Below are 114,505 nucleotides of genomic sequence, written 5' to 3' on the forward strand. Positions count from 1 at the left end.
CGGCGGCCCGCTCTCCAACAATAAAGGCATCAACAAGCTGGGCGGCGGCCTCTCTGCAGAGGCGCTTACCGATAAAGACAAAGCGGATATCGTGACTGCGGCGCTGATTGGCGTTGACTATCTGGCCGTCTCCTTCCCGCGCTGCGGCGAAGATCTGAACTATGCGCGTCGTCTGGCACGTGATGCAGGCTGTGATGCCAAAATTGTCGCCAAGGTTGAACGTGCGGAAGCGGTTTGCGATCAGGACGCCATGGATGACGTGATCCTCGCGTCTGACGTGGTGATGGTTGCGCGCGGCGATCTGGGCGTTGAAATCGGCGACCCTGAGCTGGTGGGTATCCAGAAAGCGCTGATTCGTCGCGCGCGTCAGCTGAACCGCGCGGTGATCACCGCCACTCAGATGATGGAATCCATGATTACTAACCCAATGCCGACCCGTGCGGAAGTCATGGACGTGGCTAACGCCGTGCTGGACGGAACCGATGCGGTCATGCTCTCTGCGGAAACTGCGGCGGGCCAGTATCCGGCAGAAACCGTGGCCGCCATGGCGCGCGTCTGCCTGGGCGCGGAAAAGATCCCGAGCATTAACGTCTCTAAACACCGTCTGGACGTGCAGTTCGACAACGTGGAAGAAGCGATTGCGATGTCTGCCATGTACGCCGCTAACCACCTTAAGGGCGTAACGGCGATCATCACCATGACCGAATCCGGCCGTACCGCGCTGATGACCTCCCGTATCAGCTCTGGCCTGCCTATCTTCGCCATGTCTCGCCACGAACGTACGCTGAACCTGACGGCGCTGTACCGCGGCGTGACGCCGGTTCACTTCGACAGCACCAATGACGGCGTGGCTGCGGCGCACGATGCCGTAAACCTGCTGCGCGACAAAGGTTATCTGGTCTCCGGGGATATCGTCATTGTGACCCAGGGCGATGTGATGAGCACCATCGGCTCAACCAACACCACGCGCGTTATGACCGTCGAGTAATAACGTCTCTGTAAAAAAGCCCTCTCCAGTGGAGAGGGCTTTTTTTATTTCGTCGGATACAGCTCTTTGCGCTTATACGGCTCAATTTCACCCGGCTGGCGCGTTTTGAGCAGCTTCAGTATCCACGTGTACTGCTCGGCATGCGGTCCCACCAGAATCTCCACCTCTTCATTCATTCGACGCGCAATAGTGCGATCGTCCGCGGTGAGGAGATCGTCCATCGGCGGGCGAACCTCAATGCTCAGGCGATGGGTGTTGCCATCGTAGACCGGGAAAAGCGGGATGACCCGGGCACGACATACCTTCATCAGACGGCCAATCGCAGGCAGAGTCGCCTTGTAGGTCCCGAAGAAATCAACAAACTCACTGTGCTCCGGGCCGTGGTCCTGATCCGGCAAATAGTAACCCCAGTATCCCTGGCGCACGGACTGAATAAACGGCTTGATGCCATCATTTCGCGCATGAAGACGGCCACCAAAACGACGGCGCACGGTATTCCAGACGTAATCGAAGATCTTGTTGCCCTGGTTATGGAACATTGCCGCCATCTTCTGGCCCTGTGATGCCATCAGCATGGCAGGAATATCCACGCCCCAGCCGTGCGGAACGAGAAAAATCACTTTCTCATCGTTGCGGCGCATCTCGTCGATGATCTCCAGCCCTTTCCAGTCAACGCGTTCCATGACTTTTTCCGGCCCTTTCAGCGCCAGCTCCGCCATCATCGCCATTGCCTGAGGCGCAGTGGTATACATGGCATCAATAATGGCCTCTCGCTCCGCGTCGCTCTTTTCCGGGAAGCAGTAATAGAGGTTAATTTGCGCGCGACGACGGGCACTTTTGCCTAAGCGCCCTGCCAGACGGCCTATTTTACCCAGCACAGGATCGCGAACGGCAGCGGGTAACATCGCCATCCCAGCAAAGGCGTAAACGCCAAGCCAGGCGCCCCAGTTGCGCGGATGGCGGAAGGACTTTTCAAACTCAGGAATGTATTCAATATTGTTTTTTTGGGTTTCCATGCTGGATCCAGGGTCTGATGACGCAAAAAAATATTCAGATAGTGTAGCGAGGCAGCCGCCTACGCACAAAAGAAAAAGCCGGCGCATACTGACGCCGGCTTTTTAACAAAACAGAGGGCTTAGTTTAAGCTCAGCTGCGGCAGCACCTCTTTCACCTGCGCCAGGTAGTCAGTACGATCTTTACCCGTCAGGCCTTCGGTGCGCGGCAGTTTCGCCGTCAGCGGGTTCACTGCCTGTTGGTTGATCCACACTTCATAGTGCAGGTGCGGGCCGGTAGAACGCCCGGTGTTTCCGGAGATCGCGATGCGGTCGCCACGCTTCACTTTCTGGCCCGGTTTAACCAGCAGCTTACGCAGGTGCATGTAGCGGGTCGTATACGTACGGCCATGACGCACCGCGACATAATATCCGGCTGCACCGCTACGTTTGGCGACCACCACTTCACCATCCCCTACCGCCAGTACCGGAGTGCCCTGCGGCATGGCAAAGTCGACGCCGCGGTGCGGTGCGACGCGCCCGGTCACCGGGTTCAGACGACGAGGGTTAAAGTTAGAGGAGATACGGAACTGTTTAGCCGTCGGGAAACGCAGGAAGCCTTTCGCAAGGCCCGTACCGCTGCGGTCATAGAACTTACCGTCTTCGGCACGGATCGCGTAGTAATCTTTGCCCTCGGAGCGCAGACGCACGCCCAGGAGCTGGCTCTGCTCGCGCTTGCCGTCCAGCATTTCGCGGGACATCAGAACGGAAAATTCATCCCCCTTCTTGAGCTTGCGGAAATCCATCTGCCACTGCATGGCTTTGATCACCGAGCTGATTTCAGCGCTGGTCAATCCTGCATCGCGCGCGCTGGAGACAAAGCTCGCGCCCACGGTGCCTTTCAGAACGCTGTTCACCCAGTCGCCCTTCTGCATTTCGCTGGTCATTTTGAAACCGTTTGCAGTGCGATCGTAGGTGCGGGTTTCGCGGCGGGACATTTCCCAGGTCAGACGCTGCAGGTCCCCATCGGCCGTTAATGTCCAGGAGAGCTGTTGACCGATTTTCAGGTTGCGAAGATCTTTATCCGCAGCCGCCAGCTGGCTGATATTACCCATGTCGATGCCGTACTGGTTCAGCACGCTGCTCAGCGTGTCCCCGGTAGACACAACATATTCGTGGATACCGGCTTCGTTCTCGGTTTTATCGTCCAGTTCATCCTGCGGAATAGCTTCATCTTCCTGAGCCGCCTGGTCGATAGGCTCACTGGCTTCAGGCAGCAAAGAGCGGATTTCGCTCTTTTCGAGCTCAATGGTTTTGATGATAGGGGCAGAACTCGGGTGGTAAACATAGGGCCGCCAGACGGCGACCGCTAAGGTGAGAACTGTAAGCGACCCCAGCATAACGCGATGAGGTCGAGGCAGATTGTTAAATGCCAGGGCGACAGAGCGGGCTATCTGTTGCACGTATTCACTTCCTCGTTAATCTCCTTTCAGGCAGCTCGCATACTGGTTCGCCAGTTGGCTAAGGAACTGCGAATAGCTCGCTTTGCTCAACTGGATATTCGTACCTAGCGGGTCAAGGGTTCCCATGCGCACGGATGTCCCCCTGGCCACGGCTTCTACGACCGCTGGCCTGAACTGTGGCTCAGCAAAAACGCATGTCGCTTTTTGCTCAACCAGCTGTGTTCTGATTTCATGTAAACGCTGCGCACCAGGCTGAATTTCAGGGTTGACGGTGAAGTGACCCAGCGGGGTCAGGCCGTAGTGTTTTTCGTAATAGCCGTAGGCGTCATGAAAAACGAAATACCCTTTTCCTTTCAACGGTGCGAGCTCATTACCTACCTGCTTATCGGTTGCGGCTAATTGTGCCTCAAAATCCTTCAGGTTGGCGTCAAGTTTGGCTCGACTTTGCGGCATAAGTTCCACTAATTTGTCATGGATTGCAACCGCCGAAAGGCGCGCTATCTCTGGGGATAACCAAAGATGCATGTTGTACTCGCCGTGATGGTGATCTCCGTCACCTTTTTCTGCATCTGCAGGGTGATGGTCATGTTCGTCGCCGTCGTCGTCAGCCCCTTTCATGAGCAACGGTTTCACGCCTGGGAGCGCGGCAATCGCGACCTGTTTTTCGCCAGCAACCTGTTTTGCTGACTTTTGCATAAACGCTTCCATCTCAGGACCAATCCATACCACTAAGTCCGCGTTTTGTAAGCGCTTTACATCCGAAGGACGCAGAGAATAGTCATGCTCAGATGCCCCGTCGGGAAGCAGAACCTGGGTTTCTGTGACCCCATCTGCAATGGCCGACGCGATGAAACCGAGCGGTTTAAGCGAAGCGACAACAGCAGCGTTAACATCTTGTGCGGTTGTTCCCCAAAGGGCAGCGGATAATGCTGCGAAAAGAAGCGTATTTTTATGTAACATAATGCGACTAATCATCGTAGTGAATGCGTGAAATGTGATATTATAACATTCGTTGACTTCTTCAAGCTTAAAATGACATGACGACATTGGTTTCTCTTGAAAATATTTCGGTCTCATTTGGCCAGCGCCGCGTCCTCTCTGACGTGTCGCTTGATCTGAAGCCCGGTAAAATTCTGACGCTGCTCGGTCCCAATGGCGCAGGTAAATCCACCCTGGTGCGCGTGGTGCTGGGTCTGGTCGCGCCCGACGAAGGTGTGATCAAGCGTGAGGAAAAATTGCGTATCGGCTATGTGCCGCAAAAGCTTCACCTCGACGCCACGCTGCCGCTGACGGTCAGCCGTTTCCTGCGTCTGCGCCCCGGCACGCGGAAAGCCGATATTCTTCCGGCACTGAAACGCGTGCAGGCGGGCCATCTTATTGATGCGCCGCTGCAAAAACTGTCCGGCGGTGAAACGCAGCGCGTTTTACTGGCCCGCGCGCTGCTGAGCAGCCCGCAGCTGCTGGTACTGGATGAGCCAACCCAGGGCGTCGACGTCAACGGCCAGGTCGCGCTTTACGACCTTATCGACCAGCTGCGCCGGGAACTGAATTGCGCGGTGCTGATGGTGTCCCACGATCTGCATCTGGTCATGGCGAAAACCGACGAAGTGCTGTGTCTCAACCATCATATCTGCTGCTCCGGCACGCCTGAAGTAGTGTCAATGCACCCTGAATTTATCTCCATGTTCGGCCCTCGCGGCGCTGAACAATTGGGCATTTATCGCCATCATCATAATCATCGCCATGATTTACAGGGACGAATTGTCCTGCGCCGGGGAAATGGACACTCATGATTGAACTGTTACTGCCCGGCTGGCTTGCCGGGATTATGCTTGCCTGCGCCGCCGGGCCGCTGGGCTCGTTTGTGGTGTGGCGCAGAATGTCCTATTTCGGTGACACCCTGGCGCATGCGTCTCTGCTGGGCGTTGCCTTTGGTCTGCTGCTGGATGTGAATCCTTTCTACGCGGTGATTGTGGTCACGCTGCTGCTGGCGGCCGGTCTGGTCTGGCTGGAAAAACGCCCTCACCTCGCCATTGATACTTTGCTCGGCATTATGGCGCACAGCGCCCTGTCCCTGGGTCTGGTGGTGGTCAGCCTGATGTCGAACATTCGCGTCGACCTGATGGCCTATCTGTTTGGTGACCTGCTGGCCGTGACGCCGGACGATCTGATCGCCATCGCTATCGGCGTGGTTGTGGTACTGGGGATTTTGCTCTGGCAGTGGCGTAATTTGCTGGCGATGACCGTCAGCCCGGACTTGGCATTTGTTGATGGCGTGAAGCTGCAGCGCGTGAAGCTGCTGCTGATGCTGGTGACGGCGTTAACCATTGGCGTGGCGATGAAGTTCGTTGGCGCGCTGATTATCACCTCGCTGCTGATCATTCCCGCCGCCACGGCGCGTCGTTTTGCCCGTACGCCGGAACAGATGGCCGGCGTGGCCGTGATTGTTGGGATGGTTGCGGTAACAGGGGGATTAACCTTCTCGGCGTTCTATGACACGCCTGCGGGGCCGTCCGTGGTGCTGAGTGCGGCGGTGCTGTTTATCTTCAGTATGATGAAAAAGACCGCAAGTTGACATCGAGGGCGCTGATGCCCTCACCCTGCCCCTCTCCCACGGGGAGAGGGAATTACGCATTACGGCATTGCCGGTGGCGTAATGCCGAAATGATTCCACGCCCGCACCGTCGCCATACGTCCACGCGGGGTGCGCTGCAGGAATCCCTGCTGGATCAGATACGGCTCAAGCACGTCCTCGATAGTTTCGCGCTCTTCACCGATAGCCGCCGCCAGGTTATCCAGCCCGACCGGACCACCAAAGAACTTGTCCAGCACCGCCAGCAGCAGTTTGCGGTCCATATAGTCAAAGCCTTCTGCATCGACGTTCAGCATGTCCAGCGCCTGCGCGGCAATCTCGGCGGAAATCGAGCCATCATGCTTCACTTCGGCAAAGTCGCGCACGCGGCGCAGCAGGCGGTTGGCAATACGCGGCGTGCCGCGGGAACGCTTCGCCACTTCAAACGCCCCCTCTTCGCTCATCTCCAGCCCCATGTAGCGCGCGCTGCGCCCCACGATGTGCTGAAGGTCCGGCACCTGATAAAACTCCAGACGCTGCACAATGCCAAAACGGTCGCGCAGCGGTGAGGTCAGCGATCCCGCCCGGGTGGTAGCGCCAATCAGGGTAAACGGCGGGAGATCGATTTTGATGGAGCGCGCAGCCGGGCCTTCACCGATCATGATATCCAGCTGGTAATCTTCCATCGCCGGATAGAGCACTTCCTCTACCACCGGTGACAGGCGGTGGATTTCATCGATAAACAGCACGTCATGGGGTTCGAGGTTGGTCAGCATCGCCGCCAGATCCCCCGCCTTCTCCAGCACCGGGCCGGAAGTAGTGCGCAGGTTAACGCCCATTTCATTGGCGACGATATTCGCCAGCGTGGTTTTCCCCAAACCCGGAGGACCGAAAATCAGCAGGTGATCGAGCGCATCGCCGCGCAGTTTTGCCGCCTGGATGAAAATCTCCATCTGGGAACGCACCTGCGGCTGGCCGATATACTCATCAAGCAGCTTCGGGCGGATCGCGCGATCCACCACGTCTTCTGCCTGAAGGGTGCCTGCCGACACCAGGCGATCTGCTTCAATCATCCTTTACCTCACAATGCAGCGCGCAGCGCTTCACGAATCAGGGTTTCACTGCTGGCATCCGGTTTGGCAATTTTGCTCACCATACGGCTGGCCTCCTGAGGTTTATAGCCCAGCGCCACCAGCGCAGCAACCGCTTCCTGCTCGGCATCGTCATCCGTCGCAGGGCCGCCAGGTGACGTCAGCACCAGATCGGCCGCCGGAGTGAAGAGATCGCCATGCAGCCCTTTGAAGCGGTCTTTCATTTCGACAATCAGGCGCTCGGCGGTTTTTTTGCCGATGCCAGGGAGCTTAATCAGCGCCGCAGGATCTTCGCGCTCAACGGCATTCACAAACTGCGGGGCTGACATGCCGGATAAAATCGCCAGCGCCAGCTTCGGTCCCACCCCGTTGGTTTTAATCAGCTCGCGGAACAGGGTGCGTTCCTGTTTGTTATTGAAGCCGTACAGCAGCTGGGCATCTTCACGCACCACAAACTGGGTAAAGACAATCGCCTCTTTGCCCGCGTCCGGCAGCTCGTAGAAGCAGGTCATAGGCATATGGACTTCATAGCCCACGCCACCCACTTCCAGCAGCACTAACGGGGGTTGTTTTTCAATGATGATGCCTCTGAGTCTGCCTATCACGTGACGCTCCTGCGTTCTGGAAAATTTTGGACTGGCGATATAATAAAAAAAGGCTGGATAAACATCCAGCCTGATTTCTGATTATCGTAACCTGCCTCGCGCCAGATTGAGCCGCGACTCGCTCATTTGCATCGCGTTCTGGCTGACGTGACAGTGGGTAATCGCGATAGCCAGCGCATCCGCGGCGTCCGCCTGCGGGTTCGCCGGGAGCTTGAGCAAGGTTCGCACCATGTGCTGCACCTGGCTCTTCTCCGCGCTACCGATGCCCACCACCGTCTGCTTAACCTGCCTTGCCGCGTATTCGAACACCGGCAAATCCTGGTTCACCGCAGCCACGATGGCGACACCGCGCGCCTGACCGAGCTTTAGCGCCGAATCGGCGTTTTTCGCCATAAAGACCTGCTCGATGGCGAAAAAGTCAGGCTGAAACTGGGTGATGATCTCCGACACGCCCGCATAGATGAGCTTGAGGCGCGAAGGAAGATCGTCCACTTTGGTGCGAATACACCCGCTGCCGAGGTAGGTTAGCTGGCGTCCCACCTGACGGATAACGCCATAACCGGTGACGCGCGAGCCGGGGTCAATCCCAAGGATAATCGACATCACGCGTCTCCTGTAACGGATTTACACGCTCTCATTAGAGAGTCGCTGCAACCTCATCAGAGATTTCACCGTTGTGATACACTTCCTGCACGTCGTCGCAGTCTTCGAGCATGTCGATCAGACGCAGCAGTTTTGGTGCCGTTTCCGCATCCATGTCCGCTTTGGTAGACGGGATCATAGAGACTTCAGCGTTGTCCGCTTTCAGGCCAGCCGCTTCCAGCGCATCGCGCACGGCACCCATCTCTTCCCACGCGGTGTAAACGTCAATAGCACCGTCGTCGAAGGTCACAACGTCTTCCGCACCGGCTTCCAGCGCCGCTTCCATGATGACATCTTCGTCACCCTTCTCGAAGGAGATGACGCCTTTTTTGCTGAACAGGTACGCAACGGAACCGTCAGTGCCCAGGTTGCCACCGGTTTTGGTGAACGCATGGCGCACTTCCGCTACGGTACGGTTACGGTTGTCTGACAGACACTCAACCATTACCGCCGTACCGCCAGGACCGTAACCTTCATAAATGATGGTTTCCATGTTCGCGTCTTCATCACCGCCCACGCCGCGTGCGATAGCACGGTTCAGGGTATCACGCGTCATGTTGTTAGACAGCGCTTTATCTACCGCCGCGCGCAGACGCGGGTTAGAAGCCGGGTCGCCGCCGCCCAGACGCGCTGCGGTTACCAGCTCGCGAATGATTTTGGTAAAGATCTTACCGCGCTTGGCATCCTGTGCCGCTTTGCGGTGTTTGGTGTTGGCCCACTTACTATGACCTGCCATAAAAAGTTCTCCAAAAATCGCGCCTTTTCAGGCTGCGTTAATTACAAATTCTTCAATCGCCTGCCGGTTGCTCCACGACTTGGTCAGCGCGGCGGCATCCGCCGCATTCACCCAGCGGTAGGTCAGGTGTTCGGTAAACACGATCTCCCGCTCGTGGGGGAGTGCGAGACAGAACCACGATTCCGTATTGCGCTCGGTACCCGGCGCGTAGCGATGACGTAAATGGCTAAAAATTTCAAACTCCACCGTGCGCTGACAGTCCTTCAGGGTCAGTTGCTCGCGGGCAACATCAATGGCGACCTCTTCCTTTACTTCGCGCGCGGCGGCCTGCGACGCGGTTTCCCCCTCTTCCAGACTGCCGGTAACCGACTGCCAGAAATCAGGGTCATCGCGCCGCTGTAACATCAGCACCCGCTTCGTGTCTTCTGCATAAATGACCACCAGGACCGAAACGGGAAGCTTATATGCCATATCAGTTTTTCTCTTCCTTCTTCACCACTTCAATGCCCAGCTCGGCCAGAGAGGCCGGGTTGGCAAAGCTTGGCGCTTCGGTCATCAGACACGCCGCTGCGGTGGTTTTCGGGAAGGCGATAACATCACGGATGTTGTCGGTGCCGGTCAGCAGCATGGTCAGACGGTCAAGACCGAAGGCCAGACCCGCGTGCGGAGGCGTACCGTATTTCAGCGCGTCCAGCAGGAAGCCGAATTTCTCGCGCTGCTCCTGCTCGTTGATGCCCAGAATGCCGAACACAGTCTGCTGCATTTCACCGCTGTGAATACGCACGGAACCGCCGCCCACTTCGTAGCCGTTGATAACCATGTCATAAGCGTTAGCGACCGCGTCTTCCGGCGCCGCTTTCAGCTCTGCCGCCGTCATGTCTTTTGGCGACGTGAACGGGTGGTGCATTGCAGTCAGGCCGCCTTCACCGTCGTCTTCAAACATCGGGAAGTCGATAACCCACAGCGGCGCCCATTTGTTCTCGTCGGTCAGGTTCAGATCTTTGCCCAGCTTCAGACGCAGCGCGCCCATCGCATCCGCAACAACTTTCTTGTTGTCTGCACCGAAGAAGATCATATCGCCGTCCTGCGCGCCGGTGCGCTCAAGGATTGCTTCTACGATTTCCGCGTTCAGGAATTTCGCGACCGGGCTGGTGATACCTTCCAGGCCTTTCGCACGCTCGGTCACTTTAATATAGGCCAGACCTTTCGCGCCGTAGATTTTGATGAAGTTGCCGTAGTCGTCGATCTGCTTACGGCTCAGAGCCGCACCGCCCGGTACACGCAGCGCTGCTACGCGGCCTTTGGCGTCGTTAGCCGGGCCCGCGAATACCGCGAACTCAACGGATTTCACCAGGTCAGCCACGTCCACCAGCTCCATCGGGTTACGCAGGTCTGGTTTATCAGAACCGTAGCGACGCTCGGCTTCCGCGAAGGTCATGATTGGGAAGTCGCCCAGCTCAACGCCCTTCACGTCGTTCCACAGGCTACGCACCAGGGCTTCCATCACTTCACGCACCTGCTCGGCGGTCATGAAGGAGGTTTCCACATCGATCTGGGTAAATTCTGGCTGGCGGTCAGCGCGCAGGTCTTCGTCGCGGAAGCATTTTACAATTTGATAGTAGCGATCGAAGCCGGACATCATCAGCAGCTGTTTGAACAGCTGCGGAGACTGCGGCAGCGCGTAGAATTTGCCTTTATGAACGCGGGATGGGACCAGGTAATCGCGCGCGCCTTCCGGCGTGGCTTTGGTCAGCATCGGGGTTTCAATATCGAGGAAACCGTGGTCATCCATAAAGCGACGCACCAGGCTGGTGATTTTCGCACGGGTCTTCAGGCGCTGAGCCATTTCCGGGCGACGCAGATCCAGGTAGCGGTATTTCAGACGCGCTTCTTCAGTGTTGACGTGGTTAGAGTCCAGCGGCAGCGCTTCAGCACGGTTGATGATGGTCAGATCGGACGCCAGCACTTCAATAGCGCCTGTCGCCATATCCGCGTTGACGTTTTTCTCGTCACGCGCACGCACGGTGCCGGTGACCTGAATGCAGAACTCATTACGCAGCTCAGAAGCCAGCTTCAACGCATCTGCGCGATCGGGATCGAAGAACACCTGAACGATACCTTCGCGGTCGCGCATATCGATGAAGATAAGGCTACCAAGATCACGACGACGATTGACCCAACCACACAGGGTGACCTGCTGTCCGACGTGGGACTGACGCAGCTGCCCGCAATATTCTGTACGCATGAGATATCCCTTAATTAGCCGCAGGCTAAATGTCGCCTGGTATGCAGGCTACTATGTCGCAGCTTTCTGTATGTCACAACTGGATGAAAAAAGGCGGCTATTATACTGGAAATTCCGCCGGACGATAAGAGCGAACCACGGCCAGACGCTCGTTTGCTGCACTCTTATTGCGTATTCTCACAAAAATTAACAAAATTATCGGACCGATAACAGGCCATCACGTCGTATGGTGTCAGGAAGCGATTAATTTAACGGGAGTAACGATGTTAACATTTGATGCCAGCAAAACCGCGCTTGTTGTGATTGATTTACAGGAAGGTATTCTGCCCTTTGCCGGCGGCCCGCACGCTGCGGACGATGTCGTCAGCCGCGCCGCCCGCCTGGCGGAAAAATGCCGCGCCAGCGGTGCCCCTGTTGTCATGGTGCGCGTCGGCTGGTCCGCTGATTTTGCCGAAGCCTTAAAACAGCCCGTCGACGCGCAGGCCGCGGCACATGCCCTGCCGGAAAACTGGTGGACGTACCCGGTCTCACTCGGCAAACGCGACAGCGATATCGAAGTGACTAAACGCCAGTGGGGCGCATTTTACGGTACCGACCTCGAGCTGCAGCTACGCCGTCGCGGCATCGACACCATCATTCTGTGCGGCATTTCCACCAATATCGGCGTGGAGTCTACCGCCCGTAACGCCTGGGAGCTGGGCTTTAATCTGGTGATTGCGGAAGATGCCTGCAGCGCGGCCTCCGCGGAACAGCATCAGGGCAGTATGACCCATATCTTCCCGCGCATCGGCCGCGTGCGCAGCACGGATGAGATTATCAGCGCGCTATGATGTATGTCGGTTTGCCCCAGTGGTCGCACCCGAAATGGGTGCGCCTTGGCATCACCAGCCTCGAGGAATATGCCCGACACTTCAACTGCGTCGAGGGTAACACCACCCTGTACGCGCTTCCCAAAGCAGAGATTGTGGCGCGCTGGCGGGAACAAACCACCGACGACTTCCGCTTCTGCTTCAAGTTCCCGGCCACCATTTCGCACCAGGCCGCGCTGCGCAACTGCGGGGATTTGACCGAAGAATTTTTTACGCGCATGTCGCCGCTGGCGAACCGAATCGGTCAGTACTGGCTACAGCTTCCGGCCGTCTTTGGCCCGCGCGATCTGCCCGCACTCTGGCAGTTTCTTGATGCGCTGCCCCGGACGTTTACCTACGGCGTGGAAGTCAGGCATCCTGAGTTTTTTGCAAAAGGTGAAGCCGAAAAGGCGCTTAATCGCGGCCTGCTTGAGCGTTCCGTTAACCGGGTGATCCTCGACAGCCGTCCGGTGCATAGCGCAATACCGCACAGTGAGGCGATCATCGATGCGCAGCGTAAAAAACCCAAAGTGCCTGTCCATGCTCTGGTAACCGCTAATAACCCCATGGTCCGGTTTATCGGCAGCGATAACATGCAGCAAAACCAGGCGATGTTCGCCGTCTGGCTGCAAACGTTAGCGAAGTGGGAACATACCACCACGCCGTATCTCTTTTTGCACACGCCGGATATCGCCCAGGCGCCCGAACTGGTCGATGCTCTCTGGCAGGCCTTGCAGGCTGCGGTGCCGTCCGTGGGCAGCGCCCCTTCCATCCCACAACAATCTTCTCTTTTCTGATATCACCCCCTATCATAGTGAAGTGCCATCTGCCAAAAACAGGGAGTTTGTATGGTCAGCGCGCTGTATGCGGTGTTAGGTGCATTACTGCTGATTAAGTTTTCATTTGATGTTGTGCGCCTCAGAATGCAGTACCGCGTCTCTTACGGCGACGGCGGGTTTTCCGAGCTACAGAGCGCTATTCGCATTCACGGCAATGCGGTCGAATACATCCCCGCGGGATTAATCCTGCTGCTTTTTATGGAGATGAATGGCGCAGAAACCTGGATGGTGCACATCTGCGGCCTGCTTCTGATTGCTGGCCGGCTAATGCATTATTACGGCTTTCACCACCGCTTATTCCGCTGGCGTCGTTCCGGCATGAGTGCGACCTGGTGTTCACTTTTGCTGATGGTGCTGGCTAACCTGTGGTATATGCCGTGGGAGTTGGTTTTCTCCCTCCATTAGCGCACAATACGCCACTTTATTTTTCCCGGATTTTTACGTTATGTCAGATCGCGACACGCTTTTTTCCGCGCCTATCGCCAGCCTGGGCGACTGGACCTTCGATGAACGGGTAGCCGAAGTCTTCCCGGATATGATCCAGCGCTCTGTTCCCGGTTATTCCAATATTATCTCTATGATCGGCATGCTGGCTGAGCGCTTCGTTCAACCCGGCACGCAGGTCTATGACCTGGGCTGCTCGCTCGGTGCGGCAACGCTGTCGGTTCGTCGTAACGTTCACCACGAAGGCTGCCGGATTGTTGCCGTCGATAATTCCCCGGCCATGGTTGAACGCTGCCGTCGCCATATTAATGCTTATAAAGCCCCTACCCCGGTGGACGTGGTGGAAGGCGATATCCGCGAGATTGAGATCGAAAACGCGTCGATGGCGGTGCTGAATTTCACCCTTCAGTTCCTGGTGCCCGAAGACCGCCAGCTGCTGCTGGACAAAATTTATAAAGGGCTGAACCCTGGCGGCGCGCTGGTGCTCTCAGAAAAATTCAGCTTTGAAGATGCCGAGGTTGGCGAACTGCTGTTCAATATGCACCACGATTTCAAGCGTGCGAACGGCTACAGCGAGCTGGAGATCAGCCAGAAGCGCAGCATGCTCGAAAATGTGATGCTGACGGACTCCGTGGAAACCCACAAGGCACGCCTGCGTCAGGCCGGTTTTGAGCATAGCGAACTGTGGTTCCAGTGCTTTAATTTTGGCTCTCTGGTGGCGCTGAAAGCGGGGGAACCTGCATGATCGAGTTCAGCAACTTCTATCAGCTGATTGCCAAAAACCAGCTCTCCCACTGGCTGGAGACGCTGCCTGCGCAGATTGCCGCCTGGCAGCGGGATCAGCAGCACGGCCTGCTAAAGCAGTGGTCAAACGCGGTGGAGTTTCTGCCCGAGCTGACCCCGCATCGTCTGGATCTCCTGCACAGCGTGACCGCAGAGAGTGAAGACCCGCTTCCGGCAGGTCAGGTCAACCGCATCGAAACGCTGATGCGTAACCTGATGCCGTGGCGCAAAGGGCCGTTTTCCCTTTACGGCGTGAACATAAATACCGAATGGCGCTCTGACTGGAAATGGGATCGCGTTTTGCCGCATCTTTCCGATCTGACCGGGCGCACTATTCTGGACGTCGGCTGCGGCAGCGGTTACCACATGTGGCGCATGATTGGCGCAGGGGCGCATCTGGCGGTCGGTATTGACCCGATGCAGCTCTTCCTGTGCCAGTTTGAAGCAGTGCGTAAACTGCTGGGTAACGACCAGCGCGCGCACCTGCTGCCGCTGGGTATTGAGCAGCTCCCCGCCCTGAAGGCGTTTGATACCGTCTTCTCCATGGGCGTGCTGTATCACCGTCGTTCTCCGCTTGAGCACCTGTGGCAACTGAAAGACCAGCTGGTCAGCGGCGGCGAGCTGGTGCTGGAAACGCTGGTGATTGAAGGCGACGAACACGCCGTTCTGGTGCCAGGCGACCGCTACGCGCAGATGCGCAACGTTTACTTCATCCCTTCCGCGCTGGCGCTGAAAAACTGGCTGGAGAAGTGCGGATTTGTGGATGTGCGGATTGCCGACGTCAGCGTGACGTCTATCGAAGAACAGCGCCGCACCGACTGGATGATCACCGAATCGCTGGAGCAGTTCCTCGACCCGGCCGACCACAGCAAAACCATTGAAGGCTATCCTGCCCCGATGCGTGCGGTGTTGATTGCGACGAAGCCGTAGCCCTTTAGCCGGGTGGCGCAGGAGAAAAAAAGGCCCCTGTTGAAATTGCAGGGGCCTGGTACAAGCAAGCATCATATTGGGCGACATGATGCGCGGTAAAAATCGGTACGTTGCTACACGTGATGGCGCTCAATCAGCGACTTCATTTCCGCAACCGACTCTCCATCTACACCGTAGCGTGAATACTCATCCGCTTCAGCATCCGTCGACATTGACAACCCTGTATTGCGATAACGCATGGGCGACGGCATCCATTTGCCTGCCGAGCTGTGAAGCTCTTCTACCCCGGCGTTTAAAAACAGTTCCAGATTGCTGGCACGGACTCCCGCACCCGCCATTATTATTGGAACACCGGAATGTGCTTTTAGTTCCGTAATTAATTGCAGTCCTTTTTCAGCAGAGGCCTTCTGCCCGGATGTCAGGATGCGCGCCACACCCAGTTCGGCAAGCGTATCAAACGCTTGCAGGGGATCTTTACACATATCAAACGCGCGATGAAAAGTGACGGCCATCCCTTTTGCGGCGTCCATAACCTGACGCATACGCGGCAGGCAGACCTGACCGTCTTCATCAAGCAGACCGATCACCAGCCCGGGGAATCCCAGATCGCGCACGAGGGCGACATCTTCAAGCATGGCACCGAACTCGCCCGGCGTGTAACAAAAATCACCGCCGCGAGGACGAATAATCGGGTGTACCGGAACGGTGACAGCCTCACGGGCAGACTTCAACACGCCGTACGAGGGCGTTAACCCGCCTTCTTTCGGGGCCGCGCACAGTTCAATGCGGTCAGCACCCTGCCGTTGTGCAGTCACGGCACACTCTACGCTGTAACAGCAAATCTCCAGCAGCGCCATTCAATCCTCCTTAAAATCCACGTAACGTACCATCATGACACGCTGCCCGCTTTCGGTCTCAGCGTGGAATCACAACTCTCAGGCTTCGCTGGCAACAATCTGCTCAATGGTCCACGGATGAAACTTTACCGTGACCTTTCCGTCCGTGACGGCGAGCGTCGGGTTAGGTAAACGCTCGCGCTCGCCTTTGGGTGAGCTCGTCTTCACAACGATCCCCGGCTTGCTTAAGCCTTCGTCTGATAACAGGGCCAGCGCGCGGGCGTTCAGCGTTTCCGGCTCACCCGGCAGGACAATTTCGATATGTTCCCAGCCTTCGTGCGGATAGCGTTTTTCGCCCGGCCACGGCAGCTCAACCACGGTGAATTTCCAGTGCGCCACGCAGACCGGCTGGTGCAGTTTGAACAGGCAAATGGGGCGACCGTTAATGATGTTCTCGGACAGCAGCTCGCCACACTGTTCGAACCCGCGACGCCAGCGCTCGGCGGTCGCATTCTGATGACAGCGTAAAGAGATGTGATCGGCTTCAAGCGGCGCGATATCCAGACCGAGGCGGGTGGCAAGTTCTGTGAACGCCTGGGTGAAGCGCGGTAAATCTGCGGAAATATCATGCAGTTCGTCAATGGATTGCCAGTTCGCCATAAATCAGTCTCTTTTCGTGTCGCAAAGGCGCTAATTTACTCTGTTGCCCTGTTTTGACCAACCGCAGAATACGGCTTTTTATGACTGCATGATTATGCACTCCTTCTTAGCCTGGATTCTGAACAATCTTCGGCCCCCGCGATGCTGACGCCAGAAGGCATTTGCAGTATACTCCCGCCCTAAATTCTTTAACTGGCGCGGGCGGTTGTAGGCCCGCATCAAAAACGTAAGGTATCCAGGTGAATATTCAGGCTCTTCTCTCCGAAAAAGTCAGTCAGGCACTGATTGCCGCAGGCGCACCTGCGGATTGCGAACCGCAGGTTCGTCAGTCAGCAAAAGTACAGTTTGGCGACTATCAGGCTAATGGCGTGATGGCAGTGGCTAAAAAACTGGGCATGCCGCCGCGACAGCTCGCTGAGCAGGTACTGACGCATCTGGACCTCACCGGCATTGCCAGCAAAACCGAAATTGCCGGCCCGGGCTTTATCAATATCTTCCTGGAACCGGCGTTCCTGGCCAGCCACGTTGACGCGGCGCTGAAATCTGACCGTCTGGGCGTTTCCCGGCCGGAGGCGCAGACCGTCGTGATCGACTACTCTGCCCCGAACGTGGCGAAAGAGATGCACGTTGGTCACCTGCGCTCCACCATCATCGGTGATGCCGCAGTACGCACGCTTGAGTTCCTCGGTCACAAGGTGATCCGCGCGAACCACGTGGGCGACTGGGGTACGCAGTTCGGCATGCTGATTGCCTACCTGGAAAAACAGCAGCAGGAAAACGCGGGTGAAATGGCGCTGGCGGACCTGGAAGGGTTCTACCGCGAAGCCAAAAAACACTACGATGAAGACGAAGCCTTTGCCGAGCGAGCGCGCAGCTACGTGGTAAAACTGCAGGGCGGCGATCAATACTTCCTCGAGATGTGGCGCAAGCTGGTCGACATCACCATGTCTCAGAACCAGCTCACCTATAACCGTCTGAACGTCACCCTGACGCGTGACGACGTGATGGGTGAAAGCCTGTACAACCCAATGCTGCCGGGCATTGTGGCCGACCTTAAAGCGAAAAACCTGGCGGTTGAGAGCGAAGGCGCCACGGTGGTGTTCCTTGATGAGTACAAAAACAAGGAAGGCGAACCGATGGGCGTGATCATCCAGAAAAAGGATGGCGGCTACCTCTACACCACCACCGATATCGCCTGCGCGAAATACCGTTACGAAACGCTGCACGCCGACCGCGTGCTGTACTACATCGACTCCCGTCAGCACCAGCACCTGATGCAGGCGTGGACGATCGTGCGTAAAGCCGGTTACGTGCCAGACTGCGTTCCGCTGGAGCACCACATGTTCGGCATGATGCTGGGTAAAGACGGCAAGCCGTTCAAAACCCGCGCGGGCGGTACCGTGAAGCTTTCCGACCTGCTGGACGAAGCGCTGGAACGCGCCCGTCGCCTGGTGGCAGAGAAGAACCCGGATATGCCTGCCGATGAGCTGGAAAAACTGGCCAACGCCGTGGGTATCGGTGCGGTGAAATACGCGGATCTCTCCAAGAACCGGACCACCGACTATATCTTCGACTGGGATAACATGCTGGCGTTCGAAGGCAACACCGCGCCGTACATGCAGTACGCCTATACCCGCGTACTCTCGGTATTCCGTAAAGCCAATATCGACGAAAGCGCGCTGGCGAATGCTGCCGTGACCATCACGGAAGATCGTGAAGCACAGCTGGCAGCGCGCCTGCTGCAGTTCGAAGAGACGCTGACGGTTGTCGCCCGTGACGGCACTCCGCACGTAATGTGTGCTTATCTGTACGATCTGGCGGGTCTGTTCTCCGGCTTCTACGAGCACTGCCCTATTCTGTCTGCGGAAAATGAATCGGTCCGCAACAGCCGCCTGAAGCTGGCGCAGCTCACGGCGAAGACCCTGAAGCTGGGTCTGGATACCCTGGGTATCGAAACCGTAGAGCGTATGTAAAAAAAGAAACCCGGCACTCGCCGGGTTTTTTATTATCAAAAATATTTCCGTAAATATTCCGTTAGGCACAGAATCGCCATTGCCTGTCCATACGGCATCGACGTCAGCGGGATTTGGCGATAAAACTCAAGATTGCTTCCCATCCCCGTACCGAACGACGTTTGCAGCAGCTCCCCTTCGGGCGAGATGTTTTTCACGATACCGCGAATCGCTTTCTCGGCAACGTCAGCATATTCTGCTCCAACGTAACGCTTACGCACCGCTTTCAGGATCCCGTAGGCAAAACCTGCCGTGGCTGAGGCCTCCAGATAGGAGTGAGGATCGTCGAGCAGAGTATGCCACAAGCCGCTGTCGTCCTGGCATTTCGCCAGCGCGGCAATCTGGGCATTCAGCACCTGCACCAGATAGCGACGTACGGCATTGTTTTCCGGCAGATCCACCAGTTCGAGGAAATCCGGGATCACGATGGTGAGCCAGCTGTTGCCGCGGGCCCAGCGAGCACGCGCAAAATTATGGTTGCCTTCATAATTCCAGCCGTGGAACCACAAGCCGGTTTCCCGATCCATCAGGTTTTGCACATGCAGCAGGAACTGATAAACGGCTTCTTCTACGTAGTCAGGTTTGTTGAGCAGCTTGCCGATTTTCGCCAGCGGCAGCACCGTCATCATCAGCGTGTCATCCCACATCTGCTGATGGTTCTCTTCCGCCAGAGTGATATGCTGCATGCCGCCGTGTTCAGTGCGCGGCATGTCGTTCATCGCCCACTCCGCCCAGCTTTCCAGCCATGGCAGCCAGGCCGGGTTTCTGGTTTCTTCGTAGCGATACGCGAGGGTCAGGAACGGTGACATGGTATTCACGTTTTTGGTGGTTGCCCCTTCCGCAAAACGGTCAGCAAACCAGCGGTCGATAATATCGCGCATCCCCTCGTCGCCGGTCTGGCTGTAATACTGCAAAATACCGTACAAACCGACGCCGTGCGTCCATTCCCATCCGGCCCAGCCTTTGGTATCGATCGCGCGTCCGTCGTCTAGCCGCAGCAAAAACTCCCCCGTTTTGTCGTGGATATTGACCAGACTGTGCGTCACTTTTTGAATCAGCGATTTCAGCTCATCCCTGGCAATAAAGCGCTCTGGCTGGCGCAGTAGCGGGCTATGTTTGACAGGCCAAACTTTCATGATCTTAACCTCCGTGATATGACGAATTCAGTACAGCGCGATCCTTCAGCGAAAGGGCCGCTGGCTTATTGCGGTTCAGGTAACCGATGTTGTTGTTGCCCCAAAGGGATTCGAACGGCATACCGGCCAGCATTTCCACGGTTGCACGAGCTTGCGGGGTTGCCGCTTCAGGCATCGCATAGCCGGACTCGCGCATTTTCGCGGTCTCTTCGCGCAGCGTGCTGTGGGTTTGCAGATTGAGCTTGAAGCGCAGGGAGACAAGGAAGCCGCAGAACAGCACCAGAAGGGTTCCGATGCTCAGGATCATCAGAATGGTATGGCTCACTTCCGCAGGCTGTACTTTCTGACCGCTGACAAAGCCGGACATCTGCATCACGATGCCCACCAGCATCACCGCACCGGCCTGAGACGCTTTACGGGTCAGGGTCATTATGCCGGCGAAGATGCCCTCGCGACGCTGTCCGGTGATCGCTTCGTCCACATCAGCAATGTAGGTATAGGTGTTCCACGGCACATAGTTGATACCGCCCCGACCCAGGCCGGCCACCGCTGAGACAAGCAGCAGCAGAGCGTAGACGTCACTCAGTCCCGCGTAATAGAGCATGGCGTAAGAGAGAGAAGCCAGGCCGAACAGCACCACCACCATGCGGTAAGACGGCGCAGGTCCAAAGCGAATGCACAGCGGGATCATCCCGATCACGGCGAGGAACTGGAAGATGGCCATCGTGCCCAGCAGGTTTGAAGCCATTGACGCTTCCTGCATCAGTACAAAGACCACGTAGTAGGTAAACACGGCATTAAAGACGTCCTGGGCGATATAGCCGCCCAGGTACATGCCCAGATGCTGACGGAAAATCCTTACTCGCAGCGTCGAGCTTAACTCCACGAACAGGCGGTTCAGGCTCTGCCCGAGCGTGAGTGTTTTCTTCTCTTCTTCCGCGCGCAGGGCCGCTTCGGACCACTCTTCACGCGGGCGCTCCCAGGTGAAGAACCAGACAAAGATCAGCATCAGCGCGCACAAGACGGAAAAGACCAGACTTGCGTAAAAGAAGGATATCGCGTTGTCTTTACCGAACTGCGTGAGGAGGATCCCCGGCAGGAATGAGGCCAGAATGGCGGACATCTGCGCCATTGAGATACGCGCGCCCGAAAATTTGGTTTTCTGTTTGAAATCGTCCGTCATCTCCGGAACCAGCGTTTCATAGGGAACCAGGATCATGGTGTAGACGATATCGAATACCAGATACGTAAGCAGGTAATACCAAAAACTCATGTCCCCGACCCACATCAGGGAATAGCTGAATACGCAGGGAATGCCGAGCAGAATGAAAAACTTACGGCGGCCAAAGCGCTTACCGAGCCACGTCGTACCGAAGTTATCCGTCAGAAAGCCCATCAGCGGGCTGACAACGGCATCCAGCACCCTGGCGGCGGCGAAGATGAACGTTGCTTCTATCGGCGTGAGCCCGCAGAACGTCGTATAAAAATATAAAAGCCAGGCCGCCGTAAGGGCGGTGGTTCCCGCCCCAAGAAAATCGCCTGCCCCATAAGCAAGGTAGTTTGCCAATCCAATTTTGCGTGTTTTCATTGCCGTCACCCCTGGTCACGTTTGGGAGACTCCCTGTCAGCAAACCTGTTCCGGGAGTTTTTACACGGCTACAGTAGAAGTATCGTCCTGGTGATACCTTTCTATTTCTGCCACCATCAGGGTCGGGCTGGCAAAAATGCAAAGAGTGTCATTACGCGTGTCACCATTTTATAAAACAGCGTTTCTTTTAGTTCAAAATGAGAGGTCGATTTTTGCGAGGCAGCCATCAGAAATGCTGATGGCTGCAGGTCAGGCGGGATTTAGCGATAGTTCACGATGACAGAATTACTCTGCACTTTCAGCGCCGGGATCAAACGTCCCCCGCCCGGCACTTCCCAGATAAAACGCAAAGGTTCGATTGCCGGCACGCCGTTGAAGGCCTGCGTCGTACCGCTTTCTCCGTCGATTTCCGTGCAGCGCGTCTGAGAACAGAGGCGCACCCGCAGCCCGGCAGGCGTTGGGCCAATCAGCCGGTAGTTCCAGACCACAAGGCCCATCAGGCCGGATACCGCGTCAGAAGGCGCCAGCGGGTTAGAGGACATCGCCACGCCCCGGTTGCTGAGCGTCACGCCCATGCTGCTTGCCTGCCAGGTGCCTTCTCCGGCAGCCTGCGCCGCCAGCGGGAAGAGCAAAATCCATAGCCATTTACGCATTATTTTCCTCCAATCGTCGCCGTCATGCGGATATGGCGGTTATCCGACAGCTCCAGATTCGACAGTACGACCAGCTGGTTCAGGCTGCGGCGCAGGAAGCGCGACAGCAGCGGACGCAGCGCGTGGTTCACCAGCAGCACCGGCGGTGCGCCCAGCATCTCCTGACGCGCCAGCGCCTCCTGCGTTTGCGCCAGCAGGCGGTCCGCCAGGCCCGGCTCCAGCCCGCCACCGCCCTGCAGGGCCTGAAGCAGCAGACGCTCAAGCGGCGTATCGAGGCCAATAACCTGCACTTCTCCGGTTCCCGGGAACCACTGCTGGGTGATCGCGCGTCCCAGCGCCACGCGCACCACCGCCGTCAGCTCGTGCGGATCGCTCTGGATTGGCGCATGCTCTGCCAGCGTTTCCAGAATGGTGCGCATATCGCGGATCGGCACCTTTTCTTCGAGCAGGTTTTGCAGCACCTTGTGCAGCGTGGTCAAGGTCAGCACGCCCGGAACCAGATCTTCGGTCAGCTTCGGCATCTCCTGCGTGACGCGGTCGAGCAGCTGCTGCGCTTCCTGACGGCCAAACAGCTCCGCCGAGAATTGCCCAATCAGGTGGTTAAGGTGGGTCGCCACCACGGTACTGGCTTCGACAACCGTGTAACCCTGGATCTGCGCCTGCTCTTTCAGCGCACTTTCTATCCAGATGGCGGCCAGACCAAAGGCCGGGTCGATGGTTTGCTCGCCCGGCAGCGTGCCTGCGGCGGTGCCCGGGTTGATCGCCAGCCAGCGGCCCGGATAGGCATCACCGCTGCCAATTTCGACACCTTTCATCAGGATGCGATAGCGCGCGGGCGGCAGGTCCATATTGTCCCGGATGTGCACAACCGGCGGCAGGAAGCCCATATCCTGCGCGAATTTTTTACGGATACTGCGGATACGGCCAAGCAGCTCGCCGTCCTGCTGGAAATCGACCATCGGGATCAGGCGATACCCGACCTCCATTCCCAGGGAATCTTCCAGCTGAACGTCGTTCCAGGTAGCTTCAACGGCCTGGTTGTTCTCTGGCATTTTGACCGGAACAGGCTCCGCCGCCGGTTTGATTTCACGGCCGCGCATCCACCAGGCAAGCCCCAGCAGAGCCGCAGTGAACAGCAGGAAGACGAGGTTTGGCATCCCCGGTACCAGGCCGAGCAAGCCGAGAACCGCAGCGGCCAGCAGCATAACGCGCGGGTTACTGAAGAGCTGTCCCACCATCTGCTCGCCAACGTCCTGGTCGGTGCTGACGCGGGTCACAATCACACCCGCCGCCGTGGAGATAACCAGCGCCGGGATCTGAGCGACCAGACCGTCACCAATGGTCAGCAGCGTATAGCTTTCCGCCGCGTGGCCCATGTCCATCCCGTGCTGCAGTACCCCCACCAGCAGGCCGCCGACCACGTTAATCACCATGATCAGAATGCCCGCGATGGCGTCGCCGCGCACAAACTTACTCGCACCGTCCATGGAGCCGTAGAAGTCCGCCTCCTGCGTCACTTCCGAACGGCGTTTTTTGGCTTCATCTTCGGCGATAAGACCGGCGTTCAGGTCGGCGTCGATCGCCATCTGCTTGCCCGGCATCCCGTCCAGCACAAAACGCGCGCCCACTTCCGCGATACGCCCTGCACCTTTGGTGATAACCATAAAGTTGATGATAACGAGGATGACGAACACCACGATACCGATCGCGAAATTGCCGCCCACCAGGAAGTGGCCGAACGCCTCCACCACTTTACCCGCCGCTGCCGCACCGGTGTGCCCTTCCATCAGGATGATACGCGTGGACGCCACGTTCAGCGCCAGTCTGAGCAAGGTGGTGAACAGCAGAATGGTCGGGAACGCGGCGAACTCCAGGGTACGCTGGGTGAACATCGCCACCAGCAGCACCATAATGGACAGCGCAATATTGAAAGTGAAAAGCAGATCGAGGATGAACGCCGGCAGCGGCAGTACCATCATCGACAGAATTAGCAGGATCAGAATCGGTCCGGCAAGGATCTGCCATTGGGTCGATTTCAGGTTGCCGGGCAGGCGCAACATTGCCACCAGATTAGCCATCAGTGTCCTTCTCGTTCATAAAATCCAGCGCGGCAGGCACCGGAAGGTTCTCAGGTTTCACAGGCCGTTGACCACCGGCCAGACGCCAGCGCTTCAACTGCCATACCCAGGCCAGCACTTCCGCCACGGCGGCGTAGAGTTGTCCGGGGATCTGTTGTCCAATATCCGCATGGCGGTACAGGGCACGCGCCAGCGGAGGGGCTTCGAGGATCGGCACGCGGTGTTCGGTGCCAATTTCGCGGATGCGCAGCGCGATCAGCCCCGCCCCTTTCGCCACCACCTTCGGCGCGCTCATTTTGTTTTCGTCATAGCGCAGCGCAACGGAATAGTGTGTCGGGTTGGTGACGATGACGTCGGCCTTCGGCACATCGTCCATCATGCGGCGACGGGCGGCGGCACGCTGCATCTGGCGGATACGCCCTTTGACGTGCGGGTCACCTTCCATCTGCTTATATTCATCACGGATATCCTGACGCGACATCTGCAGCTTCTTGAAGTGGGTATAAAGCTGGAAGATCACGTCAAACCCCACCATCGGGATAATGCTGAGCACCACCAGCAGCGCGCAGAGCCCGACCAGATTCAGCGCGTTACTCATCGCGGTAAGGGGAGACTCGCTGATAAGACGCATCATTTCCGGCCAGTGGTACCAGAGGTAAAACCCCGCGGAACTGCCCATCAGCACCGATTTGAGAATGGCTTTGAGCAGCTCGGCCCCGGTCTGGGCAGAGAACATTTTCGCAATGCCCGGCAGCGGGTTCAGTTTGGAAAATTTCGGCTGCAGCGATTTGGCGCTAAAGACCAGACCACCGAGCATCACCGGGGAAACCAGCGCGACCAGCACCACCCCGGTAATCAGGGGCAGCAGCGCGGCCATGGCCCCTTTAATAAGCTGAATAATCTGGCTGAGTATCAGGTTCGGATCGTTGACCATGCTGTGGTCAAACCGTAAGCCGGTTGAGAGCATTCCCGCCAGCTTGCGGGCGAGCGACTCCCCGCCCCACCAGATAATGCACACGCCTACGATAAGGATCAGCAGGGAGGTCAATTCTCGGGATCGGGGGATCTGCCCTTCCTCACGCGCCTTTTCAAGTCGGTGGGGTGTGGGGGCTTCCGTTTTGTCGTCGTTCTCTTCTGCCACAGTGCATGCTCAGCCCATTACGTCACGGGTATCATGCCAGCGCAGTGGAAATCCAATGGCGGGAAAAGCCCGTTTATTCGGGCTCTTTTCGGTGATTTTGGCGTAAACCGCCTCAGGGGGCGTTAACCTCCTGAGGCGGAACGGACCATCAGAAGCCGAGGCTGTCCAGCAGGTCGTCTACCTGATCCTGGCTTGCCACGACGCCCGCTTTGCTGGCGTCGAGCTGTGGACCATTGAGCAGGCTTTCGTTCTCGCGTTTTGGACGGGCTGCCGGTTCCGGGATGTTCTCCAGCAGGACCATCAGCAGCTGACGCTCAATCTCCTGGATAACATCCATCATGCGCTTGATAACCTGACCGGTGAGGTCCTGGAAATCCTGCGCCATCATGATGTCCAGCAGCTGGGCGTTGGTGAAGCTGGTGTGACCCGGCACATCACCCAGGTACTGACGGGTATCCGTCACCAGTTCGCGGGCGTCCGCCAGCTCGATCGGGTTTTCAAACCACTCGTCCCAGCGTTTGCTCAGCGCTTTCGCACCCTTTTCCATCGCATCCTGGTGCGGCTGTGACGCTTCAACGCTGTTCAGCGCACGCTCCGCGGCCTGGGCGGTCATCTGTACCACGTAGTCCAGACGATCGCGGGCATCAGGGATCGCTTCCGCCGCTTCGGCAATCGCCTGATCCAGTCCCAGCTCACGCAGGCTGTCGCGCAGCATGCGCGTCAGGCTGCCGATGCGGACGATGATGTCGCTCGGCGAGTGTTCTTCAACGGGTTTCATAGCAGGTTGCATCATGACCAACACCTCACATGCCGAGTTTCTCGAAGATCTTGCCGAGCTTCTCTTCCAGGGTCGCCGCGGTAAATGGCTTCACCACATAGCCGCTTGCGCCCGCCTGTGCAGCGGCAATGATGTTCTCTTTCTTCGCTTCTGCGGTAACCATCAGAACCGGCAGAGAGGCCATTGCCGCGTCCGCACGAATAGTTTTCAGCAGTTCCAGACCGTCCATGTTCGGCATGTTCCAGTCAGAGATGACAAAACCAAACCCGCCAGCCTGCAGTTTGTTCAGCGCATCAACGCCATCTTCAGCTTCTTCAACGTTGTTGAAGCCCAGCTCTTTCAGCAGGTTACGCACAATGCGACGCATGGTGGAAAAGTCATCCACAACCAAAAATCTGAGCTCTTTGTCCGCCATAAAACTACACTCCTCTTTAAATACGTATTGCCTGTCCGGCACTGATTTTCGCCAGCATCTGCTGGCTTACCTGGCTAAGATCGACCACTTCGCTCACGCCACCCATATTGATGGCCTCGCGCGGCATGCCGAACACCACACAACTTGCTTCATTCTGCGCAATCGTCCAGGCGCCAGCCTGGTGCATTGCAAGCATTCCGGCGGCACCGTCGTTGCCCATCCCCGTCAGGATCACCCCAACGGCGTTACGCCCCGCATGTTTCGCCACCGAATGAAACAGCACATCCACCGACGGACGGTGCCGGTTAACCGGCGGTCCGTCATGAATTTTGATTTGATAGTTAGCGCCGCTGCGCGACAGCTCCATATGCTTGTCGCCCGGGGCGATATACGCATGTCCCGGAAGCACGCGCTCGCCGTCTTCCGCCTCTTTCACGCTGATCTGGCACAGCTTGTTCAGGCGTTCGGCGAACGAACGGGTAAAGCCTGGCGGCATATGCTGAGTGATCAGAATACCCGGACTTGAAAGCGGCAATGGCTGGAGTACATGGCGAATTGCCTCTGTTCCTCCGGTTGACGCCCCAATGACCAGCAGTTTTTCCGAGCTGAGTAACGGGCCGGCCTTCAGGGTTGCCGGCGCGGCAAGCGGCGTGTGGGCGGCAAGCTTCGCGCGCGACGCGGTGCGAATTTTCTCGGCGATCATTTCGCTGTACGCCAGCATCCCTTCACGAATGCCGAGCTGCGGTTTGGTGACAAAATCCACCGCCCCCAGCTCCAGCGCGCGCAGGGTGATTTCCGATCCTTTCCCGGTCAGGGAGGAGACCATCACCACCGGCATGGGCCGAAGACGCATTAGCTTTTCGAGGAAATCTATGCCATCCATGCGCGGCATCTCGACATCCAGCGTTAGCACATCGGGGTTATATTTTTTAATTAAATCCCGCGCTACCAGGGGATCGGGCGCTGTCGCCACCATCTCCATGTCGCTGTGGCTATTGATGATTTCAGTCATGATCTGACGCATCAGCGCTGAATCATCGACAGACAATACCCTGATTTTACTCATGCTTTTTCCTTACTCAGCGCATATACCGTTTGCCCACGCAGGCTAAACTCACGCGCGAGGTTGCTGAAGTTTTCCGAGTGCCCGGCAAACAGTAAACCGTCAGGCTTGAGCAACGGAACAAACCGACGCAGAATGTCCTGTTGCGTCGTTTTATCAAAATAGATCATGACGTTACGGCAAAAAATGGCGTCGAACGGCCCCGGCACGTTGTACTGCTTATCCAGCAGGTTAACGGGCGCGAACTCAACGCAGTTCGCCAGCTCCTGCCGTACGCGTACCAGGCCTTCATGCGGGCCTGTGCCGCGCATGAAATAACGCTGCAGCTGCTGCGGCGACAGCGTTTTCAGCTCATCCTGGCGATAAACACCGTTGCGTGCCTTCTCCAGCACCTCGGTATCGATATCGCTGGCGTAAACTTTCCAGCGTCCGGGCGTCATTCCCAGCGTGTCTGCAAGGGTGATCGCCAGCGAGTAAGGCTCTTCGCCCGTCGAGGCGGCGGCACTCCAGACGCGGTACTCCCCGGTGCGACGGCGCGCGTGCTCTGCCAGTACCGGGAAGTGGTGAGCTTCACGGAAAAACGCCGTCAGGTTGGTGGTTAAGGAGTTAATAAATGCCTGCCACTCCGCGCTGTTCTGGTTCGCTTCGAGCATGCTCAGATAGCGACCAAAATCATCCAGCCCCAGCGTACGCAAGCGCCGCACCAGACGGTTGTAGACCATGTCTCGCTTATGATCCGCAAGCACGATCCCCGCACGCTGGTAGATTAACTGACATATCCGACGAAAATGCGCGTCGGACAGCGCGAGGCGCTGTGTCATCTGCAACAATAATGACGTTTGCCCAGGGGGCATTGGTGATGTCATAGCGCCTTCTTAATTACATTCAGGATACAACTGGCACGGCCTGCGACCGCCCGACTTCTGTTACTGCTTCAACGTGCTCTTTCACATTAAATACCGCGACCAGCCCGGTCAGACGATCCGCCTGGCTGGCCAGCTGATCGGTTGCCGCTGCCGCTTCCTCGACCAGCGAGGCGTTTTGTTGCGTGACCTGATCCATCTGGCTGACAGCCTGGGCAACCTGCTCAATACCGCGACGCTGTTCGTCCGACGCCGAGGCAATTTCGCCCATAATGTCGTTCACCCGCGTGACGGAGGTGACAATCTCGTGCATCGTTTTCGCCGCCGTGTCCACCAGCGTTGAGCCCTGCTGGACGCGCGAAACCGACTCTTCAATCAGCACCTTAATTTCTTTTGCCGCGTTAGCGCTGCGGCTCGCCAGGTTACGCACTTCACCCGCCACCACCGCAAACCCGCGCCCCTGCTCCCCGGCACGCGCCGCTTCAACCGCGGCGTTCAGCGCCAGAATGTTGGTCTGGAACGCGATACCGTCAATCACGCTGATGATGTCACCAATTTTCTGCGAGCTGGTGGCAATCTCCTGCATGGTGCTGGCGACGTGAGAGGCCTGATCGCCGCCCTTCTTCGCCGTCATCGCCGCCTGTTTAGACAGGTCAGACGCCTGACGCGCGTTATCGGCGTTCTGGCTTACCGTCGCGGTCAGCTGCTCCATGCTGGCCGCCGTCTGCGCCAGCGAGGCCGCCTGCTGCTCGGTGCGGGACGAGAGATCGTTATTGCCTGCCGCAATCTCTGAGATCCCGGTGTGCATGGCATAGCTGCCCTGACGCACGTCGGATACCGTTTCCCTGAGCGATCCCTGCATCGCCTTCAGGCTGGCAAAGATCGCCGAAATTTCGTTCTTGCCGAATACCGCCACCGGGCGCGCCAGGTCCCCCTTCGCAATGCTGTCGAAGTGGCTGCTGACGATCGCCAGCGGCTGCACAATCATTCTGCGCGACCAGAGCAGCGACCCGCCGGTCAGCAACCCTGCCAGAATCACAACCGCGGCAAAGATGACGCCCGACATGTGATAGCTTTTACGGCTGTCTTCGCCGGCACGCTGGACGGTCTGGTTAATATTCTGCTGCCACGCGTTAAAGCTGCCGTCAAACTCCGCCTGGGAGGCCTGAACCGGCGCGGTCATGAAGTCCGACAGCTGGTTGTTCTCAAGCCAGGTCGCCTGGTGGTCCAGATCGCTGTACCACTGGTCAAAGTTGGTCTTCATGGTGGCCTTCAGCGCTTTCTCTTTCTCGCTGTCGGCGGCCTGCGCCGTAAAGGCCTTAAACTGCGCGTCTGCCTGTTTCAGGCTGTCGCGCGCGGTCGCCATCAGCGCCTTAATGTCATCCGGCGGATAGCTCAGGGCGGTTAAGGTTCCCGCCTTGTTCAGCGCGGTGCTTGCCTGCAACAGCACGGCACGGGTTTGCGCCAGTGCGGAGCGCTGCTGGTTACTCGCCTCAACTTCCTGCAAATTCTGATAGCCATCGCGAAACGCCCAAAAAGACAACCCGTTACTGCCAACCTGCAACACACCGCAAAGGATCAGAATCAAAAACAGTGTGGTCGAGATACGAATACGATTTAACATCCACGCTCCCATCAAGCGGCAAGCAGCCGCGGTTTAATTGTCAGTCAAAATGTTTCCCAGTTTTCATCTTGTCCGGTCGTCGCGGTACGCGTACGGTTGGCAGCCGATTCAGCGGCTGGCGCGCGATACGTCGCCTGCGGGGTGACCGTGTTTCCAGCAAGTGAAGCGAGACGAAACGCCGAGACGGCCATCTTCAGACGGCTCGCCTGGTCTTCCAGGGCAGCGGCCGCCGCGGCGGACTCCTGCACCAGAGCGGCGTTTTGCTGTGTCACGCGATCCATTTCCGATACCGCCAGGGCAACCTGGTCGATACCACGACTCTGCTCATCTGACGCAGAGGCGATTTCACCCATGATGTCCGTCACGCGGGTAACGGCATTCACGATGTCATTCATGGTCTCCCCGGCGCTTTCCACCAGCACGGAGCCGGTATCCACGCGGGAGACGGAATCTTCAATCAGCGACTTGATCTCTTTTGCCGCGTTGGCGCTGCGGCTGGCCAGGTTACGTACCTCACCGGCCACCACGGCAAACCCGCGACCCTGTTCGCCCGCGCGCGCCGCTTCCACGGCGGCGTTCAGCGCCAGGATGTTGGTCTGGAAAGCAATGCCGTCGATCACGCTGATGATGTCGGCAATTTTCTTCGAGCTGTCGGCGATTTCGTGCATGGTTTTGACCACGCCATCCACCACGCGACCGCCGCGCTGCGCCGTCTCGGAGGCGCTTTCCGCCAGCTGAGACGCCTGGCGGGCGTTATCGGCGTTCTGCTTCACGGTTGCGGTGAGCTGCTCCATGCTGGCGGCCGTCTCTTCCAGAGCGGACGCCTGCTGTTCGGTGCGGGAAGAGAGGTCGTTATTCCCCATCGCGATTTCGCTGGTGCCGGTATAGATCGCCTCTCACCCGTTACGCACGTTGGCGACGGTCTCAATAAGCGAACGCTGCATATGGTCAACGCTGTTTGCCAGCTCGGTGATCTCATTGCGCCCGGAAACGGTCAGCGTTTTGGTCAGGTCACCGCCGGCAATTTCACGAATGTGGGCAATCACGCGGCCGAGAGGGTTCAGCAGGATATGGCGAATGCCGTACCATACCGCAACCAGCACGATGACCAGCGCCAGCGCCAGCACCGCCATCTGCCATTTCGCAAAGCGGTAGTCATTCTGGCTTTCCGTAAAGGCCGAGTGGTACAGGTCACCGCTGGCCTTCGCGTATTCCCCCAGCGCCGCGCCGAGGGCGTTTTGCATCCCTTGCGTCGGCTGCGCGAAATAGGCTTCCATGTTGCCGCTCTCCAGGAACTGAATCAGCTCCGTCAGACCGGCATGGTAGGCGCTGTATTTTTCATCAATATTCTGGCTCACCTGCTCCATGGCAGGCTGCGGCGTAATCTTTTTGAAGGCGTCGTAGTGTTTAGCGGCGTCAGCGAGGGTGGCGCGGGCATTTTTCAACAGATCGGTTTTCGCGCTGCTCTGCTGATTGTTGGGGTCCATCATCATGCGCGCGGACGAGCGGCTCAGGTTGATACGCGTTTGCAGCATCAGATCCCACGTTGACGTGAGTTCACTCTGCTGCAGGCGGAGATCGTTCGAGGCCGCGAAGCTGTCCTGGTTCTGTTTTAATGACGAGAAAAAAAGCCCGCCGGAGATGAGCTGAAGAAGTGCGAAAATGACCAGCACCATCATGAGCATTGTGACAACGCGGATACGGTTCAACATACAACACCTTCTCATAGATTTATTAACGGTGTTATCGGCACTGCCCACAGGAACTTTACATTTGAGAAAGGGAAAAGCGCGGGGTTAAAACGCCACGTCGACAATCAGCGTGTCGGTGTAGGTACCGGCGGGGGGCGTGGCCTGACTGGTCAGGACTTTCGCGGTGTAGTTGTAGGTGCGCAGTAAACCATCGGTGCTGACCTGCGACGACGTCGCGCTGGCCCAGCGCTCGGTGCCGCTGCCGCCCCAGCGGTTAGTCGTGGCTTCTTTATAGATGTCGTAGCTCATATAGTTGCTGCCGCTCACCATCCGCCGCACGTTGTTCAGCGCGTTAGCACCATTATTAATGCCGATGGTATAGGTACTGCCTTTGGTACAGGTGACGGCAATCGCCTGCGAGACGGTCGGGAAACTTTGCACCAGCGGCGCGCTGTTAAAGTTGACGTCCGGGGTGGTCATCGCGCTGCAGTCGTTGGTGACGGTCATATCCAACGTGATGCTGGTCCCTTTCGTTCCGGTTTGCAGACCCGACAAACACGCGTTGAGCACGCCCACCGAGCAGACGCTATAGGTGATATCGAAGTTAAGCGTCACCTGGTAAGGGCCAGCGGACACATTTTGCCCCGGCACCGTCCGGAAATAGAGCGGGATATTGTATTGTTTGCCGCCAATGAGGTTTAACAAGGTACTGCTGTCCCAGGTATAGGTTTTACTGGTTTGCACTTCGCTGTTGTTAGCGCAGCCCGACTGGCCGCACAGACGGGTTGGGATCACGTCCGTGATGGTCGCGTTGTCGGTACGCTTCATGGTCGCCCGACCATTCGCCGAAACGGTTGCTGAAAGAAAATTCAGCGTGATGGTGTCCCCGGTCAGCAAGTTCAACAGCGCATCGCAGGCCACGACCAGCGTACCGGTGGTTGCCACTTCGCCAGACCCACTCAGCGCGAATGAGGTCACACTACCAAATGCGGCATTGACCGTACTGACCCGACAGTCAGCCCAACTGCCGCTGGTCACCAGCAGCAGAAGCACGAATAGCAGGCGCCTCATGGTCTCCCCCGACAAACCAGCGGACCGTAGGTTTCCAGCTTGTGCTCCGGGTTTGCCCCCACGGTCAGGGTGGTCGTGCAGCGTTTCCCGTCAGGCGTTATTACCTCAAGCGGGTTCACATCGCTGAGATTTTCCAGCCAGGCGATGCCGTCATACCCCACCACCGCATTGCTGCGCGAGGCCCTGCGCACCTGGCTTCCCACCGGAATCGCCTGCCCGCGCGCATCGTGCAGGATGACGCTGGCGACCCGCTCCTGCTCCATCGGGAAATCAACCAGGTAACCGCTGTGGCGGCGGATGGCAATTCGCCGTTCGGTCTCTTTCAGCTGGGTATCCGCCGGCAGATTCAGGGTATCAATCCGGTAGCTTGCCGGGTAATAGGCCGACACCCCGCTGACCAGCAGGTAACCGTTGCGGTTTGTTTTCCCGACGGGCTGGTTCTCATAGCTGACGGGCACATCCGGATGGCCGTCGGTACTGATGACCACAAACGCATCGTTGATCTTGTTCGCGGCAAACAGCTCGCCGTCCATCAGCACAACGGAACCCATCGCCTCGCCCCACCAGGTCATCATGTCCCTTTCGCCATAGGCGCCGCCCTGCAGCTCAACGTTGTTGTTGCGCCAGCCCAGCGTGCCCTGCTGGTAGTCACTGGCTCTCGACTGGTTGGCCCACGCCATGTTCCAGCTAAACCCACCGTCTGAGGGCATGGAGTGGTTGTAGTTGATCCGCTGGGTACTGCCTGCGTCAGGGGTGTTTTCAACGGTGAAGGCAGCGCTGTCGCGCGCGCCCAGCGGGACCTGCAGCGACAGCGCGACCGTCCAGTCACCCCGCTGCTGGTCCCGGCTGCCGGCCAGGTAAATACTGCTCGCGCCCCACAGGCTGCGGCTCCAGGAGAGGTTCAGCAGCTCCGTTTTTTGACTGTCAAAGCTCTCAACGCCAATCCAGGCCGCGCCAATGTTGCCGTACTGTCCCAGATTGAAGGTCAGAGAATACTGGTCCGTATTGCGGCTAAAGCTGGCGATGGGTTTGTCGTTTTCGTCATAGACCGTCGGCTGGTCGTAGAGAGCGAGGTTGCCAAAACCGCGGCCGCGGCGCGTGTGCTGGGTCGCGACGCTAAACTCGCTGGTGCTGTACTGGTAACCCCAGCTGATTTGCCCGCCCGTATCCCCGCTCATGCGGCTTTGCGAGTAGGCGGTATTTACCACGCCAAGCTGCCCGAGTTTTATTACCGTCCCTGCGCCACCCAGCGCCAGCTCCTGCGCCCCTTCCGCATGGCCTTCCAGCGTCAGCCAGTCCGTCACCCCGTAGCGATACGAGCCGCTGCCCGCCGCGGAACCGTAGTCGAAATTCTTAATGCCGTAATTGCGCCGCAGGCTACCCAGGGTCACAGCGCCGTCGCTCAGCCCTTGTTTAAGCAAATCACTGGTGACGTAAAACGGCAGCGTGGTGCTCACCTGGCGCCCCAGCGCATCGGTGGTCACCAGCACCGCATTCCCGGCGCCGTTAATATAGGGCAGATTCGTAAGGGTAAATGGCCCCGGCTGAAGCTGGGTTGAGCCGGAGCGATAGCCGTTGATAAAGAGATCGACCGAGGTGGGTACCGCAGCTTCTCCCGAGAACTCGGGCAGCGGCCATGTCACCAGGTCAGGACGCAGGGAGAAATCCCGCCCAACGCTTACCCCGCCCATCCGCACGCTGGAGCTCCAGCTCAGGGCATCGCTGATCACGTCCCCGACGCTCCAGCTCATCGCGTCCTCTTCATTCGTGAACAGCAGGGTCGTGTCGTAGCGGACATATCCCTCCTGCTGGCCGTGGTTGCCTGTGAAATTTTCCCGGGCATAGCCCGTAGAGGAAAACGAGCCGTTCTCATTGAAGTAGCGGAATTCATGCCAGAGCGAGGCCTGACCGCCGATATGCTCCGTGTGGTTGGTGTAGAAATCGTAATTCAGCAGCGCCCCGCGTCCGAAGTGCGGTTTGGTCTGCGCCGTTTGGGCGCTGAAGGGAGTCGCGCGGGCGGTGACCCAGTCGCGGGGAACGGTCAGCAGCAGGCGCTGCGCGGCGCTGTCGTACTCCACCCGCACCCGGGCAAGCGAGGAGAGATTGACCTCTCCGGTTGGCACATGCTCCGGGGGCAGCCCCGCGCGCAGTAAATCGGCGCTGGAGATAAAGAAAGCGCCTTTACGCTGCGTCACCGGCACGACCAGGCCGGTATCGTAGTGGTTCAGCACGAGCGCAAGCTGGAACACCGCCTCGTCGTTTATCGCCTGCGCCTGGGGAGGCGGCGGTAAACTGTCGTCGCCGGGCTCAGCCCAGGCCGCGGAACTGACGCAAAGCAGGATCATCATCGCCGGCTTCAGTTGACGGGCGTCGACTGCCATTGTGCGTCCCTGGCATTAATCTGCGCGCTCATCCGCTCTGGTTGACGAACGCCAGCGGGTATTGGCCAGCTGCGGGTGCTGCCCGGGAGAACGTAACCCAGCAATCCCTCCGCGACCGTGCGTTTCTGCCCGCCCTGCTCCAGCGCCACCTGGCTCAGCCTGACGTGGACATCTCCCCGGTTTCGGACCTCCAGCGCGGGTTGTCCACCCGCCTGCGTCACCCGCCAGCTCAGGTTTTGGGTCTCCGCCAGCGCGTGATGCGCGCCCTCTTTTATTGTTGGGATCCCCTGTCCATAAACGAACAGAGGAATGGAGTAACGCATCTGTAATTTGAGGCCGATGGTGGGTTCGGCTTTGGCATCCGGCTGGGGGATTTCATCCACAATAATGCGGTAGGCTTGTTCAACGCCTGCGGGAACCGAAACCTGTTTAATAAGACGAATAAGCTGCTTACTGCCTGTGCCAATCGTGACGATGGGCGGGCTGGCCACCACGTCCTGCTGCGCGGTATAACGCTCGTGCCCGTCCTCCTGCTTCCAGCGCACAATGCGCACCTGCATCGTCGCCGCGCTGTTTCCCTGGTTCTGGATCCACAGTTCCGTGGCTTTGGCGTCAGCAGAAAGCCACGGATCGATAGGCCATAGCAGAATGGTGGCTGCCGCCTGTGCCTGGCCGGCTGCCGCCATTCCTAACGCGCCCGCCAGACATAGAGGTCTGAAAAACGGCTTCATCGGCACTCTCCCTTTATTACCATGACAAGGTCACGGTGAGCTGATCGGAATACGTTCCTGCCGGGCTAAACCCGGTCAGTAGCGCCACGCCAAAAAGCGGCAGCGCGATGTTATTGCTGTTGGTATAGGTCACCGGTATTGCCTGGTTGACGCCAATTTCGCTGTTCGCGGCCAGCGAGCTGCTGCTGTAGAGCCGGTAACCCACCAGGTCGGCACCGTCCGTGCGTTTCATGCGGCGAACGGATGCATAATTTTGACCGCCGTTAATGCTCATGCTAAGCGCCACGCCTGGCGTACAGGCGATGGATAAGGCCCCGTTTGGCACAAAGCTGGTGCTTACCGGTGCGGTTTCGACGCCGTTATGGCTGCCAAAATCCAGCGTACCGAGCATCCCCCCGCTGCCGGTGGCCACCGCGCATCCCGGTACAATGGTCGCGCTCACCTTGAAGGACTGTGACGTCACCGCGCCGGCCAAGGGCGTCATCAGCAATCCGACCACCAGCGCGAAAAAAGGCTGCACGTGTCCCTCTGCGCTTTTGCGCAGACTCGTTATAAATGCCTTCATGGCGCTGCCGGACTAATAGGTTACGCTGACGTTTATCGTGTCGGTGTAGGTTCCCGGTACGACCGCTACGCTGTTACCGCCGCCGGTAATACGTCCGTAGAGCGTGTAACTATCGACGCCTCCCGCCGTAGACGCGACAGGCAACGCGGCGTTGTTGGCAACAACGTTGTTAAACCCGCTGTCGCTGTAAAGGCTGTATGCCACGCCCTGTGCCGCGTTGGCGGTGTTGATCAGATAACGTGCAGGCGTTCCCGGCGTGCCGACAACGGTACCAGGTGCCGTGGAGTTGGTGTTGCCAGTGATCGCCACCGTATAGCTGGCGGTCGTACATTGAATGGTGAAGGTGTTTCCGCCGCTGGCACCGGTTAACTGCGTGGTCAGTGTGGAAAACGTGGCGGGATGGGTGCCGAAATTAAGCGTCCCGAAGTTAATGCCGTTTTGCGTGGGCGATCCGTTTATCAGACAACCGTTGGTCAGCGTCAGCGTCGCGCCGATAGTGCCGCTGCTGGTGACGGCCAGCGCCTGCGGGGCTGTTGTCGCCGTCAGTAAAGTGCCTGTGCAGATCACAAGAAGTATTCTTTTCATTTTGCCACCCTCCAGAAGACGTCGCCGTTCCCTTGCCACATTTTATTTCGGCCGTTCAAGATGTTAGCCCCGCTTAACGTTCCTCTGAGGGGGTTATTGAGAATTTAGTTTACGGATATCGCTTCGACCACCTGCCCCATAACGTATAAGGCATATGTCTTATTGACTCAAATTTTCTATAAATAACAGATGGTTAAATTTATTCAGTCAGGAATTTTATTGTATCCGAAGAGAATATATCCATTGAAGTGTGATCGCGATCACAATATATCGTCGACGCATAAACAACAAAATTAATAAAAATTAAAAAGGAGTTGTAACCCCCTACACTTTGCGTCAATTTATGTGCCGAATAATTTCCCGCATCGTAATAAAAAATTTATATGTATCGATGCGAGTGGCAACCGAAGCGCATAGAGGGTCTTTTTTCGTGGCAAGTGCAAACAAACTCACACTCTTCATCGTGATATTCATGCTGGCGGGTATTCTTTCAGGGGCAGCAATTCATGAGTATGCATCTGCGGATGCCATCAAAGCCTGGTCGGATAATATTACCCTTCTGACCGATATTTTCCTTCGTCTGATCAAAATGGTCATTGCACCACTGGTCTTCAGCACGCTCACCGTCGGCATCATGAAGCTGGGCGAAACCTCCACCATTGGCCGCGTGGGGGGCAAAGCGATGGTGTGGTTTATCAGCTCATCCGTGCTCTCGATTCTGGTGGGCCTGTTTATCGTCACCCTGGAGCACCCGGGCAGCGGTCTGAACCTGACGATCCCAACCGAGGCGGTCGATACCGGCCTGGCCGTTGGGGGCATGACGCTGAAAGCGTTCCTGTCCCACACCATTCCAACCAGCATCGCAGGGGCGATGTCGAACAATGAGATCCTGCAGATTGTGGTGTTCTCGATGTTCTTTGGCATCGGCGGCGCGTCGCTGGGGCAGAAATTCAACGCGCCGCTGGTGGCCGCGCTGGATGTGGTTTCCCATATCATGCTGAAGGTAACGGGTTACGTAATGTACGTTGCGCCGCTGGCCATTTTCGCGGCGATTTCGTCCGTGATTGCCACTCAGGGTCTCGGCATTCTGCTGAACTATGCCTCCTTTATTGGCGGCTACTACGTTGCCATTGTTCTCACCTGCATGGTGCTGCTGGCCGTGGGTTACATGGTGTTGAAAAAAGAGGTGTTTCGCCTGGTCAGCATGCTGAAAGACCCGGTGCTGGTGGCGTTTACCACCAGCAGTTCAGAAGCGGCCTATCCAAAAACGCTGGAGCAGCTGGAGCGCTTTGGCTGTTCGCGCAACATCGCCTCTTTCGTTCTGCCGATTGGCTACTCCTTCAACCTGGTGGGGTCGATGGTGTACTGCTCTTTCGCCTCGATGTTTATCGCCCAGGCGTACAATATTCACCTGAGCTTCTCTGAGGTGACGGTTCTGATGCTGACCCTGATGCTGGCTTCAAAAGGGATTGCGGGCGTGCCGCGCTCCTCGCTGGTGGTGCTGGCCGCGACGATCCCGAGCTTTAACATTCCGGTGGCCGGCATTCTGCTGCTGATGGGGATCGACCACTTCCTGGATATGGGCCGCTCTGCAATTAACGTGCTAGGTAACGGGATTGCAACCGCGATGCTGTCGCAGAATGAAGGCGCGCGGGAAGCGGAAGCTGAAGCTGAAGCTGAGCTGGTGAAGCAGGAAGCGTAAGTAAAAAAGCCGGGTGGCGGCTTCGCCTTACCCGGCCTACAAATGGCCCGAACACGTAGGCCGGGTAAGCGTCAGCGCCACCCGGCTTTGTTTTATGGCAACGATCCCGAGCTTTAACATTCCGGTGGTCAGTATTCTGCTTCTGATGGGGATCGACCACTTCATAGATATGGGCCGCTCTGTGATTAACGTGCTGGTTAAGCGTTATGATGTAAAAAAGGGTGAGGCCTGATGCCCTCACCCCAGCCCTCTCCCACGGGGAGAGGGAGCAAACACAAAAAACGGCAACCTGGGTTGCCGTTTTGCATTTACTTACGCTACGTGGCTCGCCGCGATATCCAGCAGCGCCATCTCGTCGCTGTTCAGCAGCTTCTCGATGTTCACCAGAATCAGCATACGCTCGCCGAGCGCGCCCAGACCGGTCAAGTATTCGGTCGACAGCGTGACCGCAAACTCCGGTGCAGGACGGATTTGATCGGACGTCAGGGAAAGCACGTCAGAGACGCCATCCACCACAATACCCACCACGCGTTGACCCAGGTTCAGGACGATCACCACGGTGTTGTCGTTGTAGTCAACGTCGCCCTGGCTGAACTTCACGCGCAGATCGACGATAGGCACAATAACGCCGCGCAGGTTGGTGACGCCTTTAATAAAAGCAGGCGTGTTGGCGATGCGGGTAACCTGGTCATAACCACGGATTTCCTGCACTTTCAGGATATCGATGCCGTATTCCTCATCGCCCAAAGTGAATACCAGGAATTCCTGCCCTGATGGCTCGCCCGCCAGTTTCGTTACGTTACTCATACCGGTCATGTTTTTACCTTCTACTTAATCAGGCGGCTGTGTACGCCACACGTTGTTCACGATTTAATCCCTGAAGCGCCGACACGTCGACGATCAGCGCCACGCTACCATCACCCAGAATGGTGGCGGCAGAAATACCCGGCACTTTGCGATAGTTGCTTTCGAGGTTCTTCACAACAACCTGGTGCTGACCAATCAGCTGATCGACCAGCAGCGCGTAGCGGCGGCCTGCACTTTGCAGGATCACAACGATACCCTGCGTGGCCTCCGTCTTCGCCCCATCCACCTCGAACACTTTCCACAGTTCCACCAGCGGCAGGTACTCGCCGCGCACTTCGAGAACGCGCTCGCCGCCTGCCAGCGGATGCAGATCTTCCTCACGCGGCTGCAGGGATTCCATCACCGCGTTCAGCGGCAGGATAAAGACTTCGTCCGCCACTTTCACCGACATGCCGTCCAGAATCGCCAGCGTCAGCGGCAGCAGGATGCGAATGGTGGTGCCGGAACCCTGTTTAGACTTGATCTCAACGTGGCCGCCCATCTCCTGGATGTTACGTTTCACCACGTCCATGCCCACGCCGCGGCCGGACACGTCGGTCACCTGCTCTGCGGTTGAGAAGCCCGGCGCGAAGATCAGCATGCCCACTTCTTTGTCGGTCATGTTTTCATTGACCGCCATCCCCTGCGAAATCGCTTTTGCCAGGATGCGCTCGCGGTTAAGGCCCGCGCCGTCGTCGGTCACTTCGATGCAGATGTTTCCGCCCTGGTGTTCCGCAGAGAGAATCAGATTCCCGACCGGGGATTTCCCAGCGGCAACGCGGTTTTCCGGCAGTTCGATACCGTGATCGAGGCTGTTACGCACCAGGTGCGTGAGCGGATCGATAATGCGCTCGATCAGGCTCTTATCCAGTTCCGTTGAGCTGCCCATCAGGGTCAGTTCAATCTGTTTATTCAGCTTGCTGGCGAGATCGCGAACCAGGCGCGGGAAGCGGCTGAAGACATATTCCATCGGCATCATACGGATGGACATAACCGATTCCTGCAGATCGCGGGCGTTACGCTGCAGCTGCCCCATGCTGGTAATCAGGTCGCCATGGGTGACCGGGTCCAGTTCGTTAGAACGCTGGGCCAGCATCGACTGCGTGATGACCAGTTCACCCACCAGGTTAATCAGCTGATCGACCTTCTCAACCGCAACGCGGATACTGGTTGACTCGCTGGCGCGCGCGGCAGGTTTTTCACCACGGCCCGGCGCGGCAGCCTCTTTTGGCACCGCTTTTAACGCCGGAGCCGCAGGGGCAACGGCCGGTGCCGCAGCCTGAGCGACGACAGCCACCGCTTCCTCAGCCGCCGGGGCTTCAACCGCGACGGTTTCGGTTTCAAAGGCAATCTGGTCGGCTTCAATCACAAAGCACAGCACCGCCACGATATCGTCCTGGCCAATACCGCCATCAAGCGTCGCGGCAAGACTGTCTTTGCCTTTGACCACGTTGCTTAACGTCGCCAGGTTACCCAGCTCGTCTTCCAGCAGGTTAACTTCATTCTCTTTCAGGCGTGACAGCACAACGCGCAATTTGCCCGCCTGCGCTTCAGTAGGGGCTGATTCCTGCCCGGCAACCGCATCGACAACGCTCAGTTTTGCGGCCGGAACCACGGCGGCGGCAACCTCACCTTTTGCTTCCAGCGCGAGCTGGCGCAGCGCGTTGCAGATGTATTCAAAGCTGGCGGCGTCAGGCTCTGCCGAACTTTTATAGGCGTCGAGCTGTTCCTGCATAATATCTTTGGTTTCCAAAAACAGGTTGATAATGTCGGTATTGAGCTGCATCTCACCGCGTCGTGCTTCATCAAGCAGGTTTTCCATTAAATGGGTTGTTTCCTGCAGGATGGTAAATCCAAACGTTCCGGCTCCGCCCTTAATGGAATGCGCCGCACGGAAGATGGCATTGAGCTGCTCGGAGTCCGGCGCTTCGGGCACCAGATCGAGTAAGTGTTGCTCCATATCGGCCAACAATTCGTCGGCTTCATCAAAGAATGTCTGGTAAAAATCGCTAATATCCATGCTCACGCTATCACCTCGGATTGGCTGGTGGCGATGTTGGAACGGCAGCCGAAGGAACGGCCCCAGGCTGTTTTAAATCGTCCAGTGACTCATTCTGACTTTCGGCGTTTTCATGCAGGATGGCCTGCTCCGCCTGCTGGTTCAGCACTAAAAGACTGATACGACGGTTGATGGCGTCATCCGGCCCGCGGTCGGAGACGCGCATGGTTGCTGCCATGCCGACCACGCGCAGTACCTTGCCATCATCAAGCCCACCTACCACCAGCTCGCGACGCGAGGCGTTGGCACGATCGGCAGAAAGCTCCCAGTTGCTGTATCCCTTCTCCCCACTGGCGTACGGGAAATCATCCGTGTGTCCTGACAGGCTGACCCGGTTAGGAATGCCGTTCAGCACCGGGGCAATGGCGCGCAGAATGTCGCGCATGTACGGCTCAACTTCCGCACTCCCGGTTTTAAACATCGGGCGGTTCTGGCTATCAATAATCTGAATACGTAACCCTTCCTGCACCAGATCGATTTTCAGATGCGGGCGCAATGCGCGCAGCTTTGGATCGGCTTCAATGAGCTGATCGAGATCGCCGCGCAGTTTCTTCAGACGCGCCTGTTCCATCTTTCTTTTCAGCTCGTCGATGTTCGGCTCTTTCTTCACCTCACCCTTCTGCTGGGTGTAATCATCGCCCCCTCCGGGGATCGGGCTGTCGCTGTTAGAGATACGCGGCCCACCGGACACCGCCGTCGCCAGCGGCGTTCGGAAATACTCGGCAATCTGGATCAGCTCTTTTGGGCTGGAGATGGAGATCAGCCACATCACCAGAAAGAACGCCATCATTGCGGTCATAAAGTCGGCGTACGCAATTTTCCACGAGCCGTGTGCGCCATGCCCACCACCCTTGTGCTTGCGTTTTTTTACGATGACGATCGGATGGGACTGGTTTTTCATGCGTCCTCAGTTGTCGTCTGTTGGTTTGGGTTTTTCACCGCGCGCACGTGTTCTTCAAGCTCGATAAACGACGGACGCTCGCTGGAGTAAAGCGTTTTACGGCCAAACTCAACCGCGATCGGTGGCGCGTAACCGTTGAGGTTAGAGAGCAGCGTGATCTTCACGCACTGCATCATTTTGGTGGTTTCCGCGCTCTTCTGGCGCAGCACGCTTGCCAGCGGAGAGATAAAGCCGTACGCCAGCAAAATACCGAGGAAGGTGCCCACCATCGCATGGGCAATCAGCGCACCCAGTTCGGCTGCCGGACGGTCTGCCGAAGCCAGAGCGTGAACCACCCCCATGACCGCGGCAACGATACCGAATGCCGGAAGGGAATCGCCCACCAGCGCCAGGCTGTTGGCCGGCACTTCAGATTCGCTCTCGTGGGTTTCGATCTCTTCGTCCATCAGCGCTTCGATTTCGAAGGTATTCATGTTGCCGCTGATGATCAGTCGCAGATAATCGACGATGAAGTCCAGCATCATGGCATCGGCAAGAATGCGCGGATAGCTGGCAAAAATTTCGCTCTCTTTAGGGTTTTCAATATCCCGTTCAAGAGAGAACATCCCCTGCTGACGCGACTTCGCCATCAGGCGATAGAGCAGTGCCAGCAGATCCATATACATGCTTTTGGTGTATTTCGAACGACGGAACAGCAATGGAATAGCTTTCAGCGTCCCCTTGATCGATTTACCGTTGTTGCCAACGATAAAAGCCCCTACCCCTGCACCGCCGATGATAATAAGTTCAGCCGGTTGATAGAGTGCTCCAAGGTGCCCGCCGGTCATCATGTAACCGCCGAAAACTGTACCGAGAACTACCAGGTAACCTAATAAGATAAGCACGACATCATCCTTCCGCTAGTGACTATGGCAAGGACGTCCAGCTCGCAGCGTTTACCGTTTGCGGGGTAAAAAAAAGCAGCGGTAATTGCTTACCGCTGCTGGAATCTTGCCCACACGTTCGGGTTAAACAGCTTGTTCGATCTGTTCATCCAGCAGTTGTGGAATAATATCGGCAGCATCCCGGGAAAGTTTACGTCTTTTTACTGCGCGGGATGGAGGCTGACATAAACTACAGGCGAAGCTGCCTGCAGGCTGGTGAGCATGGGTAATGAAATTGCCATCGCAGCAGTTGCAGCGCGACAGTTCAAGCATTCCGCTCTCAACAAAACGCACCAGCGTCCATGCGCGGGTCAGCGCCAGCAGAGGGCCTTCTTCCTGCTGTGGGCATTGTTCAAGGTAAAGTTTGTACGCTTTGATCACGGCGTCAACGCCGCTACACAAACCGGTTTTGAGAAGATACTGCCAGGCATTACAGAACATGGAAGCGTGAATATTCTGCTCCCACGTCATAAACCAGTCGGTAGAAAACGGCAGCATGCCTTTCGGCGGGGGACTACCACGTAACTCTTTGTACAGTTTGATGAGACGGCCACGGCTCAGCTGAGTCTCGCTTTCGAGCATTTGTAAACGAGCACCCAGCGTAATCAGCTCCATGGCCAGCTGTATGTCACGCGCTTCCTGAACAATGCTTTTCTCGCTCATTGCTAGGCCCTTTTCTTACGGGCTGCGTCATCAGGCTGGCTGATTTCGTTAAGCAAGCGGGTGGAGAGAAGAATTCCGGTATGGATCTGTTGAAGATCGTCAACACGGGAGTCCTGCGTCAGACGCGTTATTGTCTGCGAATCGTCGAAACGGAACTGGCAAACCAGTTGATTCGTTTCAGCCAGTTTAACCATCTGCGGGAGGGTTAAACCGCCCAGCATGGTTGCCATTTCTTCGTTAATACCCAGACGAAACATCGCGGACGCCTTGTCCTGACTAATTAAACGCTGCGCGAGCAGTAAATACGACAAATTGATGTCATAGATATGTTTTAGCAACTCGGATGTATGCATTGTTCCCATCCCGAATAACCAACTATTATTTTTATGCGGAAAGACCGCACCCCGTGATGTCGCCGGGAAATCACCCGGTATAAAAAAGAAAAGGCTAAATGCATAGTTGAATTTAGGTTTGTATTCACTGAAACACGTAAAGATGAAACGCGAGTGCGTCTCTTACATGATTTATCATTTCTTACAAATAACTAAGATTTTTCCTAATTCGACGCAAACTCTACTCGTCAGTTTTCCCACATACAATCCAGCCATCCTCAAATTTAAAAAAAATGTGATCCACGTCACACAATTTAAGTGAATATCATCCATAAATCCATCAGTATGACTTGTAATTTGTTCATTATTTAACCAATCAGCACTGTTTTGTATTCTTAATTGACGAATACTCATGCGAAAAGGCGATCCGAACTGGCACGTAACGTGCTTTTGCCGCCTTAAGCGGCGCGCGGAAACATTCACATCAGGCACCTCTCCTGGAAACATTTTTCTTACCGTGAAAAAACATATAGTTATGCAGGTAGCACAAAAAAGATGTTTCAGTTCGTAATCATTCGAAATGACTTTGTTACATGTCAAAACCATTTAACAGTGAAAGCGGGAATTTGTGTGATTTACGTTAAGTTGTTAATTTTTTTCATTTAGGCGCATTTTTCAGTTATTCTTCTTATAAGAATAATTAATGAATAATTATGATAAGCTTCACACTAATGTCGTAATCCGCTCTTGCAGAACCGGGCAAATCGCGGTAATGGTGATCAAACGCTGTCTGTCAGATACCTAAGGAGTGCGCCATGAGTTACTCCCATATTCTTGTTTCTGTTGCAGTTTCCCCCGAAAGCCATCAACTCGTCGCCCGGGCCGTTTCTATTGCCAGCCCCCACAATGCCCGCATCAGCCTCATCACTCTCGCGGCCGAGCCAGAGATGTATAATCAGCTGGCTGCCCCGATGCTGGAGGATATTCGTGAGGTTCTTCAGGAGGAAACACAGCAATTTCTGCGAGAGTTAGCTGAAAAGGCACAATATCCGATTTCTGAAACCGTTATTGCGACGGGGGAACTTAACGCCCATATTCTCGATATGTGTCGTAAACACCATATTGATTTAGTGATATGCGGGAATCATAACCACAGCTTTTTATCGCGCGCGGCCTGTGCGGCAAAATCTATTGTCGCGTCAAGCCAGGTTGACGTGCTGTTAGTGCCGCTTGGGGGGCGTTAACCCCCCAGGGTAATATCAGGCTAGTTTAGGAAAGGTCGCGATCTTTTTTTGCAGATCGCCTTCATGACTTTGCGGGGCAATATCCCGGAGATCCTCAATAAAGCGCGCCTGCCAGTGATTAATATCGTTCTCACGGATCGTTTCCATCATTTCAGCATGACGGGAAATACGCTCCGTGAGCGGCATCGTCAGGGCGCGATTCAGCGCGTTAGCCACGTCATCCCGATCGTAAGGGTTAACGATAAGCGCCGACGTGAGTTCATTCGCGGCGCCGGCAAACTGGGAAAGCACCAGGACGCCCGGATCGGCCGGATCCTGCGCCGCCACATACTCTTTCGCGACCAGGTTCATCCCGTCACGCAGCGGCGTGACCAGGCCAACGTCCGCATAGCGGAAGACCTTCATCAGGATCTTACGGTCAAAGTGCTGGTTCAGGTAAAAGAGCGGCGTCCAGCCCAGCTGGCCGTAGCGGCCATTAATGCGCCCTGCTTCGGTCTCCAGCTGATGGCGAATATCCTGGTAGGCCTGAACCTCACCGCGCGACGTTGGCGCTATCTGGGTATAGCGAATCTTGCCGTGATGCTGCGGGTATTTATCCAGCAGCGTCTCATACGCCAGGAAGCGTTCCGGCAGCCCTTTGGAATAATCAAGACGCTCTACCGAGAAGATATTTTTCACGTGCTTGAGTTCATTCTTAAGCTGCGCCAGCTTAGGCGGAAGCGGGCCCGAGGCCTGCTCGGCGATTTCATCTGGCTCAATCCCTATCGGATACACTTCAGTGTGGAAGGTTTTCCCCCACGCCGTATGGGTTTTCCCACCTTTGGTGACCAGACGCGCTTTACCTGACACGGAATCGAGAAACGCGAGGCGGTCATTCTCGGTCTGGAAGCCCAGCAAATCGTAATCACACAGCGCCTCCAGCAGCTCTTCGTGCGGCGGCAGTGCGGTAAAGATTTCCGGCGTCGGGAACGGGATGTGCAGGAAGAATCCAATCCGGTTATTTACGCCCCTTTTCCGCAGCTCTCTGGCAAACGGCAGCAGGTGGTAATCGTGGATCCATAAAATATCGTCTTCTTCGATTAAAGGCAGCAGTTTATCCGCCAGCAGCGCATTCACGCGCGAATAGCCTTCGAACGATTCCCGCTGGAATTTGACCAGGTCAAGACGATAGTGGAATGCGGGCCACAGGACGGCATTGGAGAACTGCGAGTAGTACTCGTCATAGTCTTTCTCTTTCAATGCAAATGAAGCCCACGTGATATTTCCGCGCGTCACTTTTTTGAGCGGTTTCTCTTCCTCACTGATTTCCCCACTCCAGCCAAACCACAGCCCGCCAGCGGCTTTTAAGGCACCTAACACCCCTACCGCCAGGCCACCCGCGCTGGCTTTTTTATCATCCGGCGGTGCGATTCGGTTAGAGACGACGACTAAGCGACCCATAATGGTTTCCCCCTTTGCTTTGCGCTATTTGTTGTTGTTGCTGGTTAGCGATGTCAGATATCCATTGCCAGACGCTGGCGACATCCGCCAGCCGCCATTCGGCTACGGTGTCACCAGGCCCCACCTTGACGGCGATCCCTCCGGCCTGATTCACCACGCGAAACCCGGCCTCGTCGGTCAGGTCATCCCCAATGAAAACGGGCGTCCGCCCTTTGAAAGGCGGTGTCGCCATAAACGCGGCAATGGCCGCGCCTTTATTAATCCCTTTCGGTTTTAACTCCACCACGCATTTGCCGGGCTGTAAGGCCAGCTGTGGGTGCGCATCCGCAATCGCCTGAGCCAGTGCAAGCACGGCCTCTTCATGCTGCGGTGCCTGACGATAGTGCAGCGCAAAGGCCATGCCTTTGGCTTCCAGCTCGGTGCCGGGCAGTTCGGCCAGCGCAGCAGAGAGCTGCTTCTGCAGCGTTTGCGTGAGTGCGGCGGGGAGTGAAACGATATGCGTGTGATCATGGATGTCGCGGCGCTCCGCTCCGTGTACACCGGCCAGCGGAAAGTGGTAAGGACTGGCGAGCATGTCTAGCTCGGCCATTGAGCGCCCTGATATCAATGCCAGTGCTCCCTCATTCATAAGCGAGAGCTGATGCAAATCCTGTAACACCGCATCCGGAATAGACACCTGATCGGGGTGCGGTTTTATCCCGGCGAGCGTGCCGTCGAGATCAAAAAAGAAAGCATAGTGTCCGGGCAGTACAGGCGGTGCGGTTAACAAGTCAGCCACCCTATTCCTCCTTACGGTTTACTGAGAGGTAAACGCCTTTACCTCTTTCATAGCCATGTAAGTATAGACAGTGTGACGTCGCTCGCCATTTGGCAACCGCCTCGCCAGCTTTACTGGCGGGGCGGTTAAGGGGTCAACTAAGGTTATTAGTTGAGCAATAAAAGAGAGGGATTAAGGTTACACGGTACGCTTCGCTTTTTGCTTGTAACGGTCGAAAATCACGGCTGCGAGCAGGATCAGGCCGCGAACCACGTACTGAGAGAACGGCGAAATATTCAGCAGGTTCATGGCGTTCTCTACCGTGCCTAAAATCAGGATACCGGCCACCACATATGAGATTTTTCCGATGCCGCCCTTGAGGGAAACACCCCCTAAAACGCAGGCCGAAATGACGATCAGCTCATAACCGATGGAGGTCATTGGCTGGCCGCTGGTCATGCGCGAAGCCAGAATAATCCCCGCGGCGGCAGAAACCAGTCCTGAGAGCACAAAGATAATAATCTTGGTTCGCACGACCGGCACGCCGGCCAGACGAGCGGCCTCTTCATTACCGCCAATCGCCAGCGTGTTACGGCCAAAGGTGGTCCGGTTCAGCAGGAAGCCGAACAGGATCAGGCAGGCCACGGTCAGCCAGATAGGCGCAGGCAGGCCCAGCCAGTTGGCGTAACCCAGGGTAAAGAAGCGCTCGTCTTCAATCCCCACCGCTTTACCGTCGGAGATGATATAGGCCAGCCCGCGGACGATTTGCATCGTCGCAAGCGTGGTGATCAGGGCGTTGATCTTCAGGCGGGCGATAACAAAACCGTTCACCAGACCGCTGATGACGCCGAGTAACAGACCGGCCAGGACGCCAATCCACAGGCTCTCGGTCATGTTGATCACCACTGCCGTCGTGACGCCCGCACAGGCAATCACCGACGCCACCGACAGGTCAAAATCGCCGGAGGCCAGGCAGAACAGCATTCCGCAGGCCACCATCCCGGACATGGAAATGGCCAACCCCAGCCCCTTCATATTAATGAAGGTGGCAAAATTAGGGACAAAGATCGCACAGGCGAGGAAAAGCGCGGCAAAGACCACCAGCATGCCGTACTGATCCCAGATACGCCCAAAACTCAACGCCGACTTCGACTTCGGCACTCCGGATGTAGTAACAGAGGACATCATTAACTCCTTACTCAGGCGACAGCCTGGCTGACTTTAGGCATGGCGAGATTCAACGCCTGTTGTTCATTCGCCTGTTCATGAAGTAATTCACCGGCAATTTCACCTTCACGCATCACCACAATGCGGTCGGCCACGCCAAGCACCTCCGGCAGATCGCTGGAGGCGAAGAGCACCGCCACGCCGCGCTTTGCCAGTTCATAAATCACGTTATAAATCTCGTGTTTTGCCCCCACATCGATACCGCGCGTCGGCTCGTCCAGCAAAATGACCTTCATATCCTCTGACAGCCAGCGGCCCAAAATGGCCTTCTGCTGGTTGCCGCCGGAAAGATTCATGATCAGCTGTTCCGGACCCGGCGTTTTGATATTCAGCGAGCGAATATGGTGGTCGGCGTTGCTCGACTCCCAGCTATCGTTTATCAGGCAGCCTGCGTGAATAAACTTGCGGCGGGCGGAAATGTTGATGTTGTCGCGCACCGAGTGCACCGGAATAATCCCCTCGGCTTTCCGGTCTTCCGGGCAGAGCATCATCCCCGCCCTGATCGCGTGGGCCGGTTTCTGGATATCTACCCGCTCGCCGTCTATAGAGACCTGTCCCTCGGTAATGCGGGTACCGCCGAACAGACCTTTCATCAATTCGCTGCGCCCCGCGCCCACCAGGCCAAACAGTCCGACGATTTCGCCGCTGCGTACGGATAACGACACCGGCGTACGCACGCCCGGCGCTTTGACGCTGTCCAGACGCAGGCGTTCTGGCCCGTACGCCCGCGGCTGCCAGTGATAAATATCACCGAGCTCGCGCCCGACCATCGCCTGAACAAGCTGGTCGTGGTTAACCTGCGTCATGTCGGTAAAGGTGCGCACATAGCGGCCATCTTTAAACACGGTGATGGCGTCGCTCAGGGCAAATATCTCTTCCATACGGTGTGAAACATACAAAATCGTACGGCCTTCCTGACGCAGCTCGCGGATCACGCGGAAAAGATTGTCGATTTCACGCGCGGAGAGCGAACTGGTGGGCTCATCGAAGGCAATCACTCTGGCGTTACGCGCCAGCGCCTTGGCAATTTCAACCATCTGCCACTGGCCGATGGAGAGATATTTCAGCGGCGTCTGGGGATCGACATCCAGACCCAGGTGCTTAAGCTGCAGTCCCGCTTCATAATTAAGTAGCGAACGATTCACCACGCCGCCTTTGTGCGGAAGCTGCCCTAAATAGATGTTTTCCGCCACGGTCATCTCAGGGATGAGGTGCAGCTCCTGATAGATAATGGCCACCCCGGCATTGAGCGCCGCCGTGGTATCGGCAAAGGCCATCTCTTCGCCGCGAATAGCGAGCGTGCCGGTCGTGGGCGAGTAGTTGCCGCTGAGAATTTTTAACAGCGTGGATTTTCCCGCACCGTTTTCCCCCATCAGGGCGTGAACCTGGCCGGCATAGCAGTCGAAGCTGATATCGGTCAGCGCGTTAACGCCGGGAAAGGTTTTCCCGATGCCGCGAAAAGAGAGATACGGATCAGACTGTCGCATAACGTCTCCGTGATTCCTGTAGTGTGTACGTCTGGCCCCTCACGATGCGTGAGGGGCACAATCACAGCGTATTACTTGCCGCCCAGTCCTTTTTTCGCCAGCTCCTCTTTGAAGTTGTCGCGGGTGATCAGCACCACGTCGGTCACTTCGGTAAATTTCGGCGGCTCAGCCCCTTTGGTCACCCAGTTGTAGAGCATCTCGCTGGATTTGTAGCCGTGAACGTCCGGGCTTGGCAGCAGAGAGCCGTAGAAGCCGGTGGCCTGCGCTTTGGACAGCTCGCTGACGGCGTCAACGCCGTTGATGCCGATCCCGATGACGTCAGGCGCTTTGAAACCCTGGCCTTCCGTCGCGCGTACTCCGCCCAGCACGGTGTTGTCGTTCATGCCAACCACCAGCCAGTGTTTCACCTCCGGATGCTGAACCAGCATGGAGTTCGCGGCGTCAAAAGCGCCCGGGATATCGTTGGACTTGGTTGGGACTTTGTAGATCTGTTTTTCCGGGAAGCCAGCCGCTTTCAGCGCGTCCATTGAACCGGTAGTACGACGGCGTGCAGTGTCCAGTTCGTCCGCAGTAATGGCCATAACCGCAGTTTCTTTGACATCCCAGCCGCGCTTTTGCATCTCTTTATAGAGTTCCTGGCCCTGGCGTTCGCCGATTTTGGTCGCCGCCATCATCACCAGCGGAACGCTGTCCATTGGCTTGCCTTTGGCGTTCACAAACTGATCGTCAACGGCAATGACTTTCATGTCGTAACCGCGGGCTTTCGCCGCGATTGCCGAACCGAGCTTTGGATCCGGAGTACAGATAACGAAACCTTTCGCACCGCTGGCCGCAAGGCTGTCGATGGCGTTCAGGGTTTTCTCACCGTCAGGCACGGCGATTTTAATCACTTCAAAACCTAAATCTTTCCCGGCCTTATCGGCGAATTTCCATTCAGTCTGGAACCAGGGTTCTTCGGGCTGTTTTACCAAAAAACCGAGTTTTAAATTCTCAGCGATAGCGGATTGTGACATAACGGCAGCCAGACCGATGGCCGCCAGCGCTTTAGTAAATTTGTGCATGGTAAACTCCAGCTTTAGCATTCTTTTCTGTAGGGAATATTTGCGTGCTTCTTATTTAATCGGACTTAAAACAAGGCATTAGCGCTTACCTCGTCATAAGCGTTATTGCTGGTGATAGTTTTAGCGGGAAATTAATCATCCATAAGAGAGCCCCATCACACCGCAGAATTACAGTAATTGCGTACATAAATTCAGCGAAAAATGACATAAAAAAGGCAGGATTTGTCTGACAAATAAAACAGTGCTAAGCAGAATTATCCATAAGATTAGCTAAGAAATCCCTGATGCCCTGCGGCGGGCAAAATGGCACCCATTCCTAAAAAGCATTGAGCATGTGTTTCATCACGAAAGCATAACGAATCTGAATAACCGTTATTTTGCAGAAATTGATTTAGCGCAAATTTACTAAAACATCATATATTCAAATTGATAAATCCGTATTTCCCTTTTTCACCGAGGATTATTCCATCTAAATAATCCCGAAAGAGTAACAATGTGCACGCTTAATGAAAAACATTATTTATCAAAGGATTAAGAAATATTTATTTCATGGCGAGCTAATTGCATTTCTGTACTATATTAAACTTTGTAATGTATGGTAAACACAGCCTAATTAAGAGTTTTCTTAGACCATAGACAAGGGTATGCTTATTTATATCGAACACAGGAAGTGTATTTCGGTCGACTTAGGTCACTGCAGAAATTGTATTTCTGCCTTTTCTTCGCATTTGCCTGGTGCTCAGGTTAAGCAACGGACATCACGTCCCACAGTCAATAAGGATATGAGTATGGCTACCCAAACGATGATGCAAAAACTTAACGCGCAGATGAACCTTGAGTTCTACGCCTCGAATCTGCACCTTCACTTAAGTGCCTGGTGTTCCGAGAAAAGTCTCACGGGCTCTGCCACATTCTTTCGCTCTCAGGCGCAAAGTAACGTCACTCACATGATGCGCGTTTTTAACTTCCTTAAGGCCTCAGGGGCAAATCCTGTCGTGAAAGCCCTTGATGGAATTAATGAAAATTACTCCTCCCTGGAAGAGCTGTTCCAGAAAACGCTTGAAGAGTATGAACAACGCTGCAGCACGCTCAGCAAGCTGGCCGATGAAGCCAGAGCGCAGCAGGACATTACCACCCTCACGTTCTTACGTGATATGGACAAAGAGCAGCAGCAGGACGGTATGCTGCTGAAAACGCTGGCGGATGAGATTCATCATGCGCAGCAGGCAGGTTTATGCCCTGAGCAAACCGACCGTCATCTGCTCGACATCGTGGCGGTGCAACACCACTGAGTTTTTAATCTGCTCCAACCGGGATGAGGGTTTCCCAGGAACTTATTAACCTGAAGCGATGAATTTTGTATCAGGCAAGTGAATAACTTACAGCGATGTCCTGGTCCGGCTGTAAATCGCCGAAGCGTTTCCGTTAGGCCGGGGCGAGGCGCAGGGATGCGCCGAGAGGGCGTGGCCTGCATGAATGCAGGCTCATGCCGTTACAGAGTAGCAAGGAACATAAAGTGAACGGAATGAGCACCAGAGCCGTATGTTCCCCCTCACCCCAGCCCTCTCCCATTGGGAGAGGGGGCCGTCTGAGCAGGCATTATTTTATGGGGATCCCTCAGCCCACCGGAGGCTAGGCTCCCCTCCCTAATCTCCAACCTCCTGCTTTTGCTGAAATTTAACAAATCAGATCTTGCTCCCAATGATTAACCACACAACGTGTAATGATTTATTTAATTACATAATCATTGACGAGGGAGCATCATGATCACCATTGAGTTTGTTGTCATTCTCCTCTGCCTGCTGACCGGGACACGTTTCGGCGGAATGGGGCTTGGGTTAATAAGCGGTATTGGTCTATTTATTTTATGTTTTGTTTTTGGTCTGCAGCCGGGCAAGCCGCCGGTCGACGTTATGCTGACCATCCTCGCGGTGATTGGTTGCGCCGCTACCCTGCAAACGGCGGGCGGCCTCAACGTCATGATGCAGTTTGCCGAGCGTCTGCTGCGCAAACACCCGCAGCACATCACCCTGCTCGCCCCGTTTACCACCTGGATGCTCACCTTCCTCTGCGGGACCGGGCACGTGGTGTACACCATGTTCCCCATCATTGCGGATATCGCCCTGAAAAAAGGGATCCGCCCGGAGCGCCCTATGGCCGTGGCATCGGTGGCATCGCAGATGGCGATTACGGCCTCCCCCGTTTCCGTTGCCGTCGTGTCGCTGGTCTCCATCCTGGCGGCCCAGCATGGGATCGGGCACGCGTGGGGGATACTTGAAATACTCGCCGTGTCGGTTCCCGCTTCACTGTTCGGCGTGGCCATTGCGGCCCTGTGGAGCTTGCGCCGCGGAAAAGACCTGGCTGACGACACAGAGTTTCAGGAAAAGCTGAAAGATCCAAAGCAGCGCGAGTTTATCTATGGCGGAACGGAGACGTTAATGGATCAACGTTTCCCAAAACAGGCCTACTGGTCCACGTGGATTTTCTTTGCCGGTATTGCCATGGTCGTTCTGCTGGGAGCATTTCCTGAACTGCGCCCCGCCTTTGAACTGAAAGGCAAAATGACGGCGCTGTCGATGAACCTTGTCATCCAGATGATGATGCTGATTGCGGGTGCCGTGATGCTGATGGCCTGCAAGGTCAATGCGTCCGCGATTTCTAACGGCGCGGTATTCAAGGCTGGAATGGTCGCGATCTTCTCGGTGTTCGGCGTGGCGTGGATGAGCGATACCTTTTTCCAGGCGCATCTCGACGAGCTAAAGCTGGCGCTGGAAGGCGTGGTGAAAAGCCACCCGTGGACGTATGCGATTGTCCTGTTTCTGGTGTCAAAACTGGTGAACAGCCAGGCGGCTGCGCTGACGGCCGTTGCGCCTATGGGCCTTATGTTGGGTATCGATCCGAAAATGCTGATCGCCTTTTTCCCGGCCTCATACGGCTATTTTGTCCTGCCGACCTATCCTAGCGATTTGGCCTGCATCGGCTTTGACCGCTCAGGCACCACCCGCATCGGCAAATTTATCATCAACCACAGCTTCATTCTGCCTGGGCTGATTGGAGTAAGCTGCGCGTGCGCGGCGAGCTACCTGCTGGTCCAGACATTCTTTTAGCGGCATCAACGGGCGACACATACCGTCGCCCATCTGCCCGCATTAGTGGGACTCACCCTGCGGCGTGAAACGCAGCTCAATCAGCGCGATGGCCTTCTGGATCGCACGAAGCGTAACCGGATCAGCGGCTGCAGGATGGCTGGCGAAATCGATGTTTTTCAGCTGCGTAGACATCTTCTCGCGCACTTCAACAGGCGCAATCACGTCCAGAACATCAAGGATTTGTTTGATAACCAGCTGACATGCAACAACGTCAGACACCAGCTCCTGATCGGCGCTCAGGTTTTGTGACATGGGGCGTTCTCCTTATTTAAAGGCGGCCATAGTAGCAAAACGCAGCCCCTTTCATCTCCCCTTCGTCGTCTGCAAAGACAAAAAAACCTGCCGAAGCAGGTTTTTTTATCAGAACATGGCGCCCGGCGGCACGTCTTTGAACGTGCGGCAGTAATTGGCCCACATGCTTTTCAGGATTTTGCGCAGTTTCACGATGAGGCTCCATTAACTTGTTATACAACTTTATTATCAACGTGCCTATAATATGACCATTATCACAAAAATCAATATTTTTGTGACATCCATCACAATTTTCTCAGGGTATGGCCTGATAGCGGTCAACTCTGACCCGTTGCAAAGAGTGAGGGCAGAATGTCCGGCTATTCCAGGCATTGCAGCGGGCATCTGCGGGTACGATAACGTATTTCCATCCACTCAGAGCGATCCATGAAAAGAGTCATTGTAGCCGGCACGCTCCTGCTGCTCGCAGGGTGCAGTATTAACCGCCAGGCTGAAGTCAGCAGCCTCGACGCGCCGAACGGCATCGTCCGCCTCGACTACGGCCAGGCAGTGCTGCAAAATGCGTATTCCGATGAGTATGTGAATAACGGCACGGCTGCAAAAGCGTGTCAGAGTATGGGGTATGCCACAGCATCTGCCTATGGTCAGCCCATCAAAACCTGCACCCTGACCAGCGGCGCGTTGTGTCTGAACGAGAGCGTGACTATTCAGTATAAGTGTATGGGGTACGCCGTTAACCCTAAGTCAAATAATCCGTGGTATTGATCGAGGCTGCCAGCATTTGCTGGCAGTTTATTTATTACGAACAAAAACAATTCGCATTAATAAATATAAATATCGCCAATGCGTTTTATTCCCATTCGTATTTTAAATAAAGAAATAAAAATTTTACGTTTTGCAAATAATTAAATAACAAATTATAGTGTCGCTCATTGTGAACCAGAAATAATAAACCGGAGCGCCACCATGCTGAAAACTGAAATGATCGACAAGCTCAACGCACAAATGAACCTTGAGCTTTTTTCGTCTCTCCTCTACCAGCAGATGAGCGCCTGGTGCAGCTACCACAGCTTCGAAGGCGCAGCCGCGTTTCTGCGTCGTCACGCTCAGGAAGAGATGACCCACATGCAGCGTCTGTTTGATTATCTGACAGATACGGGCAGCCTGCCGCGCATTGAAACCGTGACATCCCCTTTTGCTGAATATAATTCTCTCGATGAACTGTTTCGCGCCACCTACGAGCATGAGCAGCTGATCACGCAGAAAATTAACGAACTGGTTCATGCCGCTATGACCAGCCAGGATTATCCAATCTTTAATTTCCTGCAGTGGTACGTCGCTGAACAGCACGAAGAAGAGAAGCTGTTTAAATCCGTTCTGGATAAATTATCTCTGGTGGGTAAATCAGGCGAAGGTCTTTATTTTATTGATAAAGAACTTTCCACTCTCGACACGCAGAATTAATATCAATGCGGTGCTGGTTTCCGGCACCGCGTTAATTTATCTTTCCCCGGCATCAAAACCCGCATTTTTCCCTGAACGCCTTCTTTACGTCGCGCCTGACCGTCACCCCACGTCGGACTGGCGGCAGCGCAATGCGTAAACCTTGCATTACACCCCTTGTAACGGTGGTTTGACGAATTACCGCTTTTGCCTTACTCTGCGCCGCAGATTTTGTTGCGGTTAAGCGTCGTTGTAGAGGAAAGCGTGAAAAACAGAACCCTGGGAAGTATTTTTATCGTCGCCGGAACGACAATTGGCGCAGGAATGCTGGCAATGCCCCTGGCGGCCGCAGGCGTGGGATTTGGCATGACCCTGCTGCTGCTGGGTACGCTCTGGGCCTTGATGTGTTACACCGCCCTGCTGCTGCTTGAGGTTTACCAGCACGTGCCCGCCGACACCGGCCTGGGTTCACTTGCGGCGCGCTACCTGGGACGTTACGGCCAGTGGATAACCGGCTTTAGCATGATGTTCCTGATGTATGCCCTGACCGCTGCCTATATCAGCGGCGCCGGGGAACTGATCGCCTCCAGCGTTAATGACTGGTTCGGCTCTGATATTACCCCTGCGACGGGGGCTATCTTCTTTGCGCTCATCGGCGGCGGCGTGGTCTGCGTGGGAACATCGCTTGTCGATCTGTTTAACCGTTTTCTGTTCAGCGCCAAAATTCTGTTCCTGATTGTCATGCTGGTCCTGCTGGCGCCGCATGTGCATAAGGTAAACCTGCTGACGCTGCCGCTGGAAAAAGGGCTGGCGCTTTCCGCCATCCCGGTCATCTTCACCTCGTTTGGCTTCCACGGCAGCGTGCCGAGCATCGTCAGCTATATGAACGGCGATATTCGCAAGCTGCGCCGCGTCTTTGTTATCGGCAGCGCGATCCCGCTGATCGCTTATATTTTCTGGCAACTGGTCACGCTGGGCAGCATTGATTCTTCAACCTTTATGGGGCTGATGGCACAGCACGCGGGCCTGAACGGTTTTCTGCTGGCACTGCGCGAGGTCGTCACCTCCCCGCACGTTGAGCTGGCGGTACACCTGTTTGCCGACCTGGCGCTGGCGACCTCGTTCCTGGGCGTGGCGCTTGGCCTGTTCGATTACCTGGCCGATCTGTTCCAGCGTCGCAATACCGCCGCAGGACGCTTACAGACCGGGGCAATCACCTTCCTGCCGCCGCTGGCATTCGCGCTGTTTTATCCGCGCGGGTTTGTAATGGCCCTGGGATACGCAGGGGTGGCGCTGTCGGTCCTTGCTCTGCTCCTCCCTTCCCTGCTGGCATGGAAGAGCCGCCAGCAGCATCCGCAGCAGGGATACCGCGTGGCGGGGGGAAAACCGCTGCTGTGCGTTGTATTTGCCTGTGGAGTAGTGATTATTCTGGTGCAGGTGTTGATTGCAGCGGGAATGCTGCCGGAAGTGGGTTAAATAAAAAGGGGCTATCATCAGCCCCTTTTTTTATCAGTGCAAACAGCAGCTCTTAAACTTCTTACCGCTGCCGCAAGGACACGGATCGTTACGCCCAACCTTGGTGCCGTTCACCGTCGGCTTCTTCACTTCCGGCTGTTGCGGGTTGTTGACCCAGTATTGATATAAACGCAGTGCCGCAGGCTGGATGCTCTCGATGCTGGCGATATACTCCTCTTCGGACAGTTCATCCAGCTTTTCGCTGTTCTCTTCCGTACCGTGCAGCGCAATCACATCAAGATCGGCCTTCAGCTCTTCCGGCAAGGCTGACCAGTCCGTCAGCGCCACGCCGCGCATGTAGCCGTAGCACCACTCTTCCACAACGGTATAGCTTTCACCGTCCACGTCGTTGTACCCAAACATCGGTTCAAACTGATCCGGATATTCGCTCAGGCGCTCGGCAATATCGTTCATGTGCTTAAAGCAGAGATCGATAAAACGGTTCATCTCACGATCGTTTTTCCAGCGCGGGATGTATTTCTCGCCACCCCATACCGCCACCAGCCAGGCATCTGGCTCAACGACAACAGGGCCGGAAAGCACTGCGGTGAGCATGCCGTCCAGCTCGGACACGTCAATAACCGACGCATCATCATGACCGTAAGACATTAACGTCTCTTCAAGCCACGCCATTTCGCTTTCATTTAATGGGCCTTCAGTCATCGCTGACACTCCTGATAAAAAGGAAACGATCCTAACACATATCTCACGCCTCTCCGGGCTGAAGTTTAGGTCTTTATTGCTGCAAAAACGTGCAAACCGTGACCTTTGCACAACTTATGGGCTTTATTGTTAACGATATGTGATCTCCGCTGTAATTTCTTCTCCTCCCGCAGGGCGGCATAACGCGGCGCTCTATACTCAAACAGGTCACAAGCCCGTCAATGGGTTAACCATTCTGGCAACGTTTTTGCTTGCTGTTCTTCGCGCGATGCTGCGTAGGGAAACCTCGCCGTAATATGCAGGATGCCGTCTGTATCTTGTTCGTTTAGTGCATTTTGTTCTTGTTCATGTTTTGGATTGGCTGCGCCGTCGGGCGTTCGGGTTTACGCCGTGGTGCAAAAACCTCTTTGCTAAGGAACATAATAATGTCGCTGAAATTTATCAGAACTCCTCTTTCTCTCGTGTTGGCCGGCTGCCTGGTGACGGCGTTTTCCGCCAGGGCCGATATTGTGATTGGCGTGGCCGGTCCGTTCACGGGTCCTAATGCCACCTATGGCGATCAGTACTGGCACGGTGCAACGCAGGCCGCTGAAGATATAAACGCTGCCGGCGGCATTAACGGTGAGAAGATCAAACTGGTTCAGGGCGATGACGCCTGCGAGCCTAAGCAGGCCGTGGCCGTCGCCAACCGTTTAGTTGACCAGGATAAAGTCAACGCCGTGGTCGGCCATTTCTGCTCCTCTTCCACGATGCCCGCCTCCGAGGTTTACAGCGATGCGGGGATCATCGCCATCACCCCCGGCTCGACCAACCCGCTGATTACCGAACGCGGCATGAGCGACATGTTCCGCATGTGCGGTCGCGATGACCAGCAGGGCCAGGTTGCCAGCGACTTCATCATCGACAAGCTGAAAGCCAAACGCGTGGTCATCATTCACGATAAAGACACCTATGGACAAGGTCTGGCTGACGCCACCAAAGCGGCGCTGGCGAAACGCGGGGTTCAGGATGTGATGTACGAGGGTCTCTCGCGCGGTGAAAAAGACTTCAACGCGCTGGTCACCAAAATTGGCGCACAAAAACCGGACGTGGTGTTCTTCGGCGGGTGTCACCCGGAAGCCGGCCCGCTGGTTCGCCAGATGCGTGAACAGGGTGTACAGGCGAAATTCTTCTCCGGCGACTGTATCGTCAACGAAGAGATGGTCACCGCGGCGGGCGGCCCGCAATACACCAACGGTATTTACATGACCTTCGGTAAAGATCCGCGCCTGATCCCGGACGGTAAAGCGGTTATCGAGAAATTCCGCGCCGGTAAATTCGAGCCGGAAGGTTACACCCTCTACTCCTATGCTTCCGTACAGGCGATTGCTGCGGCCTTCAAGGCCACCGGCGGCAAGGACTCAGCCAAAGCCAGCGAGTGGCTGAAAGCCAACTCCGTCGACACGGTGATGGGCAAAAAAGCCTGGGACAGCAAAGGCGACCTGAAAGTGTCTGACTATGTGGTTTACCAGTGGGACGACAAAGGAAAATATAAGGAAGTGCAGTAACGGGACGGAGTCACGCTCAACGTCGGCGGGCCTGCCTGCCGGCGCGTAATAAACATCAGGCTGCGCGGCTCGCGCGGCCTATAAAACGAGCGCGCTAAGATGAGTACATTCTTCCTGCAACAGTTAATTAATGGCTTAACGCTGGGCTCCGTCTACGGCCTGATCGCCATCGGTTACACCATGGTGTACGGCATTATCGGCATGATTAATTTCGCCCACGGCGAAGTGTATATGATTTCCGCCTATCTCTGCGCCATTGGCCTGGCGCTGCTCTCCTTCTTCGGCCTGCAGTCGTTCCCGCTGCTGATCCTCGGGACGCTGGTGTTCACCATCGTGGTAACCGGCGTGTACGGCTGGACCATCGAGCGTATCGCCTACAAGCCGCTGCGAAACTCCACGCGCCTGGCGCCGCTTATCTCCGCCATCGGGATGTCGCTTATCCTGCAAAACTACGCGCAGCTGAGCCAGGGCCCGCGCCAGCAGGGGGTGCCAACCATGCTGGACGGCGTTATTCGTCTGCATCTGGGCGACGGGTTCGTTCAGATAACCTACACCAAAGTATTTATTCTGCTCGCCTCGTTTGCCGGCATGCTGGTGCTCACCTGGATAATCAACCATACCCGGCTGGGGCGGATGTGCCGCGCGGTGCAGCAGGATCGAAAAATGGCCTCCATTCTGGGCATTAACACCGACCGAATCATCTCGCTGGTCTTTGTCATCGGCGCGGCGATGGCCGGCCTGGCGGGCGTGCTGATCACCATGAATTACGGCACCTTTGATTTTTACGTCGGGTTTGTGATCGGCATAAAAGCCTTTACGGCGGCGGTACTGGGCGGCATCGGTTCTCTGCCCGGCGCGATGCTCGGCGGCCTTATCCTCGGCGTGGCGGAAGCGCAGTTCTCGGGCATGGTGAACTCGGACTATAAGGATGTCTTCTCGTTTGGGCTGCTGGTGATGATCCTGATTTTCCGTCCCCAGGGGCTGCTTGGGCGCCCGATTGTGGCCAAAGTGTGAGGGAGAACGACATGGTATCGCACGCTTTTTCGCTTAAACGCTGCATTCTGGACGCGATTTTCTCCGGGCTGATTGCGCTGATTATCTTCGGCCCCATTGCAGGCGTGGTGCTGGATGGGTACAGCTTTAACTTCGCCGGGCAGCGCCTGGCCTGGATGGTCGGCATTGTGATGCTGGGGCGTTTTCTGCTGAGCGCTTTTTTAGGTACCCCTGCCGGCGCCCGTTTCCAGGCGCGCTTCGAAGCCGACAGCGCAGGCGTGTATGTCCGGCCACCGGAATACAAAAGCCGCATGCGCTGGATCATTCCTCTGGTGATTACCCTCGCGATTTGCTTCCCGTTTGTCGCCACCAAATATGTGCTGACCGTCGCCATTCTCGGGCTGATCTACGTCCTTCTGGGTCTCGGGCTGAACATCGTCGTGGGTCTGGCCGGTCTGCTGGACCTGGGATACGTCGCTTTCTATGCGATTGGCGCTTACGGCCTGGCTCTGGGGTACCAGTATCTCGGCTTGGGCTTCTGGAGCATGCTCCCGCTGGCGGCGATCATGGCCGCCGCCGCCGGTGCCCTGCTCGGCTTCCCGGTGCTGCGTATGCACGGTGACTATCTGGCCATCGTCACCCTCGGCTTCGGGGAGATCATTCGCCTGATCCTGAACAACTGGCTGACGTTCACCGGCGGGCCTAACGGCGTATCAGCCCCTCCCCCCACCTTCTTCGGTCTGGAATTTGGACGGCGCGCAAAAGAAGGAGGGGTGCCCTTCCACGAGTTCTTCCACCTGACCTACAACCCGAACATGAAATTTATCTTTATCTACGCGGTGCTGTTTCTGGTGGTGATGCTGGTGCTCTATATCAAGCACCGGCTGACGCGAATGCCGATTGGTCGAGCGTGGGAAGCCCTGCGTGAAGACGAAATTGCCTGTCGCTCAATGGGGCTGAATCATGTTCTGGTCAAGCTGTCGGCGTTTACGCTGGGCGCGTCAACCGCGGGCATTGCCGGGGTGTTCTTCGCGACCTACCAGGGGTTCGTGAACCCGACCTCATTCACGTTTTTTGAATCCGCGCTGATCCTCGCCATCGTCGTGCTGGGCGGTATGGGCTCGACGCTGGGCGTGGTGCTGGCCGCCTTTGTGCTCACGGTCACGCCAGAACTGCTGCGCAGTTTTGCAGAGTACCGCGTCCTGCTGTTTGGCATGCTCATGGTGGTGATGATGATCTGGCGTCCACGCGGTTTGATCCGCATTAACCGCAGCGGGTTCACCGTGCGTAAGGGCGTTGCGCCATGAACGAAACGATATTGCGCGTTGAACACCTGATGATGCACTTCGGCGGGATTAAAGCGCTAAACGACGTCAACCTCGACGTTCAGCGCGGGTCAATTACCGCCCTTATTGGCCCCAACGGAGCGGGAAAAACCACCGTGTTTAACTGCCTGACGGGCTTCTACCGAGCCTCGGGCGGCAACATTTTATTTAATACCCGCAATAAAACGACCAACGTCATTCAGGTACTCGGACAAAAATTCCAGCCAGGCGACTGGATTCGTCCCGCGCAGCTCGGGCAGCGTCTTTTCTACAAAATGTTTGGCGGAACGCACCTGGTCAACCGCGCAGGGCTGGCGCGCACGTTTCAAAATATCCGCCTTTTTCGAGAGATGTCGGTGGTGGAAAACCTGCTGGTCGCGCAGCATATGCGCGTAAACCGCAATCTGCTCGCCGGGATCTTAAATACGCCGGCATACCGTCGGGCGGAAAGCGATGCCCTGGACCGGGCCTTCTACTGGCTGGAAGTGGTGGATCTGGTGGAGTGCGCCAATCGCCTGGCGGGAGAGATGTCGTATGGCCAACAGCGGCGTCTGGAAATTGCGCGAGCAATGTGTACCGGGCCGGAAATGATCTGCCTGGATGAACCCGCCGCCGGGCTTAACCCGGTTGAAACGCACAAGCTGAGCAGCATTATTCGTTTTCTGCGGGATCGCCATGACATCACGGTGTTACTGATTGAACACGATATGGGGATGGTGATGGAGATTTCAGACGACATTATCGTGCTCGACCACGGCGATGTGATTGCCAGAGGAAAACCCGAGCAGATCCAGCATGATGAAAAGGTGATTGCCGCCTACCTGGGCACTGATGAAAGCGAGGTCACCCTATGAGCGAACCGCTGCTGGCATTTCGCGAAGTGGATGTGTTCTACGGCGTCATTCAGGCGCTGAAACAGGTCTCTCTCGAGGTCAATAAAGGTGAAACCGTGGCGCTGATTGGCGCAAACGGCGCCGGGAAAACGACGCTACTGATGTCCATCTTTGGCCAGCCCCGTATCCGCAACGGGCAGATCCTTTTCGGTGGTGAAGATATCAGCCATAAATCCACCCACTACGTCGCCTCCGGCGGCATTGCGCAGGCACCTGAAGGACGACGTATCTTTCCCGATATGACCGTTGAAGAGAACCTGCTGATGGGCACCATCCCCATTGGCAGCCAGTTTGCCGCTGACGACATGCAAACCATGTTTGACCTCTTCCCTCGCCTTAAAGAGCGGCGTAAACAGCGCGCAATGACCATGTCCGGCGGTGAACAGCAGATGCTGGCTATCGCCCGGGCGCTGATGAGCCGTCCGAAGCTGCTGCTGCTGGATGAACCGAGCCTCGGGCTGGCGCCGATAGTGGTGAAACAAATCTTCCAGACGCTGCGCGAGCTGGCCCGCAACGGGATGACCATTTTTCTGGTAGAGCAGAATGCACATCACGCGTTGAAGCTGTCTGACCGCGGGTACGTGATGGTTAATGGACAGATCCGTTTTAGCGGCAGCGGTGAGGAATTGCTGGGCAATCAGGAGGTCAGGAAGGCTTATTTGGGCGGGGTGTAATTGCCAGATTTCAGGCACAAAAAAACCACCTTTCGGTGGTTTCACGACACTGCTTATTGCTTTGATTATTCTGCTTTTTCCCATGGTAGCCGGAGTGGGACTTGAACCCACACAGCGCGAACGCTGAGGGATTTTAAACTGGTTGTTAAAGCAATAAAATCAATGGGATATACATTTACTCTAAGCATATATAAAAATAACCACATAAAATACATGTACTTATAACCAGTTCTCTTAACATTTTCGGAATGGATAATGAATAAAAATTCGTTATTCCGTTGCTCAGTACAACGCTTGCCAGCGATAAATATTCGTGCGGAGTTCCCGCATACACTCTGTCGTCTGGGTATCCACCAGCGGATCGCCTCATACGCCTCTTTGCGGTCACCAGCATTGATGCGCTTATAGAAGATCGAGGCGAAACACTGACTGGGGCCGATGTTGTACGGGCAGAATGATGCAATACCCGCTTTCTGTCGTTCTGACAGCGCACCTTAATATTACAGTCAACCCACGCCAAGTTTTATTACGCTCTATTGCATTCACCTGGTCGCATATCTTCATGCCCTGCACAACAGGTTTACCATCAATCATCTTGATGCCGCGGAAAATTGTCCAGAGCCCGCCGCCATCTTTGTACGCAGTGAGGCTGTTTCCCTTTTTCTCATTCAGGAACTGCTCAAGTATTACCGGGGTGGATGCGCCAGATAAGACCAAAGCCAGAACATCAGCACCGAGTTTAGTTTTGTTGATAGCCATTGTCCCGAGCCTCTTTCCGACAGCCATCTTTCATTTTAAATACAGATTTATCAGGTAGGTCAACAAGCCTGATAAAAGGCTGCCGAGAACCCCAATCACAGCCCATTGGCTCGGGCTCACTTTAACGAGAAGTTGCAGCAGTCAGTAAAAAATCACCAAGCGAAGTGCCATACGACAGCCCAGTCGCTACATCTGAAAGGTTGTTCATCCTCACCCCCTTACACCCGATGGAAATGTGTAACTTACGTGAGGGTAAGCATTGAGGTGGTCGAAATCCTGGCCATATGCCGGATTAACATTAAAAAGCCCACTGATGTGGACTTTCGACATCAAGTGCTGATCAGATTCAATCAAGGTGATAAACTTCGCATTTACTTAAAACTACGTATTCAGATAAATGGTTATCAATTTATAATTGCTTCTCGGATGCGCTAGTGTTTAAACCCAACAATTTGATTACCACCGAGTAAACATGACTATTTCGATTCAACAAAAACTAGGGTCAGTGGAAGGGATTCGGGGTCTTGCATGCCTTATGGTGTTTCTGTCCCATCTATCTTCTACATTTGCCCCAACCATGCATACTGGAAATATAGCTAATGCCAGAACACCAATTGATATAGCGCTACATAGTTCACCATTTGCTTTCCTTTATTCCGGTGCGGCAGCAGTTGGTATATTTTTTGTACTAAGTGGTTTCATCCTTAGTTTCTGCATACTGAATAAAGGTGATGCGGTTACAAGTGCCGTAGGAATGACTATTAAGCGATATTTTAGATTGATGCCTCCAGCATTAGGTTCGTGTATAGTCGCTTATTTTTCATTAAAATATTTTAATTTCGATAAATCAGCACTAGGTGACTGGGCACAGAACTATCATATATCAAACCCATTATTTTTTGATGCTATATACAATGGAACTATTTCATCTTTTTTATCAGGAAGTGCTCCCTATAACTGGTCTTTATGGACAATGAAGATTGAATTTTTTGGTTCACTATCAGTTTTCTTTTTATGCTGCATACTTCCTTATATTAGATTTCAGAAATCTTTGATTATGATTTTTTTATTAATACCTTTATTCATGAACGTTAAATCTGGCGATGAAATATACTACGCGGCATTTTTCTCCGGAGTTCTAATTTATAAATTAGATATAAAAGTAAACAACGGAATAGGATTGATCATTTTTCTTACTGGTCTATTTTTTTGTGGTTACCATACAAACGGTTTTTTTTACAAAAACATCAACTCCATGGTTAACATCACATTAAACAATAAAACCATTGATAATTATACACTTTTTAACAACATTGGTGGGTTCATGGTTGTATTCTCAGTACTGCGAACCAAGTGCATATCAATATTTTTCTCGCACAAAGTTTTGGTAAAAATGGGAGCATTGTCATTCTCAGTATATGTGTTACATCAACCAATAATGCATATCACGACACCACTCTTGTTTAATTCCGCGCGAGAAAATGGAATCTCATATTCTATGGCTGCACTCCTATCATCTGTATTTACCATCCTGGTCGTTTATTTAATGTCCATCCCGTATCAAAAATACGTTGACAACTTTAGCGTTAAACTTTCGAACTCCATTAAAAAGAAGGTGCTGCTATAAAAGGAGCAGCTTGTTTGTCATATTTAGTGATCATGACGGAGCGCTTATAAAACATCGTTTGTCCCGTCGTGGTCACGTTGGTTTGCAAAACCAAGCTTCATGTTTAGGCTTTCGATTCCTCTTCATCTCGTCTGATGCAATTTGTCCTTATGCGCTCAGCGAATTTGTGGCCAGTTGAAACAGTAGTTTTTTCAATAAAATTATAAGTGATGTGTGACATCACAAAAGCAACACAACACCAAATGGTCCCTTATCAGTTTTAATCCTTATACCGGCGGTGATCGCCTCTCCTCCTGGGGTATACATTCAGGAGAAGCTGAAGCGGCATCAATAAATACTTAAGCGCAGAATCATAACAATCGGATCGCCCGGGCTGTTCGATGCAGGCATTTCTTTAGCCTGATACACCGCAACCGGCAATGCCAAGTTATAGCTATCCGGTACCCTCGGTACTAAATGGGCCGTCTAAAAGCGGGCGATGCAAAGCCATACCGAGATAGATAAACGAGCGCTGTAAAGCCATCCAAAGATGGTTAAATTCTTTGGTGACGGTGTAACCACCGTACCGTTAGCTAAGGTGTTGCCATCAACATTACCCACACCGCGGACACTATAACCGCTTGTGGTTACTTCGCTGTTAAGCGATACCGTGATATCGCCAGAATTAATAATGTAAAACTCAAAGGGAACAAAAGTCGTCAGACTGTACGCGTTAAAAATGATATATGGCGTCTGATTGGGTACCGACATGATACGCAACCTCTGGCAGATTAATAATCGGCGTCGTCCAGATGTTCTCCGTCACTTAACTGCCAAACTTCGCGCGCCTGGCCGGTCGGAACCCGGGCCACTTTCCAGATGCGTATAGAGGTCTGACTTATTCCGCCCCGGAGCCGATAACATCGTCAGGTGGGTTGGTCAGTGCCGGATTAAAATCACGCATCTGGTCATAGACAGGACCGTCGAGCACGTCGGTATGCGCCCACAGGAACCGCGACGACAGCGGCGCTTCAAACGCATCAAGGTTACGCTTCTGCTTGTTAGCGATACTGAATTCTTCACCTACATCACAACCGGGATCTGATGTTTGAGCACCAGCCCTTTTATCTGAGCTGCCTTGCCGTCAGGGATTTTGTCGTTATTGTCAAACTCTGCCAACTCTCTGGTAAGCTCCAGGCAGATTTGCCAGTACAGATCCCAATCCTATCCGTCAACATCAGAGAGTACGCCTAAGCATCAGCCTTAACTTTACCTGTGACCACATCTCACCAGGCGACAGCGCTGACGATTTGTGCGTTACTCAGCCAGAGTGAGGCCGTACAGTTTGCATAGCGAATTTGTGGGTGAGTGTTGTATTTTCACAAATGCGGTCGGGCTCGAGTCGAACGTCACCTACGGGTTTACTTTGCAGCTGATACTGGCTATTCGACTCAGCCGAACCTGCGCTACTTGTTCCGATCACAGCTGCATCGGTGTAAACACCTCGTCATAACGAACTGTCCAAGCGCGTATCTCACGACGAAAGATGGTGTAAATCACATCGTTGGTGTCGGTTGAGATGGTTGCCACCAACTAAAATGCGCCGTCAGCGACCTGCCAAGTTTAGGCAATAATATTCTGAGCACGATCGATAGCCATGGTGAGCACAACGCCATCCGCCCTTACCATCCAGATGAACCGTCAGGCTGTTGCTGGTATGCCATGTCCAGCCCCCCTACCAAAGGTGATACGCTCGGCCAGGACAGCCATGTCTCTAGAAGAACTGGTTGGATATGCGGTCGCGGGAAAACAATCTTCAGACGCATCTTTGGAATGGAGAAAAAGAGGCACAAAAAAACCACCTTTCGGTGGTTTCACGACACTGCTTATTGCTTTGATTATTCTTTGTTTTCCCATGGTAGCCGGAGTGGGACTTGAACCCACACAGCGCGAACGCCGAGGGATTTTAAATCCCTTGTGTCTACCGATTCCACCATCCGGCCAGGGAAGAAAGTGGAGGCGCGTTCCGGAGTCGAACCGGACTAGACGGATTTGCAATCCGCTACATAACCGCTTTGCTAACGCGCCGTTAAATCTTTCAAACTGACACCCGCTACTGCGCATGTCTTTAATCTGGAGCGGGAAACGAGACTCGAACTCGCGACCCCGACCTTGGCAAGGTCGTGCTCTACCAACTGAGCTATTCCCGCATGTCATCAAGTTAACTTCTAACCACTTGATTTCATTATCGTCCGGCTTACTGTGCCGCCGTTCGATGCGTTGCATTCTACTGATATGACGTTATGAGTCAACGTTATTTTTTGCATCCCCGGATCGTTTGCTGAAAATTACGGCGAAACGATCACTGATCAAGCAAATCCCCGCGCGCAGCGTTCAAATATTGCAGCATTGACCATAACGTCAGCACTGCCGCCACCCACAGCAGACCAATTCCCGCCCATTCAACCCAGGCGTTCGGACGCCAGAGCATCCAGACCAGCGCCGCCATCTGCGCTGTCGTTTTCACTTTACCAATCCAGGAGACCGCCACGCTGCTGCGTTTGCCCAGTTCAGCCATCCACTCGCGCAGCGCGGAGATGATGATCTCACGGCCGATCATGGTTGCTGCCGGCAGCGTTACCCACCAGGTGTGATAGTGCTCGGCCACCAGCACCATCGCGATAGCGACCATCACTTTATCCGCTACCGGATCGAGGAAGGCACCGAAACGGGTGCTTTGGTTCCAGCGGCGGGCCAGATAGCCATCGAACCAGTCGGTGACCGCTGCAATCAGGAAGATCAATGCACAGGCAAAAGGTGCCCAGACGACCGGCAGATAAAACGCCAGTACAAAGAACGGGATGAGTACAACACGAAAGAGAGTGAGCAACGTAGGGATATTATATTGCATAGTGACGGTAACTATTTGTTGTCAGTAAAATTTAGCTCTATGTTGCTACAGAGCCCTCAATGTTTCAACGAGTAGTAGATCTTTTCTGCCAGCCCTTGCGAAATACCCGGCACTTTTGCAATTTCTTCCATACTGGCGTTGAGTAATCCTTGCAATCCGCCCATATACTTCAGCAGCATCTGCCGACGCTTCGGCCCCACGCCTTCAATCGTTTCCAGGGTACTGGTATTTTTCACCTTGGCCCGCTTTTTACGGTGGCCGCTGATGGCATGGTCGTGTGACTCATCGCGAATATGCTGGATGACGTGCAGCGCCGGGGAGTCCGGCGGCAGGCTGAAGCCCTCACCTTCCGGCTCAAAGAACAATGTCTCCAGACCGGCCTTGCGATCGGCCCCTTTTGCGACACCGAGCAGCAGCGGATGGTTTTTATCCCAGCTGACGTCAAGCGATTCAAATACCGCTTTCGCCTGGCCAAGCTGCCCTTTCCCACCGTCAATCAGGATCACATCCGGAATCTTGCTCTCTTCAATGGCTTTCCCATAGCGACGACGCAGCACCTGATTCATCGCCGCATAGTCATCACCCGGCGTGATGCCAGTGATGTTATAGCGACGGTACTCGGCGCGCAGCGGACCATTGGCATCAAACACCACGCAGGACGCAACTGTCTGTTCCCCCATCGTATGGCTGATGTCGAAACACTCCATACGCTTCACTTCCGGCAGCTTCAGCAGCGTCGCCAGGGCCGTTAAGCGCTGGTTCACCGTCGATTGCTGAGACAGTTTCGTCGTGAGCGCCGTCGCCGCGTTGGTCCGCGCCAGCTTCAGGTAACGTGCTCTGTCGCCGCGCGGCCTGGTTTGTACATTGACCCGACGGCCGGCAAGTTCGGAAAGCGAATCGGCCAGCAGGGTTTTATCGTCGAGATTGAAATCAAGCAGGATCTCAGAAGGCAGCGTGCGCATCTGGCTCCCCTGCAGATAGAACTGGCCGACGAAAGTTTCCACCACTTCACCCAGCTCGGTGCCGCCAGGCACTTTCGGGAAATAGCTGCGGCTGCCGAGCACTTTGCCCTGGCGAATAAAGAGAACGTGCACGCAGGCCATCCCGGCGTCGAATGACACCCCGATGACGTCGAGATCGTCACCGGTATTAGAGACAAACTGTTTCTCAGTGACTCTGCGCACCGCCTGGATCTGGTCGCGGATTCGCGCGGCCTCTTCGAACTCAAGGGCGGCGCTGGCTTTTTCCATCCGCTCGATCAGCTGCGTTAACACCTGATCGTCTTTTCCGGCTAAAAACAGGCGCACATACTCCACCTGCTGCGCATACTCTTCTTCACTTACCAGCCCGGCAACGCAGGGCCCCAGGCAGCGCCCAATCTGATACTGCAGACACGGGCGCGAGCGGTTACGGTAGACGCTGTTTTCACACTGGCGGATCGGGAAGATTTTTTGCAGCAGCGCCAGCGTTTCGCGCACGGCATAGCCGTTAGGGAACGGGCCAAAATATTCACCCTTCGCATGTTTTGCACCGCGGTGCATCGCGAGGCGCGGATGGGTGTCGCCGCTCAGAAAGATAAACGGATAGGATTTATCATCACGCAACAGCACGTTATAGCGCGGCTGGTAGAGCTTTATATAGTTGTGCTCAAGCAGCAGCGCTTCTGTCTCCGTGTGCGTGACGGTAACATCAATATTCTGAATGAGTGAGACCAGCGCTTCGGTCTTACGGGAGGCAAGGTTGCTGCGAAAATAGCTGGAGAGGCGTTTTTTAAGATCTTTGGCCTTCCCCACGTAGATAACCGTACCGCCAGCGTCATACATGCGATAGACGCCAGGCTGGCTGGTTACGGTTTTCAGAAATGCTTTTGAATCGAACACATCACTCACTGACTTAACAACGTCTCCGCATTACACAAACCATGCCGGATGGCCAGATGCGTCAGTTCAACATCACCATGAATGTTCAGTTTACTGAACATCCGATAACGATAGCTGTTCACCGTTTTCGGGCTGAGATTTAGCTGTTCCGAGATCTCATTCACCTTCTGACCTTTGGTGATCATCAGCATAATCTGCAATTCACGCTCGGACAAACTCGCAAACGGCGATTCGGTTTTCTCGGGTTCGATCTGGCTCAGCGCCATCTGCTGAGCAATGTCGGAAGCAATGTAGCGCTGCCCGGCAAACACGGAACGGATAGCATTAACCACTTCCTGGGGTGCAGCACCTTTACTCAGGTAACCCGCGGCGCCCGCCTGCATCACTTTCGCAGGCAGTGGATTCTCGGTATGCACGGTCAGCATGATGACTTTCGTATCAACAAAGGTACGCGCGATTTTGCGCGTGGCTTCAAGACCACCGATACCGGGCATGTTCATATCCATCAGTACCACGTCGGCGGAGTTTGTGCGGCACCATTTTACGGCATCTTCGCCGCAGCACGCCTCACCGGCAACTTTAATACCTTTAATATCTTCAAGAATGCGTCGTATCCCTGCGCGCACCAGTTCGTGGTCATCAACAAGAAGGACGTTGATCAAAGGAAATGTCTCCAGAATAGGGATAACGCTACTGAGTGATAATTTGGTTTATATTAACGGTTTTCCTCACAAGATTAAAACGTTAAAAAACCGGCTATTCGATTTCGCTCTCGTTTTTGGAAATTAGCCTGTACAGTTCCTGGAAAGCGAGCCCGTACATACAGGGCTGTTGCGGCTTTTTTTAAGCATCTGTATTCAAAAAGTTACAAAAACCTTGCATGCTTGACCTGCAAAAAAACAGCTCTCAAATTTTTGTAACAATAATTAACGGCAAGCGAACCGGACATAAACAATTAATTGCCAGAAACAGCGCCTCAGTTTACCGGCTCGCTCTGTTTACGCAATTAAACATCCGCGTAAAAGTACGAAAAACAACCGCTGCATTTTTTGCGACAGCTTGTGGTATACTCCGCCGCCTTGACTTTCGTCGTCGCGTTTTAGCGCCGTTAAATAATGAGGAAAATAAATGAGCACACCTGAATTTGCCACTGCGGAGAATAACCAGGAACTGGCACAGGAAGTAAACTGCCTGAAAGCGCTGCTGACGCTGATGCTGCAGGCGATGGGCCAGGCTGACGCCGGTCGTGTGATCATTAAAATGGAAAAACAAATCGCGGAGATGGAAGACCAGGCTGAATCTGCGGTATTTGCGAACACCGTTAAGCAGATCAAACAAGCCTACCGCCAGTAACAAAAAACGGCTGAATGCAGGGCATTCAGCCGTTATCTCGTCTGTCACGCAGAACGTCTTAACTACTCAAATCACTCCCGTAGCCGCCGCGTAGCACGCAATCTGCGTTTTGTTTGGCGCGTTGAATTTCTTCTGCATATTTTTTTGATGGAAGTTAACGGTATTCTCCGAGATAGAGAGAATGATCGCTATTTCCGCTGAGGTCTTCCCTTCCGCAGTCCATTTCAAAATTTCCCGCTCGCGTTTGCTGAATTTCATTTCGGGCGGCATGACCATCCCATCTTCAAAACGCATCAGGGAGGTTAAGGCCATTTGCACCAGCATTTGCAACCGCAATTCTATTTCTTCACTGGCAAACGGCCCTTCCTGGACACTAGTACGGGAAACCGACAGGAAGCCGAGCGCATGATTAGGCAGCATCAGGCACTGCGTTATTCCCGTGCGTAAACCGTGGTCCTGCGCGCTGTGCCATAATTCCTGTGCATCAGCGAATAATGCGTCTGTCCAGGGAAGATGACCCTGAATGAAATTCTCCGGTTTTAAAACCGGATCAATAGCGAAATAGTTCGCGGATTGATATTGCGCCATCCACTGCTTTGGGTAAGTGGTCTGCACGGAGATCTTAGGCCGCGTAAATGGCACGGGATGGCGCACGCAGAGCGCGTAATAATCAAATTCCAGCGCCTGAGTTTGTCTCTGTAGTTCCTGATATACCTCGTCGGCACAGGTCAATTCCTGAAACCGGAGGGAGCAATCCCGTCGCCAGGTGAAAAAGTCTGAATCCTTCATACTTACTAAATGAAGCCTCTGAAAAGATAATCATTATTATGGTGAATATAACCTAACACAGAAAACTTATTTCTAACTACAAAATATCGGCAATAGCACAATTAACTTTACTATTGATAAGGTTTATCCGAGCGGGGCGGAATAAAAAAACATGGCACAGCGCAAAGAGGGAGAATAATTTGCCCCAGAGTAAATTTCTGGAGCAAATTAGTGCAAAAATGCTACTGCATGAGGAATTTTTCAAGGAACTGACGGGTTCGCGGCTGTTGAGGGTCAGCGAATAAGCGCTTCGCCGGTCCCTGCTCCACGATCCTTCCCTGGTCCATAAAGATGGCTCTGTCAGCAACGTCGCGTGCAAAGCTCATCTCATGGGTCACGATCACCATCGTCCGTTTTTCCTGTGCCAGCTGGCGAATGGTGTTCAACACCTCGCCCACCAGTTCCGGATCGAGCGCAGAAGTCGGTTCATCAAAAAGGATCACGTCCGGGCGCATCGCCAGCGCGCGCGCTATCGCCACGCGCTGCTGTTGGCCCCCCGACAGGCGGCGCGGATAGCTGGTCTCTTTACCCGCCAGCCCAACTTTGGCGAGCAGCTCACGCGCGCGTGCCGTCGCCTCCTCTTTCGATTCACCTTTTACGATGACCGGCCCTTCAATAATGTTCTCCAGCACCGTACGGTGTGGGAACAGGTTGAAGTTCTGGAAAACGAAGCCGACGTGCTGGCGCAGGCGGCGGATCAAGCCTTTCTGCTGGCTGATGGATTTCGCGGTATCAATCGTTATCTCCCCAACCCGAATGGTGCCGCCTTCCGGCTGTTCAAGCAGGTTTATGCTGCGCAGGAGCGTTGTCTTTCCCGACCCGCTCGGCCCGATAATCGCCACCACTTCACCCTGCTCAACTTCAAGATCGATCCCGTGGAGCACCGTTTGACCGTGGAATTTCTTCACCAGGTTTTTGACATCGATAGCACTCATTTTGGATCACGCTCCTGGCGGTTAAGCTGGTTTTCGAAGTAGTTTTGCAGGGCAGACAGCACCGTCGCCATCACCCAGTAAATCAGCGAGGCGGCCAGATACATGGTGAAGACTTCAAGCGTGCGGGAGGTAATCAGCTGTGCCTGACGGAACAGCTCCGGTACCTGAATCGTTGCCGCCAGGGAGGTATCTTTCACCAGGCTAATGAAGCTATTGCTGAGCGGCGGAAGCGCCACTCTGGCCGCCTGCGGCAGGATGGCGCGGCGCAGCGTCTGCCAGGGGGTCATACCGATACTGGCCGCCGCCTCCCACTGCCCTTTGTCAATGGAGGAGATGGCCGCGCGCAGGGTTTCAGAGGTGTACGCCGCGGTATTGAGCGACAGGCCAATCATCGCTGCGGGGATCGGATCCAGCTCGATACCAAACTGCGGTAAGCCGTAGTAAATCATAAAGAGCTGGGCGATGAGCGGCGTACCGCGAAACACGGAGATATAAAAACGCGCCAGCCAGCGTACCGGCAGAATGGGTGACAGGCGCATTAAGGCTAGCACAAAGCCCAGCACCAGCCCGAAGAACATCCCGCCAATACTAAGCTGTAATGTAAACACCGCGCCTTTCAGCAGATACGGCAGCGAATCAATAACCAGTTGAATACTTTCTTGCATTATTATTTTTCGACCTGATTTTTAGACATGAGGATGGTAGGCAAACAGCGCAGGCGCCCCGCCGGTATGGACAAATAAAATCGGCCCTTCATCCTTAAAGCGTTTCTGCGCAATGCCATCAATCAGTCCGGCCATCGCTTTACCCGTATAGACCGGGTCGAGCAATATGCCCTCGAGGCGCGCCAGCAGCTTAACCGCTTCCATTCCCTCTTCGTTAGGCGTGCCGTAGCCCGGCGCAAAATAGTCATCCCAGAGCAGAATATCGGCCTTTGCCTTCAGCTCCAGCTGCCCGGCTACCGCCTGCTGTAAGGTCACCACTTTTGGCTTCTGGTCCGCGACGCTGCGGGATACCGTCACGCCAATCAGCTCGACGTCCGGCATCAGCTGTTCCAGACCCACCGCCAGCCCGGCATGCGTGCCCGCACTGCCAGACGCAACCACCACGGAGGAGAGGCTTACCGCGCCCTCGCACTGCTGCGCGATTTCCAGCGCGCTTTCCACATACCCCAGCGCGCCCAGCGCATTCGAACCGCCGACGGGGATAATGTAGGGACGAAAACCCTGTGCTTCCAGACGCGTCGCCAGCTCATCGAGCTGTGCGGACGGGTCGGTCAATGCGTCGACCATCTCAACCTGCACGTTAAACAGGTCCAGCAGCAGGCGGTTACCGTTGGTCAGATAGTTTTCTGCCCGCGTGCCAATCGGGTTTTCCAGCAACGCCACGCAGTGGAGCCCGAGTTTTGCCGCCACTGCCGCCGTCTGACGAACGTGGTTGGACTGAATGGCCCCGGCCGTAATGAGCGTATCCGCGCCTTCGCGCAGGGCATCCGCCGCCAGAAACTCCAGCTTGCGCAGCTTGTTGCCTCCCATCGCCATCGGCGTCACGTCGTCACGCTTAATAAAAATATCGCGGCCTAAATAATCAGAAAATCGCGGCAGGTACTCCAGCGGCGTTGGCGCACCGATAAACTCCAGGCGAGGAAAGCGCGTTAAATTCTGTAGTGGCATGGGTTCTCCGGTAACTCAGACAAAATGTGATATTTTTCATTATGCACGCAGACGCGTAAGAAATAAAAAAGGCGCTTTTAAAAGCGCCTTTTTTTACGTCAAAGACTTATTTGGTGACGTCTGCCCCGAACCACTTCTCGGAGAGCGCCTTCAGGCTGCCGTCTTTTTGCATGTCAGCAATCGCGGAATCAATCGCTTTTACCAGGTCTTCGTTGCCTTTACGAACGGCCACGCCGGATTCCTGACGAGAGAACGCATCACCCGCTACCGCCAGGGTATTGTTGGTTTTCTTCACCAGATCCAGTGCTGCCAGGCGGTCAACCAGAATGGCGTCGGTACGGCCCACGCGCAGATCCTGGTATTTCGTCGGGTCATCATCATAGGTGCGGATATCCACGCCCTGAACGTTCTGGCGCAGCCACTCTTCGTAGTTGGTTCCCAGACCCACGCCGACTTTCTTACCTTTCAGGTCCGCAGCCGTTTTGATGGTGCCTTCGTTGCCTTTTTTCACCAGCGCCTGAATACCGGATACGGTGTACGGGGTGGAGAAGTCATATTTCTTCTTACGTTCGTCAGAGATGGTCACCTGATTAATGACCACATCAATACGTTTGGAATCCAGCGACGCCAGCATACCGTCCCATTTGGTCGGTTTCAGGGACGCTTTCACGCCGAGGTGCTTCGCCAGCTCTTCAGCAAATTCCACTTCAAAACCGGTCAGCTTACCGTCATCGCCCTGGAAGCTGAACGGAGGATAGGTCCCTTCCAGCCCGACCAGCAGCGTACCGCGCTCTTTCACTTTATTAAGCAGGTTTTCTGCAGCAAACGTTTTCACGCTCATACCCGCAACCAGCGCAACGGCCATAACACCCATCAGCGCCTGACGACCCAGAAGTGCAAATTTCATAAATACCCCGATATAGTGGAATTTTTACGTAGTGTAGAGAAATCGCCTGCAACGTCAAAGGCGACTGCGCTACATCTTATTCTTTTTTAATATATATCAGAAGTTGTTCCGGCGTGGGCTTTCTGCTTCACGGCACCCGGCATTTGTACCTTGTATTGCGCATACTTACGCAGGGCAATACGGTAGTTGTTGGTGCTGGTCGCTGGCAGCCACGGCTCCAGATTCTCATCCAGATAACCGGTCTTGAGCAGATCGCGGGAAATATTGTTCACGGTCAGATGTTGGCCAAGGCGACGCAGGCGAACCACATATTCGCGAACGGTTCCGTGGCTCATCTCCGTTTGTTCAAACAGGAATTGTTTGAAGCCAATAATATCGAAGAAGTCGCTTTGCTCTTTGCAGTGGAGATCGCCACAGAAACGGCAAAGCGCCACCCACTCTTTTTGCTCTTCGAGCCATGCAGCTTCGTCCATCAACGTGTCGAGGCGCGAAATCGCGATCTTATTGACGATTTCGCCACGGCGAACCAGCGTGATACGGTCGAGTAGCTTGTTACAGTGGGCGCAATGCGTCTGGCTGTGTTTAAAGTCTTTCAGGTAGCGGCTTAAAGGCCGTCTTTTAGATTGCTGCACCGTCATGATAACTCCTGGTTGTCAATACGTTGTGCGGCATTTTTCAGGTGAATCAATCACCTATAACTTACCCAGCTTGGTTCGTAAGCGTTTAATGGCCTGGCTGTGCAGCTGGCTCACCCGCGACTCTCCCACCTCCAGAACAGCGCCAATCTCTTTGAGGTTAAGCTCTTCCTGGTAATAAAGGGTCAACACCAGCTGTTCGCGTTCAGGCAGAGCTTCAATAGCCTCCATCACGCGATGGCGTAAATTCCCTTCGATTAAATGGTGTAACGGGTTTTCCTGCTGGTGCTCATCCGTCACCAGCTCGATGCTATCGCCATGCTCTTCGCGCCACTCGTCATAGGAGAAGAGTTGGCTATTATTGGTATCGAGCAACATCTGACGATACTCTTCAACAGCAATGCCAAGACGTTCCGCCACTTCGGTTTCCGTTGCGTTACGTCCCAGTTCCTGTTCCAGCTGCCCCATCGCATGCGCCACTTCGCGCGCGTTGCGGCGAACACTGCGCGGCACCCAGTCGCGGCTGCGCAGCTCGTCCAGCATCGCACCACGAATACGCTGAACTGCGTAAGTCGTAAATGCCGTTCCTTGCAGAGCGTCGTATCGGTCAACTGCATTCAATAACCCGATACCGCCCGCCTGTAGCAGATCGTCGAGTTCCACGCTCGCCGGCAAGCGCACCTGGAGGCGCAATGCTTCGTGACGCACCAGCGGGACATAACGCTGCCACAGCGAGTGTTTATCCATTACACCTTCAGCGGTATAGAGTGAATTCACGATAAACAGCCCTGCGTTAGTTGAGTTATCGGCATGATTATCCGATTCTGCAGGGCGTTCAATTGGATGAAAAAGGGGGATAAAGTGAGGTTATTCTGAGGTTGCCCACAACCGGGGCAACTTTTTTGCCTAAATTAGCAGTTGTAACAATGAAAGATCGTCGCCGAGTTTGACGCTATCTATATGTTGATGAAAGAGCTTTCCCGCTTCCTGATTATGCTGGCTAAGGGAGTGGAAGCTGTAAATAACGTCAATGATATTATCTTGTTCAATTTTTCCCGCCACGATAGCCTGACCGGCAAGTAACGTTTTCAGGAAATAGAACTCCGCGACAATTAAATAAAGATTATTCAACATGCTGCGGCCATTGTTCTGCGGGAAGCCCTGCTCCCAGAGTTTATATTTAAAAAAGTTCTTAAATAGGTGGTCATGGGTCGCCAGGTAGCTGCCCGCCACATCGCGCCAGACTAACTCGATGTTTTCCATGACCTGCTCTGCCGGCACGGTGTCACCGACAGATTCAAACTGTTGATAAAGCTGGGTGAAATAATGGTTCAGTACGGCGCCGCCGCGGGCCGTCGCTTTCTTTGTAAAGTAACTCTGGATGAGCGAGATTAACGCGAATTTCAGGCTGTAGTTCTGATTAAATCCGCCTAGCTCCGCCTTGATTTTACCGCTCGCCAGTTCGTTCACCAGCGAAAAATAAACCGTTTCGAGCGTGCTGATATTCTCTTCGAGGTTTTCGAGCTTTTCAGCCACCATCAGGAATTTCACCACGGCGTAAACCTGTTCTTCAACGCTGACGTTCTCAACGCTGAATATATTCTGGCAGAAGAGATTGATGACCTTGGCCTTCAAATCCATCATCGGCGCATTATTAACGTCCTGCTGGACGCTGATGGATTCCATCATCGACATGGACTCCCGATCGTTCAACAGCAGTCGGGTGACTTCCGGACACGAGAGATTCAGCGATTTTTCGATTTCATTTTTATAGACCCGGCTTGTCCGCGGGAACGTCGAACAGGTTGGGCTTAAGGCCTGGGCGCCCATGGCGCTATGAATAGAGCAGAGTTTTTCGGTATCCATAAACGGGCAGTTTTTGCTTTCCGTATGGAAAATGACTTCGCCCCAGTGGCCATACTGCTTTTTGGTGACTTTTATCGCTGTTTTCGCCGTGTGGCGAATCGCGGCATTTTTATTGTTCAGGTAGCGATTAACGGAGGATTTATCAAATGCGATGGTCCAGCCCTGACAGCAATGTTCACGGCATTCCCCACCGACACATGAAAAATCTGCGACCAGCTTTGGTTGAGTGACACTGATTTGTTTCACGGGCGGATTCTCAAATAGCAGAGATAAAAAAACCCCGCCGAAGCGGGGTTTCGTGCGTAAAATTAACGCAGCAGAGACAGAACGGTCTGTGGAACCTGGTTTGCCTGAGACAGAACAGAAGTACCAGCCTGCTGCAGGATCTGCGCGCGGGACATGTTGGAAACTTCAGTTGCGTAGTCAGCGTCCTGGATACGGGACTGAGCAGCAGACAGGTTGTTAGAGGTGTTGTTCAGGTTGTTGATTGCAGAAGTGAAGCGGTTCTGCACAGCACCCAGGCCTGAACGAGCGGTATCAACTTTAGCGATAGCTTTGTCAATGGTGTCCAGATCGGTAGCGGTCATTGCTTTCAGGTCGATAGCGTTCACGCCCAGAGTGGTGGTGTCAGCTTTAGCACCGCTCAGGTCCAGATCGATGGTGTCGCCGTCGTTCACGCCAACCTGAATTTTAACCACACCAGCAGTACCTGCAGAACCGTCCAGCAGTTTGATGCCGTTGAAGTCAGTTTTGCCTGCAACACGGTTGATTTCAGCCAGACGAGCGGTAACTTCATCCTGCAGAGATGCCAGGTCAGATGCGCTGTTGGTGCCGTTGCTTGCCTGAACAGCCAGTTCACGAACACGCTGCAAGTTGCTGTTGATTTCGTTCAGAGAACCTTCAGCAGTCTGCGCCATGGAGATACCGTCGTTGGCGTTACGTGCAGCCTGGTTCATCCCTTTGATCTGAGCGGTCATGCGGTTTGCAATCGCCTGGCCAGCGGCATCGTCTTTCGCGCTGTTGATACGCAGACCTGAAGACAGACGCTCAATAGCAGTGCCCAGAGAAGACTGAGATTTGTTCAGGTTGTTCTGAGTAGTCAGGGACAACAGGTTAGTATTGATAACTGCCATAATTTTCTTTCCTTCAAAAATTGGGTTTTAGGTCCGGTGCCTAACACTCACAGCGTCTCTCACCGTCAACAAGGTTATCGACGGGTCCCCAAAAGACTTTAGAATCAATTTTGAAAAAATTATAAATTAATGATTTTTAATGGTTTTATTTTTAAAAAATCAATTAAGGTTCACCAGAGGTTTATTATTTACGCTTTTTTAACCCACAAAGAGATGTCAAAAAAGGCACACGCTTATTCCTGTTTTCACTGCGCCGATAATGTTCCTAAAGTGCAATCCTTTCATTTACCCCGCCAGGACGCGTCTATTCTTTGGATTATTTTTTTCTCACCGTCGTAAACTTTTGCGTCAAGAGGCCGATAAGAGTCCTGAACTACTTTCGTATTTTAAGGAAAATATGCATGGCTACTATCAGTAACCTCGGAATAGGTTCTGCAGGACTCGGGGATTTATATAATCAGTTGGAAGCGGCAGAGAAAACCAAGCTGACGACGATTACTTCCCAGCAATCAACGTATAACGCACAGTTAAGTGCTTACGGCAAACTGCAGAGCGCCATGACATCGCTGCAGACTGCGACCGCTGCACTTGGCAAAGCAACCACCTGGAACTCAACGTCCGTTAGCAGCACCAACACGGCCTTTACTGCCACAACAACGGCTGACGCCTCAGTGGGTTCCTTTGTTGTCAACGTCAACCAGGTTGCAAAGGCACAGGCGCTCACCACGGGCTCCTATGCAAACAACACGGATCTGCTGGGCGATACGACAGGTACGACGCGTAAAATCACCATCACCCAGCCGGGTACGAAGACACCTTTAGAGGTGACCCTGGCGGATGACGATACGTCGCTGGCAGGCATTGCGAGCGCCATTAATAAAGCGAACGGCAACGTCACCGCCAGCGTCATTAAAGCGAAAGACGGTGATTACCGCCTGATGCTGTCGTCAAAAACCACCGGTACGGATGGTGTGATGACCATCAGCGTCACCGGCGACGACAAGCTGCAAAGCGTCATTGGCTACGACTCAACCACCAAAACGGGCGCGCTGTCGGTGAATACCGCCGCACAGAACGCGATTGTGGTCGTGAATGACATCCCTATCGAGCGGCAATCGAATACCATTTCCGATGCGCTGCCTGGGGTGACCTTCACCGTGAAGGCCGAAAGCAAAGCGGATGAAACCCTTGAGGTGACACGCGCAACGGATGCTAACCAGAAAGCGGTTACGGACTGGGTTACGGCATACAACTCGCTGCAGTCCACCATCAACAGCCTGACTAAATATGTTCCGGTAGATGCGGGTTCGGGCAGCCAGTCCACCAGCAACGGCGCGCTGGTCGGTGATGCGAACGTGCGTGGTATCCAGTCCCAGCTGCGCGGCCTGCTGACCGAAGTACAGGCCGGCTCCGTTCAGATCATGGCACAGCTGGGCATTACCCAGGATCCGGTAAAAGGATCGGACGGTACCGTCGGTAACCTGAAAGTTGATACCGATAAGCTGAAAAAAGCGCTGACCGACAACCCGAACGCCGTACAGCAGTATTTTGTCGGTGACGGAAAGAAAACCGGTATGGCGACCCAGATGAACAACACGCTGACCACTATGCTCAGCACCAGTACCGGCAGCGCCGGGGTGATCCAGAACGCGAAAGACGGGATCAACAAAACGCTGAAAACACTGGGTGAACGTTACGATGCTATGGATGCCCAAATTGAAGCCACCATGGCGCGTTACAAAACGCAGTTCACCAGTCTGGACGTATTAGTCACCAAAATGACCAGCACGGCCAACTACCTGACCCAACAGTTCTCACAAAAGTAGTCGTAGCATTTAGGAGTGGATATGTATAAGACCTCTGGTGTTCAATCCTATCAGCAGATAGGCGTCGAAAGCGCAGTTATGAATGCCAGTCCACACCAGCTGATTGTCATGTTGTTCGACGGGGCGCAAAGCGCCCTTGTCCGCGCGCGTTTGTTCCTGGAAGCCGGACAAATTCGTGAAAAAGGCGAAGCCTTATCCAAAGCCATTAACATCATCGACAACGGTTTAAAAGCAGGACTGAACATGGAGGTTGAGAGCGAGTTGTCCGGTAATCTTGCCTCCTTGTACGAATATATGGTTCGACGTTTGTTGCTGGCGAATATCAGTAACGACGTAGACGCAATTGTTGAAGTCGAGGGTTTATTAAACAACATTGCGGATGCATGGAAGCAAATTGGCCCCAATGCGTCCACTATTTCAGGATAATTTTGATGAATAGTCCCAGCGCAGCGCTTAGCCACTGGCAGGCGTTACATGCTCAGAGCATTGCTATGCTAAATCTCGCTCATTCTGGTCAATGGGATGCGCTTATCGAGCAGGAAATGCATTACGTACAACTGGTGGAAAGGATTTCTCAAACGCCCATCATGTCATGCCCTCCGGCTCAGGTTGAGCAAGCGCGTGCGCTGCTGGAAATGATCCTCGACAATGAGAATGCGCTAAAGGCGCTGCTGAAAGTCCGCATGGACGAACTGCGCAGCCTGATTGATCAAACCGGTAAACAGCAATCCATCACGTCTACCTATGGAAAGCTGTCGGGGAATATTCTTTATCCAGAAAGTTTGACCCGCGACACACAATTATGATTTCTTCATCCATACTCCAGAAGTCAGCCATACGGCTTCTGGAGCAAGGATGATGAAAAACCCCACCCTGTTACAATGTTTTCACTGGTATTACCCCGCTGGCGGTGAGTTGTGGCCAGAGGTCACGGCGTTAGCCCCCAATCTTAACGAAATCGGCATCAACATGATCTGGCTGCCGCCCGCGTATAAGGGTGCATCCGGCGGGTATTCCGTTGGCTATGATTCGTACGACCTGTTCGACCTCGGCGAGTTTGACCAGAAAGGCAGCGTTGCCACCAAATACGGCGATAAAGCGCAGCTGCTGGAGGCCATCGCCGCCCTCAAAAGTAACGATATTGCCGTTCTGCTGGATGTAGTGGTGAATCACAAAATGGGCGCGGACGAGAAAGAGCCCGTTCGCGTTCAGCGCGTCAACGAGCAGGACCGCACGCAAATCGACGATGAAGTCATCGAGTGTGAAGCCTGGACCCGCTACACCTTCCCTGTCCGCGCCGGACAATATTCGCAGTTCATCTGGGATTACAAATGCTTCAGCGGCGTCGACCATATAGAAAACCCCGATGAAGACGGCATCTTTAAAATCGTCAACGACTATACCGGCGAAGGCTGGAACGACCAGGTCGATGACGAGATGGGTAACTTCGATTATCTGATGGGCGAGAATATCGATTTTCGCAATCACGCCGTGACCGAGGAGATCAAATACTGGGCCCGGTGGGTGATGGAGCAGACGGGCTGCGACGGTTTTCGCCTCGACGCGGTGAAACACATTCCCGCCTGGTTTTACAAAGAGTGGATTGAACACGTTCAGGAGGTCGCCGACCAGCCGCTGTTTATCGTCGCGGAATACTGGTCCCACGAGGTGGATAAACTTCAGGCCTATATTGACCAGGTCGACGGCAAAACCATGCTCTTTGACGCCCCGCTGCAGATGAAATTCCACGAAGCGTCACGCCAGGGGCGGGATTACGACATGAGCCAAATCTTCACCGGTACGCTGGTGGAAGCCGATCCGTTTCATGCGGTCACCCTCGTCGCGAACCACGACACCCAACCTTTGCAGGCGCTGGAAGCACCGGTCGAAGCCTGGTTTAAACCGCTGGCCTACGCGCTGATCCTGCTGCGGGAAAATGGCGTACCGAGCGTCTTCTATCCCGATCTCTTCGGCGCCAGCTATGAGGACGCGGGGGGAAACGGTGAAACGTACCATATTGATATGCCGGTCATTGAGCAGCTTCACGAGCTGATCCTCGCTCGCCAGCGTTTTGCCCACGGCGTGCAGACGCTGTTTTTTGACCATCCTAACTGCATCGCCTTCAGCCGCAGCGGCACCGATGACGATCCCGGCTGCGTGGTGGTGATGTCAAACGGAGACGACGGCGAGAAGGTGATTTGTCTTGGGGAAAACTACGGCAATAAAACGTGGCGGGATTTTCTCGGCAATCGCGAAGAAACCATCACTACGGCAGCGGATGGCGAAGGGACTTTTACCTGCAAAGGTGGAAGCGTGAGCGTGTGGGTCATTGAGGATGCGTTGTAGTACTGGAAAAGTGCGGCCTGATGCCCTCACCCCGTCCCTCTCCCACAGGGATGCGGAATCACCAGTTTTTTTAACCGGAAGCGGTGAATGTTGCTTCAGGAAAATGAATGGTTTATAGCGATGCCCTGGTCCGGCTGTAAATCGCCGAAGCGTTTCCGTAAGGCCGGGGCGAGGCGCAGGGATGCGCCGAGAGGGCGTGGCCTGCAGGGATGCAGGCTCATGCCCGACCCGATAGCCTGAAGGAATAAGCTGAGGGAACCGCGAAGCGGCGATTTACCGCCGGGAGCCCGGGTCGCCAGGGTGGTGGCGATTGAGCCACCCTGGCACGTTCACCGGTCATGTCGTTACAGAGTAGCAAGGAACATGAAGTGAACGGAATGACCACCAGAGCCGTATGTTCCCCCTCACCCCAGCCCTCTCCCTCAAGGGAGAGGGGGTCGTCTGTGCAGGCATTATTTTGTGGGGATCCCTCTCCCACAGGGAGAGGGCGCAAACACCAAAAACGGCAACAAGGTTGCCGTTTTGCGTTTTCCCTCAGTCCCGTAGGCCGGGTAAGCGTCAGCGCCACCCGGCAACAAACGGCTACGGAAGTTTACTCTCCAGCGGATTCTTGCTCAGGTAATCGGCGCACTCAACCGTTGGACGGTCGACCTTCTGCAGCTCCATTCCGTCGTACTCCAGCACAGAGCCATCGCGCTCCAGCGGATAGATATCCAGCTTGCGGGTCACGTTGTAATAGCTGTCTGAACGCAGCATGATTTTACCCGGCACGGCAATCACGCGCTGCCACTGACGGCAGTCCAGCGTATCGCCCTCCTCCGTCACCACCAGCGTGGCAATCGCCTCCGGGCTGACCATTTTGCTCTGCGGCCCTTTCGACTGCCAGTATCCCGCCAGATGCGCCGGGACAGGATGCTTGATCACATCCTGATAGTTATCCACCTGAACGCACCCGGTCAGTGCCAGCAGCGCGCCAGCAATTGCTATTTTTTTCATCATCTTTCCTGCATTCGAAGAAAAAAATATTGTGGCATTAAAGCGCTAAGGCTGCCAGCGAAGATCGACAGGCGTTAAACCTGCATCCCCATCACTTCCTGATAGGCCGACACCAGCTTGTTACGCACCTGGATCCCCATCTGCAGGGAAACCGAGGCTTTTTGCAAATCGGTCATGACGTCATTCAGCGCCACGCCCGGCTCGCCGAGGGTGAACTTCTCTGCCTGGGTGCGCGCGGCGGTTTGGGTATCACTGATACGGTCAAGCGCGGCATGCAGTTGCCCTGCAAAGCTGATGCTCGGCTGTTGATCTGCCACATTCTGATTACGGGCCATCATTGCCGTCGCCTGCAGCTGACTGATTACCCCTTCAATACCCTGAATAGCCATGACTCTCCCCTGGATGGTTTTTTACGCGGTCAAGACTAACAGCTTGTCAATAAGATAATGGCGGTAAATAGCGTTAAAAAACCAGGTTATTTGACGCATAGAAAATCACGAATCATCAAATAATGGCAGGGCCATCAATATGGAACTTTTGTCGTCTTTGCCGACCCGGGAGTCAGTTTTGTTTCTCTACACGAATAACGTAAACCACCAGGATTTAAGAGGTGCGCAATGAGTGCAACAGCATCGACAGCGCCGCAGAATAAATCACTCGAGTGGATGAACCGCCTTCGCGCGAATCCTAAAATCCCGTTGATCGTGGCAGGCGCTGCCGCAATTGCGATCCTTGTAGCGATGGTCCTTTGGGCGAAAAGCCCTGACTACCGGACGCTCTACAGTAACCTTTCCGATCAGGATGGCGGCGCCATCGTCACCCAGTTGACCCAGATGAACATCCCTTATCGCTTTGCCGATAACGGGGGCGCGCTTGAGGTTCCAGCGGATAAGGTGCACGAACTCCGCCTGCGTCTGGCGCAGCAGGGGCTGCCAAAAGGCGGCGCGGTGGGCTTTGAACTGCTGGATCAGGAAAAATTCGGTATCAGCCAGTTCAGCGAGCAGGTGAATTACCAGCGTGCGCTGGAAGGTGAACTGGCCCGCACCATTGAAACATTAGGCCCGGTGAAGAGCGCCCGCGTGCACCTGGCAATGCCTAAACCTTCCTTATTTGTCCGCGAACAGAAATCGCCTTCGGCTTCCGTAACCGTGAACCTCGAGCCTGGCCGCGCGCTGGACGAAGGGCAAATCAGCGCGGTGACGCACCTCGTCTCCAGCGCCGTGGCCGGTCTGCCGCCGGGTAACGTGACGCTGGTCGACCAGAGCGGCCACCTGCTGACGCAATCCAATACCGCCGGTCGCGATCTGAACGACGCGCAGCTGAAATATGCCGCCGATGTCGAAAGCCGTCTCCAGCGTCGTATCGAAGCCATCCTCGGCCCGGTAGTGGGCAACAGCAACGTGCATGCGCAGGTTACCGCGCAGATTGACTTCGCCAATAAAGAACAAACCGAAGAGCAGTACAGCCCGAACGGCGATGCGTCTCAGGCGGTCATGCGTTCGCGCCAGATCAACTCGAATGAACAGGTCGGTGGCGCATACCCGGGCGGCGTGCCGGGCGCGCTGTCTAACCAGCCTGCCCCGGCTAACGCGGCGCCAATCTCTACGCCGCCGGCCAACCAGCAGAACGGTCAGCAAAATCAGCAAACCACCTCGACGGCCACTAGCGCCGGTCCGCGTACCAGCAGCCGTAATGAAACCACGAACTACGAAGTGGACCGGACGATTCGCCACACCAAACTGAACGTGGGCGATATTCAGCGTCTGTCCGTCGCCGTGGTCGTGAACTATAAAACGCTGCCGAATGGCAAACCGCTGCCGCTGACCGCCGAGCAGATGAAGCAGATCGAAGACCTGACCCGTGAAGCGATGGGTTATTCCGAGAAGCGCGGCGATAGCCTCAACGTGGTGAACTCGCCGTTCAACTCGGTTGAAGAGACCGGTGGTGAACTGCCGTTCTGGCAACAGCAGGCGTTTATCGACCAGCTGCTGTCCGCAGGACGCTGGCTGCTGGTGCTGATTGTCGCGTGGCTGCTGTGGCGTAAGGGCGTTCGTCCACAGCTCCAGCGTCGTGCTGAAGCCGAAAAAGCGGCTCGCGAGCAGATGAACACGCGTCAGGAGACGGAAGAAGCGGTTGAAGTTCGCCTCAGCAAAGATGAACAGATGCAGCAGCGTCGTGCTAACCAGCGCATGGGCGCTGAGGTCATGAGCCAGCGCATTCGCGAAATGTCAGATAACGATCCGCGCGTCGTGGCGCTGGTCATCCGCCAGTGGATGGGTAACGAACATGAGTAATACGCTTACGGGCACCGATAAAAGCGTCATCCTGTTGATGACCATTGGCGAAGATCGCGCGGCAGAGGTGTTTAAACACCTCTCCCAGCGGGAAGTGCAAATTCTGAGTGCGGCCATGGCCAACGTGCGTCAGATCTCCAACAAACAGCTGACCGAAGTGCTGGCGGAATTTGAGCAGGAAGCCGAGCAGTTTGCCGCGCTCAACGTCAACGCCAACGACTACCTGCGCTCCGTGCTGGTCAAGGCACTGGGTGAAGAGCGTGCCGCCAGCCTGCTGGAAGACATTCTGGAAACGCGCGATACCGCCAGCGGTATCGAAACGCTTAACTTTATGGAACCGCAGAGTGCCGCCGACCTTATTCGCGACGAGCACCCGCAGATTATCGCCACCATCCTTGTCCACCTCAAACGTGGTCAGGCGGCCGACATTCTGGCGCTGTTCGAAGAGCGTCTGCGTCACGATGTGATGCTGCGTATCGCGACCTTCGGTGGCGTCCAGCCGGCCGCGCTGGCGGAGCTGACCGAAGTGCTGAACAACCTGCTCGACGGTCAGAACCTCAAGCGCAGCAAAATGGGCGGCGTAAGAACGGCGGCGGAAATCATCAACCTGATGAAAACGCAGCAGGAAGAGGCGGTCATTACGGCGGTTCGCGAATTCGACGGCGAGCTGGCGCAGAAAATTATCGACGAGATGTTCCTGTTCGAAAACCTGGTCGAAGTGGACGACCGCAGCATCCAGCGCCTGCTCCAGGAAGTGGATTCCGAATCTCTGCTTATCGCCCTCAAAGGTGCCGAGCAGCCGCTGCGCGAGAAGTTCCTGCGCAACATGTCGCAGCGTGCGGCGGATATCCTGCGCGACGACCTTGCCAACCGCGGCCCGGTTCGTCTGTCTCAGGTGGAAAACGAACAGAAAGCCATCCTGCTTATCGTTCGTCGTCTGGCAGAAACCGGCGAGATGGTGATTGGCAGCGGAGACGACACCTATGTCTAATGAGCTGCCGTGGAAGCGCTGGACGCCGGACGATCTGGCTCCTCCCCTCTCCGAGTTCACGCCAGCCGTGATAGCGACCGAGGAGAGTGACCCGGACGTCGAGCAGCCCGAGCTGAGCGAAGAAGAACAGCGGGCACAGATGCTGGCTCAGCTGCAAATGCAGGCGCACGAGCAGGGCTATAACGCCGGCGTGAACGAAGGCCGGCAGAAAGGCCACGAGCAGGGGTATCAGGAAGGCCTGGCGAAAGGGTTAGAGCACGGCATCGATCAGGCGCGCCAGCAGCAGGCACCGATCCATGCCCGCATGCAGCAGCTGGTCAGCGAGTTTCAGCATACGCTGGACGCGCTGGACAGCGTGATTGCCTCGCGGCTGATGCAGATGGCGCTGGAAGCCGCGCGTCAGGTTATCGGTCAGACGCCCGTGGTGGATAACACGGCGCTGATTAAACAAATTCAGGGCCTGCTGCAGCAGGAGCCACTGTTTAGCGGCAAGCCGCAGCTGCGCGTCCATCCGGACGATCTGCAGCGCGTGGAAGAGAGCCTGGGGGCAACGCTGAGCCTGCACGGCTGGCGCCTGCGCGGTGACCCGTCGTTGCATCACGGCGGATGCAAAGTCTCTGCCGATGAGGGTGACCTGGATGCCAGCGTCGCCACCCGCTGGCAGGAACTGTGCCGCCTGGCGGCACCGGGAGTCGTCTGATGACCGCACGCCTCACCCGCTGGCTCACCACGCTCGACAACTTTGAGACGAAGATGGCGCAGCTGCCGTCCGTTCGTCGTTATGGCCGCCTGACGCGCGCCACCGGCCTGGTGCTTGAAGCCACCGGTCTGCAGCTTCCGCTGGGCGCGACCTGCGTGATTGAGCGCCAGGATGGTCTGGAGACGCGTGAAGTCGAAAGCGAAGTGGTCGGGTTTAACGGTCAGCGACTGTTCCTGATGCCGCTTGAAGAGGTGGAAGGCATTCTGCCCGGCGCGCGCGTGTATGCCAAAAACATCGCTGGCGACGGGCTGCAAAGTGGGAAACAGCTGCCGCTCGGCCCTGCCCTGCTGGGCCGCGTGCTGGACGGCAGCGGGAAACCGCTCGACGGTCTGCCTTCCCCGGACACTACCGAAACCGGCGCGCTGATCACCCAGCCGTTTAACCCCCTGCAGCGAACCCCTATTGAGCACGTGCTGGATACCGGCGTACGCCCGATTAACGCCCTGCTGACCGTCGGTCGCGGACAACGTATGGGCCTGTTCGCCGGGTCAGGCGTGGGTAAATCTGTTCTGCTCGGCATGATGGCGCGCTACACGCAGGCCGATGTGATCGTCGTGGGGCTGATCGGCGAGCGTGGTCGTGAAGTAAAAGACTTTATTGAAAACATTCTGGGTGCGGAAGGCCGTGCCCGCTCGGTGGTTATCGCCGCACCGGCGGACGTTTCGCCGCTGCTGCGCATGCAGGGTGCCGCGTATGCCACCCGTATCGCCGAAGATTTCCGTGACCGCGGCAAGCACGTGCTGCTGATCATGGACTCCCTGACCCGCTACGCGATGGCGCAGCGTGAAATCGCGCTGGCCATCGGTGAGCCGCCTGCGACCAAGGGCTACCCGCCTTCGGTCTTTGCCAAGCTCCCCGCGCTGGTTGAGCGTGCCGGGAACGGCATCAGCGGCGGCGGCTCCATCACCGCGTTCTATACGGTGCTGACGGAAGGCGATGACCAGCAGGACCCGATTGCCGACTCCGCGCGCGCGATCCTTGACGGTCATATTGTGCTGTCGCGCCGTCTGGCAGAAGCCGGGCACTATCCGGCCATTGATATTGAAGCCTCTATCAGCCGCGCAATGACGGCGCTGATAACCGAGAAGCACTACGCCCGCGTGCGTAACTTCAAACAACTCCTCTCCAGCTTCCAGCGCAACCGCGATCTGGTCAGCGTCGGGGCGTATGCCAAAGGCAGCGACCCGATGCTCGACAAAGCGATTAGCCTGTGGCCGCAGCTGGAGGCATTTTTGCAACAGGGCATTTTTGAACGCGCCGACTGGGAAGATTCAATTCAGGCACTGGAGCTGATTTTCCCGCAGGTGTAACACAGGTGGAGGGCGAAGGTCATGGCGCAAAACAGCGCGTTATCAACGCTGAAAGATCTGGCTGAAAAAGAAGTTGATGATGCCGCATTGCAGCTTGGCGCAATGCGACGCGGGTGCCAGCAGGCTGAAGAACAGTTGAAGATGTTAATCGACTATCAGCATGAATATCGCACCAACCTCAATACCGATATGACACAGGGCATTGGCAGCCAGCGCTGGATTAACTATCAGCAGTTTATCCAGACGCTGGAGAAGGCGATAGAACAGCATCGCCAGCAGCTTAACCAGTGGACCCAAAAAGTCGATACCGCGCTGAGTTTCTGGCGCGAGAAGAAGCAGCGACTGCAGGCCTGGCAGACCTTACAGGACCGACAAATCGCGGCAACGACCCTGGCGGAAAACCGCCTGGATCAGAAGAAAATGGATGAGTTTGCCCAGCGCGCATCAATGAGGAAACCGGAATGATCACACTGCAACAACTGCTGATGAGCGACAGCGACCTGTCAGGCGGCACGCAGACGGGGAAAGGCACCGACGGTGCACAAGACTTTCTCTCTCTGCTGGCGGGCGCCCTGACGGACGCAACGGGCAAGGGCAAAGATGCGCCGCTGACCCTGGCCGACCTGAAAGCCGCCGGCAGTAAGCTGTCCAAAGTTGCGCAGGACGCCAAAGGCGATACCACGCTGCAGGCCAAAATTGCCGACCTGCTCGCGCGTCAGCCTGCGCTGCGTGGCGATGAAACCACGCCTGCCGCCTTGCCTGAAACGCTGGCTTCCGGGCTGGTGCCGGTGTCTAAGGGCGATGCCCTGAAAACGCTTACCGCGGCCAGCGACAAAGATGACGGCAAAAGCGACCTGAGCGAAGAAGAGCTGGCCGGATTAAGCGCGCTGATGGCCATGCTGCCGCACCAGCAGACCAGCACCTCTCGCGCGGCAGCCAGCGACGGTATTACCGCACGGTCCGCGCTCGGTTCCGCCACGCCTGCACAAGCGGGTGCGGGCCAGCCGTCCCTGAACGCCCTGCCGGGAAGCCATGATAAAGGGCAGACGGCTGCGCCTTACCAGAACCTGAGCCAAAGCCTGGCGAAAAACAGCGACCCGGCGCTATCGGGCAACGTACCTGCAACGCCGGTCGTGGCCGCTTCGGCAGAGAAGCAGGAACTCGCCAGCGCGTCCTCCTCAACGTCGCCAACGGCCACCCTGGCACCGATTATCTCCAGCCATGCGACCAGCCAGCCAGCCGCCACCGTTGCCACCGCGCCGGTGTTAAGCCAGCCTCTGGGCACCCACGAATGGCAGCAATCCCTGAGCCAGCACATCACGCTGTTCACTAAGCAGGGCCAGCAGACAGCGGAGCTGCGTCTGCACCCGGAAGATCTGGGTCAGGTGCAAATCTCGCTTAAGCTGGATGATAACCAGGCGCAGCTGCAGATGGTCTCTGCGCACGGCCATGTCCGTGCGGCACTGGAAGCGGCGCTGCCGGTCCTGCGGACCTCGCTTGCGGAGAACGGCATTCAGCTTACGCAAAGCAGCGTCAGCAGCGAGAGCTTTGCCGGGCAGCAGCAGTCCTCTTCCCAGCAGCAGCACCAGGCTTCGCGTTCCGGCAATACCGGCGGTTTTAATGAAGAGAGCGATGAGTTACTGCCTGTCCCTGCCGCCCTGCAATCCGCGGCGCGCGGTAACAGTGCCGTAGACATCTTCGCCTAAACGCCAGAGGTAGCGTGATTATCCCCGTCTTTTCCACGCTTTGACGACAGCAGGACACGGGATAATCACCTTATTAAGCTGTACCGAAACAGGAAGCTCGTATCAGATGACTGACTCCGCTATCACCAAAAAAAGTAAGCGTTCCATCTGGATCCCGCTGCTGGTGTTGATCACGCTCGCCGCCTGCGCTACCGCGGGCTATAGTTACTGGCGTATGCAGCAGGAACCTTCTACCGCTGCGGCCAAAGCCGAACCTGCACCACCGCCGGCGCCGGTATTTTTCCCTCTGGACACCTTCACCGTGAATCTCGGTGATGCGGACCGCGTGCTGTATGTCGGTATTACGCTGCGCCTGAAGGATGAAGCCACGCGCTCGCGTCTGAATGATTATCTTCCGGAGGTGCGTAGCCGCCTTCTGCTGCTGTTCTCTCGTCAGGACGCTTCGACGCTTGCCACCGATGTCGGTAAGCAAAAGCTGGTCGACGCCATTAAACAAACTCTGGCGACTCCGCTGGTAAACGGCCAACCTAAGCAGGAAGTCACTGACGTTCTGTACACAGCTTTCATTCTGCGGTAACGACATGGGCGACAGTATTCTTTCTCAGGCAGAAATCGATGCGCTGCTTAACGGCGACAGCGATAAAAATGACGATCCGCAACCGGGTATTGGCGGCGATAGCGATATTCGTCCCTATGACCCGAATACCCAGCGTCGCGTGGTACGTGAACGTCTGCAGGCGCTGGAGATCATTAACGAACGTTTTGCACGTCAGTTCCGTATGGGGCTGTTTAACCTGCTGCGTCGTAGCCCGGACATTACGGTCGGTGCGATCCGCATTCAGCCGTATCACGAGTTTGCCCGCAACCTGCCGGTGCCAACCAACCTTAACCTGATTCATCTGAAGCCGCTGCGCGGCACCGGTCTGGTGGTGTTTTCACCAAGCCTGGTGTTCATTGCGGTGGATAACCTGTTCGGCGGCGACGGGCGTTTCCCGACCAAAGTAGAAGGTCGTGAATTCACCCACACCGAACAGCGCGTCATTAACCGCATGCTGAAGCTGGCGCTGGAGTCTTACAGCGACGCGTGGAAAGCGATTAACCCGCTGGAAGTGGAGTACGTCCGTTCTGAGATGCAGGTGAAATTTACCAATATCACCACCTCCCCGAACGATATCGTCGTGAACACGCCGTTCCACGTAGAGATCGGTAACCTGACCGGCGAGTTCAACATCTGCCTGCCGTTCAGCATGATCGAACCGCTGCGCGAGCTGCTGGTGAACCCGCCGCTGGAGAACTCCCGCAACGAAGACCAGAACTGGCGTGAAAACCTGGTCCGCCAGGTCCAGCATTCGCAGCTTGAGCTGGTGGCGAGCTTCGCCGATATCCCGCTGCGGTTATCCCAGATCCTGAAATTACAACCCGGTGATGTTTTGCCGATAGAAAAACCCGACCGCATTATTGCCCACGTGGATGGTGTCCCCGTGCTGACAAGCCAGTACGGCACGATTAACGGTCAGTATGCGTTACGCGTTGAGCACCTGATCAACCCGATTTTGAATTCGCTGAATGAGGAACAGCCCAAATGAGTGACATGAACAATCCGTCCGATGAAAACAGCGGAGCACTGGACGATCTGTGGGCTGACGCGTTAAACGAGCAAAAAACGACCCCGGCCAAAAGTGCAGCGGATGCCGTATTCCAGCAGCTCGGCGGCGGTGACGTTAGCGGCACGCTGCAGGACATCGACCTGATTATGGATATCCCGGTTAAGCTGACCGTTGAGCTGGGACGCACCCGCATGACCATTAAAGAGCTGCTGCGCCTGACGCAGGGTTCCGTGGTGGCGCTTGACGGCCTGGCCGGTGAGCCGCTGGATATCCTGATCAACGGCTATCTGATTGCTCAGGGTGAAGTGGTGGTGGTTGCTGATAAATACGGCGTACGTATCACCGACATCATTACCCCGTCTGAACGTATGCGTCGTCTGAGCCGTTAAGCATGAAAACCCAGGCAACAATATCACAACCTTCTGCCGTTCCCGGCTCACCTCTGCTCCAGGTGAGCGGGGCGTTGCTCGGTATTATTGCCTTTATTCTTATCGCCGCATGGCTGGCGAAGCGCTTTGGCCTGGCGGGTAAAACCGCCGGTACCCGCGGCCTGAAGGTCAGCGCCAGCACCACGCTGGGGCCTCGCGAACGCGTGGTCATCGTCGAAGTTGACGACGCGCGCCTGGTCCTGGGCGTCACGGCCTCAAACATCAGCGTATTACATAAGCTGCCGCCCGCCCCTGTTGTGGTGGACGAGCGCGCTGACGCCCCTGCGGATTTCCAGTCCGTCATGAAGAGTTTGCTTAAGCGTTCCGGGAGAACCTGATGCGCCGTTTGTTATCCCTGACGCTTGCGGGCGTTGGCCTGTTTGCACCCGCGGTCTATGCGCAGCTGCCCGGTCTGGTTTCAACCCCTCTCGCAGGCGGCGGTCAAAGCTGGTCGCTTCCGGTGCAGACGCTGGTATTCATCACCTCGCTGACGTTTATTCCGGCCATTCTGCTGATGATGACCAGCTTCACCCGCATCATCATCGTTTTTGGTCTGCTGCGAAACGCGCTGGGAACCCCTTCCGCTCCGCCAAACCAGGTTATGCTGGGGCTGGCGCTGTTTTTGACCTTTTTCATTATGTCGCCGGTGATCGATAAGATTTACACCGACGCCTACCAGCCATTCAGCGAAGATAAAATCTCCATGCAGGAGGCGCTGGATAAAGGCGCGCAGCCGCTGCGGGAATTTATGCTGCGCCAGACGCGCGAAGCGGACCTCGCCCTTTTTGCCCGCCTGTCCAACACCGGCGAGCTGCAGGGTCCTGAAGCGGTACCCATGCGCATTCTTCTGCCTGCCTACGTTACCAGCGAGCTGAAGACCGCGTTCCAGATTGGCTTCACCATTTTTATTCCGTTCCTGATTATCGACCTGGTGATCGCCAGCGTCCTGATGGCGCTCGGGATGATGATGGTTCCGCCCGCCACCATTGCCCTGCCCTTTAAGATCATGCTCTTTGTGCTGGTCGACGGCTGGCAGCTGCTGGTCAGTTCTTTGGCGCAGAGTTTCTACAGTTAAGGAACGGCAATGACACCCGAATCGGTCATGATGATGGGCACGGAAGCGATGAAAATCGCGATTGCCGTTGCCGCTCCACTGCTGCTTGTCGCGCTGGTCACCGGTCTGATTATCAGTATTCTTCAGGCCGCCACGCAGATTAACGAAATGACGCTGTCGTTCATCCCGAAAATCATCGCCGTGTTCGTGGCGATTATCGTGGCCGGGCCGTGGATGCTGAACCTGCTGCTGGACTATATGCGCAACCTGTTTACCAACCTGCCGTACATCATCGGCTGACCTGACGATGCTGCACTTCACCAGCGACCAGTGGGTTCAGTGGCTCGGCGTCTATTTCTGGCCGATGCTGCGCATCATGGCGCTGATATCAACCGCCCCGATTCTCAGTGAGAAATCGATCCCCAAGCGCGTCAAAGTGGGGCTGGGCATCATCATCTCCATTATCGTCGCCCCGTCCCTCCCCCCCGTGGATATTCCGATTTTCTCGGCGAATGCGGTGTGGGTGGCCTTGCAGCAGATCATGATTGGCGTCGCCGTAGGCTTTACCATGCAGCTTGCCTTCGCCGCGGTGCGTACCGCAGGGGAGCTGATTGGCCTGCAGATGGGGTTATCGTTCGCCACGTTTGTTGATCCCGGCAGCCATCTCAACATGCCCGTGCTGGCGCGCATTATCGATTTGCTCGCCATGCTGCTGTTCCTGTCGTTCAACGGCCATCTGTGGCTCATCTCCATGCTGGTGGATACGTTCCATACGCTGCCGATTGGGGAAAATCCGGTGAACAGCAATGCCTTCCTGGCGCTCACCCGCGCTGCGGGGCTGATATTCCTGAACGGGCTTATGCTGGCGCTACCGATCATCACCCTGCTGCTGACCGTCAACCTGGCATTAGGTTTACTGAACCGAATGGCACCGCAGCTGTCGGTGTTTGTCATTGGTTTTCCGCTGACGCTGACGGTCGGAATTTTATTAATGTCATTACTGATGCCACTTATCGCTCCGTTCTGTGAACATTTATTCGGCGAGATATTCAACCTGTTAGCGGATATTGTCAGCGAACTGCCTCGTAAATAATAACCCTCACTGTTGCTATTGTCTTTCTGAGGATATTCCTAAAATAAAACATGAAAAACATCTTCCAGGATATATCTGACGCGGTTTAATTGTTTCTAACCACCTCACAATACTTAATATTTACTTTACTTTAAGAAGATTCCTGGCAAATTATACGTAACTTTACGGGATAGTGAGTCCGCCTGAAAGTCTTTGTCATGCTCACAGGTTTATTATTTTTTTCCATCCCGTATGGCTGTTTTGAGCTCTCAGGCAGATGGTGAATTATCGTTACGCATTGAGTGAGGGTATGCCATGTCAACGATCATTATGGATTTATGCAGCTACACCCGGCTAGGGTTAACCGGGTACCTGGCAAGCAGAGGGGTAAGAAAGAGAGACATCAACGATGCACACACCGTTGACGAACTCGCAGCCGCTTGTGACGAACTAAAACCAGGCGTGGTGTTTATTAATGAGGACTGTTTCATTCACGATCCAGCCAACAGTCAGCACATTAAGCAAATCATTAATCAGCATCCAAAAACCCTGTTTATTGTTTTTATGGCGATCGCAAATATCCATTTCGATGAGTATTTGTTGGTCCGTAAAAATTTATTGATCAGTTCTAAATCGATTAAACCAGAGTCGCTGGATGACATTCTGGGTGATTATTTGAATAAAGAAGTTAAAAATGTAGGAGCGGTTAACTTACCCACCCTATCATTAAGCAGGACTGAATCAAGTATGCTGAGAATGTGGATGGCGGGCCAGGGTACTATTCAGATCTCAGACCAGATGAATATTAAAGCTAAAACCGTTTCGTCACACAAAGGAAATATTAAAAGGAAAATTAAAACGCATAATAAGCAAGTGATCTACCACGTGGTACGCCTGACCGATAATGTGACGAACGGGATTTTCGTCAACATGCGTTAGTCGCTTAAGAAAAGACCCTGTGCACCCTACCTTTGATCTCTGGCCTGGCCAGAGATTTTTGCTTATGCGGATGTTGTCGGGCATGCGATGCGCTACCCGACGCCACACTACTCTGCTTTCTCAACAAAAATGCCGTCAGGATGCCCCAGTTCGTTAAAAAACCAAATGCCGAGCGGGTAGTCTTCCAGTGATACCAGGTACATTGTGCCCTCACTAAACTCTTCAATTGCCAGCACCACACCCGGGCGGCGCGGCCCACCGTCCGTTTTAACGGTTACCCGATCGTTGACCTTCATACATTCCTCCTCTGGTTTTGAGCCAGTGTAGAACAAAACGCAAAAACGCACATCGCTGCCCGGCGTGAATGGCGTTTTTATGCACAGTCTATACTTACCACTGGACACGGTTGAATGAGGAGCCCCGTAATGAAGACCGATAAAGAGTACAGCGACACCATCAAGCGCGAAGTCGAGGTGGATGTCGATGCCCTGCTTGCCGCCATCAATGAGATCAGTGAGTCAGAAGTCCGCCGGTCGGATGACAATTCGGACCGCGTCATTGTCAACGGAAGGGATTATCACACCTATCGTGAGCTGGCGGAGGCCTTCGAGCTGGATATTCACGACTTTAGCGTGTCGGAAGCCAATCGGTAGGGTGAAAAAAATCCCGGTCATGGGGATGACCGGGATCAAAACTTGCTTATGCAAGAAGCACTTGAAAATTCGTTACACCAGGAAATCTGATGTACAAGCCACACTATCCCCAACGAATTTGTCTGACAAGCATATATTCTCATGATGAATATAATATTTTTAACATAATGCTTTTAGTTATGAGCAATAACATACGCCGAATGCGGGTTTGCCAGGGACAGTTCTCTTTTTCCCGGTTTCCACCTCGGTATTTTTTTAGGAATTTTCTTAGTTCGTAGCGCAGCCGTTACCAGGAGCCACTATGCCTTCACTGCGGGATTCACTGCTGATTTTTTCTGACCTGGACGGCTCGCTGCTGGATATTCATACTTATGCGTGGCAACCCGCAATGCCCTGGCTGGACAGGCTACTGGATAACCAGGTGCCGGTCATTCTCTGCAGCAGCAAAACGGCGGCTGAGATGCTGGATATCCAGCAGGATCTGGGGCTGGAAGGCTTACCTTTTATTGCCGAGAATGGCGCGGTTATTCAGCCTGACGTGCGTTGGGAAAAGGTATCGCGTCAGATAAGAGGAATGACGCACCGTGACATTCGCCCGCGAATCGAACACATCCGTCTGCAGATGGGCTTTAAATTCACCACCTTTGACGACGTGGACGATCGCGTCATCAGCGAGTGGACAGGCCTGACGCGTTATCGTTCGGCGCTTGCCCGCAGGCATGAAGCCTCCGTTACGCTCATCTGGCGCGACACCGACGAGAACCTGCTCCAGTTCGAAGAGGCGCTGGCGCAGAGCGGCCTGCAATGCCTGCAGGGCGCGCGCTTCTGGCATATTCTGGACGCCCGCTGCGGCAAGGACGTGGCGGTTAACTGGCTGATTGAGCAGTACCGCGAGCAGGAAGAGATCGAACCCACTACCCTGGGGCTCGGCGACGGTCCTAACGATGCGCCGCTGCTGGACAGCGTTGACTACGCGGTGGTGATTAAGGGCATTAACCGCCAGGGCATTACGCTACGGGATGACAACCCCGAGCGGGTGTATCACACCCAGCAGCCCGGGCCTGCGGGCTGGCACGAGGGGCTGGATCACTTCCTGTCCTGATCCCGCCAGACGACACGGTTACGCCCGGTCTGTTTAGCCTGATATAACCGGGCGTCCGCCACGGACTGCAGCTGCTCGAAATCGTAGTTTCCCGCTTCATCCGCACCGCTGACGCCCAGTGACGCGCTGATGCGCAGCGTCGTGCTCTTCTTCACCAGGATCTCCTTACTGTTGATTCGGCAGCGAATACGGTCCGCGACGCCTCTCGCCTCCTCCAGATCGATCCCCGGCAGGACGATACAAAACTCTTCCCCACCGACGCGGCCTGCCACATCATTCTTGCGTAAGGCGCTGGCAATCAGCCCCGCCGTGTGGGATAGCACTTTATCCCCGGCCTGATGGCCGAAACGGTCGTTGATGTTTTTAAAATGGTCGAGATCGATCTGAATCACCGAAAATGGCAGAGACTTCTGCCGACAGGTATCCGACAGAATTTTTGCGCGATCGAACAGCGCGCCGCGATTATTCAGCCGGGTAAGCGGGTCGTGCCAGGCCTGCCACTGGAGCGAATGCTGAAGCGTATACATGTTACTCACCATCCGACGGATAACCAGCCACGAGATCAACAGCATGGCGCTGAAGAGCGCCCACAGCAGCGCCAGCACGATGCTGATGCTGCCGAAGTCGTCTTGTACACCTTCATGCAGGGTGTGGATCCGCAGGACGACGCCGTCGAAGTGATCGAGCCGCTCCCAGCTAATAAAACGGCTTCCGAGGCGGATGCCACCGCCGGTATCGTTCTCAATCGCATGGGCAATCTGCGCCGTCTCGCGTTCGTCAAAGTGGTTAACCGGGTTACCCGCATGGGCAGAGGTGGCAATCATATTGAGCCGGGTGTCGTACAGCTGGTACTCCCCCTCCGTTCGGTCTTCCGTCGCGTCGGCCAGCAGACGCTGCATCGTGTTTAACGCAAAATCCATCGCCACGACGCCATACCAGTAGCGATCGAAATAGATGGGGACGCTGGCGGTGATCGTGCGTTCGTCATTGGTCCAGGATGAAGGCGTGGAGATAAACCAGCGCACCGCGCGAGCGCGGTTGTTACGTTCCGACTGCTGGGTAAACCAGGCTTGCGTGACCAGGTGGTAGTAGCGGGAGGTGATATCGCCCGCCCGATCCGGCGTGTCGGTGGAAAGAAAAAAACCGGCGCGGGAGACGTAGATGACCCGCGACTCCGTTTGCGCTCTCGACGAGGCCAGCCTGAGCAGATACCCCACTTCGAGCGCGGCAGAAATTTCATGGCTGATGCGCTCAGCGTCACGACTCAGAAGCGTGGTTTTTTCAACAAAGGCATCCGAAACGCCGTTAATGGGGAGGGTGCGTTTTTTATCAACGGCAAGCTGCCAGGTGGGGAGCATGCGGACCGCGTTAAAGCGTGACACCGCATTCTGTAAGACATCAAACGCCAGCGGCGTCTGGATCGCATCACGCATGCCCTGACGGAACAACAGCATCCTGTCCACGCTGTTTTGTAACTGCCGGTCCAGCGAACTGGCCACCGTATCCAGATGGTTACGCTGGCTGGAGATATACGCTTCTTCCAGCACTACCACCTCACGCCAGGTCAGGAGCGTGGAAAACACCAGAACGGTCAAAAAACAGAGATTAACAATCAACCCCGGATTGCTACGCTTATGCAGCCATTGTAGAAAAGATTGTTTTACAACAAAGGTATCGCGCTGCACACACACTCCCTGATTACTGCCTTACGCCTGGTACTTGAGATAAAAACGCCCGGCAGAGCCGGGCGTTATGAGATTAAGCCTTATCTCGCTTGTGCTGCCCGTCACCCGGCTGAAGTTCATCTTCACGAAATGCCTCCCGCTTGATGCTATAGCCATCGTGCCACCGACATTCCACCATTCCGCTGGAATACCCGGTCACAATCATACGTGGGCCGCCCTTCTTAGGCTTAACTTCATCACTGACCAAAAAGACCATACCTGCCTCCTGTATCAGGGTGAAACTGTTTCAATTTAGACGAGGAATGGTCTTTTTGCATCCCACAGCGGGTAACAATTAGTGCGCCGTGCCGCGTAATTTCTCAACCAGCTTCACCGCCGCGACCACGATAGCGCCAATGATAAAGCCGAGCACCAGATTCAGCAGCGTGGGCAGTATCGCCGCGACAACAGCCCCCTGCGCCGAGGAGAAATGTTCGATAGCATGGTGCAGCGGCGCAATGCCGTGAACCACAATACCGCCGCCCACGAGGAACATTGCCAGCGTGCCCACCACGGACAAACTCTTCATCAGCCAGGGGGCCAGCACCAGTAAGCTCTTACCGATGCCTCTTGCCACCGCGCTCGATTTCTCCTCAAGCCAGTAGCCAATATCGTCCAGCTTAACGATCAATCCTACCAGACCGTATACGCCTACCGTGACCAGAATCGCGATGCCGGAGAGGATCAGGACCTGATTAAGGAGCGGTGCGTCAGACACAATGCCCAGCGTAATGGCGACGATTTCTGCGGACAGGATAAAGTCGGTCCGAATGGCGCCTTTGACCTTATCGCGCTCGAAGGTTTTCGGATCCTGTGCGGCCAGCGCTTCAAGACGCTGCTGGCGCATTTCCGGGGTATCGCTCTCCTTGCGCGCGCTAAAGGAGTGCAGAACTTTCTCTACGCCCTCAAAGCAGAGAAATGCCCCGCCGATCATCAGCAGCGGCGTGATCGCCCAGGGAATAAAGGCGCTGATCAGCAGCGCCAGCGGCACCAGAATCACCTTATTCAGGAAGGAGCCTTTCGCCACGCCCCACACCACCGGCAGTTCACGGTTGGCCCTCACCCCACTCACCTGTTGGGCGTTTAGCGATAAATCATCGCCCAGCACGCCTGCGGTTTTCTTCGCCGCCAGTTTACCCATCACTGAAATGTCATCCAGTAAGGTGGCAATATCATCCAGCAATGTTAATAAGCTACTTCCTGCCAAAATCTTAATCCTTCATTTTTTGGTAATTAGGTGAATAGTATGGAGCAAAAGCGCAAACCCGGAAACAGGCACCTCACGTCAACAAAAAATTAACATCAACTGCACAATTAAAGGACTCGCCAGCGCGATAGTTTTCGCGTTTACTATCAGCGACCTTTTTATTACGTCGTGAGGGATTATGCGTTTCCGGCAATTGCTACCGCTCATCGGGGCACTCTTTTCGCTGTACATCATCTGGGGTTCAACCTACTTTGTCATTCGCATCGGCGTTGAAAGCTGGCCGCCGCTGATGATGGCGGGCATTCGTTTCCTCTCGGCTGGCGTCTTGCTGCTCGCGTTCCTGCTGCTGCGCGGACATAAGCTTCCCCCTCTGCGCCCGATGCTGAATGCCGCCCTGATCGGCCTGCTGCTGCTGGCGGTGGGAAATGGGTTTGTGACGATTGCCGAGCACCAGAACGTACCGTCCGGGATCGCCGCCGTGGTCGTTGCCACCGTACCGCTCTTTACCCTCTGCTTCAGCCGCCTTTTCGGCATCCGCACCCGCAAGCTGGAATGGCTGGGGATTGGTATTGGCCTTGCCGGCATTATTCTGCTCAATAGCGGCGGTAACCTGAGCGGGAATCCGTGGGGCGCGGTAATTATCCTGATTGGCTCAATGAGCTGGGCCTTTGGTTCCGTATACGGTTCACGCATCGAACTTCCCACCGGCATGATGGCCGGCGCGATTGAGATGCTCGCTGCGGGGATTGTGCTGCTGCTCGCCTCCGCGCTGACGGGAGAAAAGCTGACTACCCTGCCGGGCCTGTCGGGCTTTCTCGCGGTCGGGTATCTGGCGCTGTTTGGCTCTGTCATCGCCATTAATGCCTATATGTTCCTGATCCGCAACGTCTCCCCGGCGGTTGCCACCAGCTATGCCTATGTCAACCCGGTGGTAGCCGTGCTGCTTGGCACGGGATTAGGCGGCGAAACGCTCTCTTCCATTGAATGGATTGCTTTAGGGGTGATTGTTTTTGCCGTTGTGCTGGTCACCTTAGGCAAATATTTGCTGCCTGCAAAACCGGTGGTCACTCCTTGCGAGGTGGAGAAACCTTGAGCAAGTGAATACCCTGCGTGTCGATCTGCGCGGTCTGGCCACCGCCGCAGATCCACTCTTCCAGCCGTTCGGTCAGATCGGTATCGTTCAGCTTTAATCGGCCTCTCAGCGCACACTCCCAGACGATAAGCACCCGCCAGCCCTGCGCAATCAGCGCGGTGAGATCCCGCCTATCGCGTTCGACGTTCTTACCAATCTTCTCCAGCCAGAAATCGGTGCGCGTCGCAGGGACTTTAAACAGGTAACAGTCGTGGTGGTGCCAGAAACAGCCGTGGGTAAAGATGATGCACTGCCATGCGTCGATGACGAAATCGGGGCGCCCCGCCAGGGCGGGATCCTGCACGCGGAACTCAAATCCCGCCTGCGTCAGCAGCCCGGCCAGTCGCTTTTCGATGGCAGTGTCACGCGTGCCGATGGCACGCATGTTTTTACTGCGCGTCGCCTTATCGTGAACATCCGTCATTGACGGCCTCACCCTGACGGAGCGCCACCGCCTGTCTGATGCGCGAGGCCAGCAGTTTTGCCACAGCCGCGAACGCGGGAACCACCACCGAATTACCAAACTGGCGGTACGCCTGGGTGTCCGAAACCGGAATGCGGAAGCGGTAGCCCTGCGGGGACTCAAAGCCCATCAGCCGGGCGCATTCCCGCGGCGTTAAGCGTCGCGGGCGGTGACGCTGGTTGTGCGGATCGTCGAAATCTTTTTCACCCAGCGCCTTGTCCCAGCCCCTGTCGATAAGGATTTCCGCACCGTCTTTGTAGTAACGAGCGGACAACGTGCGGGTTACGCTGTGCGGATCGTTCGGGTTAACCATTCCAAAACCGAAGCCGTTGCCTTTCGCCTGATGTTTCTTGGCATAGCGGTAGAGATATTTCCACAGCACCGGGGTGAGGATAAATTTCGCGTCAACGACAGGTTCCAGCAGGTCGGCCACGGTGGGACGTCGCTCCGGATAGAGAGACGGGATATCCCGCAGGGTGAAATCCCCCTTGAGATTAAGGTCGCGGCGGAAACCTACCAGCACGATACGTTCGCGATGCTGGGGCAGGAAATGCTTGCCATCAATGATTTTTGGGTCATCCGCGCCCATGTCCTGGGAATCGGCCACGTCATAGCCCAGCTCATCCAGCGTTTGCATGATAATGCGGAAGGTTTTCCCGCCGTCGTGGCTTTTTAAGTTTTTGACGTTTTCCAGCACGAAGATGGCCGGACGGCGGGCGTCAATGATACGGGCCACGTCAAAAAACAGCGTTCCCTGCGTATCGCAGGCGAAACCGTGGGCGCGTCCAAGGGCATTCTTTTTTGAAACCCCGGCCAGCGAGAAAGGCTGACACGGGAAGCCCGCCAGCAGCACGTCATGCGCCGGGATGGTCTGACGAATGTGTTCGGCGGCCTGTTCATCGCTCACGCCGCTTTTATGGCTCAGGGTGACATCGCGGATATCCGCGTTGAAATGATGCTCGTGCGGATCGCAGTACCAGTTAGCCTTGTAGGTACGCACGGCATGTTTGTTCCACTCGCTGGTAAACACGCACTGGCCACCGATAGCTTCGAAACCATGTCGGATGCCGCCGATACCGGCAAACAGATCGATAAAGCGGAAGGCATAGTTCGGGTGCGCAGCAGGAGGACGCGGAAGCAGGTTTTGCAGATAACGAAACTCGTCTTCGCTCAGGCGACGCCCTGCCCGTTCGCTGGTCAGCAGACGTTTAAGAATGGCCGGGCTCCAGTGGCTCTCGCCGTGAGCCACCAGCAGATTTGCCAGCGTTTTAGCATCATAGCTATCCAACAGCTGGCGCAGTAACGCCTGCACCGTTGCCGTTGATTTCTCAGCCTGCTCAGGCGCGGGCTCTGTCACTGATCGATTTTCCTGCATTCTTTTAACCGGAGAAGAAAGACTGGGAACAGATTACCACAGTTCATTCGCGCAAACTGCGACGGAAGCGGCTCAGCACCTGGCTATCCTGCCCAATACAGTCGCCGTGTAATTCAGCGCTCAGTTTCGCCATAAACTGGATCAGGAAATCGGCGTTGTGTCGTGCCAGCTCGCGGCCCATTTCCGTTTGCATTGTATCAGGCAGGCGCAGCAGCTTGGTCTGAAAATGGTCCAGGGCAAACGCGCGATCGTCGAGCGGGCGCGCATCGGCAAAGGGATCGTCCGCGTCAAACAGCGGTACGCCCAGCGCGCCCGAGACGGCAAAGACGCGCGCAAGGCCAATAGCCCCTAGCGCTTCCAGCCGGTCAGCGTCCTGCACAATTTTGGCTTCCATGCTCTGCGGGGGAATCCCGGCGCTGAAGCTGTGTGCCTCTATAGCATGCTCAACGGCGGGATAGCATTCAGACGGGAAATCCGGGAAGTCGCGGCGCAGAATGTCCCCCGTCTTGCGCGCCGCCAGCTGCGATGACCGGCTGCGTTCAGGATGGTTTTTCGGCAGGCTGACGATATCGTGAAAATAACACGCGGCCAGGACCACCAGCGGATTTGCCGCCTGTCGCGCCATGATTTTTTGCGCCGTCATCCAGACGCGACGAAAGTGCGAAATATCATGTGCGGTATCGTCGGTCGTGTGGTTTTCCTCAAGCCAACGCTCAAAGCTGTGCTGCCACTGGGCAAGTTCCATCGTCATGTCCTGTCGTTAAAAAGGGCGTGAATTATATCACAACCGAATTAAACCAATTTAAAAATAGAATTGCGAAATACTTAATAATAATTACTCCTTATATTTTCAATTAATAAATTCACATGAAAAATAAAGAGATTAATAGAAATATTTTGCAATATTTGAACGAATTTAATTACATTTATTTTTGAAACTAAACGACAACTCCTGGAATAGTATCGACCCTGTAATTATGGAGAGTGATTACATATATTCATATAAATTATCTTTCAAGGGAATATATAATGAAAAGAAAAGTTCTGGCTATTCTTGTACCCGCCTTATTAATGGCAGGCGCAGCAAATGCGGCTGAGATGTACAACAAAAACGGCAACAAAGTTGACCTGTACGGTAAGGTAGATGCGCGTCATACCTTCTCTGACAACCCTGGCGACGATGGCGATGAAACCTATGTTCAGGTTGGTTTCAAAGGTGAAACCCAGATCTCCAACGATCTGATCGGTTACGGCCAGTGGGAATATAAAATCTTCGCTAACGATACCGAAGGTTCAAGCAAATCATTTAATCGTCTGGCGTATGCAGGCCTGAAATATGGCGAATACGGTTCATTCGATTACGGCCGTAATTATGGCGTCGTGTACGACGTAGAAGCCTGGACCGATATGCTGCCAGTATTTGGCGGCGATTCCTACACCTGGACCGATAACTTCATGAATGGCCGTGCTAACGGTCTCGCAACCTATCGTAATACCGATTTCTTCGGCCTGGTTGAAGGTCTGAACTTCGCGCTGCAGTATCAGGGTGCTAACGAAGGTCAGTATGCTCAGGAAGATCAGGAAGGAACCAAAAACGGTCACAACGACGTGCGTTTCCAGAACGGTGATGGCTTCGGTATCTCTACCTCCTATGACTTCTCCGGCGATCTTTCCGGTCTAAGCCTGGGGGCAGCGTACTCTTCTTCTGACCGCACCAATAAACAAGAAGGATTTGGCCGTAATAGCGCTCTTATCGCTGGCGGTGAAAAAGCAGATGCTTGGACTATTGGCGCTAAGTACGACGCTAACAACATCTATCTGGCGATGATGTATGCACAAACCCGCAACATGACACCATACGGCGATTTTGGTATTGCAGATGAGACGCAAAACTTTGAAGCCGTAGCGCAATATCAGTTCGACTTCGGCCTGCGTCCATCCCTGGCATGGGTTTACTCCAAGGGTAAAGACATGACCTACCCAGGTAATCGCAGCAATCCTCAGGGCCAGCACGGTGATATGGATCTGGTGAACTATATCGATCTCGGCATGACCTATAGTTTCAATAAAAACTTCTCAACTTACGTTGATTACAAAATTAATCTGCTTGATGAAGATAAATATTTCTACGAAGCCAATGGCATCTCCACAGATGACATCGTTGGTGTAGGCATGACCTACCAGTTCTAATTCCCCAAATATCAAAGGCCGCATTCGCGGCCTTTTTTACGCTTTAGATACTACGGCGCTTCCTGCAGCGCCACGCGAATAAACCCGTTATTCTGCGCCAGCAGTTCATGGGCTTTCCACGCATCCAGCCCTGTTAGCACCATCAGTACCGCCGTTTTACAATTATGGTTACAGCTCTCCAGCGCGGCTTTTGCCTGCGCCCGGGTGCATCCCCCCGCCTCCATCACAATGGCGATTTGCCGCTCGGCCCATTTGGTATTGTCTGCCTCGAGATCCACGCGCAGGTTGCTGTAAACGCGCCCGGTTCGAACGGCCAGCCCGGTGGTAATCATCGAGAGGATCATTTTTTGCGCAATCCCCGCTTTGGTGTTGAGATACCCGGCAACAACGTCAGCACCCAACTCCGGAGCGATGACCATGCTCGCCAGCTGCGCGGCTTCACTTTGCGCATCACCCGTAATGATGGCGACCGGCGAACCCAGCGACCAGGCATGCCGCATTGCGCCCCAGACCCACGGCGTTTTTCCGCTGACGCTTACTGCCAGCATCATATCGTGTTCACCAAATTTGATGCCCTGCAGGTCGGCAACGCCGCGCTCGTAGCTCCCTTCCCCTTCCTGTGGCGTCACGGCAATCACCGGGGTTTTGCCCGGTGCATAGTCATCTGCAACCTGCTGTGCAACGCAGCCTGACGGCCCCGCACCGACAATTACCAGCCGCCCCCCGTGGCTGAGGGTCGCAGCGGCGTTATCCACCACGCGGGCGATAGTTTGTAAACAGGGGGTAATAGCAGCAGAAATGAGTGCATCATCCTGGTGAATGACTTTCAGCATGTCCAGCGTGGACAATCTATCAATATTCATCGTGCTGGCGTGCCGTCTTTCCTTGACCGAACCGGTAAGCATAATGCTCATAAACAGCCTCCTTATTATGAGTACCCACACACTATAAAGTGTTTTATATAGATGACCTGCGAGGAGGGTCACGAAAAGAGGACCAAATCCACGGCTTTACTCGGCTTTAAGAAATGCGCGTCATCAGCGATAATTACCTCCTTTCTTAATCATCGCGGAGTGTTGATGAGCGATTTGCAGCCTTTCCTTCCAACGCGCAAGCGCCCCATGAAGCTGAACACCCTGGTCACGCTGATGGTGTGCGCGATTATCGGTTCAGTGCTGCTGGTGGTCTTTGCGCTCTATTCGGTGCAGATCACCCGGGCAACGCGCGATGACGTCAAAGACACCGCGCTCGGCATTGCCCGCACCCTCGCCGACAGCCCCGAGATACAGCGCGGCCTGATGCAGGCTCCGCAGGAGAATATTATTCAGCCCATCGCCCAGGCGGTGACGAAACGAAACGATCTGCTGTTCACCGTGGTGACCGATATGCGCGGGATCCGCTATTCTCACCCGAACGAGGCGCTGCTGGGGCTGCATTTTATCGGCGACGATTTAACTCCCGCGCTGGAAGGCAAAGAGAACGTATCGGTTAACCGGGGCGCGCTCGCCGAAGCGCTGCGCGTTTTTACGCCCGTCTACGACGGCCAGCACGAGCAGATCGGCGTGGTAGCGGTGGGTATCTCCCTCAATAAGGTTGAAGAGCAAATCACCCGCGGGCGGCTCAACGCCGTCTGGACCATTTTGTTCAGTATTTTTATGAGTTCTATGGGGATTTGGGGCCTGGTGCGGGTCCTGAAGCGCATCCTGTTCGGGCTCGAACCCTACGAAATTTCCGCCCTGTTCGAACAGCGCCAGGCGATGCTCCAGTCGCTGCGCGAAGGGGTTCTGGCCGTCGATATTCACGGCCGCGTGACGATGATTAACCACACCGCCAGAGAAATATTGCTTCTGCCCTCCGGCAAGCAGACTGAAAACGCCAGCGCTCCCCTGCTTGCCAGCCTGCGGGAAGTCTCAAAGACGGGCGTAGCGCGCCAGGATCAGGAGATCAGCTGCAACGGGCGGCTGCTGCTGTGCAACATGGTGCCCGTTAAAAGTCAGGATCGGGTGATCGGCGCCATCACCACCTTCCGCGATAAAACCGAAATCAGCCAGCTGATGCAGCGTATCGATGGCATGGTCAACTACGTCGACGCCCTGCGCGCCCACACGCACGAGTTTATGAACAAACTGCACGTCATCCTGGGCCTGCTGCACATTAAGCGCTACGACAAGCTGGAAGAGTACATCATCCAGACGGCGCATCATTACCAGACGGATATCGGTACGATACAGAGCAAGGTAAAATCCCCGGTGATTGCCGGGTTCCTGCTGGGTAAAATCAACCGGGCGAAAGAAGCGGGCGTCACCCTGACGCTGGCGGACGAATGCCAGATCCCCGATACCGCCAGCGAAGAGCAGGTTGCGGTGCTGGTCACCGTGCTCGGTAACTTAATTGAAAACGCACTGGACGCGATGGAAGGCCAGCCGGAAGGTGAAATCACTCTGCTGCTGCACTATCAGAACGGCTGGCTCAGCTGTGAAGTCAGCGACGATGGCCCCGGCATTGATCCCACGCAGCTGGAGGCTATTTTTACAAAGGGCTTCTCAACAAAAGGTGAAAACCGCGGCGTTGGGCTGTTCCTTGCCCGCCAGCAAATCCAGAACCTCGGCGGCGATATCACCGTCGAGTCTGAGCCAGGCGTATTTACCCAATTTTTTGTTCACATCCCCTGGGATAGCGAGAGGAATATCGCGTGATAAATGTATTAATTGTCGATGATGACGCCATGGTAGCCGACCTCAACCGTCTGTATGTCAACCGTGTTGAAGGCTTTAGCTGCTGCGGCGTCGCCTCCACGCTAAACCAGGCCGAGGCCATCATTAATAACCCCAGCCAGCCTGTCGATCTGGTGCTGCTGGACGTCTATATGCAGCAGGATAACGGGCTGGATCTGCTGCCCGTTATCCGCGCATCCGGCCGCCCAATCGATGTGATTATGATCTCCTCGGCCGCCGACGCCGCCACGATCCAGACCTCCATCCATTACGGCGTGGTGGATTATCTGATTAAGCCGTTCCAGTTCCCGCGCTTTGAAGAGGCGCTGAACGGCTGGAAGGCAAAGCACAGCCTGATGGAATCACACCAGTATTATGAGCAGGCGGACGTCGACCGGCTGATCCACGGCGGGGCGCCGGAGCTGGCGGACAGTAAAAAGCTGCCGAAAGGGTTAACGCCGCAAACGCTGCGCACGATTTGCCAGTGGATCGACGCACACCCGGAGATAGAGTTTTCCACCGATGACCTGGCAAGCGCGGTCAATATCTCCCGCGTGTCCTGCCGCAAGTACCTGATCTGGCTGGCGCAAATCAATATTCTGTTCACCAGTATTCACTACGGCGCCACCGGGCGTCCGGTGTATCGCTACCGTCTCCAGCCGGAGCAGACGGGCCTGCTCAAGCAATACTGTCAGTAACGCGGTAGTCGTTATCCAGCAGGGTAAAGCGGAAGTGGTGTGCTGAAGAGAACACCACTTCTTTTGTTTTGGTCACAAAGATAGCGTCAATATCGGGGCGCGCGCGCAGGGCGGCACAGCCCTTTTCCACGCCCATGCCGTACATCAGCGTGGTCCAGATATCACCGTCGATGGAATTTTTAGAAATAATGGTCACGCTATCCAGTTCGTTATCCAGCGGATACCCGGTGCGCGGGTCAAGAATATGGTGGTAACGCCTGCCGTCCTGTTCAAAATAGCGCTCGTACGTTCCCGACGTGACGACCGACAGGTTCTCAACGGTCATGGTGCCGATGAGCGCCTCTCCGGCGAACGGTTTTTTAAGCCCCACGCTCCAGCCCCCTTCCGGAGAACCCAGCGTCTGGATATTCCCTCCAAGGTTGATAAGCCCCAGCTCAGCGCCCTCTTTATGAAGGTAATCACGCACCCTGTCGGCGATATACCCTTTGGCGATGGCTCCCAGATCGATCTCCATGCCCGCTCTGGCCAGAAACACGCTGCTGCTGGCTTCATCAAGAATGACATCCTCAGGACGGGTAATCGCAAGCAGCGACGCAATTTCATCGGCAGGCGGAACGCGATCTCCCTGGAAGCCAATTTTCCAGCGCTTCACCAGCGGGCCAATAGCCAGGTTAAAGGCGCTGTCGTTGAGCAGGCTTGCCGCTTTCGCACAGCGGATCAGCTCAAACACCGGTCGGCTGACGGTGACCGGATGCTGGCCGGCCGCATGGTTGATGTCCATCACCTGCGAGCGTGCACGGTTGACGGTGAGCAGATCTTCATACTGTTTGATCAGGCGAAACACGCGGGACGCGAGGGCTTCGTCATGAGAGAAGAGTTTCAGGAGGATGGGTGAGCCCATCAGGACGGCGGTGTAGCTGTAAACGCGGTTGTCATCAGACATGGCATGTTTCCTCAGATGTAGCCCCGGCAAGCACCGCGCCGCCGGGGAAATTGCCGGGTAGCGCTGCGCGTATCCGGCCTACATAACAGGTGCCTTACGTTCTTTTCGAGCGCATCGCCGCCTGATGTCCGGCAAGCGTACCAAAAATAATGATATCTGCCACCGCGTTACCGCCGATACGGTTACCGCCGTGGATCCCGCCGACCACTTCACCCGCCGCAAACGCCCCTGGCAGCACGTTGTGGTTGCTGTCCAGCACGCAGGTTTCGGTGTTGATGGTCACGCCGCCCATGGTGTGGTGCACGCCCGGCGCAATCTGAATGGCGTAGAACGGCCCTTCGTTGATTGGCGCACGCAGCGCGGTGGTACGGCCAAAGTCGTCATCGTGCTGTTTTTCAACGAAACCGTTGTAGCGCTCCAGGGTCGCCAGGAAAGCGTGGTAATCCATGCCCAGCGCCTCGGCAAGAGCTTTAGGCGAACTGGCGCTGGTCACAAAGCCTTTGGCGATGTACTCATCCGCGGCTTTGTTTTTGGCACGTACGTGCTCATCAAAGACGATGTATGCGTATTTCTCCGGCAGCGCGATGATTGACGCCGAGACTTTATCGCGGGTCGACATCTCGTTAAAGAAGCGGTTCCCCTGCTGGTTGACCAGAATCGCCCCGCCGCCGCGGATGGATTCGGAAATCAGATACGACGTTTTCTGCTCAACGGTTGGGTGGATTTGGATCTCACCCATATCGACCGTACCTGCGCCAATACGTTCCAGCAGCGCGATACCGCCGCCGGTCGCCCCTTTGTGGTTGGTGGTGACGAAACCTTCCAGATCAGGGCGGTATTTAACAACCATCTGGCTGTTGGCGCTGAAGCCGCCGGTGGCGACAATCACGCTTTTGGTCGCCACGGTGAGCGTTTCGTTCTCTTCGGTGGTCAGGCGCACGCCGGTTACTTCGCCGTTTTCGACGATGATGTCGCTGACGGAGGTATCCAGCATAACCTCGATGTTGCGTTTGTTGACGTTACGCACCAGGCCGCTGATCAGATAGCCGCCTACCGCAGAACCGTCTTTTGGACGGTGAGTACGGTCAATGCTCATCCCGCCGGTGGTGGTGATGTCATTCAGCATAATCCCGCGCGCTGCCAGCCACTCAATCGCCTGCGGCGCGTTCTCAACAAAGCGGCGCAGCAGTTCCGGGTTGTTCTTGTTGCCGCCGCCTTTCAGGCTTTCCTGGTAGAACAGCTCTTTGCTGTCCTGAATGCCTTTCACCCGCTGGAAGCGCGTCTCTGCGGCGTTCATCCCGGCAGAGGCTTTAATGGTATTACCGCCGATGGTTGGCATCTTCTCAACAATCAGCACGCTTGCGCCTTCGTCGTGGGCCTGAATGGCCGCGGCCAGACCGGCACCGCCGCTGCCGACGACCACAACGTCCACGCTGCGGGTTTCGTTCGGGTCGACGCCCTCTTCTGCCGCCAGCGCTTTGCTGGATTTCAGCATCGCTTTAGAGACCGCTTTCTTCACCGCTTCGCTCTGGCTGGTTGCGCCCGTAATGGCATCGACGTGCGGGGTATTGGCGTCCAGAATGCGGGTACGAATCTCTTCAAAGCTGGTAACAAACTCAACGTCTTCACTCGGGCCAGACGCCAGCTCGATATCGGCAATGCGGTCGGTCTCCAGGCTGACGTTAATCACCAGCTCGTTCGCGTCATCCTGCACTTTCTCCGCAAAGGTGCCCGGTTTGAATTTGGATTCGCCCATGCTCATGTCGCGGATCATCGCCTCCACCAGCGAGAAGCGCCACAGCGGTTCAGGAATGCTCAGCTCCTCGCGTTTGGTGCTGTCCATAAACAGCTCCAGGCTTTCACCGGCCGCGATGCGGTCGGTCCAGTCCGGGTAAGCGATAGTCGCACGACCCACGGCGATCAGGTCATAACCATGATCCAGCGCCTCATTGACGTCCGCGGCGTTCACCACGCCGCCCACGCCCATGACGGGAACCTGTGCCAGCGTTTCAGAACGCATGGCGCAATATTTTTCGATAAGCGGCGTCGGGTCCTGGGTATCGACGATGGAAGGTCGCAGGGTGGCGCCGACGGAGAAGTGCAGATAATCCACGCCGCGCGCCGCCAGTTTCTCCAGCAGGTACATGGTGTCGTCAAAGCGAATGCCCGGGACTTCCATCTCTTCAGGGGAGAAGCGATAGCCAACGATGAACGCATCGTCCGCGTACTGGCGCACCATTTTGTGGGTGATATCCAGCACCGCCAGCGGGAATTTCGCGCGGTTATCGCGGCTGCCGCCCCACTCGTCGTCGCGCTGGTTTGAGTTAGGCGAATAGAACTGCTG

At 55.3% G+C, this 114,505-nt stretch carries 113 protein-coding genes, 3 tRNA genes and 5 pseudogenes (2 of these 121 cut by a window edge); 49 read left to right on the forward strand and 72 right to left on the reverse strand.

The genetic code is table 11. The annotated features are described in order from the left end of the window. Positions 1–988: the 3' portion of a pyruvate kinase gene (gene pyk, locus ABR39_RS04380; protein WP_008500455.1), read on the forward strand. The gene continues 455 nt to the left of window position 1, outside the view; 988 of the gene's 1,443 nt are visible here — the last part of the coding sequence; its start codon lies off the left edge, out of view; it ends in the stop codon at positions 986–988. 44 nt (positions 989–1,032) lie between these two features. Here pyk and lpxM read toward each other — a convergent pair whose 3' ends face one another. The 3 genes from lpxM to znuA form a co-directional block, all read right to left on the reverse strand. Further along, positions 1,033–2,004 carry a lauroyl-Kdo(2)-lipid IV(A) myristoyltransferase gene (gene lpxM / locus ABR39_RS04385; RefSeq protein ID WP_047345928.1) on the reverse strand — a complete coding sequence of 324 codons (972 nt, stop codon included), beginning with the start codon at positions 2,002–2,004 and terminating at the stop codon, positions 1,033–1,035. Positions 2,005–2,123: 119 nt separating this feature from the next. Beyond that, a complete protein-coding gene (gene mepM, locus ABR39_RS04390) occupies positions 2,124–3,443 on the reverse strand; it encodes a murein DD-endopeptidase MepM (RefSeq protein ID WP_047345929.1) in 1,320 nt (439 codons plus the stop codon). Between the two features lie 15 nt (positions 3,444–3,458). After that, the gene (gene znuA, locus ABR39_RS04395; protein ID WP_047346091.1) at positions 3,459–4,403 is read right to left on the reverse strand and encodes a zinc ABC transporter substrate-binding protein ZnuA; all 945 of its coding nucleotides are present in this window, start codon (positions 4,401–4,403) and stop codon (positions 3,459–3,461) included. Positions 4,404–4,480: 77 nt separating this feature from the next. Between znuA and znuC the strand changes: the two genes are divergently transcribed. Both znuC and znuB read left to right on the forward strand, forming a co-directional pair. Then, positions 4,481–5,236, forward strand: a complete 756-nt coding sequence (gene znuC / locus ABR39_RS04400; RefSeq protein WP_047345930.1) for a zinc ABC transporter ATP-binding protein ZnuC — start codon at positions 4,481–4,483, stop codon at positions 5,234–5,236. Next, the gene (gene znuB / locus ABR39_RS04405; RefSeq protein WP_047345931.1) at positions 5,233–6,018 is read left to right on the forward strand and encodes a zinc ABC transporter permease subunit ZnuB; all 786 of its coding nucleotides are present in this window, start codon (positions 5,233–5,235) and stop codon (positions 6,016–6,018) included. Before znuC ends, znuB begins: the two co-directional genes overlap by 4 nt. 59 nt (positions 6,019–6,077) lie before the next feature. On the opposite strand, the gene ruvB is transcribed toward znuB, so the two are convergent. From ruvB to aspS, 6 genes are all read right to left on the reverse strand, one after another. Next, positions 6,078–7,088 carry a Holliday junction branch migration DNA helicase RuvB gene (gene ruvB / locus ABR39_RS04410; protein ID WP_047345932.1) on the reverse strand — a complete coding sequence of 337 codons (1,011 nt, stop codon included), beginning with the start codon at positions 7,086–7,088 and terminating at the stop codon, positions 6,078–6,080. Between the two features lie 8 nt (positions 7,089–7,096). After that, complete coding sequence (ruvA, locus tag ABR39_RS04415) at positions 7,097–7,711, reverse strand: Holliday junction branch migration protein RuvA (protein WP_023312236.1); 615 nt, start codon at positions 7,709–7,711, stop codon at positions 7,097–7,099. Between the two features lie 81 nt (positions 7,712–7,792). Next, on the reverse strand, positions 7,793–8,314 hold the full coding sequence (gene ruvC / locus ABR39_RS04420; protein WP_014884319.1) for a crossover junction endodeoxyribonuclease RuvC: 522 nt from the start codon (positions 8,312–8,314) through the stop codon (positions 7,793–7,795). A gap of 34 nt (positions 8,315–8,348) precedes the next feature. After that, positions 8,349–9,089 (reverse strand): YebC/PmpR family DNA-binding transcriptional regulator, encoded by a 741-nt coding sequence (locus ABR39_RS04425; protein WP_047345933.1) that lies wholly within the window; start codon positions 9,087–9,089, stop codon positions 8,349–8,351. Positions 9,090–9,116: 27 nt separating this feature from the next. Next, the gene (gene nudB / locus ABR39_RS04430; RefSeq protein ID WP_047345934.1) at positions 9,117–9,560 is read right to left on the reverse strand and encodes a dihydroneopterin triphosphate diphosphatase; all 444 of its coding nucleotides are present in this window, start codon (positions 9,558–9,560) and stop codon (positions 9,117–9,119) included. Position 9,561: 1 nt separating this feature from the next. Then, positions 9,562–11,334 carry an aspartate--tRNA ligase gene (gene aspS, locus ABR39_RS04435; protein WP_047345935.1) on the reverse strand — a complete coding sequence of 591 codons (1,773 nt, stop codon included), beginning with the start codon at positions 11,332–11,334 and terminating at the stop codon, positions 9,562–9,564. Positions 11,335–11,597: 263 nt separating this feature from the next. On the opposite strand from aspS, the gene ABR39_RS04440 reads away from it, so the two are divergent. Genes ABR39_RS04440 through cmoB form a run of 5 tightly spaced genes read left to right on the forward strand, consistent with a single transcriptional unit; the run spans position 11,598 to position 15,178 of the window. Then, positions 11,598–12,164, forward strand: coding sequence for a hydrolase (locus ABR39_RS04440; RefSeq protein ID WP_047345936.1), 567 nt, complete (start codon positions 11,598–11,600; stop codon positions 12,162–12,164). Then, on the forward strand, positions 12,161–12,979 hold the full coding sequence (locus tag ABR39_RS04445) for a DUF72 domain-containing protein (RefSeq protein WP_047345937.1): 819 nt from the start codon (positions 12,161–12,163) through the stop codon (positions 12,977–12,979). Before ABR39_RS04440 ends, ABR39_RS04445 begins: the two co-directional genes overlap by 4 nt. 51 nt (positions 12,980–13,030) lie before the next feature. Further along, a complete protein-coding gene (locus ABR39_RS04450; RefSeq protein ID WP_047345938.1) occupies positions 13,031–13,426 on the forward strand; it encodes an MAPEG family protein in 396 nt (131 codons plus the stop codon). A 40-nt stretch (positions 13,427–13,466) separates the two neighbouring features. Next, complete coding sequence (gene cmoA / locus ABR39_RS04455) at positions 13,467–14,210, forward strand: carboxy-S-adenosyl-L-methionine synthase CmoA (protein WP_047345939.1); 744 nt, start codon at positions 13,467–13,469, stop codon at positions 14,208–14,210. Then, complete coding sequence (cmoB, locus tag ABR39_RS04460) at positions 14,207–15,178, forward strand: tRNA 5-methoxyuridine(34)/uridine 5-oxyacetic acid(34) synthase CmoB (protein WP_047345940.1); 972 nt, start codon at positions 14,207–14,209, stop codon at positions 15,176–15,178. The genes cmoA and cmoB overlap by 4 nt, the downstream gene beginning before the upstream one ends. Before the next feature lie 113 nt (positions 15,179–15,291). Here cmoB and cutC read toward each other — a convergent pair whose 3' ends face one another. Together cutC and ABR39_RS04470 are read right to left on the reverse strand one after the other, a co-directional pair. After that, positions 15,292–16,035 carry a copper homeostasis protein CutC gene (gene cutC, locus ABR39_RS04465; RefSeq protein WP_047345941.1) on the reverse strand — a complete coding sequence of 248 codons (744 nt, stop codon included), beginning with the start codon at positions 16,033–16,035 and terminating at the stop codon, positions 15,292–15,294. A 78-nt stretch (positions 16,036–16,113) separates the two neighbouring features. Further along, entirely contained in the window at positions 16,114–16,674 is a 561-nt protein-coding gene (locus ABR39_RS04470) for a VOC family protein (protein WP_047345942.1), read from the reverse strand. A 239-nt stretch (positions 16,675–16,913) separates the two neighbouring features. Here ABR39_RS04470 and argS point away from each other — a divergent pair, with 239 nt between their 5' ends. Continuing rightward, complete coding sequence (gene argS / locus ABR39_RS04475; protein WP_047345943.1) at positions 16,914–18,647, forward strand: arginine--tRNA ligase; 1,734 nt, start codon at positions 16,914–16,916, stop codon at positions 18,645–18,647. A 35-nt stretch (positions 18,648–18,682) separates the two neighbouring features. Here argS and ABR39_RS04480 read toward each other — a convergent pair whose 3' ends face one another. The 16 genes and pseudogenes from ABR39_RS04480 to ABR39_RS04555 all read right to left on the reverse strand — a co-directional run bounded on the left by ABR39_RS04480 (position 18,683) and on the right by ABR39_RS04555 (position 37,049). Beyond that, entirely contained in the window at positions 18,683–19,822 is a 1,140-nt protein-coding gene (locus tag ABR39_RS04480; RefSeq protein WP_047345944.1) for a glycoside hydrolase family 88/105 protein, read from the reverse strand. Between the two features lie 4 nt (positions 19,823–19,826). Beyond that, positions 19,827–21,410 carry an MFS transporter gene (locus ABR39_RS04485; RefSeq protein ID WP_047345945.1) on the reverse strand — a complete coding sequence of 528 codons (1,584 nt, stop codon included), beginning with the start codon at positions 21,408–21,410 and terminating at the stop codon, positions 19,827–19,829. Between the two features lie 260 nt (positions 21,411–21,670). After that, a complete protein-coding gene (flhE, locus tag ABR39_RS04490; protein WP_023336119.1) occupies positions 21,671–22,063 on the reverse strand; it encodes a flagellar protein FlhE in 393 nt (130 codons plus the stop codon). Continuing rightward, positions 22,063–24,141: a flagellar biosynthesis protein FlhA gene (flhA, locus tag ABR39_RS04495; protein WP_047345946.1), complete on the reverse strand. Its 2,079-nt coding sequence runs from the start codon at positions 24,139–24,141 to the stop codon at positions 22,063–22,065. The genes flhE and flhA overlap by 1 nt, the downstream gene beginning before the upstream one ends. Then, complete coding sequence (gene flhB, locus ABR39_RS04500; RefSeq protein WP_047345947.1) at positions 24,134–25,282, reverse strand: flagellar biosynthesis protein FlhB; 1,149 nt, start codon at positions 25,280–25,282, stop codon at positions 24,134–24,136. Before flhB ends, flhA begins: the two co-directional genes overlap by 8 nt. A gap of 148 nt (positions 25,283–25,430) precedes the next feature. Then, on the reverse strand, positions 25,431–26,075 hold the full coding sequence (gene cheZ / locus ABR39_RS04505; RefSeq protein WP_047345948.1) for a protein phosphatase CheZ: 645 nt from the start codon (positions 26,073–26,075) through the stop codon (positions 25,431–25,433). A gap of 10 nt (positions 26,076–26,085) precedes the next feature. Further along, positions 26,086–26,475 (reverse strand): chemotaxis response regulator CheY, encoded by a 390-nt coding sequence (gene cheY / locus ABR39_RS04510; protein ID WP_006176072.1) that lies wholly within the window; start codon positions 26,473–26,475, stop codon positions 26,086–26,088. A gap of 16 nt (positions 26,476–26,491) precedes the next feature. After that, a complete protein-coding gene (locus tag ABR39_RS04515; RefSeq protein WP_029741783.1) occupies positions 26,492–27,541 on the reverse strand; it encodes a protein-glutamate methylesterase/protein-glutamine glutaminase in 1,050 nt (349 codons plus the stop codon). After that, positions 27,538–28,404: a protein-glutamate O-methyltransferase CheR gene (gene cheR, locus ABR39_RS04520; protein WP_023312253.1), complete on the reverse strand. Its 867-nt coding sequence runs from the start codon at positions 28,402–28,404 to the stop codon at positions 27,538–27,540. Before cheR ends, ABR39_RS04515 begins: the two co-directional genes overlap by 4 nt. Before the next feature lie 19 nt (positions 28,405–28,423). Then, positions 28,424–30,025 (reverse strand): methyl-accepting chemotaxis protein IV, encoded by a 1,602-nt coding sequence (gene tap / locus ABR39_RS04525; protein ID WP_047345949.1) that lies wholly within the window; start codon positions 30,023–30,025, stop codon positions 28,424–28,426. 44 nt (positions 30,026–30,069) lie between these two features. Further along, a pseudogene (gene tar / locus ABR39_RS04530) lies at positions 30,070–31,737 on the reverse strand (methyl-accepting chemotaxis protein II). 84 nt (positions 31,738–31,821) lie between these two features. Next, positions 31,822–32,787 (reverse strand): Csu type fimbrial protein, encoded by a 966-nt coding sequence (locus ABR39_RS04535; RefSeq protein WP_047345950.1) that lies wholly within the window; start codon positions 32,785–32,787, stop codon positions 31,822–31,824. Then, positions 32,784–35,168 carry a fimbria/pilus outer membrane usher protein gene (locus ABR39_RS04540; protein ID WP_047345951.1) on the reverse strand — a complete coding sequence of 795 codons (2,385 nt, stop codon included), beginning with the start codon at positions 35,166–35,168 and terminating at the stop codon, positions 32,784–32,786. The genes ABR39_RS04535 and ABR39_RS04540 overlap by 4 nt, the downstream gene beginning before the upstream one ends. Then, on the reverse strand, positions 35,144–35,899 hold the full coding sequence (locus ABR39_RS04545) for a fimbrial biogenesis chaperone (protein WP_047345952.1): 756 nt from the start codon (positions 35,897–35,899) through the stop codon (positions 35,144–35,146). Before ABR39_RS04545 ends, ABR39_RS04540 begins: the two co-directional genes overlap by 25 nt. Positions 35,900–35,915: 16 nt before the next feature. Further along, positions 35,916–36,464 (reverse strand): Csu type fimbrial protein, encoded by a 549-nt coding sequence (locus ABR39_RS04550; protein WP_047345953.1) that lies wholly within the window; start codon positions 36,462–36,464, stop codon positions 35,916–35,918. A 12-nt stretch (positions 36,465–36,476) separates the two neighbouring features. Continuing rightward, positions 36,477–37,049 carry a spore coat protein U domain-containing protein gene (locus ABR39_RS04555; protein WP_047345954.1) on the reverse strand — a complete coding sequence of 191 codons (573 nt, stop codon included), beginning with the start codon at positions 37,047–37,049 and terminating at the stop codon, positions 36,477–36,479. A gap of 430 nt (positions 37,050–37,479) precedes the next feature. On the opposite strand from ABR39_RS04555, the gene ABR39_RS04560 reads away from it, so the two are divergent. Together ABR39_RS04560 and ABR39_RS25990 are read left to right on the forward strand one after the other, a co-directional pair. Continuing rightward, positions 37,480–38,751, forward strand: coding sequence for a dicarboxylate/amino acid:cation symporter (locus ABR39_RS04560; protein ID WP_047345955.1), 1,272 nt, complete (start codon positions 37,480–37,482; stop codon positions 38,749–38,751). 94 nt (positions 38,752–38,845) lie between these two features. Continuing rightward, on the forward strand, positions 38,846–38,983 hold the full coding sequence (locus tag ABR39_RS25990) for a hypothetical protein (protein WP_165587272.1): 138 nt from the start codon (positions 38,846–38,848) through the stop codon (positions 38,981–38,983). A gap of 80 nt (positions 38,984–39,063) precedes the next feature. Here the strand turns inward: ABR39_RS25990 and cheW are convergent, their stop codons facing one another. The 6 genes from cheW to flhD form a co-directional block, all read right to left on the reverse strand. Continuing rightward, positions 39,064–39,567, reverse strand: coding sequence for a chemotaxis protein CheW (cheW, locus tag ABR39_RS04565; RefSeq protein ID WP_008500420.1), 504 nt, complete (start codon positions 39,565–39,567; stop codon positions 39,064–39,066). A gap of 19 nt (positions 39,568–39,586) precedes the next feature. Continuing rightward, on the reverse strand, positions 39,587–41,623 hold the full coding sequence (cheA, locus tag ABR39_RS04570; protein ID WP_047345956.1) for a chemotaxis protein CheA: 2,037 nt from the start codon (positions 41,621–41,623) through the stop codon (positions 39,587–39,589). A 4-nt stretch (positions 41,624–41,627) separates the two neighbouring features. Continuing rightward, positions 41,628–42,557, reverse strand: coding sequence for a flagellar motor protein MotB (motB, locus tag ABR39_RS04575; protein ID WP_047345957.1), 930 nt, complete (start codon positions 42,555–42,557; stop codon positions 41,628–41,630). Further along, positions 42,554–43,441, reverse strand: a complete 888-nt coding sequence (gene motA / locus ABR39_RS04580) for a flagellar motor stator protein MotA (RefSeq protein ID WP_008500417.1) — start codon at positions 43,439–43,441, stop codon at positions 42,554–42,556. Before motA ends, motB begins: the two co-directional genes overlap by 4 nt. A gap of 123 nt (positions 43,442–43,564) precedes the next feature. Beyond that, a complete protein-coding gene (flhC, locus tag ABR39_RS04585; RefSeq protein WP_013096051.1) occupies positions 43,565–44,143 on the reverse strand; it encodes a flagellar transcriptional regulator FlhC in 579 nt (192 codons plus the stop codon). A 2-nt stretch (positions 44,144–44,145) separates the two neighbouring features. After that, positions 44,146–44,496: a flagellar transcriptional regulator FlhD gene (flhD, locus tag ABR39_RS04590; RefSeq protein ID WP_023336137.1), complete on the reverse strand. Its 351-nt coding sequence runs from the start codon at positions 44,494–44,496 to the stop codon at positions 44,146–44,148. A 794-nt stretch (positions 44,497–45,290) separates the two neighbouring features. On the opposite strand from flhD, the gene uspC reads away from it, so the two are divergent. Further along, positions 45,291–45,719, forward strand: coding sequence for a universal stress protein UspC (gene uspC, locus ABR39_RS04595; protein WP_047345958.1), 429 nt, complete (start codon positions 45,291–45,293; stop codon positions 45,717–45,719). 15 nt (positions 45,720–45,734) lie between these two features. On the opposite strand, the gene otsA is transcribed toward uspC, so the two are convergent. The 5 genes from otsA to araF all read right to left on the reverse strand — a co-directional run bounded on the left by otsA (position 45,735) and on the right by araF (position 51,691). Further along, positions 45,735–47,159, reverse strand: a complete 1,425-nt coding sequence (gene otsA / locus ABR39_RS04600) for an alpha,alpha-trehalose-phosphate synthase (RefSeq protein WP_047345959.1) — start codon at positions 47,157–47,159, stop codon at positions 45,735–45,737. Beyond that, the gene (gene otsB, locus ABR39_RS04605) at positions 47,134–47,937 is read right to left on the reverse strand and encodes a trehalose-phosphatase (RefSeq protein ID WP_047345960.1); all 804 of its coding nucleotides are present in this window, start codon (positions 47,935–47,937) and stop codon (positions 47,134–47,136) included. The genes otsA and otsB overlap by 26 nt, the downstream gene beginning before the upstream one ends. A 177-nt stretch (positions 47,938–48,114) precedes the next feature. Continuing rightward, entirely contained in the window at positions 48,115–49,101 is a 987-nt protein-coding gene (gene araH, locus ABR39_RS04610) for an L-arabinose ABC transporter permease AraH (protein WP_023336141.1), read from the reverse strand. 14 nt (positions 49,102–49,115) lie between these two features. Then, positions 49,116–50,630, reverse strand: coding sequence for an L-arabinose ABC transporter ATP-binding protein AraG (araG, locus tag ABR39_RS04615; RefSeq protein ID WP_047345961.1), 1,515 nt, complete (start codon positions 50,628–50,630; stop codon positions 49,116–49,118). Positions 50,631–50,701: 71 nt separating this feature from the next. Then, a complete protein-coding gene (gene araF, locus ABR39_RS04620; protein WP_008500409.1) occupies positions 50,702–51,691 on the reverse strand; it encodes an arabinose ABC transporter substrate-binding protein AraF in 990 nt (329 codons plus the stop codon). A 788-nt stretch (positions 51,692–52,479) separates the two neighbouring features. Here araF and ABR39_RS04625 point away from each other — a divergent pair. Beyond that, positions 52,480–52,983, forward strand: coding sequence for a non-heme ferritin-like protein (locus tag ABR39_RS04625; protein WP_047345962.1), 504 nt, complete (start codon positions 52,480–52,482; stop codon positions 52,981–52,983). Positions 52,984–53,454: 471 nt separating this feature from the next. Continuing rightward, positions 53,455–54,798 (forward strand): anaerobic C4-dicarboxylate transporter, encoded by a 1,344-nt coding sequence (locus ABR39_RS04630; RefSeq protein ID WP_047345963.1) that lies wholly within the window; start codon positions 53,455–53,457, stop codon positions 54,796–54,798. A gap of 42 nt (positions 54,799–54,840) precedes the next feature. On the opposite strand, the gene ABR39_RS04635 is transcribed toward ABR39_RS04630, so the two are convergent. Continuing rightward, positions 54,841–55,092, reverse strand: coding sequence for a DUF2766 family protein (locus ABR39_RS04635; RefSeq protein WP_008500405.1), 252 nt, complete (start codon positions 55,090–55,092; stop codon positions 54,841–54,843). Between the two features lie 108 nt (positions 55,093–55,200). After that, complete coding sequence (gene azuC, locus ABR39_RS25545) at positions 55,201–55,284, reverse strand: stress response protein AzuC (RefSeq protein WP_014884364.1); 84 nt, start codon at positions 55,282–55,284, stop codon at positions 55,201–55,203. Between the two features lie 234 nt (positions 55,285–55,518). On the opposite strand from azuC, the gene yecR reads away from it, so the two are divergent. The 3 genes from yecR (at position 55,519) to tyrP (ending at position 58,011) form a co-directional block, all read left to right on the forward strand. After that, a complete protein-coding gene (gene yecR, locus ABR39_RS04640) occupies positions 55,519–55,857 on the forward strand; it encodes a YecR family lipoprotein (RefSeq protein WP_047345964.1) in 339 nt (112 codons plus the stop codon). Positions 55,858–56,058: 201 nt separating this feature from the next. Continuing rightward, positions 56,059–56,556, forward strand: a complete 498-nt coding sequence (ftnA, locus tag ABR39_RS04645; RefSeq protein ID WP_047345965.1) for a non-heme ferritin — start codon at positions 56,059–56,061, stop codon at positions 56,554–56,556. A 243-nt stretch (positions 56,557–56,799) separates the two neighbouring features. Next, on the forward strand, positions 56,800–58,011 hold the full coding sequence (gene tyrP / locus ABR39_RS04650) for a tyrosine transporter TyrP (RefSeq protein ID WP_047345966.1): 1,212 nt from the start codon (positions 56,800–56,802) through the stop codon (positions 58,009–58,011). Positions 58,012–58,044: 33 nt separating this feature from the next. On the opposite strand, the gene ABR39_RS04655 is transcribed toward tyrP, so the two are convergent. Beyond that, complete coding sequence (locus ABR39_RS04655; RefSeq protein ID WP_047345967.1) at positions 58,045–58,713, reverse strand: YecA family protein; 669 nt, start codon at positions 58,711–58,713, stop codon at positions 58,045–58,047. A gap of 425 nt (positions 58,714–59,138) precedes the next feature. Between ABR39_RS04655 and ABR39_RS04660 the strand changes: the two genes are divergently transcribed. From ABR39_RS04660 to ABR39_RS04680, 5 genes are all read left to right on the forward strand, one after another. Continuing rightward, a complete protein-coding gene (locus ABR39_RS04660) occupies positions 59,139–60,260 on the forward strand; it encodes a branched-chain amino acid ABC transporter substrate-binding protein (protein ID WP_023312277.1) in 1,122 nt (373 codons plus the stop codon). A gap of 99 nt (positions 60,261–60,359) precedes the next feature. Then, a complete protein-coding gene (locus ABR39_RS04665; protein WP_047345968.1) occupies positions 60,360–61,274 on the forward strand; it encodes an ABC transporter permease subunit in 915 nt (304 codons plus the stop codon). Positions 61,275–61,285: 11 nt separating this feature from the next. Next, positions 61,286–62,560 (forward strand): high-affinity branched-chain amino acid ABC transporter permease LivM, encoded by a 1,275-nt coding sequence (livM, locus tag ABR39_RS04670; RefSeq protein ID WP_047345969.1) that lies wholly within the window; start codon positions 61,286–61,288, stop codon positions 62,558–62,560. Continuing rightward, positions 62,557–63,432: an ABC transporter ATP-binding protein gene (locus tag ABR39_RS04675; RefSeq protein ID WP_047345970.1), complete on the forward strand. Its 876-nt coding sequence runs from the start codon at positions 62,557–62,559 to the stop codon at positions 63,430–63,432. Before livM ends, ABR39_RS04675 begins: the two co-directional genes overlap by 4 nt. Beyond that, positions 63,429–64,145, forward strand: a complete 717-nt coding sequence (locus ABR39_RS04680; protein ID WP_047345971.1) for an ABC transporter ATP-binding protein — start codon at positions 63,429–63,431, stop codon at positions 64,143–64,145. The genes ABR39_RS04675 and ABR39_RS04680 overlap by 4 nt, the downstream gene beginning before the upstream one ends. A 347-nt stretch (positions 64,146–64,492) precedes the next feature. Here ABR39_RS04680 and ABR39_RS26175 read toward each other — a convergent pair. Beyond that, positions 64,493–64,904 (reverse strand): annotated as a pseudogene (locus ABR39_RS26175) (glycoside hydrolase family protein); the annotation flags it as partial. Between the two features lie 30 nt (positions 64,905–64,934). Then, positions 64,935–65,112: pseudogene (locus ABR39_RS24675) on the reverse strand (phage holin). Between the two features lie 264 nt (positions 65,113–65,376). On the opposite strand from ABR39_RS24675, the gene ABR39_RS24680 reads away from it, so the two are divergent. Then, positions 65,377–66,531: an acyltransferase family protein gene (locus ABR39_RS24680; protein ID WP_072059214.1), complete on the forward strand. Its 1,155-nt coding sequence runs from the start codon at positions 65,377–65,379 to the stop codon at positions 66,529–66,531. 465 nt (positions 66,532–66,996) lie between these two features. Here ABR39_RS24680 and ABR39_RS25845 read toward each other — a convergent pair whose 3' ends face one another. From ABR39_RS25845 to uvrY, 8 genes and pseudogenes are all read right to left on the reverse strand, one after another. Then, positions 66,997–67,281, reverse strand: coding sequence for a hypothetical protein (locus ABR39_RS25845; protein ID WP_131701701.1), 285 nt, complete (start codon positions 67,279–67,281; stop codon positions 66,997–66,999). Between the two features lie 20 nt (positions 67,282–67,301). Next, a pseudogene (locus tag ABR39_RS26335) lies at positions 67,302–67,963 on the reverse strand (phage terminase large subunit); the annotation flags it as partial. Between the two features lie 463 nt (positions 67,964–68,426). After that, positions 68,427–68,513, reverse strand: a tRNA-Leu gene (locus ABR39_RS04700). A gap of 11 nt (positions 68,514–68,524) precedes the next feature. Continuing rightward, positions 68,525–68,598 (reverse strand) — tRNA-Cys (locus ABR39_RS04705). Positions 68,599–68,644: 46 nt separating this feature from the next. After that, positions 68,645–68,720 (reverse strand) — tRNA-Gly (locus tag ABR39_RS04710). Between the two features lie 152 nt (positions 68,721–68,872). Next, positions 68,873–69,421, reverse strand: coding sequence for a CDP-diacylglycerol--glycerol-3-phosphate 3-phosphatidyltransferase (gene pgsA, locus ABR39_RS04715; RefSeq protein ID WP_008500348.1), 549 nt, complete (start codon positions 69,419–69,421; stop codon positions 68,873–68,875). Positions 69,422–69,477: 56 nt separating this feature from the next. Continuing rightward, positions 69,478–71,310: an excinuclease ABC subunit UvrC gene (gene uvrC / locus ABR39_RS04720; protein WP_047345973.1), complete on the reverse strand. Its 1,833-nt coding sequence runs from the start codon at positions 71,308–71,310 to the stop codon at positions 69,478–69,480. Further along, entirely contained in the window at positions 71,307–71,963 is a 657-nt protein-coding gene (gene uvrY / locus ABR39_RS04725) for a UvrY/SirA/GacA family response regulator transcription factor (protein ID WP_013096026.1), read from the reverse strand. Before uvrY ends, uvrC begins: the two co-directional genes overlap by 4 nt. A 218-nt stretch (positions 71,964–72,181) precedes the next feature. On the opposite strand from uvrY, the gene ABR39_RS25850 reads away from it, so the two are divergent. Further along, the gene (locus ABR39_RS25850; protein ID WP_131701702.1) at positions 72,182–72,433 is read left to right on the forward strand and encodes a hypothetical protein; all 252 of its coding nucleotides are present in this window, start codon (positions 72,182–72,184) and stop codon (positions 72,431–72,433) included. Next, the gene (locus ABR39_RS04730) at positions 72,430–72,654 is read left to right on the forward strand and encodes a DUF2594 family protein (protein WP_008500345.1); all 225 of its coding nucleotides are present in this window, start codon (positions 72,430–72,432) and stop codon (positions 72,652–72,654) included. The genes ABR39_RS25850 and ABR39_RS04730 overlap by 4 nt, the downstream gene beginning before the upstream one ends. A 66-nt stretch (positions 72,655–72,720) precedes the next feature. Here the strand turns inward: ABR39_RS04730 and sdiA are convergent, their stop codons facing one another. The 9 genes from sdiA to ABR39_RS04775 all read right to left on the reverse strand — a co-directional run bounded on the left by sdiA (position 72,721) and on the right by ABR39_RS04775 (position 80,631). Then, positions 72,721–73,443: a transcriptional regulator SdiA gene (gene sdiA / locus ABR39_RS04735; RefSeq protein ID WP_047345974.1), complete on the reverse strand. Its 723-nt coding sequence runs from the start codon at positions 73,441–73,443 to the stop codon at positions 72,721–72,723. A gap of 221 nt (positions 73,444–73,664) precedes the next feature. Continuing rightward, positions 73,665–74,417 (reverse strand): L-cystine ABC transporter ATP-binding protein TcyN, encoded by a 753-nt coding sequence (gene tcyN, locus ABR39_RS04740; RefSeq protein ID WP_047345975.1) that lies wholly within the window; start codon positions 74,415–74,417, stop codon positions 73,665–73,667. Further along, a complete protein-coding gene (gene tcyL / locus ABR39_RS04745; protein ID WP_047345976.1) occupies positions 74,414–75,082 on the reverse strand; it encodes a cystine ABC transporter permease in 669 nt (222 codons plus the stop codon). The genes tcyN and tcyL overlap by 4 nt, the downstream gene beginning before the upstream one ends. Before the next feature lie 21 nt (positions 75,083–75,103). Continuing rightward, positions 75,104–76,090 (reverse strand): D-cysteine desulfhydrase, encoded by a 987-nt coding sequence (dcyD, locus tag ABR39_RS04750; protein ID WP_047345977.1) that lies wholly within the window; start codon positions 76,088–76,090, stop codon positions 75,104–75,106. A 106-nt stretch (positions 76,091–76,196) separates the two neighbouring features. Beyond that, positions 76,197–76,997 (reverse strand): cystine ABC transporter substrate-binding protein, encoded by an 801-nt coding sequence (tcyJ, locus tag ABR39_RS04755; protein WP_021240470.1) that lies wholly within the window; start codon positions 76,995–76,997, stop codon positions 76,197–76,199. Between the two features lie 86 nt (positions 76,998–77,083). Next, positions 77,084–77,635: a flagella biosynthesis regulatory protein FliZ gene (fliZ, locus tag ABR39_RS04760; RefSeq protein WP_025759916.1), complete on the reverse strand. Its 552-nt coding sequence runs from the start codon at positions 77,633–77,635 to the stop codon at positions 77,084–77,086. Positions 77,636–77,689: 54 nt separating this feature from the next. Then, positions 77,690–78,409, reverse strand: coding sequence for an RNA polymerase sigma factor FliA (locus tag ABR39_RS04765; protein ID WP_047345978.1), 720 nt, complete (start codon positions 78,407–78,409; stop codon positions 77,690–77,692). Between the two features lie 129 nt (positions 78,410–78,538). Continuing rightward, positions 78,539–79,744 (reverse strand): flagellin lysine-N-methylase, encoded by a 1,206-nt coding sequence (gene fliB, locus ABR39_RS04770; protein ID WP_047345979.1) that lies wholly within the window; start codon positions 79,742–79,744, stop codon positions 78,539–78,541. A 62-nt stretch (positions 79,745–79,806) separates the two neighbouring features. Beyond that, a complete protein-coding gene (locus ABR39_RS04775; RefSeq protein WP_047345980.1) occupies positions 79,807–80,631 on the reverse strand; it encodes a flagellin in 825 nt (274 codons plus the stop codon). Between the two features lie 401 nt (positions 80,632–81,032). Between ABR39_RS04775 and fliD the strand changes: the two genes are divergently transcribed. The 4 genes from fliD to amyA are packed head-to-tail and all read left to right on the forward strand — an operon-like array spanning position 81,033 to position 84,803. Continuing rightward, positions 81,033–82,457 carry a flagellar filament capping protein FliD gene (gene fliD, locus ABR39_RS04780; RefSeq protein WP_047345981.1) on the forward strand — a complete coding sequence of 475 codons (1,425 nt, stop codon included), beginning with the start codon at positions 81,033–81,035 and terminating at the stop codon, positions 82,455–82,457. A gap of 21 nt (positions 82,458–82,478) precedes the next feature. After that, a complete protein-coding gene (gene fliS, locus ABR39_RS04785) occupies positions 82,479–82,883 on the forward strand; it encodes a flagellar export chaperone FliS (RefSeq protein WP_047345982.1) in 405 nt (134 codons plus the stop codon). Between the two features lie 5 nt (positions 82,884–82,888). After that, the gene (gene fliT, locus ABR39_RS04790; RefSeq protein ID WP_047345983.1) at positions 82,889–83,263 is read left to right on the forward strand and encodes a flagella biosynthesis regulatory protein FliT; all 375 of its coding nucleotides are present in this window, start codon (positions 82,889–82,891) and stop codon (positions 83,261–83,263) included. A gap of 52 nt (positions 83,264–83,315) precedes the next feature. Beyond that, a complete protein-coding gene (gene amyA / locus ABR39_RS04795) occupies positions 83,316–84,803 on the forward strand; it encodes an alpha-amylase (protein WP_047346092.1) in 1,488 nt (495 codons plus the stop codon). A 582-nt stretch (positions 84,804–85,385) separates the two neighbouring features. Here amyA and yedD read toward each other — a convergent pair. Both yedD and fliE read right to left on the reverse strand, forming a co-directional pair. Then, positions 85,386–85,799, reverse strand: coding sequence for a lipoprotein YedD (yedD, locus tag ABR39_RS04800; protein WP_025759923.1), 414 nt, complete (start codon positions 85,797–85,799; stop codon positions 85,386–85,388). A gap of 74 nt (positions 85,800–85,873) precedes the next feature. Then, positions 85,874–86,188, reverse strand: coding sequence for a flagellar hook-basal body complex protein FliE (fliE, locus tag ABR39_RS04805; protein WP_047345984.1), 315 nt, complete (start codon positions 86,186–86,188; stop codon positions 85,874–85,876). A 228-nt stretch (positions 86,189–86,416) separates the two neighbouring features. Here fliE and fliF point away from each other — a divergent pair, with 228 nt between their 5' ends. From fliF to rcsA, 14 genes and pseudogenes are all read left to right on the forward strand, one after another. Further along, complete coding sequence (gene fliF, locus ABR39_RS04810; protein WP_047345985.1) at positions 86,417–88,093, forward strand: flagellar basal-body MS-ring/collar protein FliF; 1,677 nt, start codon at positions 86,417–86,419, stop codon at positions 88,091–88,093. Then, the gene (fliG, locus tag ABR39_RS04815; RefSeq protein WP_047345986.1) at positions 88,086–89,084 is read left to right on the forward strand and encodes a flagellar motor switch protein FliG; all 999 of its coding nucleotides are present in this window, start codon (positions 88,086–88,088) and stop codon (positions 89,082–89,084) included. The genes fliF and fliG overlap by 8 nt, the downstream gene beginning before the upstream one ends. After that, a complete protein-coding gene (fliH, locus tag ABR39_RS04820; protein WP_047345987.1) occupies positions 89,077–89,784 on the forward strand; it encodes a flagellar assembly protein FliH in 708 nt (235 codons plus the stop codon). The genes fliG and fliH overlap by 8 nt, the downstream gene beginning before the upstream one ends. Continuing rightward, on the forward strand, positions 89,784–91,154 hold the full coding sequence (fliI, locus tag ABR39_RS04825; RefSeq protein WP_047345988.1) for a flagellar protein export ATPase FliI: 1,371 nt from the start codon (positions 89,784–89,786) through the stop codon (positions 91,152–91,154). The genes fliH and fliI overlap by 1 nt, the downstream gene beginning before the upstream one ends. Positions 91,155–91,175: 21 nt before the next feature. Further along, the gene (fliJ, locus tag ABR39_RS04830; RefSeq protein WP_047345989.1) at positions 91,176–91,619 is read left to right on the forward strand and encodes a flagellar export protein FliJ; all 444 of its coding nucleotides are present in this window, start codon (positions 91,176–91,178) and stop codon (positions 91,617–91,619) included. Further along, complete coding sequence (fliK, locus tag ABR39_RS04835) at positions 91,616–92,860, forward strand: flagellar hook length control protein FliK (RefSeq protein ID WP_047345990.1); 1,245 nt, start codon at positions 91,616–91,618, stop codon at positions 92,858–92,860. The genes fliJ and fliK overlap by 4 nt, the downstream gene beginning before the upstream one ends. A gap of 106 nt (positions 92,861–92,966) precedes the next feature. Beyond that, a complete protein-coding gene (gene fliL, locus ABR39_RS04840) occupies positions 92,967–93,437 on the forward strand; it encodes a flagellar basal body-associated protein FliL (protein ID WP_047345991.1) in 471 nt (156 codons plus the stop codon). A gap of 4 nt (positions 93,438–93,441) precedes the next feature. Next, entirely contained in the window at positions 93,442–94,446 is a 1,005-nt protein-coding gene (fliM, locus tag ABR39_RS04845; RefSeq protein ID WP_014170737.1) for a flagellar motor switch protein FliM, read from the forward strand. Beyond that, entirely contained in the window at positions 94,443–94,856 is a 414-nt protein-coding gene (fliN, locus tag ABR39_RS04850; protein WP_014170738.1) for a flagellar motor switch protein FliN, read from the forward strand. The genes fliM and fliN overlap by 4 nt, the downstream gene beginning before the upstream one ends. Positions 94,857–94,858: 2 nt before the next feature. Further along, entirely contained in the window at positions 94,859–95,233 is a 375-nt protein-coding gene (fliO, locus tag ABR39_RS04855; RefSeq protein WP_047345992.1) for a flagellar biosynthetic protein FliO, read from the forward strand. Next, complete coding sequence (gene fliP / locus ABR39_RS04860) at positions 95,233–95,970, forward strand: flagellar type III secretion system pore protein FliP (RefSeq protein WP_047345993.1); 738 nt, start codon at positions 95,233–95,235, stop codon at positions 95,968–95,970. Before fliO ends, fliP begins: the two co-directional genes overlap by 1 nt. Before the next feature lie 9 nt (positions 95,971–95,979). Then, on the forward strand, positions 95,980–96,249 hold the full coding sequence (fliQ, locus tag ABR39_RS04865; protein WP_008500315.1) for a flagellar biosynthesis protein FliQ: 270 nt from the start codon (positions 95,980–95,982) through the stop codon (positions 96,247–96,249). A 7-nt stretch (positions 96,250–96,256) separates the two neighbouring features. Next, positions 96,257–97,049: pseudogene (gene fliR / locus ABR39_RS04870) on the forward strand (flagellar biosynthetic protein FliR); the annotation flags it as partial. 287 nt (positions 97,050–97,336) lie between these two features. Beyond that, on the forward strand, positions 97,337–97,960 hold the full coding sequence (gene rcsA / locus ABR39_RS04875) for a transcriptional regulator RcsA (RefSeq protein ID WP_008500313.1): 624 nt from the start codon (positions 97,337–97,339) through the stop codon (positions 97,958–97,960). Between the two features lie 107 nt (positions 97,961–98,067). Here rcsA and dsrB read toward each other — a convergent pair whose 3' ends face one another. Next, entirely contained in the window at positions 98,068–98,256 is a 189-nt protein-coding gene (dsrB, locus tag ABR39_RS26075; RefSeq protein WP_013097741.1) for a protein DsrB, read from the reverse strand. A 129-nt stretch (positions 98,257–98,385) separates the two neighbouring features. Here dsrB and yodD point away from each other — a divergent pair, with 129 nt between their 5' ends. Both yodD and ABR39_RS04890 read left to right on the forward strand, forming a co-directional pair. After that, positions 98,386–98,613, forward strand: a complete 228-nt coding sequence (gene yodD / locus ABR39_RS04885) for a YodD family peroxide/acid resistance protein (protein WP_008500310.1) — start codon at positions 98,386–98,388, stop codon at positions 98,611–98,613. A gap of 301 nt (positions 98,614–98,914) precedes the next feature. Then, on the forward strand, positions 98,915–99,715 hold the full coding sequence (locus tag ABR39_RS04890; protein ID WP_047345995.1) for a mannosyl-3-phosphoglycerate phosphatase-related protein: 801 nt from the start codon (positions 98,915–98,917) through the stop codon (positions 99,713–99,715). On the opposite strand, the gene dgcQ is transcribed toward ABR39_RS04890, so the two are convergent. The 3 genes from dgcQ to ABR39_RS04905 form a co-directional block, all read right to left on the reverse strand. After that, positions 99,700–101,400 carry a cellulose biosynthesis regulator diguanylate cyclase DgcQ gene (gene dgcQ / locus ABR39_RS04895; RefSeq protein WP_047345996.1) on the reverse strand — a complete coding sequence of 567 codons (1,701 nt, stop codon included), beginning with the start codon at positions 101,398–101,400 and terminating at the stop codon, positions 99,700–99,702. The two genes, ABR39_RS04890 and dgcQ, sit on opposite strands and share 16 nt — an antisense overlap. Before the next feature lie 73 nt (positions 101,401–101,473). Continuing rightward, positions 101,474–101,656 carry a YodC family protein gene (locus ABR39_RS04900; protein ID WP_008500307.1) on the reverse strand — a complete coding sequence of 61 codons (183 nt, stop codon included), beginning with the start codon at positions 101,654–101,656 and terminating at the stop codon, positions 101,474–101,476. A 78-nt stretch (positions 101,657–101,734) separates the two neighbouring features. Next, a complete protein-coding gene (locus ABR39_RS04905) occupies positions 101,735–102,646 on the reverse strand; it encodes a DUF808 domain-containing protein (protein ID WP_047345997.1) in 912 nt (303 codons plus the stop codon). A 178-nt stretch (positions 102,647–102,824) separates the two neighbouring features. Between ABR39_RS04905 and yedA the strand changes: the two genes are divergently transcribed. Next, positions 102,825–103,739, forward strand: a complete 915-nt coding sequence (yedA, locus tag ABR39_RS04910) for a drug/metabolite exporter YedA (protein WP_047345998.1) — start codon at positions 102,825–102,827, stop codon at positions 103,737–103,739. Here yedA and ABR39_RS04915 read toward each other — a convergent pair. From ABR39_RS04915 to ABR39_RS04925, 3 genes are all read right to left on the reverse strand, one after another. Then, a complete protein-coding gene (locus tag ABR39_RS04915) occupies positions 103,711–104,202 on the reverse strand; it encodes a very short patch repair endonuclease (protein WP_047345999.1) in 492 nt (163 codons plus the stop codon). The genes yedA and ABR39_RS04915 overlap by 29 nt on opposite strands. Then, complete coding sequence (locus tag ABR39_RS04920) at positions 104,183–105,598, reverse strand: DNA cytosine methyltransferase (RefSeq protein WP_047346000.1); 1,416 nt, start codon at positions 105,596–105,598, stop codon at positions 104,183–104,185. Before ABR39_RS04920 ends, ABR39_RS04915 begins: the two co-directional genes overlap by 20 nt. 61 nt (positions 105,599–105,659) lie before the next feature. Further along, the gene (locus ABR39_RS04925; protein WP_047346001.1) at positions 105,660–106,361 is read right to left on the reverse strand and encodes a phosphohydrolase; all 702 of its coding nucleotides are present in this window, start codon (positions 106,359–106,361) and stop codon (positions 105,660–105,662) included. Between the two features lie 284 nt (positions 106,362–106,645). Between ABR39_RS04925 and ompC the strand changes: the two genes are divergently transcribed. After that, complete coding sequence (ompC, locus tag ABR39_RS04930) at positions 106,646–107,806, forward strand: porin OmpC (RefSeq protein WP_047346002.1); 1,161 nt, start codon at positions 106,646–106,648, stop codon at positions 107,804–107,806. 50 nt (positions 107,807–107,856) lie between these two features. Here ompC and ABR39_RS04935 read toward each other — a convergent pair whose 3' ends face one another. Then, a complete protein-coding gene (locus ABR39_RS04935) occupies positions 107,857–108,720 on the reverse strand; it encodes an N-acetylmuramic acid 6-phosphate etherase (RefSeq protein WP_047346003.1) in 864 nt (287 codons plus the stop codon). A 165-nt stretch (positions 108,721–108,885) separates the two neighbouring features. Here ABR39_RS04935 and ABR39_RS04940 point away from each other — a divergent pair, with 165 nt between their 5' ends. Together ABR39_RS04940 and dcuR are read left to right on the forward strand one after the other, a co-directional pair. Beyond that, positions 108,886–110,502, forward strand: a complete 1,617-nt coding sequence (locus ABR39_RS04940) for a sensor histidine kinase (protein ID WP_047346004.1) — start codon at positions 108,886–108,888, stop codon at positions 110,500–110,502. Then, positions 110,499–111,218, forward strand: coding sequence for a two-component system response regulator DcuR (gene dcuR / locus ABR39_RS04945; RefSeq protein WP_047346005.1), 720 nt, complete (start codon positions 110,499–110,501; stop codon positions 111,216–111,218). Before ABR39_RS04940 ends, dcuR begins: the two co-directional genes overlap by 4 nt. Here dcuR and ABR39_RS04950 read toward each other — a convergent pair. Beyond that, the gene (locus tag ABR39_RS04950; protein ID WP_047346006.1) at positions 111,199–112,161 is read right to left on the reverse strand and encodes an FAD:protein FMN transferase; all 963 of its coding nucleotides are present in this window, start codon (positions 112,159–112,161) and stop codon (positions 111,199–111,201) included. The two genes, dcuR and ABR39_RS04950, sit on opposite strands and share 20 nt — an antisense overlap. A 94-nt stretch (positions 112,162–112,255) precedes the next feature. After that, a protein-coding gene (locus ABR39_RS04955) for a flavocytochrome c (protein WP_047346007.1) crosses the window boundary here: on the reverse strand, positions 112,256–114,505 show its 3' portion. 531 nt of this gene lie beyond the right edge of the window; only the last 2,250 of its 2,781 coding nucleotides appear in the window; its start codon lies off the right edge, out of view — the gene reads right to left on this strand; its stop codon occupies positions 112,256–112,258.

The organism is Enterobacter genomosp. O (assembly GCF_001022965.1).
Classification (GTDB): Bacteria; Pseudomonadota; Gammaproteobacteria; order Enterobacterales; family Enterobacteriaceae; genus Enterobacter; species Enterobacter cloacae_L.

Bases quoted from the DNA above. Each gene is read 5' to 3' on its own strand.
- znuA (WP_047346091.1), bottom strand. From the start codon at position 4,403: ATGTTACATAAAAATACGCTTCTTTTCGCAGCATTATCCGCTGCCCTT.
- flhD (WP_023336137.1), bottom strand. From the start codon at position 44,496: ATGCATACATCCGAGTTGCTAAAACATATCTATGACATCAATTTGTCG.
- ABR39_RS04935 (WP_047346003.1), bottom strand. From the start codon at position 108,720: ATGAGCATTATGCTTACCGGTTCGGTCAAGGAAAGACGGCACGCCAGC.
- fliK (WP_047345990.1), top strand. From the start codon at position 91,616: ATGATCACACTGCAACAACTGCTGATGAGCGACAGCGACCTGTCAGGC.
- flhA (WP_047345946.1), bottom strand. From the start codon at position 24,141: ATGGCTAATCTGGTGGCAATGTTGCGCCTGCCCGGCAACCTGAAATCG.
- ABR39_RS04485 (WP_047345945.1), bottom strand. From the start codon at position 21,410: ATGAAAACACGCAAAATTGGATTGGCAAACTACCTTGCTTATGGGGCA.
- ABR39_RS04515 (WP_029741783.1), bottom strand. From the start codon at position 27,541: ATGAGTAAAATCAGGGTATTGTCTGTCGATGATTCAGCGCTGATGCGT.
- yedA (WP_047345998.1), top strand. From the start codon at position 102,825: ATGCGTTTCCGGCAATTGCTACCGCTCATCGGGGCACTCTTTTCGCTG.
- ruvC (WP_014884319.1), bottom strand. From the start codon at position 8,314: ATGTCGATTATCCTTGGGATTGACCCCGGCTCGCGCGTCACCGGTTAT.
- dsrB (WP_013097741.1), bottom strand. From the start codon at position 98,256: ATGAAGGTCAACGATCGGGTAACCGTTAAAACGGACGGTGGGCCGCGC.
- flhC (WP_013096051.1), bottom strand. From the start codon at position 44,143: ATGAGCGAGAAAAGCATTGTTCAGGAAGCGCGTGACATACAGCTGGCC.
- ABR39_RS04900 (WP_008500307.1), bottom strand. From the start codon at position 101,656: ATGGTCTTTTTGGTCAGTGATGAAGTTAAGCCTAAGAAGGGCGGCCCA.
- ABR39_RS04630 (WP_047345963.1), top strand. From the start codon at position 53,455: ATGATCACCATTGAGTTTGTTGTCATTCTCCTCTGCCTGCTGACCGGG.
- ABR39_RS04775 (WP_047345980.1), bottom strand. From the start codon at position 80,631: ATGGCAGTTATCAATACTAACCTGTTGTCCCTGACTACTCAGAACAAC.
- dcyD (WP_047345977.1), bottom strand. From the start codon at position 76,090: ATGCCACTACAGAATTTAACGCGCTTTCCTCGCCTGGAGTTTATCGGT.
- ABR39_RS04545 (WP_047345952.1), bottom strand. From the start codon at position 35,899: ATGAAGCCGTTTTTCAGACCTCTATGTCTGGCGGGCGCGTTAGGAATG.
- ABR39_RS04680 (WP_047345971.1), top strand. From the start codon at position 63,429: ATGAGCGAACCGCTGCTGGCATTTCGCGAAGTGGATGTGTTCTACGGC.
- yedD (WP_025759923.1), bottom strand. From the start codon at position 85,799: ATGAAAAAAATAGCAATTGCTGGCGCGCTGCTGGCACTGACCGGGTGC.
- ABR39_RS24680 (WP_072059214.1), top strand. From the start codon at position 65,377: ATGACTATTTCGATTCAACAAAAACTAGGGTCAGTGGAAGGGATTCGG.
- ABR39_RS04535 (WP_047345950.1), bottom strand. From the start codon at position 32,787: ATGAGGCGCCTGCTATTCGTGCTTCTGCTGCTGGTGACCAGCGGCAGT.
- ABR39_RS04915 (WP_047345999.1), bottom strand. From the start codon at position 104,202: ATGACGGATGTTCACGATAAGGCGACGCGCAGTAAAAACATGCGTGCC.
- cheW (WP_008500420.1), bottom strand. From the start codon at position 39,567: ATGACCGGTATGAGTAACGTAACGAAACTGGCGGGCGAGCCATCAGGG.
- rcsA (WP_008500313.1), top strand. From the start codon at position 97,337: ATGTCAACGATCATTATGGATTTATGCAGCTACACCCGGCTAGGGTTA.
- ABR39_RS04660 (WP_023312277.1), top strand. From the start codon at position 59,139: ATGTCGCTGAAATTTATCAGAACTCCTCTTTCTCTCGTGTTGGCCGGC.
- cheZ (WP_047345948.1), bottom strand. From the start codon at position 26,075: ATGATGCAACCTGCTATGAAACCCGTTGAAGAACACTCGCCGAGCGAC.
- fliO (WP_047345992.1), top strand. From the start codon at position 94,859: ATGAAAACCCAGGCAACAATATCACAACCTTCTGCCGTTCCCGGCTCA.
- flhE (WP_023336119.1), bottom strand. From the start codon at position 22,063: ATGCGTAAATGGCTATGGATTTTGCTCTTCCCGCTGGCGGCGCAGGCT.
- ABR39_RS04925 (WP_047346001.1), bottom strand. From the start codon at position 106,361: ATGGAACTTGCCCAGTGGCAGCACAGCTTTGAGCGTTGGCTTGAGGAA.
- fliD (WP_047345981.1), top strand. From the start codon at position 81,033: ATGGCTACTATCAGTAACCTCGGAATAGGTTCTGCAGGACTCGGGGAT.
- araG (WP_047345961.1), bottom strand. From the start codon at position 50,630: ATGCGACAGTCTGATCCGTATCTCTCTTTTCGCGGCATCGGGAAAACC.
- cmoA (WP_047345939.1), top strand. From the start codon at position 13,467: ATGTCAGATCGCGACACGCTTTTTTCCGCGCCTATCGCCAGCCTGGGC.
- ruvB (WP_047345932.1), bottom strand. From the start codon at position 7,088: ATGATTGAAGCAGATCGCCTGGTGTCGGCAGGCACCCTTCAGGCAGAA.
- cutC (WP_047345941.1), bottom strand. From the start codon at position 16,035: ATGGCGCTGCTGGAGATTTGCTGTTACAGCGTAGAGTGTGCCGTGACT.
- znuB (WP_047345931.1), top strand. From the start codon at position 5,233: ATGATTGAACTGTTACTGCCCGGCTGGCTTGCCGGGATTATGCTTGCC.
- ABR39_RS04445 (WP_047345937.1), top strand. From the start codon at position 12,161: ATGATGTATGTCGGTTTGCCCCAGTGGTCGCACCCGAAATGGGTGCGC.
- lpxM (WP_047345928.1), bottom strand. From the start codon at position 2,004: ATGGAAACCCAAAAAAACAATATTGAATACATTCCTGAGTTTGAAAAG.
- ABR39_RS04635 (WP_008500405.1), bottom strand. From the start codon at position 55,092: ATGTCACAAAACCTGAGCGCCGATCAGGAGCTGGTGTCTGACGTTGTT.
- fliL (WP_047345991.1), top strand. From the start codon at position 92,967: ATGACTGACTCCGCTATCACCAAAAAAAGTAAGCGTTCCATCTGGATC.
- otsA (WP_047345959.1), bottom strand. From the start codon at position 47,159: ATGGGTCGCTTAGTCGTCGTCTCTAACCGAATCGCACCGCCGGATGAT.
- fliP (WP_047345993.1), top strand. From the start codon at position 95,233: ATGCGCCGTTTGTTATCCCTGACGCTTGCGGGCGTTGGCCTGTTTGCA.
- fliM (WP_014170737.1), top strand. From the start codon at position 93,442: ATGGGCGACAGTATTCTTTCTCAGGCAGAAATCGATGCGCTGCTTAAC.
- motB (WP_047345957.1), bottom strand. From the start codon at position 42,557: ATGAAAAACCAGTCCCATCCGATCGTCATCGTAAAAAAACGCAAGCAC.
- ABR39_RS04550 (WP_047345953.1), bottom strand. From the start codon at position 36,464: ATGAAGGCATTTATAACGAGTCTGCGCAAAAGCGCAGAGGGACACGTG.
- ABR39_RS04480 (WP_047345944.1), bottom strand. From the start codon at position 19,822: ATGAAAGTTTGGCCTGTCAAACATAGCCCGCTACTGCGCCAGCCAGAG.
- ABR39_RS04730 (WP_008500345.1), top strand. From the start codon at position 72,430: ATGAGCACACCTGAATTTGCCACTGCGGAGAATAACCAGGAACTGGCA.
- ABR39_RS04625 (WP_047345962.1), top strand. From the start codon at position 52,480: ATGGCTACCCAAACGATGATGCAAAAACTTAACGCGCAGATGAACCTT.
- ABR39_RS25990 (WP_165587272.1), top strand. From the start codon at position 38,846: ATGGCAACGATCCCGAGCTTTAACATTCCGGTGGTCAGTATTCTGCTT.
- ABR39_RS04555 (WP_047345954.1), bottom strand. From the start codon at position 37,049: ATGAAAAGAATACTTCTTGTGATCTGCACAGGCACTTTACTGACGGCG.
- tcyJ (WP_021240470.1), bottom strand. From the start codon at position 76,997: ATGAAATTTGCACTTCTGGGTCGTCAGGCGCTGATGGGTGTTATGGCC.
- amyA (WP_047346092.1), top strand. From the start codon at position 83,316: ATGAAAAACCCCACCCTGTTACAATGTTTTCACTGGTATTACCCCGCT.
- nudB (WP_047345934.1), bottom strand. From the start codon at position 9,560: ATGGCATATAAGCTTCCCGTTTCGGTCCTGGTGGTCATTTATGCAGAA.
- ABR39_RS04890 (WP_047345995.1), top strand. From the start codon at position 98,915: ATGCCTTCACTGCGGGATTCACTGCTGATTTTTTCTGACCTGGACGGC.
- fliS (WP_047345982.1), top strand. From the start codon at position 82,479: ATGTATAAGACCTCTGGTGTTCAATCCTATCAGCAGATAGGCGTCGAA.
- araF (WP_008500409.1), bottom strand. From the start codon at position 51,691: ATGCACAAATTTACTAAAGCGCTGGCGGCCATCGGTCTGGCTGCCGTT.
- znuC (WP_047345930.1), top strand. From the start codon at position 4,481: ATGACGACATTGGTTTCTCTTGAAAATATTTCGGTCTCATTTGGCCAG.
- ftnA (WP_047345965.1), top strand. From the start codon at position 56,059: ATGCTGAAAACTGAAATGATCGACAAGCTCAACGCACAAATGAACCTT.
- ABR39_RS04540 (WP_047345951.1), bottom strand. From the start codon at position 35,168: ATGGCAGTCGACGCCCGTCAACTGAAGCCGGCGATGATGATCCTGCTT.
- fliF (WP_047345985.1), top strand. From the start codon at position 86,417: ATGAGTGCAACAGCATCGACAGCGCCGCAGAATAAATCACTCGAGTGG.
- ABR39_RS04950 (WP_047346006.1), bottom strand. From the start codon at position 112,161: ATGTCTGATGACAACCGCGTTTACAGCTACACCGCCGTCCTGATGGGC.
- ABR39_RS04665 (WP_047345968.1), top strand. From the start codon at position 60,360: ATGAGTACATTCTTCCTGCAACAGTTAATTAATGGCTTAACGCTGGGC.
- yodD (WP_008500310.1), top strand. From the start codon at position 98,386: ATGAAGACCGATAAAGAGTACAGCGACACCATCAAGCGCGAAGTCGAG.
- tap (WP_047345949.1), bottom strand. From the start codon at position 30,025: ATGTTAAATCGTATTCGTATCTCGACCACACTGTTTTTGATTCTGATC.
- fliG (WP_047345986.1), top strand. From the start codon at position 88,086: ATGAGTAATACGCTTACGGGCACCGATAAAAGCGTCATCCTGTTGATG.
- ABR39_RS04675 (WP_047345970.1), top strand. From the start codon at position 62,557: ATGAACGAAACGATATTGCGCGTTGAACACCTGATGATGCACTTCGGC.
- ABR39_RS04425 (WP_047345933.1), bottom strand. From the start codon at position 9,089: ATGGCAGGTCATAGTAAGTGGGCCAACACCAAACACCGCAAAGCGGCA.
- aspS (WP_047345935.1), bottom strand. From the start codon at position 11,334: ATGCGTACAGAATATTGCGGGCAGCTGCGTCAGTCCCACGTCGGACAG.
- fliZ (WP_025759916.1), bottom strand. From the start codon at position 77,635: ATGACGGTGCAGCAATCTAAAAGACGGCCTTTAAGCCGCTACCTGAAA.
- ABR39_RS04940 (WP_047346004.1), top strand. From the start codon at position 108,886: ATGAGCGATTTGCAGCCTTTCCTTCCAACGCGCAAGCGCCCCATGAAG.
- cheR (WP_023312253.1), bottom strand. From the start codon at position 28,404: ATGACATCACCAATGCCCCCTGGGCAAACGTCATTATTGTTGCAGATG.
- ABR39_RS25850 (WP_131701702.1), top strand. From the start codon at position 72,182: ATGCTTGACCTGCAAAAAAACAGCTCTCAAATTTTTGTAACAATAATT.
- fliJ (WP_047345989.1), top strand. From the start codon at position 91,176: ATGGCGCAAAACAGCGCGTTATCAACGCTGAAAGATCTGGCTGAAAAA.
- fliQ (WP_008500315.1), top strand. From the start codon at position 95,980: ATGACACCCGAATCGGTCATGATGATGGGCACGGAAGCGATGAAAATC.
- ABR39_RS04470 (WP_047345942.1), bottom strand. From the start codon at position 16,674: ATGGCGAACTGGCAATCCATTGACGAACTGCATGATATTTCCGCAGAT.
- fliN (WP_014170738.1), top strand. From the start codon at position 94,443: ATGAGTGACATGAACAATCCGTCCGATGAAAACAGCGGAGCACTGGAC.
- cmoB (WP_047345940.1), top strand. From the start codon at position 14,207: ATGATCGAGTTCAGCAACTTCTATCAGCTGATTGCCAAAAACCAGCTC.
- ompC (WP_047346002.1), top strand. From the start codon at position 106,646: ATGAAAAGAAAAGTTCTGGCTATTCTTGTACCCGCCTTATTAATGGCA.
- ABR39_RS25845 (WP_131701701.1), bottom strand. From the start codon at position 67,281: ATGTCGGTACCCAATCAGACGCCATATATCATTTTTAACGCGTACAGT.
- uspC (WP_047345958.1), top strand. From the start codon at position 45,291: ATGAGTTACTCCCATATTCTTGTTTCTGTTGCAGTTTCCCCCGAAAGC.
- fliH (WP_047345987.1), top strand. From the start codon at position 89,077: ATGTCTAATGAGCTGCCGTGGAAGCGCTGGACGCCGGACGATCTGGCT.
- tcyL (WP_047345976.1), bottom strand. From the start codon at position 75,082: ATGCAAGAAAGTATTCAACTGGTTATTGATTCGCTGCCGTATCTGCTG.
- yecR (WP_047345964.1), top strand. From the start codon at position 55,519: ATGAAAAGAGTCATTGTAGCCGGCACGCTCCTGCTGCTCGCAGGGTGC.
- fliT (WP_047345983.1), top strand. From the start codon at position 82,889: ATGAATAGTCCCAGCGCAGCGCTTAGCCACTGGCAGGCGTTACATGCT.
- fliE (WP_047345984.1), bottom strand. From the start codon at position 86,188: ATGGCTATTCAGGGTATTGAAGGGGTAATCAGTCAGCTGCAGGCGACG.
- ABR39_RS04450 (WP_047345938.1), top strand. From the start codon at position 13,031: ATGGTCAGCGCGCTGTATGCGGTGTTAGGTGCATTACTGCTGATTAAG.
- tcyN (WP_047345975.1), bottom strand. From the start codon at position 74,417: ATGAGTGCTATCGATGTCAAAAACCTGGTGAAGAAATTCCACGGTCAA.
- livM (WP_047345969.1), top strand. From the start codon at position 61,286: ATGGTATCGCACGCTTTTTCGCTTAAACGCTGCATTCTGGACGCGATT.
- araH (WP_023336141.1), bottom strand. From the start codon at position 49,101: ATGTCCTCTGTTACTACATCCGGAGTGCCGAAGTCGAAGTCGGCGTTG.
- fliI (WP_047345988.1), top strand. From the start codon at position 89,784: ATGACCGCACGCCTCACCCGCTGGCTCACCACGCTCGACAACTTTGAG.
- ABR39_RS04440 (WP_047345936.1), top strand. From the start codon at position 11,598: ATGTTAACATTTGATGCCAGCAAAACCGCGCTTGTTGTGATTGATTTA.
- cheY (WP_006176072.1), bottom strand. From the start codon at position 26,475: ATGGCGGACAAAGAGCTCAGATTTTTGGTTGTGGATGACTTTTCCACC.
- ABR39_RS04655 (WP_047345967.1), bottom strand. From the start codon at position 58,713: ATGACTGAAGGCCCATTAAATGAAAGCGAAATGGCGTGGCTTGAAGAG.
- pgsA (WP_008500348.1), bottom strand. From the start codon at position 69,421: ATGCAATATAATATCCCTACGTTGCTCACTCTCTTTCGTGTTGTACTC.
- sdiA (WP_047345974.1), bottom strand. From the start codon at position 73,443: ATGAAGGATTCAGACTTTTTCACCTGGCGACGGGATTGCTCCCTCCGG.